The organism is Micromonospora sp. NPDC005254 (genome assembly GCF_042872525.1).
GTDB lineage: Bacteria > Actinomycetota > Actinomycetes > Mycobacteriales > Micromonosporaceae > Micromonospora.
Map to the genome: position 1 here is coordinate 398,697 of NZ_JBIAKM010000003.1, position 115,343 is coordinate 514,039.

Below are 115,343 nucleotides of genomic sequence, written 5' to 3' on the forward strand. Positions count from 1 at the left end.
CCCCGCTAACCCCGCGTGGGGGCGGCGCGTTCCGCGCGCGCGGGGGGCCCGGCCCCCCCCCCCCCCGGTGGGGGGGGGGGGCGGCCCCCCCCGCCCCCCCCCCCCACGGCCTCGCTCAGCTCGCCTCGCTCAGCTCGCCTCGCTCAGCTCGCCTTGGTCAGCTCGCCTTGGTCAGCGCCTCGAACTCGTCGTCGGTGAGCCGCACGTCGGCCGCGGCCACGTTCTCCTCCAGGTGCGCCACCGAGGACGTGCCGGGGATCGGCAGCATCACCGGCGAGCGGCGCAGCAGCCAGGCCAGCGCGAGCTGCGCGGGCGTCGCGCCGTGCTCGGTGGAGATCGCGTCCAGCGGGCCGCCCGGCCGGGCCAGCTCGCCGGTGGCGATCGGGAACCACGGGATGAACGCGAGGTCGTTGCGCTCGCAGTACTCCAGGACGTCCTCGGCGCTGCGGTTGGCGAGGTTGTAGAGGTTCTGCACCGAGGCGATCGTGGTGATCGCGCGGGCCTGCTCAATCTGCTCGACGCTCACCTCGGACAGCCCGATGTGGCGGATCTTGCCCTCCTGCTGCAACAGGGCCAGCTCACCCAACTGGTCGGCCAGCGGCACCTGCGGGTCGATCCGGTGCAGCTGGTAGAGCGGGATGCTGTCCAGACCCAGGTGACGCAGGCTCAGCTCACACTGCTGACGCAGGTACTCCGGCCGGCCCACCGGACGCCAGTCGCCCGGGCCGGAGCGGGTCAACCCGGCCTTGGTCGCGATGACCAGGTCGTCGGCGTACGGGTGCAGAGCCTCGCGGATCAGCAGCTCGGACACGAACGGGCCGTACGAGTCGGCGGTGTCGATGAACGTCACGCCCAGCTCGACCGCCCGGCGCAGCACCCGCAGCGCCTCGGCCGGGTCCTTCGGATCACCCCACACACCCGGCCCGGTGATCTGCATCGCCCCGTAACCGAGCCGGTTGACCGTGACGTCGCCCCCGATCCGGTACGTACCGGACGCCTTCGCGGGCTGCTTGCTGATGTCGGTGGCCATACGCGCATCCCCAATCGTCTTCGTCGCGGCGGGCAAGACAGACAACCCACCACCTCGTGATCATCCCCCGGGAGCCGGCCATCATGCCGCCGCTCGCCCGATTGTGTGCGCCGACACGGCAGCATGCGATCACTGTCGTCCTGCCGCTAGCGCCCGTCCTGTCCGGTCTGCTACGCCTGATCCGAGTCGGTGCGGCCGGCCGGGGGAGGCGCGATGTGGCGACGGTTCAGACCCGACCCGGTCGGTCGGCTGCGGGAGCGGCTGGACCGCTTCGACACCACCCGCGACCACCGGGCGGTCCTCGACTCCGGCGCGTTCCGCGACGCCGAGGCCGTCGTCGACCTGGTGACCGCGACGCCCACGGACGGGCCGCTGCCCGAGCGGGTCGCCGAGGGTGTGTTCCTCCTGGCCTGCCTGCACTGGTACCGATACCAACTGCTGCCCCCGGGCGAGGACGCCGACGACCTCGGCCAGGCGCTCGGGCTCACCCAGTTCCTGCTGCGCTGCGCCCCGCAGCGGGTGTCGCCGGCAATGCTGGCCCTGCTGCACGCGCACCGACCGCCAAGCGGCGGCGGCCCACACGCCGACGCGCCGCCGACCCGGTCCGGCCCGCGGTCGGCCGGGTCGGGTGCCGACGCCGCCGGCGCCCGCTACGTCGAGGCCGTCATGCTGATGGCCGCCGCGGAGACCAGCCGCGACTACCGGGCGGCCGACCGGGCCGAATCGCTGCTGCGCCAGGCCCTCGACGGTACGCCGGCCGGTGCGCCGGAGCGGCTGCACTACCTGTCCGCCCTCGGCAGGGTCCACCGTGACCAGTTCCAGCACCTCGGCCGACGAAGGGCCCTCCCGGCGGCCGTGACGGCGCACCGGGAGAGCCTGGAGGCCACCGGCCTCGGGGACCCGGAACGTCCCGTGCGGCTGTTCAACCTCGGCAACGTCCTGGGCGACACGTACGAGGTCGACCGCGACCCGGCCGCGCTGGACGAGTCGATCACGGTGCTGCGCGACGCGGTCCGGGCCGCCGCGACGGGCACGCCGGTGCGCACGATGGCGCGGATGAACCTCGGCCAGCGGCTGCGCGACCGGTGGCGGCTGCACCGGCGCCCGGGTGACCTCGACGAGGCGATCGACGCCTTCGCCGGGGCTCGGGGCAGTGCCGATCCCCGGGTCGCCGCGCTGCACGGCGCGGCGCTCGCCGAGCGGTTCCTGCGCGACCGGACGCCCGCCGACCGGGACTCCGCGATCGAGGCGTACCGGTCGGCGCTGACCGGGTTCGGCGGGCTCGACCCGGAGCTGGCCGGCACCGCGCAGGTCGGGCTCGCCACCCTGCTCGCGGACCGGCACCAGGCCGTCGCCGATCCGGTCGACCTCGACGCGGCGATCGACGCGTACCGGGCCGCCGCCGGTTCCGGAGCGACACCCGGCGGGACGGATCGCGAGGAGCTGCGCCACGCCATGGCCGGTCTGCTGGCGACACGGTACGAGTTGCGGCAGCGGGCCGACGACGTCACCGAGGCGGTACGGGTGCTGCGCCCCGGCGTGGCCGCCGCCCGGGACTCCGGCCAACGGGCGCGTCGGCTCGCCGACCTCGGCTACGCGCTCGCGCTCGGCCACGCCGACCTCGGCGGGGTGAGCGCGCTGCGCGCCGCACGGGACGCGCTGACCGAGGCGGAACGCCTGCTTCCCCGTACCGACCCGCTGCGTCACCACGTGCTCAACAACCTCGGCAACACCCTGCGCGAACTCTCCGACCTGGCCGGAGAGCCGGCGCTGCTGGAGCCGGCCGCGGTCGCGCTGCGCTCGGCCGTGGCCGCCGCCGGGCCGGACGCCGCGTCCCTGCCCCGGTACCGCTCGAACCTGGGCCTGGTGCTGCAGGCGCTGTTCGCCTCGACCCAGGACCTGGCGACCCTGACCGAGGCGATCCAGGTGCTGGCGCAGGTGATCGACACGACGCCACCCGGGCACCCGGACCGGTTGCCGGCGCTGACCAACTACGGGGCCGCCCTGAACCGCCGGGTCGAACTCTTCCTCGACGGCGCGCTGCCCGCCGGCGGCGAGCCCGCCGATCAGGTCGCGGCCGGCGTCGCCCGGGACTCCGACGCCGCGGTGGCCGCCCTGCGCGAGGCCGCCCAGCTGGCCGAACAGGAGGCCACCCCCAGCGAGTACGCCCAGACGCTCGGCACCCACGCGCTGGCCCACCTGCTGCGGCACCGCCTGCACGGCGACCTGCCGGCGCTCGACACGGCGATTCGACTGCTCCGGCGACTGAGCGAGCGACAGTCGCTCGGCGCGGACCGCTACCGGATCCTCACCAACCTCGCCAACGCCCTGCTGCTGCGCTACCGCGCCGGTCACGCCGATGCCACCGCCACCGCGATGCTGGCCGCGTACCGTGCAGCGGTCGACGAGCTGACCCCCGAGCACCCGGCGCGCACCATGTGTCTGAGCAATCTCGCCACCGCCCTGGAGGCGGTGGCCGACGCCGCCACCTCCGACCCCGGCTCCGCCGCGACGGCGACCGCCGGTGTGGGCGGCTCCGCCGCGCTCGCCGAGGCGGCGGCCGCGCTGCGCGCCGCCGCCGACGTCGAGTCCGCCCCGTCGCTGTTGCGGGCGGTGGCCGCCAGCAGGTACGCGGCGCACGTCGCCCAGGCCGGCGACCTTCCGGCCGCGCTCGACGGGTACGCCACCGCGATCGAGCTGATCGATCTGGTGGCCTGGCACGGCATGGACCCCGACGACCAGACCCGCCTGCTCGGGCGTTTCCCCGGGCTGGCCAGCGACGCCGCGGCGGTCGCCGTCGCCCTCGACAACCCGGAGCGCGCGGTCGAGCTGCTGGAGTACGGCCGCGGGGTCCTGCTCACCCGCGCCCACGACGCGGGCGCCGACCTGGCCGCGCTGCGCGCGCAGGCCCCCCGGCTGGCCGCCCGCCTCGCCGAACTCCAGGACGCCCTCGACGACTTCCCCGCGCCGGCCGGGGTGGCATCGGCGGCTGGGCTGACAGCGACCGCCGGACCGACCCCGGAGCAGCGGTACGACCTCGCCACCCGCCGTCGCCAGCTGCTGACCGAGATCCGCGACCGGCCCGGCTTCGCCGACTTCCTCCGTCCACCGCCCTTCGACGAGCTGGCCCGGGCCGCCGCCGACGGTCCGGTGGTGCTGGTCAACGTGGCTGCCCGGCGCTGCGACGCGCTGGTCGTCGCCAAGGGCCGGGTCAGCGTGGTGCCGCTGCCGGAGCTGACCCTGGACGAGCTGGTCGTCCGGACGGCGAGCTTCCTGGCCGCGATCGCGGTGCTCACCGGGCCGGCGGCGCCGGACGTCCCGCAGCCGCAGGTGCAGCGTCGTCGATCGGCGGCCCGCGCCGAGGTCGCCCAGACACTGGACTGGCTGTGGCGGGTCGTCGCCGCACCCGTACTCGACTGGCCTCTCCCCGCCCCGCCGTCGGCGGACGCCGAACCGTCCACCCCGCCGTCGGCGGACGCCGAACCGCCCGCCGTGCCGTGGTCCGGCGTGGGCGGGTCGGTGGGGGAGTGGCCTCGGTTGTGGTGGTGTCCCACCGGGGTGCTCACCCTGCTGCCGCTGCACGCGGCCGGTCCGATCGAGGGTGGCGACGGGGTGCTGGACCGGGTGGTCCCGTCGTACACGGCGTCGCTGCGGGCGCTGGCGCACGCGCGCCGGGGCGTCCCGGCCCGGCCCGAACCGGTCGACTCGGCGGTGTTCGTCGGCATGCCCCAGACGCCCGGCCTCGCCGACCTGCCCGGCGTCGCGCGGGAGGAGGCGATCGTCCGTCAGCACGTGCCGCGGGTCCGCTCACTGCTCGGCCCGGTGGCCACCCCGGCGGCCGTGCTCGGCGCCCTGCCCGACCAGCCGGTCGCCCACCTGTCCTGTCACGGCACGCAGGACCTGCGCGCCCCGGCCTGGGGTCGTCTGGAGCTGGCCGGCGGCGCGCTGCACGTTCGGGACCTGTGGCGGCCGGCCGGCAACCCGGCGGCGCTGGCGGTGCTCTCGGCCTGCGAGACGGTACGCGGCGGGGCGGCCCTGCCCGACGAGGCGCTCACGCTCGGTACGGCCTTTCAACTGGTCGGCTTCCGGCACGTCATCGGCGCGCTGTGGTCCATCTCGGACACGCTGACCGTGCGGCTCTGCAAGGACCTCTACGACGGATTGTCAGTGCCCGGAGGGATCGCGCCGGACCGCGCGGCCGTGGCCCTGCACGCGGCGGTCCGCCACCTCCGCGATGACCTGCCGGATCACCCGGACACCTGGGCCGGCTACGCCCACCTCGGCCCCTGACGGCCGCCCGACCTGCTCGATGGCGTCCGCGCAGGCGCACGCCGCGCTCGACGGGCGGGCTCGGGGCGACACGCGGGCAGGGTGGCGACTGCGGATGCCGTGCCGCTGACCGCCGAAGCGCTGCCCGCCGACCCATCCGCCGCCGGACCGCCAGGCCCGGGGCGCTGGGCAGACCGCGCGCTAGCGAGTCGACGCCGGGGAGCTGATGGCCGGGGAGCTGACGGCCGGGGAGGCGGGGCGGGCGGGGGCGTACCAGGTCACGCCGACGGCCGCGACCAGCAACGCGGTGCAGAGCAGCACCAGCCCCACTCCGGTCCGCAGGGACCGGACCGCCGCCAGGGCCTCCAGGTGGTCGCCGAGCGGGGCCGGCGGCAGAGCCGCCACCGGGGTCACCGTCAACCGGCCGTGCGCCGCGCGGAGCAGCGCGAGCGCCCCGGCCACGCCCGCGGCCAGCGCGGCGAGCAGCAGGACCCCGACCAGCGCGCCCCAGCCCGCCGCGAGCGTGGTCACGTCGGTGCGACCCCGGATCAGGCTGAACCCGACCAGCGCCACCAGCAGGCCACCCAGCCCGTTGCGCCAGGCCACCGCCGCCGCGCGGACGCGCTCCAGCTCGCCGCGCAGCAGGCCGGCCAGCTGCTGCGCGCGGTGCAGGTCGGCGACGGTCGCGGGCGGCCCCGGGCGAAGCCGGATCACGCCTCGACCTCCAGCCACAGCGTCCAGTACGCCCCACAGCCGCGCATCCCGGCGGGACGCCCCGGGTGCTCGGCCTCGCACTCGCACAGCAGCGTCCGGTAACCGGGATCCGGGGCCCCGGCGTCCTTGCGGTACACCTCGTCGACGAGCGTCGTGGTGCTCGGGTGGCCGCACCGGGGGCACCGCCCACTGAGCACCACCGCGAACTCGAATTCCTGCGGCCGGAAGCCCGCCGCGGCCTGCGTGGCGTACGCCTCGTCGGTCACCTCGGCGTACGACAGTGGGCTCGACACCGGCTCGTCGTCGCGCATCCCGACCTCCCACCACCGACACCCGGACCGTCCACCGTAGTCGGTGTCGGCACCCGCGCCGACCGACGTGCCGGGTCGCCGCCGGCCGGGGATTCCGGCAGGCGGGGCGGCGGACTGCCGCCCGGCCACGCCACCACCGACCGTGGCCGTGGCACCGTCGACCCGTGGACTGACCGGGGGGCAGTTGCGCGGAGCGACCGGTACCGCCGTCGTCGGCGTGCGACGCTGGGCGCGTGCCGGTGACGCCGGCTCGGGCGGCCGGGCCGGTGCGTGCCGGCGCGACGGCGGAGGGAGCACCATGGCGGGAGTGCCGCAGGTCGACTTCGCGCTCGACACGTACGAGTGCATCGTGATCTATCCCGGCGCGGCCGGACGGGCCCTGCCCCCGGAGACCGTGCAGCGGTTGCAGGCCGAGCACACCGAGCACATGCAGGCGTTGCAGCGCAGCGGAATCATCCTGGTCGCGGGCTCGGTGGACGGCCCGGCCCGTACGCCGGAGCCGCCGATCGGCTTCGGGCTGGCCCGCACCGGCAGCGTCGACGACGTGCGCAGCGTGCTGGAGGCCGACCCCGCGGTGCAGGCCGGCCTCTACCGGGTGGACGTGTTGACCTTCCTCTGCCCGGCCGGCTCGTTGGAGTTTCCGCTGGTCAAGGCCCAGAGCTGACGGTCGGTCCAGCGACAGGTGTCGTGATGGTGACGGCGTTGCGGCGTCCGCCGGTGCTACGGTCGCGCGCACCGAGGATCGCGGTCGGGGCGCACCCGGCGTCATCGGCCGGGCCCGGTCGAGGAGACGCCATGAGCTCCGCCGCCACCCCCGATGTCGCGTCCGCCGCCGCGCGGCTGCGTGCCCTGCTCGGTGACCGCGTCCACGAGCCGGGCGAACCCGGGTTCGACACCGCCACCCGCCTGTGGAACGCCGCCGTCGACCGTACGCCCGCCCTGGTCGCCCACTGCCTGGACGCCGACGAGGTGGCCGCGGCGATCCGTGTCGCCGCCCGGTGTCACCTGCCGGTGTCGGTCCGCTCCGGCGGGCACGACTGGGCCGGCCGGGCATTGCGCGACGGTGGCCTGGTTCTCGACCTGACCGGCCTGCGTACCGTCCGGGTCGATCCGGACCGGGGCACGGTGACGGTGGCCGGCGGTGCCAGCGCCGCCGACCTGCTCGCCGCCGCCGCCCCGTACGACCTGGTGGTGCCCACGGGTGTGGTCCGCGACGTGGGCATGGCCGGGCTGACCCTGGCCGGCGGGTACGGCCCGCTCTGCGGGCGGTTCGGCCTGGCCCTGGACAACCTGCTCGGCGCGGAGGTCGTCCTCGCCGACGGTCGTCGGGTCACCGCCGACCCACGCCACGACGCGGAGTTGTACTGGGCGCTGCGCGGCGGCGGTGGCAACGTCGGCGTGGTCACCGAGCTGCGGTACCGGGCGCACCCGCTGCCCGCCGTGCTCGCTGGCATGATCATGTTCGCGCTGGCCGAGGCGCCGGCCGTGCTGCGCGGCTACGCGGCGCTGCTCGCCGACGCCCCGGACGAGTTGACCGTCATGGCCGGGTTCCTGCCCGGCCCGGCCGGCGAACCGGTGGTCTTCGTGTGCCCCTTCTACAGCGGCCCGGACCTGGACGCCGGCCGCCCGTGGCTGGACCGGCTGCGGGCGCTGGGCACCCCGTTGGTCGACCAGGTCGACCCGCTGCCGTACGCGGACGCGTTGCGGATGTTCGACGGCGGGATGGTCGACGGAAACCACTACCTGCTGCGTACCCGCTGGCTGCCACCGCTCGCCGACGGCGCGGTGGACGCGCTGGTCGACGCCGCCCGGCAGGTCACTTCGCCGTTCTCCGCGCTGGCCCTGCACCACTTCCACGGCGCGGCCACCCGGGTCCGGCTCGGCGACACGGCGTTCGGTCTGCGCGCCGAGCACCTGCTGACCGAGATCATCGCGGTGTGGGCGCCCGGCGGGGAGGCCGCACCGCACCTCGCGTGGGCCGAGCAGACGTCGGCGGCGCTCGCCCCGCTCGCCCTGCCCGGGGGCTATCCGAACCTGCTCGCCCCGACCGAGACCGAACGGGTCCGGCTGGCGTACGGCGCGAACTGGTCGCGTCTGCGCCGGGCCAAGCGGCACTACGACCCTCGTGACCTGCTCACCGCCGTGCCCACGCTGCCCCCGTCGGAGCACCCGGAGTGAGCGTGCGCCGGGAGCGCCCCGACACCGCCCGCCGCGACAGGCGTACGATTCCCGGCGCGCGGTCGCCGTTGCCCGTCGCCACAACGTTCCCGGTGCGGCTCCGCCCGCCGGTCCGACGCGCACCGCGCGTTGTTGGACACCTGTTCCGCTGCCTGCAAGGGGTCGGCCCCGAGTCCGACCTGAAGGAGAGACTAGCCTGATGGGCGTGACACGCCGCGCGAAGATCGTCTGCACTCTTGGTCCCGCCACCTCGTCCCCGGAGCGCATCCGGGGCCTCGTCGAGGCCGGTATGAACGTGGCGAGGCTCAACTTCAGCCACGGCAGCCACGCCGACCACGAGGCGGTCTACCGACTGGTCCGGGAGGCGTCCGAGGCGTCCGGCAAGCCGGTAGCCGTCCTCGCCGACCTGCAGGGGCCCAAGATCCGGCTGGGCCGGTTCGCCGACGGCCCGCACGAGTGGCGCACCGGCGACTCCGTCGTGATCACCGGTGACGACATCCTCGGCAGCAAGGAGCGGGTCTCCTGCACCTACCGCAAGCTGCCGCAGGAGGTGAAGCCCGGTGACCGCCTGCTGATCGACGACGGTCGGGTCGCCGTGGAGGTCACCGACGTCACCGGCAACGACATCCGCTGCCTGGTCACCGAGGGCGGCCCGGTCTCCAACAACAAGGGCGTGTCGCTGCCCAACGTGGCGGTCAGCGTGCCCGCCATGTCGGACAAGGACGCCGAGGACCTGCGCTTCTCCCTGGGGCTCGGCGTCGACCTGGTCGCGCTGTCCTTCGTGCGCTCGGCCGAGGACATCAAGCTCGTCCACAACATCATGGCCGAGGAGGGCGTGTTCCGGCCGGTGCTGGCCAAGGTCGAGAAGCCGGAGGCCGTGGATCACCTGGAGGCCATCGTGCTGGCCTTCGACGGCGTCATGGTCGCCCGTGGCGACCTCGGCGTGGAGATGCCGCTGGACGAGGTCCCGCTGGTGCAGAAGCGGGCCGTGCAGCTGTGCCGGGAGAACGCCAAGCCGGTCATCGTGGCCACCCAGATGCTCGACTCCATGATCGAGAATTCCCGCCCCACCCGGGCGGAGGCCTCCGACGTGGCCAACGCGGTGCTCGACGGCGCGGACGCGGTGATGCTCTCCGGCGAGACCAGCGTCGGCAAGTATCCGGTGCTCACCGTCAGCACCATGGCCAAGATCGTGACGACCACCGAGGCCGGCTCGATCGGCGTGCCGCGGTTGCAGCACGACCCGCGTACCCACGGCGGCGCGCTCACCGTGGCCGCCTCGTCGATCGCCCGGGCCATCAACGCCAAGGCGCTGGTCGCCTTCTCGCAGACCGGCGACACCGTCCGGCGGCTCTCCCGCCTGCACTGCGACCTGCCGCTGCTGGCGTTCACCCCGGTCCCCGAGGTGCGTGACCAGCTCGCCCTGACCTGGGGCGTGGAGACCTTCCTCATGCCGTTCGTGCAGCACACCGACGACATGTTCCGCCAGGTCGACCAGGCGCTGCTCGGCCTCGACCGGGCCAACCCGGGTGACTACGTGGTGATCGTGGCGGGCAGCCCGCCCGGCACCCCCGGCTCGACCAACACTCTGCGCGTCCACCAGCTCGGCTCGCTAGTCGACGCGGCGTCGGCGCGGGCGCTGCAGTGAGCGACGGTCGGGTCGCGGTCGGCCAGGCAGCGGTCGACCAGCTGCTGGAAGTGCTGGACCTCGACCCGACCGGGGAGATGACCTTCCGGGGGATGAGCCCCCCGGTCGGCCCACAACGGGTGTACGGCGGCCAGGTTGCCGGTCAGGCGCTGGTCGCCGCCGGCCGCACGGTGGACCCGGAGCGGTTCGTGCACTCGCTGCACGGCTACTTCGTCCGCCCCGGCGACCCGGTCGAGCCGATCGAGTACCAGGTGGAGAACATCCGCGACGGCCGGTCCTTCTCGGTGCGCCGGGCGGTCGCCCTCCAGCACGACAAGCCGATCTTCTTCATGTCGGCGTCGTTCCAGCGGGCCGAGGAGGGGTTGGACCACCAGGCCCCCGCGCCGCCGGACGTACCTGCCCCGCAGGACGTGCCGACGATGTCCGACCGGCTCTCCCGCTACCCGGAGCGTCTGGGCATCTGGGGGCAGATCCCCCGCCCGATCGACGTGCGCTACGTGGGGGAGCCCGGCTGGGTCCGCCCCGGCGACCGGCCGGCCGACCCGCACCAGCGGGTCTGGATGCGCATCGACGGCAAGCTGCCCGACGACCCGCTGCTGCACGCGTGCGCGCTCACGTACGCCTCGGATCTCACCCTGCTCGACTCGGTGCTCTCCGTGCACGGTGAGGTGTGGGGGCCGGGCGGTGTGGTCGGCGCGAGCCTGGACCACGCGCTGTGGTTCCACCGGCCGTTCCGCGCCGACGAGTGGTTCCTCTACGACTGCTGGAGCCCGTCGGCGTCCGGCGCGCGAGGGCTGGCCACCGGCCGGATGTTCACCACCGACGGCCGGCAGATCGCCAGCGCCGTGCAGGAGGGTCTGCTGCGCCGCGTCGGCGCCTGATTCGTCGGCGCCTGATTCGTCGGCGCCTGATCCGCCGGCCCTCGGGCCGTCGGCCCCCCTCGGGCCGTCGGCCCGGTCACGCCGCGTGGATGGCCTCGCCGGCGATTTCGATCTGCACGGTCTTCCCGACCAGAACGCCGCCGCTCTCCAGCGCGACATTCCAGAGCAGGCCGTAGTCCTCCCGGTTGATCTCGGCGGTCGCGCTGAATCCGAAGATGTTCTGCCCGTACGGATCACGACGGGCGCCGCCGAAATTCACCTGAAGGTCCACCGCGCGAGTGATCCCCTTTACCGTCAACTCGCCGGTGAGCACAAATCGATTGGGCTCGGACTGCGGCGGGGGATTGTGACTTCTGCCTCGTCCGCCGAATCGGTGGTTTCGCAGGCGTGCCCAGTGGAAAATCGGGTCCTCGTCGCTCTGCCAGTTAATGCCCGTGCTTCGATATTCGAGCGTGGGATAACGCTCCACGTCGAGGAAGTCGGCGCTTTTCAGGTGGGTGTCCCGGTCGACGCTCCCGGTGGAGATGCTCGCCGCCGCGATGGTGGCGGTCACGCTGGAGCGCAGCGGATCCTCCGCCAGGAAGATCTCCGCGCTCGCCTCGGCGAACTCGCCGCGGACCGGGCTCACCATCATGTGGCGGGACAGGAAACCGATCCGCTTGTGCGCCTGATCGAGGCGATAGGTGCCGGCGATCGGGATGGTCATGCCATCCCAGGTGCGTGTGGCGACATCGGTCATCGTGTTGCCTTCCCCCCGGGTGGAGCCGGGTGTTTATCAATGTCCTGCCGAGCCCCCGTAACCGGTCCGGCAGTAATACCGCCCGCCCAGCATAAGGACGCGCCGAATCAGCATTCCGGGCCCCACCGGCTAGTGGATCACGGCGTCCGACGTTATTGGCTAATCGTCGATGCGTGACCGATCGGCCGAGGGTCGCCGACCCGGCCGGATGACCTGCGGGCTAACCTTGCCGGCATGCGTCTCTCCGCCCGGGTCGACTACGCCCTCCGCGCGGCCGCCGAGCTCGCCGCGACGGCCAGTGGCCCCGGGCGGGGCCGGCCGGTCACCGCCGACCAGATCGCGCGTGCGCAGGAGATCCCGCCGAAGTTCCTGGAGAGCATCCTGCTGCAACTGCGTCGGGGTGGCATCGTGCACGCCCAGCGCGGCCCGGAGGGCGGCTACTGGTTGGCCCGCCCGGCCGAGGAGATCTCCCTCGCGGAGGTGATCCGGGTGATCGACGGGCCGCTCGCGCACGTCCGGGGGCAGCGCCCCGAACAGCTCGGCTACCACGGCCCGGCCCGTGCCCTGCAGGAGGTCTGGATCGCGCTGCGCGCCAGCGAGCGGGAGATCCTCGAACTGGTCAGCGTCGCCGACGTGGCCGCCGGCACGTTGCCGGCCCGCGTCACCGAGCTGGTCGCCGACCCGCGCGCCTGGATCTGAGTTGGCAGCGGGCACTCTGCCCGCCCCGCGTCACCGAGCTGGTCGCCGGCGCGCGCGCCTGGATCTGAGTTGGCAGCCGGCGCGTTGCCGGCCCGCGTCACCGAGCTGGTCGCCGGCCCGCGCGCCTGGATCTGAGCGCCGGCCGATGCCCGGCCTGATACCCGCTGCGACGCCGCGGCGCGGCTTCCGCGAGATCTTGGACAGTTTCCGTCCGCGCCGAACGGAAACTGTCCAAGATCTTGCCGTGGTGGAGGAGCGTGCGCGGTCGCGACGCCCCGCGGGGGCGCGTCCGGGCGGTTGGTCTGCGGGAATGCGTCGCATTGCCGGGGTACGGCGCGTGGCGGTCCGGCCCGGCCGCGCCTCGCGGTGGCGTCCCACCCCCCGGTCGAGGGCTTGACCCGGGCAGCCTCGTGCCGCATTGTCGACCAAGTTGATAGGAGATACCGAAAAGTCAGGGGGCGCTCGTGCGCAAGCTGCTGGTCCTCGCTCTGGTCGGGCTCGTCGCGCAGTTGATCGATGGTTCGCTCGGTATGGCGTACGGGTTGACCTCGTCCACGTTGCTGCTGGTCGTCGGGGTCGCTCCCGCTGCCGCATCGGCGTCGGTGCACCTGGCCGAGATCGGCACCACGCTCGCGGCCGGGGTCGCGCACTGGCGGTTCGGCAACGTCGACTGGCGGGTGGTGACCCGCATCGCCCTGCCGGGCGCGATCGGCGCGTTCGCCGGGGCCACCCTGCTCAGCTCGATCTCCACCGAGTCGGCCGCGCCGTGGATGGCCGCCATCCTCTTCACTTTGGGTGCGTACCTGCTGCTGCGCTTCGCCCGACCGCTGAGTACCGGCCGGGTCGGCGGACGGCTGCGCGGACGCTTCCTCGGCCCCCTGGGCCTGGTCGCCGGCTTCGTCGACGCGACCGGCGGTGGCGGGTGGGGCCCGGTCGCCACCCCGGCGCTGCTGGTCTCCGGTCGGATGGAGCCCCGCAAGGTGATCGGCTCGGTCGACACCGCCGAGTTCGTCGTGGCCGGCGCCGCTAGCGTCGGTTTCCTGATCGGGCTGGGCACGGAGGGGTTCCTTCTCCCCACCGTCGTGGCCCTGCTGATCGGCGGGCTCATCGCCGCCCCGCTGGCCGCCTGGCTGGTGCGCATCGTGCCCGCCCAACTGCTGGGCGCGGCGGTCGGTGGCGTGATCGTGCTGACCAACGCCCGCACCCTGATCCGGTCCGCCGAGCTGGACGGCCCGCTCCGCCCCACCCTGTACGCCCTGCTGGCCGCCGCTTGGCTGACCGCGCTGGTCTTCGCCGTGCGGGCCCTGCGCCGCGCCCGCCGCGCCCGCGCCACCGTCGCCGCCCCGACCGTCGCTCCCGCCGCCCCGAGCGTCGCTCCCGCCGCCCCGGCCGTCGCTTCCGCCGCCGACGTGGTGCCGGCGGATCTGGCCACAACGGGTACGCCCAGCCCGCGCTGACCGGCGGGCGAGGGTCAGCGGGTGGGGAGGTCGTCGGCCGCGCCGGCGAGCAACGTCCACGCCTCGTCGACGTGTGCCTCGGTGGTCTGCGGTGCGCCGACGGCCAGCCGCAGCGTGTAGCGGCCGGCCACGCGGGTGTGGGTCAGGTGTGCCCGCCCGGTGCCGTTGACCCGGGCCAGCAGCTCGGCGTTGGTGTCGTCGTCGGCGCGCAGCCGGAAGCAGACCAGCGAGAACGGGTGCGCCGCGGCCAGCTCGAACCGGTCGTCCGCGCGGACCCGGTCGGCGAACCGGGCGGCCAGCGCCACGCCGGAGCGGATGTGCGCCCGCAGCCCCTCGGCGCCGTACCAGCGCAGCACGAACCACAGCTTCAGGGCCCGGAAGCGGCGGCCCAGGGGCACCTGCCAGTCCCGGTAGTCGATCACCGCCCCGGATTCGGAGGCGGCGTTGCGCAGGAACTCCGGGAGCACGGTCAGCGCTTCGATCAGTTCGGCGCGGTCGGCCACCCAGAACGCGTCGCAGTCGAAGCCGGTGAGCAGCCACTTGTGCGGGTCGAAACAGTAGGAGTCCGCGTACTCCAGACCGGCGTGCGACCAGCGCAGCTCGGGGCAGACGGCGGCGGCGCCCGCGTACGCCGCGTCCACGTGCAGCCAGATCCCGTACTCGGCGCAGATCGCCCCGATCTCGGGCAGCGGATCGACGGCGGTGGTGGAGGTGGTGCCGATGGTGGCGACCACGATGGCGGGTACGTCCCCGGCGGCCAGGTCCGCCTCGATCGCGGCCCGCAGCGCGTCGGGGCGCAGCGCCTGGGTGTCCGGGTCCACGTCGATCGACCGGATCCCGTCGCCGCCCAACCCGGCGATCCGCACGGCCTTCTCGATCGAGGAGTGCCCGTGCACGGAGGTGTACGCGCGATAGCGCCGGTCGATTCCGGTGACGCGCCAGCGACCCGCGCTGGCGCGGTGCAGCGCGGCGAGGGTGGCCACCAGGGTCGCCGAGGAGGCCGAGTCCTGGATGACGCCGCCACCGGCGCCGGTCGACCGGAAGCGTTGCGGCAGGTCGAGCAGCTGGGCCAGCCAGTCCATCATGACCGTCTCCAGCTCGGTGCAGGCCGGGCTGCTGGCCCACAGCATGCCCTGCACGCCGAGGCCCGAACTGACCAGGTCGCCGAGCAGACTCGGGCCGGAGGTGTTCGCGGGGAAGTAACCGAAGAAGCTCGGGTGCTGCCAGTGGGTCAGCCCCGGTAGGACGATCGCGTCCAGATCGGCGAGGACCGCCTCGACCGGCTCGCCGCCGGTGGTGGGCGGCACGCTCGGCAGGGCCTTGGCCACCGTCCCGGGTGGGTCGGCCGGGGCGACCGGCCGCTGGTGCAGCGTCGTCCAGTAGTCGGCGATCCAGTCGACGACGGCGTGGCCGGCGCGGCGGAACTCGTCCGGGTCCATGTGCGGGGCGCTCACCCGTACGAGTTGATCAGGCATCCCACCGCGGGGCAAGAGCACACGGTTCACGGCGGGGTGTGACATCCGTCGATATTGCGGAGCGGAAAGCGCTTGCCTTACGATGCGGCTGAGCCGGATCCGCGAGTTCCAGGGCGTTTCACCCCGACCAGATCGCCGTTCGTCGCCGCGGCGGCGGGCCGTTCACCGTGCTTCCCGGGCAGGGCAGGTGGACCACAGCGGTCATCACCGGATCCTCCGGAGGCAGTTCATGCACCCGTCCAGACAACGGCTGATCCTGCTGGCCGCGTCGACGGCCACCGCCGTCGTGGCCGGCGCCGTCGGCACGGTCGTCGCCTCGGCCGCCGCCGTCGGCTGTCGCGTCGACTACCAGGTCACCAACCAGTGGCAGGGCGGCTTCGGCGCCAACGTCACCATCACCAACCTCGGCGAGGAGGTCAACGGCTGGGCCCTCACCTGGTCGTACGCCGCCGGCCAGCAGGTCACCCAGGCGTGGAACGCCACCGTCACCCAGTCCGGCGCCCAGGTGACCGCGCGCAACGTCGACTACAACGGCGCCCTCGCCACCAACGGCACCGCCTCGTTCGGGTTCAACGCCTCGTGGACGAGCAGCAACCCGGTGCCGGCCAGCTTCGCGCTCAACGGCGTCACCTGCACCGGGGCGCCGGCCACCGACGGCCCGACCACCCCGCCCCCGACCACCCCACCGCCCACGACGCCACCGCCCACGACGCCACCGCCCACCACGCCGCCGCCGACCACTGCGCCGCCGACGACGCCGCCACCCACCACGCCTGGAGCCGGGGCGAAGCAGATGGAGAACCTGGACCGAGGGTTGATCAGCGTCCGCTCCGGCAGCGGCAACCTGCTGTCCTGGCGGCTGCTCGGCACCGAGACCTCCGGCGTGACGTTCAACCTCTACCGGGGCTCGACCAGGGTCAACGCCAGCCCGATCACCGGCGCCACCAGCTACCTCGACAGCGGCGCGGCGGCCGGGTCGGCGTACACCGTGCGGGCCGTGGTGGGCGGCGCCGAGCAGGCGGCGTCCGCGCCCGCCCTGCAGTTCGCCAACGGCTACCTGGACGTGCCGTTGCAGGTGCCGGCCGGCGGGACCACCCCCAGCGGGGAGAGCTACACCTACAGCGCCAACGACGCCTCCGTCGGCGACCTCAACGGCGACGGCACCTACGAGATCGTGCTCAAGTGGGATCCGTCGAACGCCAAGGACAACTCCCAGTCCGGCTACACCGGCAACGTCTACGTCGACGCGTACACCCTGACCGGCACCCGGTTGTGGCGGATCGACCTGGGCCGCAACATCCGCGCCGGCGCCCACTACACCCAGTTCCAGGTGTACGACTACGACGGCGACGGCCACGCCGAGGTGGCCATGAAGACCGCCGACGGCACCCGCTCCGGCACCGGCCAGCTCATCGGCTCGTCGTCGGCGGACTACCGCAACTCCAGCGGCTACGTGCTCTCCGGCCCGGAGTACCTGACCATGTTCAACGGTCAGACCGGCGCGATCGCATCCACCGTGAACTACGACCCGCCGCGCGGCACCGTGTCGTCCTGGGGCGACTCGTACGGCAACCGGGTGGACCGGTTCCTCGCCGGCACCGCCTACCTGGACGGGCAGCGTCCCTCGCTGATCATGGCCCGGGGCTACTACACCCGGGCGGTCATCGCGGCGTGGGACTTCCGCAACGGCACGCTGACCAAGCGCTGGACGTTCGACTCGAACGCCTCCGGCAACGGCGCCGCCGCGGGTCAGGGCAACCACCAGCTCTCCGTGGCCGACGTCGACGCCGACGGCCGCCAGGAGATCGTCTACGGCGCCGCCACGATCGACGACAACGGTCGGTTGCTCTACTCGACGGGCAACGGGCACGGCGACGCCCTGCACGTCGGGGACCTCGACCCGGGCCGCGCCGGCCTGGAGGTGTTCAAGGTCGACGAGGACGCGAGCAAGCCCAGCTCCTGGTTCGCGGACGCCCGTACCGGTCAGATCCTGTGGTCCACGCCGGCTTCCGGCGACAACGGCCGGGGTGTCTCCGCGGACATCTGGGCGGGCAGCCCCGGCGCGGAGTCGTGGTCGGCGGCCGTGTCCGGCCTGGCCAACACGCGCGGGCAGAACGTCGGGCGCAAGCCGTCGTCGACGAACTTCCTCGCCTGGTGGGACGGCGACCCGGTCCGCGAGCTGCTGGACGGCACGAAGATCGACAAGTACGGCACCAGCGGCGAGACCCGGCTGCTCACCGGCGATGAGGTGGCGTCCAACAACGGCACCAAGTCCACGCCGGCGCTCTCCGGCGACATCCTCGGCGACTGGCGCGAGGAGGTGATCTGGCGAACCACCGACAGCCGGGCGCTGCGCATCTACAGCACGCCCACTCCGACCAGCATCCGGATCCACACCCTGATGCACGATCCGCAGTACCGCGTGGCGATCGCGTGGCAGAACACCGCCTACAACCAGCCGCCACACCCGGGGTTCTTCATCGGCGACGGAATGGCCAGCCCACCCACCCCGAACATCTACCTACGCTGATCTGACCCTGGCGGTCCTGATCGGGTTCGCCTAGGGTGGCAGGCACCGGGCCGCAGCCGCGGAATCCGCACAGCTCCGGCCCGGTGCTCCACACCGCGGCATTCCCGACCCGTCCCGACCGGGAATGCCGTACCACCACCGGCACCAACATTAGGCACCGTCCGGGTCGCGGGGGTGACGCTGACGTGAAGATCGTGTTTCACGCGTCCCGGCGCAGACCCCCCGCCACCTGCTCGGCGATCAACTCGTACGACCGCACCCGGTCGGCGACGTCGTAGACCAGCGTGGTGAGCATCAGCTCGTCCGCGCCGGTGCGCTCCTGCAACTCGGTCAACTGCCGGCGCACCGTCTCCGGCGAGCCCTGCGCCTGACCGTCACGGCGCTGCAGCACGAACTCCCGCTCCATCTCGGTGTACGGGTACGCCGCCGCCTCGTCGGGCGTCGACAGCGGCTCCGGTCGGCCGGAGCGCAGCTTCAGAAACGACAGCGCGCTCGGTCCGGCCAGCCACTCGGCCCGCTCGTCGGTCTCGGCGCAGACCGCGTTGACGGCCACCATCGCGTACGGCTTGTCCAGCCACTGCGACGGTCGGAAGTTCTGCCGGTACAGCGCCAGCGCCGGCAGCGTGTTCGCCGAGCTGAAGTGGTGCGCGAAGGAGAACGGCAGACCCAGCAGGCCGGCCAGCTGGGCGCTGAAGCCGCTGGAGCCGAGCAGCCAGACGGCCGGCTGCTCACCCCGACCCGGGGTGGCGATGATCTGCCCCGGCTTCTCCCCGCTGAAGTAGTTCATCAGGTCCGCCAGCTCACGCGGGAAACCCTCCGCCGACAGGCCCTCCATGGTGCGCCGCAACGCCAGCGCGGTCACCTGGTCGGTGCCCGGGGCCCGCCCGATGCCCAGGTCGATCCGACCGGGGTGTAGCGCCTCCAGGGTGCCGAACTGCTCGGCCACCACCAGCGGCGCGTGGTTGGGCAGCATCACCCCGCCCGAGCCGAGGCGGATCGTCGACGTGTTCGCCGCCAGGTGCGCCAGCAGGACCGCCGGCGCGGAGCTGGCGATCGCCGGCATGTTGTGGTGCTCGGCCACCCAGAACCGGTGGTAGCCCAGCTCCTCGGTGCGTCGGGCCAGCTCGGTGGTGGCCTGCAGGGCCGCTCCGGCGGTGGTCCCGCGAGCGACCGGGGCAAGATCAAGAACAGACAACGGTACGGTGATCACACGCAGTGCCAACTCCCTGGCCTGCCCATTCATTCCGGCTGCCGCTCACCCCACCCCGCGGGCCTGCTCGAAGATCAGGCTGGTCTGCGTGTGCTGCACCACCGGATCGACCGCGAGATGATCCAGCACGAAGTCCCGCAGCGCGTCACCCGACGCCGCCCGCACGTGCAGCACGTAATCCTCCGCGCCGGCCACGTGGAACACCGACACCACCCCGGGCAGGCGCACCGACCGGGCCCGGAACGCGTCCACCGCCGCCCGCTCGTGCGCGGTCAACCGCACCGACACCAACGCCTGCAACGGCAGACCCAGCGCGGCCGGATCCACCTCCGCGTGGAAACCCCGGATCGCCCCGCGCTCGCGCAACGCCCGCGTCCGTGTCAGGCACGTCGACGGCGCCACTCCCACCCGCTCGGCGAGCGCGTTGTTCGGCAACCGGCCGTCCGCCGCCAACTCGGCGAGGATCGCGCGGTCCACCTCGTCCAGGGCCGGATACGGCCGCACTTCGTTCGGCTCAGGGGGCATCCGAGCATCCTCCACCGAATATCCCGACGAAACCAGCCCTCATCTCAGAATTATTCACCAAACCATTGCCATCTCGGCACCGGATGTTCGACGCTACCGCCATGACGACGGTGGACACCCGGGCCGTACACGCCGGCCGCGACGACCTGCGCACGCTCGGCGTGCACGTGCCACCGATCGACCTCTCCACCACCAACCCACTGCCCTCGGTCGACGACGGCGGCAACGCCTACGAACAACTCGCCACCGGCGGCACCCTCCCCGCCGACGGCAGCGCCGTCTACCAGCGGCTCTGGAACCCCACCGTCGCCCGCTTCGAGACGGCCCTCGCCGAACTGGAGGGCACCGCCCAGGCCGTCGCCTTCGCCAGCGGCATGGCCGCCCTCACCGCCACCCTGCTCGCCGCCACCCGCGACGGCCACCGCCACATCGTCGCCGTCCGACCCCTCTACGGCGGCACCGACCACGTCCTCGCCACCGGCCTGCTCGGCACCACCGTCACCTGGGCCCACCCCGACCAGGTCGCCGCCGCCATCCGCCCCGACACCGCGCTGGTCGTCATCGAGACGCCCGCCAACCCCACCCTCGACCTCGTCGACATCGCCGCCCTCGCCACCGCCGCCGGCGACGTACCCCTGCTCGTCGACAACACCGTCGCCACCCCCGTGCTCCAGCAACCCGCCCGGCACGGCGCCACCCTCGTCCTGCACAGCGCCACCAAGAGCATCGGCGGGCACGGCGACGTCCTCGCCGGCGTCGTCGCCTGCGACGCCGACTGGGCCGTCCGACTGCGCCAGGTCCGCGCCGTCACCGGCGCGATCCTGCACCCCCTCGGCGGCTACCTCCTGCACCGCGGCCTGCAGACCCTGCCGCTGCGGGTCCGCGCCCAACAGGCCACCGCCGAGAAACTCGCCGGCTGGCTCGCCGACCACCAGGGGATACACCGGGTGCACCACCCCTCGGTGTACGACCCGGCGGCGCTGGTCGGACGCCAGATGGCCGGACCCGGCAGCCTGCTCGCCTTCGAGGTACGCGGCGGCGCGCCCGCCGCCGCCACCGTCGCCGCCGCCTGCCGGCTGATCACCCACGCCGTGTCCCTCGGCGGCGTGGACACCCTCATCCAGCACCCCGCGTCGCTCACCCACCGGCCCGTCGAGGGCGACGCGAAGCCCGACGGCGCGCTGCTGCGCCTCTCCGTCGGCCTGGAGGACCCCGACGACCTGCGCGCCGACCTCGCCCAGGCGCTCGACACGATCGCCTGATCAGCGCAGCTCGCGGTTGCCCAGCACCCGGGTCGGTGCGCCCTCCCGCGCCACCCGCAGCATCGCCCGACCGATCCCGTCCGTGGTGGTGACCTGGTTGGGGAAGAGGCGCCGCAACAGCGGGAACAGCGGACGGGTGACCGCGTACCCCAACCGGTACCACCGCGTCTTCGACACCGCCCCGTGCGTCGGCTGGATGAAACCCGGTCGCGCCGCGTACCCGTTGGGCAGCAGATCGATGATCGCGTTCTCGGCACGGCCCTTGACCCGCGCCCACATCACCCGACCCTGTTCGGTCGAGTCGGTGCCGACGCCCGAGACGTAGACGAACGTGACCCGCGGGCTCACCTCGGCCAGTAACCGGGCCGCGGCGAGGGGATAGTCGTAGCTGATCCGGGTGTACGCCGCCTCGTCCAGACCCAGCGACGAGACGCCCAGGCAGTAGAAGCAGGCGTCGACGCCGGTCAGCTCCGCGCGTACCGTCTCCAGGTCACCCACGTCGGGGACCGTCAGCTCCCGCAGCTTCGGATCCTGCCGACCGGTCGGCCTCCGGCCGACGGCGAGCACCTCCCGCACGTCCTCGGCGAGCAGACACTCCCGCAGCACGCCCTGGCCGACCATCCCGGTCGCACCGAAAATGACCACCCGCATCAGAACCCGCCCTCTGTCGTCGACCCCCGCACAGGCTCCCACGCACGCGATGCCGCTGCCCCATCCACCGGTCGATCATGAAGTTATCGCCTTCGATGTCGGCGTGTCGGCGCAATAACCTCATGATCACCAGGGTTGGGCGGCCTGGCGGGGTCAGGACTTGGGGCCGACGTGCCGGTCGAGCGCGGCTACCGCGTCGCGCCGCGCCACCGACAGCGAGTTGCGACGGTTCATCCGCCAGGCGATGCCGAGCAGGTCGAGGCCCCACTGGCAGAGCCCCATGATGTCCGTCGACTCGTTGACAAACATGTAGCGCGGGTAGACGTACGCCCTGCCGCGCATGGTCACCCGGTTGGCGATGCGGCAGCCGTCGGAGTGGAACAGCCCTCTCAGGAAGTCGCCGGGGTGCTGCTCCATGATCGGCCTTTGCCAGTCGGCGAGGACGATCGGTCGCTCGTGCTTCTTGCCGGGACCGTGCTGCGGGAGCAGGCAGGGCCAGTGGAGGCCGTAACTCTGCACGCCCACGCAACCCTGCTTCTGGACCCGTTGCACCTTCGAGGCCAACACGGCTCGCATGGCCACATCGCACGCCTCGATCAGCCCGGGCCAGGCATTGGAACAGTAGATGCGCAACACCGGAACACGCGCCGCCGTCACCAGGTGGCCGTCGCCCAGGTAGAGACCGAGCAGGTAGGCGTAGGCCGCGGGGTCTGTCGGACTATCGACACCTTCACGGCAGCGGAAACACCGGAGCTGGGTGCCCTGGAACTTCGCTTCCGGCCGGTCGTTGCACCAGTGCCAGACCGTGCGATATGGCAGACCGACAGCCCGAGCGGTGTCGGCGACAGTGCCGCCCGCGAGGAAGAACTGGCGTGCACGAGCACGGATCTCAGGTGGATGCACGGGACCATGCTCGAACATCCGTACGACATTAATTTGTGCCCTCGGTGGGATTCGAACCCACACTGTATGGAGTTTGAGACCATTGCCTGCTGCCAGTTGGGCTACGAGGGCGCTTCCCTGATTCAGCCCTGACAGGATACCCACTACGCTGAGGGCGGTGACACCCGGCTGGGCGGGTGTCGGGTTCGAACTGGTGGGGGTAGGGCTGGTGGCTGAGATGCCGACGGATGCCGAGCGCAGGCGCGTACTGATCGCCGAGGACGAGGCGCTGATCCGGCTGGACCTCGCCGAGATGCTTGTCGAAGAGGGCTACGAGGTGGTGGGGGAGGCCGGCGACGGCGAGACCGCCGTGCGCCTCGCCGAGGAGCTGAAGCCCGACCTCGTCATCCTCGACATCAAGATGCCGATCATGGATGGGCTGGCCGCCGCCGAGCGGATCGCCGGCGCCCGGATCGCCCCGGTGATCATCCTGACCGCGTTCAGCCAGCGGGACCTGGTGGAGCGGGCGCGGGCGGCGGGCGCGATGGCGTACCTGGTGAAGCCCTTCCAGAAGAGTGACCTGGTCCCGGCGGTGGAGATCGCGCTGTCGCGCTACTCGGAGGTCGCGGCCCTGGAGGCGGAGGTCGCGAGCCTGACCGACCGCCTGGAGATCCGCAAGACGGTCGAGCGCGCCAAGGGCGCGCTGATGACGACGTACGGGATGACCGAGCCGCAGGCGTTCAAGTGGATCCAGCGCACGGCGATGGACCACCGGATGACCATGAAGGAGGTCGCCGAGCGGATCCTCGCGGAGACCGCCGGCGGCGAGGTGGCGCAGCAGCCGACCGTCTGAGCGGGTCTGCCCTGCTCGGGGTCACCGCGCGCGGCGGGTGCTGGTTAGCATCGACGGGTGTCCGTCCGACGGGTGATCGCGGTGTTCGGCCTCTTCGCGCTGCTGCTCGCCGGCTGTGACGGGCCGACCGCGCCGACCGGTGGGCGGCCGTCCGCTGCCGCCGCGCCCGCGCTGCGGCCGGCATGGCAGGCGTTGACGCTGCCGGCGCCGCCGGGTGGCGCGGGCCGCCTGTTGGTACGCGACGTGGCGGCGTGCGCGGGCCGGTGGTTCCTGGTCGGCGGCGTCGCGGACGCCGCTGGCGGCACGCGCCCGGCGGTCTGGACCAGCGTGGACGGTACGGCGTGGACGGTCCTGCCGGTGCGGGCGGATTCGTTCTACGGCAAGCAGAACGTGCTGTCGTCGGTGGCGTGCCGCGACGGCCGGGCGGCGGTGATCGGCGCGAAGGTCGGCGGGGCGCACGGCTATCCGCGGGTGAGCACGTGGCGGCAGGTGGCCGACGGCGCGCTCGTCGAGGTGCAGGCGTCCTTCGAGACGTACGGCGGACCGAAGGCGGTGAACGTGTCCCGCCTGGCGGCGGGTCCGTCGGGCTGGTTGATCGTGGGGAACCGTTCGGCGGGTGCGGCCTCGTGGGTGTCGTCACCGGAGGCGGCGGAGTTCGCGCTGGTGGAGGGCGCGCCGGGGCTGGCGAGTGACACCACGGGGGTGACCTGGGCGTTCGACGCCGCGGCGACGTCGTCGGGTTGGCTGGCCGTGGGTGGTCTGCTGCCGGCCGGCCGGATCGACCGGGACCCGGCGGTGTGGTCGTCGCCGGACGGGCGGTCGTGGCAGCGCACGGTGTTGCCGGGTGGCGCGGAGTACGAGGAGTTGCAGCGGGTGGCGCTGGCCGGTGGGGTGCCGGTGGCGGTCGGGCTGCGGGGTGCGACGTTCGGCGCGTGGCGTCAGGAGGCGGCGGGCTGGGTGGCGGCGGGGACGTTCGGGCGGCGGTCCGCGGCGGGGGTGCCTCAGGTGGCGTCGCTGGTGGCCTCCGGTGATCGGCTGTTCGCCGCGGTGACGGACGGTGCGCGTTACTCGGTGTGGGTGTCGACCGATCGGGGTGGATCGTGGCGGGAGGCCGCGATGCCGCTCGATGTGGCGGCGGGTGCCGACCGGGACGTGGCGCTGGTCGCGGTGGGTGAGCGGTGGTGGCTGGCGGTGGACGACGGTTCGCGGTCCGGGCTGTGGTGGGCGGGCGGGGTGGGCGCCTGAGGGTGGGGCCTGGTGGTCCCGTGGCCGGGCGGCCGACTGTCCGGATTGTTTGCGCAGGTCAGATCGTCTTTTCGGTGGGCTCCGTCGGTCCGGGTGGGTGGGCGGGCGCTCAGACCGACCGTGGGCTTAAGGACCGATCGACGGATTCACCTGTTACGGGCATCGACAGGATTGCCCGCGTCTTCGTAACGGTTTCGCAGACCCCGCGTTCAGGCCTTCCGGGACGGTATGCGGTGTCGGTACGCTCCGCCATCACGAGCCGTTACGCAGGGGGCGTCCCTGCGGGGTGGGTGGATCTGCGGTCCGCGTGCTGTCGCCGTCACTACGGGTCAGCCGCGTCCGCATCTGGAGGAGGTCAGGAAGCCGTGAGGCGAAGCTATGTACGGGCGCTGGGCACTGTTGCGCTCGCCGCGACCCTGGTGGTCGCGGCTGGTTGCCAGGATTCCGGTGGCGGCGACGGTGGGACCGCGTCCGGTGACTGCGGTGGCAAGATCGCGATCTTCGGCGCGTTCACCGGTGACAACGCGGGTCTGGTGATCCCGTCGCTCAACGGCGCGAAGCTCGCCGTGAAGCAGTTCAACGAGGCGAACCCGAACTGCAAGGTCGAGATGCAGCCGTTCGACACCCAGGGTGACCCGGCTGTCGCGACCCCGTTCGCGAACCAGATCGCGGGTGACAAGTCGTTCCTCGGTGTCATCGGTGGCCACTTCTCCGGTGAGTCGGACGCCACCATGCCGATCTACCAGGCCGCTGGCCTGGCCATGATCAGCCCGTCGGCGACCCGTACGGACCTGACCCAGAAGGGCAACACGTCCTTCTACCGGGTCGTCGGCAACGACGGCACGCAGGCCGGCGCGGTGGCGAGCTACCTGAAGGCGCAGAACGCCGCCAAGGTCTTCATGATCGACGACGGCAGCGCCTACGGCGCGGGCATCACCGCCGAGCTGGGCAAGAACCTCGGCCCGGCGCTGGCTGGCAGCGACAAGATCCAGGAGAAGCAGTCGCAGTTCGACGCGACCATCTCCAAGATCAAGGCGAAGCAGGCCGACTTCGTCTTCTACGGCGGTTACACCCGTGAGGCCGCTCCGCTGGTGAAGCAGATGCGCGCCGCCGGTGTCCAGGCCAAGTTCGTCGGCCCGGACGGCCTGTACGACCCGGCGTTCCCGGCGGGTGCCTCCGGCGGCGCCGAGGGCGCGATCATCACCTGCCCGTGCCTCCCGGCCGACAAGGCCGGCGGCACCTTCGCCGCCGACTACCAGAAGGAGTACGGCATCGCGCCGGGCTCCTACGGCGCTGAGGGCTTCGACGGCGCGCAGATCTACCTCGACGCGTTCAAGGCCGGCAAGAAGACCCGGGCCGACATCCTGGCCTTCGTGAAGTCCTACGACAAGCAGGGCGTGTCGAAGTACATCAAGTTCGACGACAAGGGCGACGTCGACCCGTCGAAGGTCGTCATCTGGGCCTACCAAATCAAGGGCAAGGAGATCACCGCGCTGCAGGAGCTCAAGCTCAGCTGACGGCACGGCAAACGGGGTGCGGCCGGGGTTTCTCCCCGGCCGCACTCGATTCAAGGAGACCCCGGTGAATTTCGACGAACTCTTCGGCCACCTCGGCCAGCACACCGTCGACGGGTTGTCCAAGGGGGCGATCTACGCCCTGATCGCCCTGGGCTACACCCTCGTCTACGGCGTCCTTCGCCTGATCAACTTCGCTCACTCCGAGGTCTTCATGGTCGGCACCTTCGCGGTGCTGGGCGTGTGGAGCGCCTTCGGTGTGCAAAATAACCCGCCGGTCGGACAGGCCGTGCTCTTCCTCGTACTCGGTCTGGTGGCCGCGGCGGTCGCGTCGGGCGGCACGGCCCTGGCGATCGAGCGGATCGCCTACCGGCCGCTGCGCCGCAAGAACGCCCCGCCGCTGATCTTCCTGATCACCGCGATCGGCCTCTCCCTGGTGCTGGTCGAGGTCTTCGGCCTGCTGCTGCCCGACACCGTCGGCGGCACGTTCCCGGACCTGTTCGGCCGGCCGCGGCAGATCGTCGGCATGCCGACGATGATCAAGCAGGAGACGCTGTTCTCCATCGGCGGCACGAACATCACCAACATCCAGGTGATCGTGTTCGTGTCGGCCGTGGTGATGATGGCCGCGCTGGACTGGTTCATCAACCGCACCCGGTACGGGCGGGGCGTGCGCGCCGTCGCCCAGAACCCGGAGACGGCGGCCCTGATGGGCGTCAACCAGGAGCGCGTGATCATGCTGATCTTCGTGCTCGGCGGGATGATGGCCGGCGCGGCCGCGCTGCTGTGGAGCATGCGCTTCGGCTTCACCCAGAACAGCATCGGCTTCGTGCTGGGCCTCAAGGCGTTCACCGCCGCCGTTCTCGGCGGTATCGGCAACCTGCGCGGTGCCCTGGTGGGCGGCCTCTTCCTCGGTCTCGTCGAGGTCTATGGAGCCACCCTCTTCGCGTCGAACTGGGAGGACGTCATCGCCTTCGTGGTGCTGATCGCGGTGCTGATGTTCCGGCCCACCGGTCTGTTGGGTGAGTCGCTGGGGAGGGCCCGCGCATGATGAACTCCATTCGCGGCGCCGACCGGCGTCGGGTCAGCCTGCTTACCGGCGTCGGCGACCGGTTCCGGGCGCTGCCGAAGTGGCAGCGGGCCGCGGCCTTCCTGGCCTTCGTGGCGTTCCTCTACTACCTGCCGCTACTCGGTATCCCCGGCCTCACCTGGCTGCGGACCGACTCGATCGCCGGCGGCAACAACTGGGCCGGTGTGCTCTTCATCTGCGCCATCTACGTGCTGGTCGCGATCGGCCTGAACGTGGTGGTCGGCCTCGCCGGTCTGCTGGACCTGGGTTACATCGGCTTCTTCGCCGTCGGGGCCTACAGTGTGGCGCTGTTCGGTTCGGTGAACTCGCCGGTGGTGAAGTGGATCCAGCAGAAGTTCGACCTGCCGCCGACCTGGGCGGTCACCTGGGCGATCTGCCTGTTCATCGCGATCGTCCTGACGATGATCTTCGGGGTGCTGCTGGGCTGGCCGACGCTGCGGCTGCGCGGCGACTACCTGGCCATCGTGACCCTCGGCTTCGGTGAGATCATCCGGATCGTGGCCCGCAACGCCACCAGCATCACCAACGGCAACCAGGGCATCTCCGCGATCCCGGGGCCGGAGGGCCCGCCGTCGGCCGACAATCAGATCTTCGGGCTGATCGACGCGAAGCCCTGGTACTGGCTGGCAATCACGGTGGTGCTGCTGATGGTCTTCGCGGTGCGCCGGCTCGAGCACAGCCGGGTCGGCCGAGCCTGGCTCGCCGTCCGGGAGGACGAGGACGCCGCGGCGGTGATGGGGGTCTACCCGTTCAAGTTCAAGCTCTGGGCGTTCGCCATCGGCGCCGCCCTGGGCGGGCTCTCCGGGTTCCTCTTCGCCAGCCGTAACGCGTTCATCGACCCGACCCAGTTCAACGCGAACCTCTCCATCCTCTTCGTCGCCATGGTCGTGGTCGGCGGCTCGGGGAACATGATCGGGGTCTCGCTCGGCGCGGTGCTGCTCGCCTACCTGCCGGAGCGGTTCCGGGAGGTCGCCGACTACCGGTGGCTGGCCTTCGGCCTGGCCATGGTCGTGGTGATGATCCTGCGTCCGCAGGGCCTGATCCCCAGCCGGCGGCGGGCCCGCGAGCTCAAGGACCGCGCGGCGGCGGCAGAGGAGGCGCCCGCTCATGTCTGACCAGACGACCGACACCGTGACGCCGAAGATCCCGACCCAGCCGGGGCCTCGGCAGGTGCTTCTCGAAGTCGACGACGTCACGCTCCGCTTCGGCGGCGTGGTCGCCCTCGACAAGATCAATTTCCAGATCTACGAGGGCGAGATCCTCGGCCTCATCGGGCCGAACGGCGCCGGTAAGACCACCAGCTTCAACGTGATGACCGGGGTCTACAAGCCGACGTCGGGCGCGGTCCGGTTCCGGGGCCAGAAGGTGACCGGCCGCAAGCCGCACCAGATCAGCCAGTTGGGCATCTCCCGGACGTTCCAGAACATCCGTCTCTTCCCGGAGATGACGGCGCTGGAGAACGTCATGGTCGGCACGGACTCCCGGCACAAGACCAGTGTGCCGGGGGCGCTGTTCCGGCTCTACCGGGTGCGACCCAAGCCGGAGGAACTGCCGCAGGTCACCGCCGCGTCCGGGATCGTCCGGACCTGGCAGCAGGTGCGCCTGAAGGCCGCGAAGATCTTCGGCCTGTCCCGGCACATCCTGGAGGAGCGGGCGGCGGAGGCCAAGGCGCTCGAGTTGCTGCGCTTCGTCGGGATCGCCGACCGGGCCAACGACGAGGCGCGCAACCTGCCGTACGGCTACCAGCGCCGGTTGGAGATCGCCCGCGCGCTGGCCACCGAGCCGAAGCTGATCTGCCTGGACGAGCCGGCCGCCGGCTTCAACCCGGCGGAGAAGGAGGAGCTCCTCACCCTGATCCGCAAGATCCGTGACATGGGCCTGACCGTCCTGCTCATCGAGCACGACATGCGGCTGGTCATGGGTGTCACCGACCGGATCGTGGTGCTGGAGTTCGGCCGCAAGATCGCCGAGGGTGCGCCCGCGGAGGTCAGCCGCGATCCGAAGGTGATCGCCGCGTACCTGGGGGAGCCCGCCGATGACGCTGCTTGAGCTCGAGAACGTCGCCGTCGCGTACGGCCGGATCGAGGCGTTGCACGGGATCAGCCTCACCGTCAACGAGGGTGAGGTGGTGGCCCTGATCGGCGCGAACGGCGCCGGCAAGACCACCACGATGCGGGCCATCTCCGGGACCAGGTCGCTCAGCACCGGGAAGATCACGTTCAACGGTGAGGACATCAGCAAGCTCCGCGCCGACCTGCGGGTGGTGCGGGGGTTGTGTCAGTCGCCGGAGGGGCGGCAGATCTTCCCCGGCATGACGGTCATGGAGAACCTGGACATGGGGGCGTACACCCGGCGGGACTCCGCCGGCATCGCCGCCGACCTGGATCGGGTGCTGACCCTCTTCCCACGGCTGGCCGAGCGGCGCAAGCAGGCCGGCGGCACCCTCTCCGGCGGCGAGCAGCAGATGCTCGCGGTCGGTCGGGCGCTGATGAGCCGTCCGAAGCTGCTGCTGCTCGACGAGCCGTCGATGGGTCTGGCCCCGCTGGTGATCCGGCAGATCTTCGACATCATCAGCGAGATCAACGAGCAGGGCACGACGATCCTGCTGGTCGAGCAGAACGCCCAGCAGGCGCTGTCGCGGGCACACCGCGGCTACGTGCTGGAGACCGGTCAGATCGTGAAGGAAGGGTCCGGTCAGGACCTGCTGCACGACCCGTCGGTCAAGGAGGCGTACCTCGGCGTGGCCTGAGCCACCGCATCCGGCGGCCGGTCGTCCCCTCGTGGGCGGCCGGCCGTCGGCGTGCGTGCCGTGGGTTGTGTTTTCGCGCCCGTGGCGCGGTGCCGCCACCCTGGGTTGTCGGTGCGACGGACTAGAGTCGCTGCCGTGACAGCTACGACGCCGCGCCTGCTCCTCGTCGACGGACATTCCCTGGCATACCGGGCGTTCTTCGCCCTGCCGGTGGAAAACTTCTCCACCACGACGGGTCAGCCGACCAACGCGGTGTACGGCTTCACCTCAATGCTGATCAACGTCCTGCGCGACGAGCAGCCCACCCACATCGTCGTCGCCTTCGACGTCTCCCGCCGGTCCTTCCGCACCGAGAAGTACGCGGAGTACAAGGCCGGCCGCAGCGAGACCCCGACCGACTTCAAGGGCCAGGTCAGCCTCGTGAAGGAGGTCCTGGCGGCGCTGCAGATCCCGGTGGTCGAGATGGAGGGCTACGAGGCCGACGACGTCATCGCGACGCTCGCCTGCCAGGCCCGCGACCAGGGGATGACGGTGCTGATCAGCACCGGCGACCGGGACGCCTTCCAGCTCGTCGGTGACCAGGTCACCGTGCTCTATCCCCGCAAGGGCGTCTCCGACCTGGCCCGGATGGACCCGGCGGCGATCGAGGCGAAGTACGGCGTCGGGCCCGAGCGCTACCGCGACCTCGCCGCCCTGGTCGGCGAGACCAGCGACAACCTCCCCGGCGTGCCGGGCGTCGGCCCGAAGACCGCCGCCAAGTGGATCACCATGTACGGCGGCGTGGAGGGCGTGATCGCCCGCGCCGACGAGATCAAGGGCAAGGCCGGCGACAGCCTGCGGGAACGGCTCGCCGACGTGATCCGCAACTACGAGATCAATCGCCTGGTCTCCGACCTGGAGCTGCCGCTGCGCCCGGAGGACACCCGCTGGGCCGGCTGGGACCGGGAGGCCGTGCACCAGGTCTTCGACACGCTGGAGTTCCGCATCCTGCGCGACCGCCTCTACCAGTATCTGGAGGCCGTCGAGCCGGAGGCCGAGTCGGGCTTCGACCTGACCGGTGAGGTGCTCACCGAGCCGGGTGGGCTCGCCGCCTGGCTGGGCACGCACGCCCCGACCGGCACCCCGGTCGGGCTCGCGGTCAAGCTCGACACCGGCCCCAACCGCCGGCACACCGCCTCGATCACCGGTCTGGCGCTGGCCAGCGCCGGGGGCGCGGCCGCCTGGGTGGACCCGACCGGGCTCGACGCCTCCGACGAGAGCGCCCTCGCCGCGTGGCTGGCCGACGCGCAGCGGCCCAAGGTGCTGCACGACAGCAAGCCGGCGGTGCTGGCCTGCGCCGCACACGGCTGGGAGCTGGCCGGCATCGTCCGCGACACCCAGATCGCCGCGTACCTGGCCCGTCCCGACCAGCGGTCCTACGACCTGACCGACCTGGCCCTGCGCTACCTGCACCGCGAGCTGCGGGTGGACGTGCCCGAGACCGGGCAGCTCACCCTCGACGGGCTGGGCGACGAGGGCGTGGCCGAGCAGAACCTCATGCTCCAGGCCCGCGCCACCCTCGACCTCGCCGACGCGATCGACGCCGAGCTGTCCCGCGACGGTGAGCAGTCCGCGCGGCTGATGGCCGGGGTGGAGCTGCCGCTGATGCGGGTGCTCGCGGGCATGGAGCGCACCGGCATCGCCGCCGACAACGACTACCTGCACGAGTTGGAGGCGCACTTCGCCGGCGAGGTCAAGACCGCCGCGCAGGGCGCGTACGAGGCGGTGGGCCGAGAGTTCAACCTCGGCTCGCCCAAGCAGTTGCAGGAGATCCTCTTCACCGAGCTGGGCCTGCCGAAGACCAAGAAGATCAAGACGGGCTACACGACCGACGCCGACGCCCTGCAGTGGCTCTACGCGCAGCAGCCGCACCCGGTGCTGGCCCACCTGCTGCGCCACCGCGACGTCGCCAAGCTCAAGTCGACGGTGGACGGCCTGCTCAAGTCCGTCTCCGACGACGGCCGGATCCACACCACCTTCAACCAGACGGTGGCGGCCACCGGGCGCCTCTCCTCGACCGAGCCCAACCTGCAGAACATCCCGATCCGCACCGAGGAAGGCCGACGCATCCGCCGGGCCTTCGTGGTGGGTGAGGGGTACGAGTGCCTGCTCACCGCCGACTACAGCCAGATCGAAATGCGGATCATGGCGCACCTTTCCTCGGACGACGCGCTGATCGAGGCGTTCAACTCCGGGGCCGACTTCCACGCCGCCACCGCCTCGTCGGTCTTCGGCGTGCCAGTCGACGAGGTCACTCCGGACCAGCGGCGCAAGATCAAGGCGATGAACTACGGCCTGGCGTACGGGCTCAGCGCGTTCGGCCTGTCCCAGCAGCTCAACATCAACACCGAAGAGGCGCGCGGCCTGATGGAGAACTACTTCGCCGGCTTCGGCGGAGTGCGCGACTACCTGCACCAGGTCGTCGCCCGGGCCCGTCAGGACGGCTACACCTCGACGATTCTGGGTCGCCGCCGCTACCTGCCCGACCTGGTGAGCGACAACCGGCAGCGCCGCGACATCGCCGAGCGGATGGCTCTCAACGCCCCCATCCAGGGCTCGGCCGCCGACATCATCAAGGTGGCGATGCTGCACGTCGACACCGCGCTCGCCGACGCCGGCCTGCGCTCCCGGATGCTGCTACAGGTGCACGACGAGCTGGTCTTCGAGGTCGCCCCGGGTGAGCGGGAGGCGTTGGAGGCGCTGGTGCGGCGTGAGATGGGTGGGGCGTACCCGCTGTCGGTGCCGCTGGAGGTGTCGGTCGGCGAGGGCCGGGACTGGAACAGCGCTGATCACTGATCTGGTTGTCGGTTGCGGTGGGGGGTTCCGGGGCAGCCCGACCCGCTCCGGGCGGTCAGGCTTGATCCCTGCGCGGGTCGGGCTGCCCCGGAACCCCGACCGGGTCGCCCTGGTCGGGGTCGCCGGCCTCGCCCTTAATGTGATCTTGAAAGTGATCCTTGGTCGCTGGGTTACTTCATGGGGTCGTGGCCCCAGTTCATGAGGGACCAGCGCCACTTGGTGTCGCGGACGTCGCCAGAGGGGCGCTGGGCCATGTGCCGGCGGACGTAGCCGACCACCTTGCGCATGTGCTTGTAGTCGCCCTCGGACAGGTCGGCGCGCTTTCGACGCAGCAAGTCGACGATCTTCCGACCCGAGTCGTGGCCGACGGACTCGCCACCGCCGGAGCGGCCACCCTTGTGCCAGCCGACCTGCTTCGACTCGTCGGTCTCCAGCCAGGTCGACAACTCACGGGGCTTCATGTTCACCGCCTCGGTGAACTCCCGGTAGGTGTCCCGGCCGTCGTCACCTCTGCTCATGGCGCAACGCCTCCGGTCGGTGGGCCACGTCGCGGCCCGTACCGTCACTGCGGACCCGGTACTGCGGGTCGTCGGGAGCCGCGTTCACGGCCCGCCCCCGGATCCGAATCCGGTCGGTGATCTCCTCCTGCACCACGCCGTACGCGCGGCTTCCGTGGGCCGACCAGGAGACGTGGTCGCCCGTGTGGAACCTCTGCTCGGCCATGCGCCTCGGCTACCCGACCCGGTCGGGGTGAAACGGCTACGGGGTGATCTCGGCGATGGGCAGCTTGATGTCGAACGGCTCAGTCAGCTCGATCACGTCAGGCCCGTCGGCGACCAGCTCGTACTGCCGCTCACCGCCCGGCCCGACCCGGTCGCCGATCCGGTACGCGTACACGTGCACCGGGTCCTGCTCGATCTGCCAGTAGAACGCGATGCCGGCGGCGGCGTACTCCCCGGGCTTGGCGAACCGGTCGATCCGCCGCGTGCCCGGCGAAACGACCTCGACGGCGAGCACCACATCCTTCGGTTGCAGGATGGAATGGACGGACGCCACGCCGGCACGGTGCAACAGCACGTCGGGCTGTCGGCTCGTGTTGTGGCTGAGCTTGACACCGATGGCTTGGGCGGCGCCGAGGTGCTGCGGTGCGTGGCTGTGCAGCCAGAGCCACAACAGGCTGGAGATGTTCTGGTGGCCCAGGGTGGGGGAGGGGGTCACCTGGATAACTCCGTCGACGAGTTCGACGCGGGGGGCGTCGTCCGGCAGGGCGAGCAGGTCCTCCAGCGTGTAGTCGGCACGCTGCTGCCGCATCGGATCCGGACACCAGGGGCCAGGTGATGTCGGGATGGGCTCGGCGCTCATGCAGCCGAGCCTACCGGCGATCGATGGTATGCAGGTCGGACCACGGGTGCGACGCGGTCAATCGAGCGGCTTCTCGGTGACGAAGATGGCGGTGCCGGGGAAGAGCCGTCCGCGCAGCGGGCTCCACTGCCCCCAGATCCCCTCGTGTCCCTCCGGCCACTCCGGCTCGACCAGGTCCAGCAGCCGGAACCCGGCGCCGACCAGCTCGCGGATCCGGTCGCCGAGGGTGCGGTGCTGCTCGACGTAGGTGGCGACGCCGGTCTCGTCCTGCTCGACGTAGGGGGAGCGGTCGAAGTACGAGTGCACGGCCGTCAGACCGCCCTCGCCGGGATCGTCGAGGAAGATCCAGCGCATCGGGTGGGTCACGGAGAACACCCACCGGCCGCCCGGGCGCAGCACCCGGTGCACCTCGGCGAGCAGGGTCGCCGAGTCGTCCACGAAGGGGATCGCGCCGAACGCCGTGCAGGCCAGGTCGAACGAACGGTCGGCGAACGGCAGGGCGAGCGCGTCGGCCTGCACCAGCGGTACGCGTACCCCGGTGCGGTCGGCGGCCTGCGCGGCGTGCCGCAACATGCCGGCGGACAGGTCGAAGGCGATCGGACGCGCGCCCTGGGTGGCGAGCCAGCGGGCGGCGGCCGCGGCGCCGCAACCCACCTCCAGCACCCGCCGCCCCGACACGTCGCCGAGCAGGCGGGCGTCGGCCTCGCGCAGCCCCTCCGGACACCAGACGAAGTCCACGTCGCCGAGGAACCCCCCGTGCTCGGCCTGGTAGTCGTCGGCGTCGGTGTCCCACCAGCCGCGGTTGGCCCGCCGGGCCTCGGCGTCACCCACCCGGCGCCGGGTCACCCGGCTGTCGTCATCCACGCGCCCACGCTAGGCCCCGGTCAACCCGATGGGGGCGGCGGCGCGGCCTGATCGACTCGGTTTCCGCGAAGTCGTGGTGCCCGGGCCGGTGGGAAGCGCTGATTTTCCGCAAACCACGTCGATGAGGCGTGGCGCGCGGCCGTCCGGCCGGCCCGCCCAGCGGGGTGCCTGGGGCCGCTGTGACGTACGAGACAGGAGGGGTCGTTTCCGGGCGATTGTTCGGCTTTCGCAGGTCATGGTGCGGCGACGAGTCGGGAGGGCTTGCACGCTGTGGTAATGCGCACGGTAGGCTAGACGATGCGCTCGCGGATCGTGTGTCTCGGCAGGGAGCAGGTGCGCGGTCGACGGAGCACATCATGATCCCACTAGGTGATCGTTCGGTGTGCCCGGCGACGGATCCGCTGGCGCGAACAGGTCACCGCGACACCAGCCTGCTGTGACAACCCATCCGACCGGAGCAACCGCCCACATGACGAGCAGCATCGAGGCCCCCTCGAGCGCCACCCGGGTCACCCACGACGATCTCGGTTCCGAGGAGGCATTCCTCGCCGCGATCGACGAGACCATCAAGTACTTCAACGACGGCGACATTGTCGAAGGCACCGTCGTCAAGGTCGATCGGGACGAGGTCCTGCTCGACATCGGCTACAAGACCGAGGGTGTCATCCCCTCTCGGGAGTTGTCGATCAAGCACGACGTGGACCCCGCCGAGGTTGTGACGGTTGGTGACCACATCGAGGCCCTGGTCCTCCAGAAGGAGGACAAGGAGGGTCGTCTGATCCTCTCCAAGAAGCGGGCGCAGTACGAGCGGGCCTGGGGCACGATCGAGAAGATCAAGGACGAGGACGGTGTCGTCCGCGGCTCGGTCATCGAGGTAGTCAAGGGTGGCCTCATCCTGGACATCGGGCTGCGCGGCTTCCTGCCCGCGTCCCTGGTCGAGATGCGGCGCGTGCGCGACCTGCAGCCGTACGTCGGGCGTGAGCTCGAGGCCAAGATCATCGAGCTGGACAAGAACCGCAACAACGTGGTCCTGTCCCGCCGGGCCTGGCTGGAGCAGACGCAGTCCGAGGTGCGCACCGAGTTCCTCAACAAGCTGCAGAAGGGCCAGGTCCGCAAGGGCGTCGTGTCCTCGATCGTCAACTTCGGCGCCTTCGTGGACCTCGGCGGCGTCGACGGTCTGGTGCACGTCTCCGAGCTGTCCTGGAAGCACATCGACCACCCGTCCGAGGTCGTCGAGGTCGGCCAGGAGGTCGAGGTCGAGGTTCTGGACGTCGACCTGGACCGCGAGCGCGTCTCGCTGTCGCTGAAGGCGACGCAGGAGGACCCGTGGCGGCAGTTCGCCCGCACCCACGCGATCCAGCAGATCGTGCCGGGTAAGGTCACCAAGCTGGTGCCGTTCGGTGCGTTCGTCCGGGTGGACGACGGCATCGAGGGCCTGGTCCACATCTCCGAGCTGGCCGAGCGCCACGTGGAGATCCCGGAGCAGGTCGTCCAGGTTGGCTCCGAGGTCATGGTCAAGGTCATCGACATCGACCTGGAGCGCCGCCGGATCTCGCTGTCGCTCAAGCAGGCCAACGAGGGCTTCGTCGAGGGCGAGGAGCACTTCGACCCGACCCTCTACGGCATGGCCGCGACGTACGACGCCGAGGGCAACTACATCTACCCGGAGGGCTTCGACCCGGAGACGGGCGAGTGGCTCGAGGGGTACGACAAGCAGCGCGAGACCTGGGAGAACCAGTACGCCGAGGCCCGTCAGCGTTGGGAGGCCCACACCAAGCAGGTGCAGACCTCTCGCGCCGCCGACGCCGAGGCCGCTGCCAACCCGACTCCGGCCGTTCCGGCTGCCGGTGGCGGCACCACCTCCTCGTCCAGCCCGGCCCCGAGCCGGCAGGCCGAGGAGCCGGCCGGCACCCTGGCCACCGACGAGGCGCTCGCCGCTCTGCGGGAGAAGCTCGCCGGCGGTAAGTGACCCGCTGAACGACGACGGGCCCCGTCCCCGCGATCTTTCCGATCGCCGGGGGCGGGGCCCTCGCCATACCCGCCCCGCTCAACGCTGGCCGCCCGCGCCCGCGCCCGCGCTCGTGCCTGCGCCTGCGCCTGCGCCTCGTGCTCGTGCCCGCGCCTGCGCTCGCGCTTCGCGCTCGTGCCCGGGCCTCGCGCTCGTGCCCGGGCCTCGCGCCCGCGCGTCGCGCTCGTGCCCGGCACCCCGCGCTGTAGTGGCCTTGCGGCTAGATCGCGCTCGATCGTGGATGTAGGGGCCTCTGAGCGGTCGGGATGCCACTACTTCCTGGAACTTCCTGGATCGAGCGCGATCTTGCGGGCGGCGGGCGGCCGGCACACGGCCGGGACGGCCGTGTGGGGAGCACGGGAGCGCGTGGGCGGCACGGGGGCGCGTGGGCCGCGCGTCGATGACACGGTGCGCGCGGGCGGCGTTGGCGCGGGCCCTGCGGGCCAAACCGGCCTACGGGGGCCGTGGGCTGGGGACGGGTGCGGGTGGGCTTGGCGGGGAGGCTCGTGATCCGGTTGACTGGTCGGGTGCTGAGGGTGGGTTTGACCGGCGGAATCGGGTCGGGCAAGAGCGCGGTGGCCGCGCGGCTGGTGGAGTTGGGCGCGGTGCTCGTCGACGCGGACCAGATTGCCCGGGAGGTCGTCGCGCCGGGCACGGAGGGCCTCGCGGAGATCGTCGCCACCTTCTCGGAGAAGGTGCTGGGCGCCGACGGCGCGCTGGATCGCGCCGCGTTGGGCGCCGTGGTGTTCTCCGACGAGGCCGCCCGCCGCCGGTTGGAGGCGATCACCCATCCCCGGGTGCGGGCGCGTACGGCCGAGCTGGTCGCCGCGGCGGCACCGGACGCGATCGTGGTCAACGACGTACCGCTGCTGGTGGAGGTGGGGCTCGCGCCGACGTACCACCTGGTGGTCGTGGTGCAGACGGCCGTGCCGACCCGGCTGGAGCGGCTGATGCGCGACCGGGGGATGGACCGCGCGGAGGCCGAGCGGCGGATTGCCGCGCAGGCCGACGACGCCCGTCGGCGTGCCGCGGCGGACGTGGTGTTGACCAATGACGGCAGTCTGGTGGCGCTGCACGCCGCGGTGGATTCGCTGTGGCGGCAGCGGCTGCGACCCTACGAGCACAACCTGCGGCAGCGGCGGGTCGTGCCGCTGCCGAGCCGAGGCGACGGGGTGGAGGCTGATCCGAGCTGGCCCGAGCAGTACGCGCGGCTGGCCGCCCGGATCCGTCACGCGCTGGCCCCGGCGGATCTGCGGATCGACCACGTCGGTGCGACCGCGGTACCCGGGCTCGCCGCCGACGACGTCATCGACGTGCAGGTGGCCGTGCCCAGCATCGCCGACGCCGACGGGCCGCTGGCCGACCGGCTGGCGAACGCGGGGTTTCCCCGCGTGCCGGGGCACTGGTGGGACGATCCGCGCCCGGCCGGCCGAGGTCGGTGGGAGAAGCGGCTGCACGGCAGCGCCGACCCGGATCGCCCGGTGCGCCTGCACGTGCGGGAGGTCGAGTCGCCCGGCTGGCGGTATGCGCTGCTCATGCGTGACCACCTCCGCGCCGACCCGGATCAGCGGGGCAGGTACCTGCTGTTCAAGCGGGATCTGGTCGACGCGGCGCCGCACGTCGGTGGCTCCGGCACGGCCCGCGATCCCTGGTTCGACGAGGAGTACCTGCGGGCCGAGCAGTGGGCCACGCGGACCGGCTGGCGACCCTGAGAGCCGTGCCACCACACCCGAGTGCGTGTGGTCAGCGTGCTCCGGGTCGGGGCGGGCGGCTCGGTGCTGTGGCGCGCGGCGGCGGGCTGAGGCGGGGCACCACGGCGGGGCTGAGGTCCACCTGCGCCCACGCGCCGGGGCCGGTGTGCAGTTCCACCCGGCGCAGCGACCCGTCGCGGTCGATCCAGTAGCGCAGGCGCGCGTCGGCCGTGCGAAGTTCCACGACGTCCACGGTCCGTCCGGCGGCGAGGTCCTCGCGTACCCGCACGGCCGCGCCGCGCCGCGTCACCGGTCCGGCGGCGGCCACTGCGGCGTCGACCAGCAGATCGAGGTCGTCGCGGGGGGACCGGGTGGGCCGCCACGACCCGGCCGGGACCGGAAACGGCGGCCGGCCCGGGGCCTCGGCGGTGCCACCGCCACCGGTCTCGGCCGGCACGTCCGTCCGGGACAGGCCGGCGGCGTCGCGGTGCAGCAGGGTCCGGCGGCCCGGTACGCCCAGGTCGGCGACCGCCACGTACGCGGTGCGGGCGGCCCAGCTCAACCAGCCGGCACCCCGCAGGTTGGTGTCCGTGCCCACCGGCGCGGTCAGCGTAAGCGTGGCACCGCCCTGGCCGCGCAGCCGGGCGGCCAGCCGGTCCAGCCGGCGCTGCTCCGCGTCCGTGAGCGCGCGCGGCAGCCCGGGTCGGCCGCCGAGCGCGTCGACCGGGCGCAGCGTGGGACGGTCGATCCGGTTGAGGAGGACCGTGACCGGCCCGACGCCGGGCAACCGGGTCACCAGTTTGTGCAGTCGGCCGTCCCGGTCGAGCCAGTAGCGGGTCGCCCCGTCCGGCCCGGTCGCCGCCGTGCCGCCCGTTGCGGCGCTGCCGGGGGTGGGCGGGGTCGGGGCGGGAAACGGCGCCTGCAGGACGTCGACCGGCCCGGCCGCGACCACGTCCCGGGCGACCCAGCGGGCGTCGCCGCCGTCCATCGCCGGGGTCGGGTCCGGCCGGTCGGCGGCGAGGCCGAGGAGCAGGTCGAGGACCGGGGCCAGGCCCGCGCCGGGCGTCAGGTGGTGCAGGCGCCAGCGGTCCGCCGGTGGCACCAGGGGCGGCGCGGCCGGGGTGGGCACGGCCGCCGGGTCCGGTCGGGTGACCAGCACCGACCCGGCGCTCTGCAGCAGGCCACGCTCGGCCCCCGCCCCAGGCCCGCCCACATCCAGGTAGAGCAGGGGCCGCGACCAGTCCACCCACCCCACCAGTTCGGTACGGGCGGCGCCGGCGCCGACCGTGACCTGGACGCCGGCGCGCAGGTCCCGAAGGTTGGTGACCCGCATGGCGGCCAGCCGCTCGGCCTCGGAGACGGTCAGCGGTCGGGCCGGCGCGGGTGGGTCGGGAGTCCAGCTCAGCAGCCCGGCCACCAGCGCCGTCGCGGACGTCACAGCGGTCAGGGCGAGCAGCAGCAGCACCGTACGCCGACGACGGCTAGCTCGGGAGGGTCGGGCGCTGCCGGTGTCGGGGGCGGCCGTCTCGCGCGGGTGCCCCTCGGGGTCGGAGGACGGCCCGCCGGCGCGGACTGCGTTGCCAGCGCGGGTGGTGTCGGGGGAGGGGCCGCGCGCCGGGGCCGGAGAGGTGTCCACGGATGTGAAACGGGCGGGACGGCACGGGGTGACGAGCTGGGGGTGACGAGCTGGGGGTGACGAGCTGGGGGTGACGAGCTGAGGTGACGCGGCAGGGGGTGATGCGGCAGGGGCGCTCGCGGCGGCCGGTCTGCGCCTCGAGCGCGACCACACGGGTGCGCACGCCGGACGAGCCGGGTGCTGCGACCGCTGTGCCGGGGGCGGCCGGCCGTGATGACGGCCTGGCCTCCGGCCCGGTCGGCCGCCGCGAGCGGCCTACATGAAGAGGGTAGCCCCGGTGACATGGGCCACACAATGGGAATATCGAAGCCGATCACGCACCATGCGCGACGGCCGAACCTGTCGGACCTGCGGCGTACCGTTGAGGTCATGGCGCTCGACATTCCCCGGCTCGACGGCCGCTTCCAGGTCGTCAGTGAATTCCAGCCGGCCGGCGACCAGCCGGCCGCCATCGACGACCTTGAGCGCCGGGTGCGGCGCGGCGACCGCAACACGGTGCTGCTCGGCGCGACCGGCACCGGCAAGAGCGCCACCACCGCGTGGCTGATCGAGCGGCTGCAGCGCCCCACCCTGGTGCTCGCCCCGAACAAGACGCTCTGCGCGCAGCTGGCCAAGGAGTTCAGCGAGCTGCTGCCGCACAACGCGGTCGAATACTTCGTCTCGTACTACGACTACTACCAGCCCGAGGCGTACATTCCGCAGACCGACACCTACATCGAGAAGGACTCCTCGATCAACGAGGAGGTCGAGCGGCTGCGGCACTCGGCGACGATGTCGCTGCTCACCCGCCGCGACGTGATCGTGGTGGCGACCGTCTCGGCGATCTACGGTCTGGGCACCCCGGAGGAATATCTCAACCGGGCGGTCCGGGTCGAGGTCGGGCAGGATCTCGACCGCGACCAGCTGCTGCGCCGACTGGTCGACATCCAGTACACCCGCAACGACATGGCCTTCCAGCGGGGCACCTTCCGGGTCCGCGGCGACACGCTGGAGATCATCCCGGCGTACGAGGAGCTGGCGGTCCGCATCGAGCTGTTCGGCGACGAGGTGGAGAAGCTCTACTACCTCAACCCGTTGACCGGTGACGTGGTCCGCGAGGTCGACCAGCTGGTGATCTTCCCGGCGACGCACTACGCGGCCGGCCCGGAGCGGATGGAGCGGGCGATCCGCGACATCGAGGCGGAGCTGGCCGAGCGGCTGGCCGAGCTGGAGCGCCAGGGCAAGCTGCTGGAGGCGCAGCGGCTGCGGATGCGCACCACGTACGACATCGAGATGATGCGGCAGGTGGGCTTCTGCTCCGGCATCGAGAACTACTCGATGCACATGGACGGGCGGCTGCCCGGCAGCCCGCCGCACGCCCTGCTCGACTACTTCCCGGACGACTTCCTCACCGTGGTCGACGAGTCGCACGTGACGATCCCGCAGATCGGCGGCATGTACGAGGGTGACGCCTCTCGCAAGCGGATGCTCATCGACCACGGGTTCCGGCTGCCCAGCGCCGCCGACAACCGGCCGCTGCGTTTCGACGAGTTCCTGGAACGGGTCGGCCAGATGGTCTATCTGTCGGCGACCCCGGGCACATGGGAGCTGGAACAGGCCCAGGGTGAGTTCGTCGAGCAGGTCATCCGCCCCACCGGGCTGGTCGACCCGCAGGTCGTGATCAAGCCGACCAAGGGGCAGATCGACGACCTGATGCACGAGATCAAGCTGCGGACCGACCGCGACGAGCGGGTGCTGGTCACCACGCTGACCAAGAAGATGGCCGAGGACCTGTCGGACTACCTCCTGGAGAACGGCGTCCGGGTGCGCTACCTGCACTCGGAGGTCGACACCCTGCGCCGGGTGGAGCTGTTGCGCGAGCTGCGTAAGGGCGAGTACGACGTGTTGGTCGGCATCAACCTGCTCCGCGAGGGTCTGGACCTGCCCGAGGTGTCGCTCGTCGCGATCCTCGACGCCGACAAGGAGGGCTTCCTGCGCAGCGGCCGGTCGCTGATCCAGACCATCGGGCGGGCGGCCCGGAACGTCTCGGGCCAGGTGCACATGTACGCCGACAAGATCACCCCGTCGATGGCGGCGGCGATCGACGAGACCGACAGACGTCGCGCCAAGCAGATCGCGCACAACGAGGCACACGGGATCAGTCCGGAGCCGCTGCGCAAAAAGATCCACGACATTCTGGACGACATCTACCGCGAGGCGGAGGACACCGAAAACTCCCGGGTCGGTGGCGCGGCGCGTCAGCTGTCCCGGGGCAAGGCGCCGGTCAAAGAGACCCGCAGCCGCAGTCGGTCCACCGCCACCACCCCGTCCCGGGAGGGGATGGCCCGCGCCGACCTCGCCCAGCTCATCCAGGAGCTCAACGACCAGATGCTGGCCGCCGCCCGCGAGCTGCAGTTCGAGCTGGCGGCGCGGATCCGCGACGAGGTCGCCGACCTGAAGAAGGAACTACGCGGCATGGACGCCGCAGGCGTGAAGTGAGGGCGGCCCGGCCGGCGCGGGCCGGGCTGCCCGAACGGCAGGTGTGGGGCGTCCTCGCCCGGCCCGCCGGCCGACCGTTCGATTGCGGTGCGCAAGCGAAGTATTGCACTGGGTGATCGTCCTGCGTACGCTCCCTCGATGGGGAGGCCGGGATGCCGTTGCCAACAAGTCCTGTCATTCGACGCGCGCGGCTCGGCGCCGAGCTGCGCCAGTTGCGTCGGCGCGAGGCGCTGACCCTGGAGCAGGTCTGCGACCGGCTGGGCTGGGCGTCGACGTCGAAGCTGTCCCGCATCGAGCTGGGGCAGAGCCGTCCGGATCTCGCCGACGTGCTGGACCTGCTCGACATCTACCAGGTGCCGGCGTCGGCCCGCGACGCCCTGATCGTGATCGCGCGGGATGCGGCCACCAGCCGCGGCTGGTGGAAGACGCTCGGCGAGATGAGCGAGCGGCAGCGCATCTACGCCGAGTTGGAGGCGGGCGCGGCCGACATCGTCGAGTACCAGCCGGCGGTCGTGCCGGGGCTGCTGCAGACGCCGGCGTACGCCCGCTCGCGGGTCGCCGCCGGCGTTCTGCTCGCGCCGGAGGTCGACGTGGAGGCGGAGGTGCGCGCCCGGGCGCTGCGGCAGGAGGTGCTGCGCCGGGCCGAGCCGCCGCGCTACACGGCGGTGCTCGCCGAGACGGTGTGCGACCCGGCTGACCTGCCGGTCGAGGTCTGGCGTGAGCAGTTGCGGCACCTGGTGGCGGTGACCGGGTTGGCCCACGTGACGGTACGACTCCTGCCCCGCGGGGCGGCCGGCAGCGGCCTGCACCCGCTCACCCCGTACTCCTGGTATGCCTTCCCCGACCCGGCGGATCCGCGGACGGTGATGCTGGAGGCGTTGACCACCGACGTCCGGCTGGCGACCGTGCTCGACGTCGACCGGTACGAGCGGATGACGGAGGCGCTGCTGGCGGCCGCCCTGTCACCGGAGGAGACGGTCACCGCGCTGGCCCGCCGCGTCGGCGAGTGAGGGCCGATGCGGTGCCGCCCGCGCGGCCCCCGGACCCGGCGCCCCCGAGCCCGTCGGGGCCGGCGACCGGCGCGTGCGCAAGGCACGATAACCGCGGGGTACGACAGTTTCCGTCAGGCCGGTACGTCGTGGAAGTGCTCGACCAACGGTGGCCCGGCGAAGTGCGGGCCGATCAGCGCCCGCCACTGGGCGAACCGTTCGGTGTCCCGGAAGTTCTTCTCGTGCGCCTCGACCGAGTCCCACTCGACCAGCAGCACGAACCGGGTCGGGGACTCGATGCCCCGGGTCATCCGCACCGACCGACAACCGGGCGTCCCGGCGAGCACCGGGTGACCCTGGGCGTACGCGGCGACGAAGGCGTCCTCGTGTCCGGGCAGTACGTCGATCAGCGCGACTTCAAGCACCATGCCGCACAGCCTCCCACGGGCCAGGAGCGCAGGGGCGTGCGGGTGTAGCGGCGTCCACACACTAGCCTCCTAGGACGCCGGAGGGGGTGTGCCGGTATTCCCGGCGACCCGGGTGCGCGTTCACACCCGGTGCCCGGGGTGTGATCACGGCGAGTGGTGGGCAACAATGGTCATCGAGGAGGGGAGTATTCCCCCGCGACGAAGTCGTCAGCACGGACGATCGCCGGCACCTCGGCGTTCGACCCGGCTTCGTCGGTCGCCGTCCCGTTCGCGGGTCGGGGGCGGAAGAGACCTCCGACAGTCACCAGAGTGAGCGACAGCGGCACGCCAGCCCTCATGGGGGCGTACGGTGTGCCCGACGCCGCGTGTCTGCCGGAGGAATGAACGTTGGACGTGTCCGGATTGGTGTGGGCGGGGACCCTCGTCGCACTGACTGCGGTGCTGCTCGTCGACCTGTTGATCATTGGTCGGCGCCCGCACGAGCCGAGCGTGCGCGAGTCGAGTCTCTGGGTCGCCTTCTACGTGGGCCTCGCTCTGCTCTTCGGCGTCGGCGTCTGGCTGACCGCCGGGGCCAGTTCGGCGGGGCAGTTCTACACCGGCTGGCTCACCGAGTACAGCCTCTCGGTGGACAACCTCTTCGTCTTCGTGATCATCATGGCCCGCTTCGGGGTGCCCCGGCAGTACCAGCAGAAGGTGCTGCTCATCGGCATCGTGCTGGCGCTGGTGATGCGCGGTGGCTTCATCGCCGCCGGCGCGGCGTTGATTTCGCAGTTCTCCTGGGTCTTCTACATCTTCGGCGCGTTCCTGATCTACACGGCGATCAACCTGGCCCGCCAGGGTGAGCCGGACGAGGACGAGTTCTCGGAGAACCTGCTGATCCGGTGGAGCCGCCGGGCGCTGCCGATCTCCAAGGGCTACGACGACGCGAAGCTGATGACCCACGAGAACGGGCGTCGGCTGTTCACGCCGATGCTCATCGTGATGATCGCGATCGGCACCACCGACCTGATCTTCGCGCTGGACTCGATCCCGGCGATCTTCGGCATCACGCAGGAGCCGTACCTGGTCTTCACCGCGAACGTCTTCGCGCTGATGGGCCTGCGGCAGCTCTACTTCCTGCTCGGCGGCCTGCTCGACCGGCTGATCTACCTGAGCTACGGGCTGGCCGTCGTGCTGGGCTTCATCGGCGTCAAGCTCGTGCTGGAGGCGCTGGCCGACAACAACCTGCCGTTCATCAACGGCGGGGAGCACGTCGGGTGGGCGCCGCACATCCCGATCTGGCTGTCCCTGCTGGTCATCCTCGGCACGCTGGGCATCGCCACCATCGCCAGCCTGGTCAAGTCCGCCCGGGACCGGCGCCGCGAGCTGGCCGGGGTCCGGCGCTGAATCACCGCCGGTCGGGCCCGAAGAGGGGCCCGACCGGTCAGACCCGGTGGACGCCGACGAGGGTGGCGGCCCGATCGGCCGGTAGCTGTTCCTCCAGCACCCGTCGCCGCCGGTAGCAGGCGTGCAGCATCCGCCGGTCCGTCGGGTCGTCGGCGACGGCGGTGACGATGCCGATGTGGTGGATCTTGCGGCCGGGGCGGGCGAAGAAATAGAGGTCGCCGGGGCGTTCCGCGCCGAGGGGCAGCGGGGTCGTGGCGACGGCCTGGTCGTCGGCGTCGCGGGGCAGCAGCACGCCGAACCGGCGCCAGGCCAGGTGGACGAGGCCCGAGCAGTCGATGCCGTACGCGGAGAGCCCGCCCCAGATGTAGGCGACGTCCAACAGCCGCTGGGCCACCGCGAGCGCGTCGGCGGCGGTGGGCGGCTCAGTCGGCACCGGGACGAGCTGCCCGTCGGGCAGCCAGAGCGGCGTGGCCTGGCCGGGGACGTGGACTTCTCGCCAGCCGTCGCGGGCCGGGCCGGCCGGGATGAGGCGCGTGCCGACGACGACGCCCGCCAGCGCCACCGGCCCGCCCGGGGCGGCGTGCAGCCCGGTGACTGTGGCGTCCACGACCAGCGGGTCGCCGCTGACGGTGGGATCCACGGTGGTCAGCTGATCGGCGGGGAGCCAGCCCGGGTAGCCGCGGGGATCGAGCTTGGCGGCCGGCTGCTCGACGGCGACGACCCGTGCCCAGCCGTCCGGGCGCAGCTCGTCGATCAGCACCCGTTCGCCGAGCAGGAGCTGGCTCAGCACGCAGTCGCCGACCTGCTGGTCGGTGTCCATGCCGCGAACCCAGGTCGGGATGTCGGCGCCGGCGGTGAGCGCGGGACCGTCGACCGGCCGGACCGCCTCGGGGGAGGACCACAGCGTCGCGACGGCGACCCGGACGATGGCCTCGCGGCCCGGTTGCAGCTCCACGTCAACCCCCAGCTCGTGTCGGCTGTTCAGGGGAACCCTATGAAAGAAACCAACGGTCATCAACCGCGGGCCTGCATCTTTACTTCAGCCAGGCCGGAGATGCCCAGGCCAGGCGCATCCGGCAGCACCACGGTCGGCCCCTCGTAGCGGATTCCCCCCTGGACCGGCGACCAGGCCAGCCACCAGGCGGCGTCCAGGTCGGCGACCGCCGTGGTGCCGTACGCGGCGACCAGGCTCGCCGCCGCGCCGATGCCGACCTGACTCTCCATCATCGACCCGACCACCGTGCCGAGCCCGTGCGCGGTGGCCAGCTCGAGCAGGGTGCGCGCCGGTTGCAGGCCGCCGCACTTGGCCAGCTTGACGTTGACCAGGTCGGCGGCCCGGCGACGGATCACCTCGACCAGGTCGCGGACCCCGAAGACCGCCTCGTCGGCCAGGATCGGCACGGACACCCGGTCGCTGACCCACGCCAGCCCGTCCAGGTCCCAGCGGGCCACCGGCTGCTCGACGAGCTCCACGTCCAGCCCGGCGTCCTCGATGCCACGGATCACCCGGACCGCCTCGCGTGGCGTCCAGCCCTGGTTGGCGTCGAGTCGGATCCGGACCCCGGCGCCGACCGCCGCGCGGACCGCCCGTACCCGGTCCAGGTCGCCGGCCGCGTCCGTGCCGACCTTGAGCTTCAGCACGCCGAAGCCGTCGGCCTGCCGCTGGCGCGCGGCCGCCGCCAGGTCCACCGCGTCGCCCGCGGCGAGGGTGACGTCCGTCGGAACCCGCAGGGTGGTGCCGCCGAGCAACCGCACCAGGGGTACGCCCAGCCGCTGCGCGGCCAGGTCGTGCAGGGCCACGTCCATGGCCGCCTTCGCCGCCTCGTTGCCGACCACCGCGCGCTGCACCTCGGCGCAGCGGGCCACCAGGTCGTCCGGGTCACGTCCGGTGAGCAGCGGGCCGAGCAGTTCGCGTACGCACGCCTGCGCGCCGGCGACCGACGCTCCGGTGACCTGCCACACCTGCGGCGCCTCGCCGAAGCCGGACCGACCGTCGGCATCGACCAGTTCGACGATCAGGGTGTCCACGGTGGTGGTACTTCGCAGCGCGGTGACGAACGGGGTGTGTAAGGGGGCAGAAACCCGGTGGGTGCGTACCGCCGAGATCGTCATGTGGGGCACCCTATATGCAGGCACGCGGCGAGAGGGGACACCGGATGGTCGTGCGGGACTGGGAGCTGGTGGGCGCGCCGAACGCCCGTGACCTGGGCGGGCTGCGCGGCGTCGACGGCCGGAAGGTGCGCGCCGGACGGCTGATCCGCACTCCGGCGCTGGGTCGGCTCACCGACGAGGATCTGCCGGTGCTCGCGAAGCTGGGGCCGGCCTGCGTGCTCGACCTGCGCGCCGCCGCGGAGATCGCACTCGCCCCGACCGATCGGCTGGCGGGCGAGCCGCGGGTCGTGCATCTGCCGGTGCACGACCCGGAGCACCCGGTCTTCACGTACGTCTCGGCGGTGCTGCTCGGCCACGACCTCGACGCGTACGCGGAGCTGGCCCGGCAGGGCACGGCGGGAGCGATGGCCGAGATCTACCGATGGTTCGTCACCGGCGAGTCGGCCCGGGGCAACTTCGGCGCGGCGGTGCGGCTGGCCGCCCGGTCGGAGAACCTGCCGCTGCTCTACCACTGCTCCGCCGGCAAGGACCGCACCGGCTGGCTCACCGTCATCCTGCTCACCGCGCTCGGTGTGGACGAGGCCGCGATCCGCGCCGAGTACCTGCGCAACAACGCGCTGACCGGCAGCCTCCGCGCGGTGATCATCGAGGCGATGCGACGCCGGCAGCCCGGCCTGGACGTCGACGCGGTGCTGCCGGTGCTGGAGGTTCGCGCCGAGTACCTCGACGCCGCCTACCAGGAGGTGCGCCGGGTGCACGGCTCGTTCGACGGCTACCTGCGCGACGGGTTGGGGCTGACCGACGAGGTCCTCACGGCGCTGCGGGCGCAACTGCTGGAGTGACCGCCACGCCGGGCGGCACGTCGGCGCGGGCGACCCGCCCGATGACGATCAATGCCTGGCCGGCCGCGTACGTCGCCATCACGAGCACCGGCGCGCCGGGCGGCTGGGCCACGTCGGCCACCCCGGCGGCGATCAGCAGATCGGAGCCGAGGAACAGCGCGGCGCCCACACCGACCCGCCAGCCCTGGGTCACGGCGGTGGTGGCCATCGCCGCCAGCGCGACGGCGTAGCCGGCCACCGGCACGGCCAGCCCGGCCTCGGTCAGCCCCGCCCACATCCAGGCCAGCGCGGCGACGGTCAGCACCGCGTACACCAGCGGCATTGCGACCAGCGGCGGACGACGCAGCCGCGTCGCGGCGCCGTGCCGGGTGAAGGCCACGAGGTAGCAGACGTGGGCGGCGAGGAAGCAGACCATGCCGGCCATGAACCAGCCGGTGCCGGAGGCCAGCAGCGCCACGTCGCCGGCCGTGGAGCAGGCCAACGCGGCGAGCACCAGCCGGTCCGGCCGGGCGCCGCGTTCGGTGGCCGCCCGCCAGAGGTACGCGGCCAGCAGCGGCATCAGCAGCGGCTTGGTGAGCAGCTCGGCCACTGGACTGTCGACGGCGTTGGCCAGCAGGTTCGCCGCCGTCACGACCAGGAAGACGACGAGCAGGGTACGGCTGCGAGGCATCAGCGGCTCCGAGGTGGGGGTGGCAGCAGCCTAGCCGGATCGGCGGGCGCCGGCCTCAGAGCCGGTGGCGGGCGGCCCAGACCTGCGCCGAGACGTGCGCGATCAGGCGGCAGGCGCCGTCGACGACTCCCTCGTCGCTGTCGGCCAGGTCGGTGGTGGTGCACACGGCGATGACGTACGGCGGGGCGTCGTCGGGCAGCACCACGCCGACGCTGTGGCGCACGCCGCGCACCCAGCCGTTCTTGAGCGCGACGCGGGTGCCCTCGGGCAGGCCGGCGGCCAGGTCCTCGCGGTGCTCCTGGGCGAGCAGCACGTCCAGCATGGCGGCGCAGCCGGCCGGCGAGGCGAGGCGGCCGGGAGTCGTGGCGCCGCTGGTCAGCGCGCCCAGCAGGGCGGCCAGGTCGGCGGCGGTGACGGTGTTGGTGATGCCGGCCTCGCGGGCGGCGAAGTCCTCGATGCCCCGGCCGGTGACGCTGTTGCGGGCGCCGGCGAGCCTCCACACCTCGGCCACCGCGGGCAACCCGACGTGCCCGATGACCAGGTTGGTGGCCAGGTTGCTGGACCGCACGATCATCCGTTCGGCGAGCCAGCGCAGGGGCGCGGTGCCGCCGAGCCGGTCCCACACGGCGTCGTCGTTGTCGTAGTGCTGGGCGCAGGAGAAGCGGGGCGCGCCGGGTTGAGCCGAGTCGAACTCGTTGACCACCGGGACGTCGGCGTCCAGCTCCAGCGTGCCGGCCTCGGCGGCGCAGTGCAGCGCGGTCAGCACCCCCACCTTCATGGTGCTGGCGGCGTAGTGGCCGGCGTCGGCGTGGCGGGTCCAGGTCGGGGGCGCGTCGAGTCGACAGACGTACGCCGAGACGGTGCCCGGCACCCGGTCCAGATGGGCGTCGAGATCATCCCAGGTCATGCCGGTGACCGTAGCTGATCACGGGGCGGGCGGGCCCGCGTACCCCCGCCGGAAAGCGGACGGGCGCGCCGGCCGCAAGCGGCCGACGCGCCCGGTGCCGGGTGCTGGTGTCCTCAGCCGGCGTGCTTGCGGCGGGCGGCGGCCCGACCGCGCTGCTGCTGGTCGAGCACCACCTTGCGGATGCGCACCGCGGTCGGGGTGACCTCGACGCACTCGTCCTCGCGGCAGAACTCCAGCGCCTGCTCCAGCGAGAGCTTGCGCGGCGGGATCAGCTTCTCGGTCTCGTCGGAGGTCGAGGCCCGCATGTTGGTGAGCTTCTTCTCCTTGGTGATGTTGACGTCCATGTCGTCGGAGCGCGAGTTCTCCCCGACGATCATGCCCTCGTACACCTCGGTGGTCGGGTCGACGAAGAGCTGGCCGCGCTCCTGCAGGTTGATCATCGCGAAGGCGGTGACCGCGCCGGCCCGGTCGGCGACCAGCGAACCGTTGTTGCGGGTGCGCAGCTCGCCGAACCACGGCTCGTACGACTCGAAGACGTGGTGCAGGATGCCGGTGCCCCGGGTGTCGGTGAGGAACTCGGTGCGGAAGCCGATCAGGCCGCGCGCCGGGACCAGCCACTCCATCCGGATCCAGCCGGTGCCGTGGTTGACCAGCTGCTCCATCCGGCCCTTGCGGGTCGCGAGGAGCTGGGTGATCGCGCCCAGGTACTCCTCGGGCGCGTCGATGGTCAACCGCTCGACCGGCTCGCAGGTCCTGCCGTCGATCTCCTTGGTGACGACCTGCGGCTTGCCGACGGTCAGCTCGTAGCTCTCCCGGCGCATCTGCTCGACCAGGATGGCCAGCGCCAGCTCACCACGGCCCTGCACCTCCCAGGCGTCCGGCCGCTCGGTGGGCAGCACCCGCAGCGACACGTTGCCGACCAGCTCCTTGTCGAGCCGGTCCTTGACCATCCGCGCGGTGACCTTGGAGCCCTTGACCCGGCCCACCAGCGGTGACGTGTTGGTGCCGATCGTCATCGAGATGGCCGGCTCGTCGACGGTGATCAGCGGCAGCGCGACCGGGTTCTCCGCGTCGGCGAGGGTCTCGCCGATCATGATGTCGGAGATGCCGGCGACCGCGATGATGTCGCCCGGACCGGCCGTCTCGGCCGGCTTGCGCTCCAGGCCCTCGGTCATCAGCATCTCGGAGATGCGGACCCGCTGGGTGCTGCCGTCGGTGCGGCACCAGGCCACCGTCTGGCCCTTGCTGATCGTGCCCTGGCGGACCCGGCACAGCGCCAGCCGGCCGAGGAACGGCGAGGCGTCGAGGTTGGTGACGTGCGCCTGCAGCGGAGCGCCATCCTCGTACGCGGGGGCCGGGATGGTGTCCAGCAGGGTGCGGAACAGCGGCTCCAGGGAGGTGCTGTCGTCGGGCACCGAGCCGTCGGCGGGCTGGGTCAGCGAGGCGATGCCGTCCCGGGCGCAGGCGTACACGATCGGGAAGTCGATCTGCTCCTCGTCGGCGTCCAGGTCGAGGAAGAGCTCGTAGGTGTCGTCCACGACCTCCTTGATCCGGGCGTCCGGGCGGTCCACCTTGTTGATCACCAGGATGATCGGCATCCGGGCCTGCAGCGCCTTACGCAGCACGAAGCGGGTCTGCGGCAGCGGGCCCTCGCTGGCGTCGACCAGCAGGACCACGCCGTCGACCATGGTGAGGCCGCGCTCGACCTCGCCGCCGAAGTCGGCGTGGCCGGGGGTGTCGATGATGTTGATGGTGACCGGGTCGGAGCCGTCCGCCGGCAGGTAGCGCACACCGGTGTTCTTGGCCAGGATCGTGATGCCCTTCTCCCGCTCCAGGTCACCCGAGTCCATCACCCGTTCGGTGTTCTCGCCACGGGCACCGTAGGCGCCGGCCTGCCGCAACATGGCGTCGACCAGGGTGGTCTTGCCGTGGTCGACGTGAGCGATGATGGCGACGTTGCGGAGGTCGGTGCGAAGCTGCATACCCTCTATCCTTCCGCCTGCGCTCGCGCAGGCTGCGTCGGGGTCACCCCCAGGTGCCCCTGATCTATGGTGAAACTGCTGTCCCGGTCGTTGCCCTGGCTGGCATGCTGGCTCCCGTGTCCCGGGGGCCTGAGTGCACGACCTGCTGACCTGGGTGCAAGGTCTGCCCACCCTGTGGATCTACCTGGTCGCCGCGCTGATCGTGGCGGGCGAGACCGCGGTGATCTTCGGCCTGCTGGTGCCGGGTGAGGCTACCCTGCTGCTCGTCGGCTTCCTCACCTACAACGGTACCTTGCGGCTCGGACCGGCGTTGCTCGCGATGATCGTCTCGGCGTTCGTGGGCGATGCGCTGGCCTTCCGCGCCGGGCGGCGCTTCGGCCCGAAGCTGCGTGCCGGGCTGGGCCACCGGGTCGGGCCCGAGCGGTGGCGCCGGGCCGACGCGATGCTCGCCCGGCTGGGCGGCCGGGGCGTGTTCGCGGCGCGCTGGGTGGCCTTCGCCCGCACCCTGGTGCCCCGGCTGGCGGGGTCCGCCGGCATGTCGTACCGGCGGTTCGCGCCGTGGAACGTGGCCGGCATCGTCACCTGGGTCGGCTGCTCGGTGCTGCTCGGCCACCTCGCCGGTGAGTCGTACGACACGGTCTCCCGGCTGCTCGGCCGGGCCACCGGCGCGGCACTGGCGTTGCTGGCGGGGCTGCTGGGGGTGGTGCTCTCCGGGCGGTGGCTCGGCCGCAACCCCGACCCGGTACGCGCGCTGCTGTCCCGGGCCGCCGCGCTGCCGCCGGTGCGCTGGCTCAGCGCCCGCTACGGGGTGCTGTTCTTCCTGGTGGCCATGCGGATCGGGCCGGCCTGGACGCTGCTGCTCAACCTGGCCGCCGGGCTGCTGCTGCTCTTCGCCGCCGGGCTGGCCATCGCCGGCCTGCTCGCCGTCGTGGTGCGCAACAGCGGGCTGGCGGCGCTGGACGGGGCGATCGGTGCCTGGTTCACCGCCCGCCGGACCCCGGACGCCGCCGACGCCACACTGGTCGTGGTGTCGCTGGTACGCGGGTGGGTGCTGATCGTGTTGGTGGCTCTGGTGGCGGCGGTGCTGGCGTGGCGGAATCGCCCCTGGCGCGCGGATCTGCTCAGTGTGGTCGGCACCGTGGGCGCGTTCGTGCCGCTTGTGGTGCTGGCCGTGGTGGCCGAGTTGACGCCGACGCCCGGTGGCGGTCCGGGAGGGCACGAGGCCGTCCCGTTCTCGACCCAGAACGCCGTGGTCCCGGCGAGCCTGTGCACCCTGGCGTGGCTGGTGTCGCGCAGCGCCCACTGGCCGGTGGCGGTGGCCGCGTGGACGACCGCCGCCGCGGGCGTGCTCGGGGTCGGCGCCGCACGGCTCTACCTCGGCCTGGACACGGCGAGCGGCACTGCCGCGGCGGTGCTGCTCGGGGTGCTGTGGACTGTGGTGTTCATGGTCGCCTGGGCCACCAGGGACCGGGCGGTGGGCGACCGGGCGCAGCCGGCCGACCCGGCCCGGCCGCCGCAGGGGCCCCGTCGTCCGGTCGAACCTTGCTAATCTGCGGCGACTGTCAGACGGGGGAGGACCACCATGCGTGAACGGACCGGTCGGGTGGGCGCACTCGTGCTCGCCGGGCTCCTGCTCGCCGGCGGGGCGGTCGGCTGCGCCGGTAAGGGGGAACGCCCGCAGGACCAGGCCGCCCCCGTCTCGGTCACCGAAGCGCCGACGGAGGAGACCCCGGTCGACGAGGCCGCTGGCGAGCCGAGCCCCTCGCCGAGCGCGGTGGCGGCGATGGGTGCCGCCCCGAGCCGCAGCGCGTCGGCCTCCCCGACGCCCTCGAAGAAGCCGACCCGTACGACGGCGGCCCCGAAGCCGCGCGCGGTCGCCAAGCCGCCCACCGAGACGCAGGTCCCGCCGGCGCCGCCGAAGCCCGCCCCCTCGTCCTGCAAGCCCAGCTACAAGGGCACCCAGGCGAGCCGCGCCGACGTGAAGGCGGCGCTGACCGATGCCGCCAGCCGCACGTACTGGCCCGGCTCCGCACCGGAGCTCAAGATCCCGCTCAACCTGGTCAAGGCGACCGCCTGGCAGGAGAGCGGCTGGCAGTCCAACATCTACGCCTGCGACGGTGGCGTCGGGCTGATGCAGGTGATGCCGGGCACCGCCACCTGGATGAACCAGCGGTTCGAGCAGAGCTACGACATCGCCGACTACCGGGACAACGCGTACCTGGGGGCCAACTACCTGGCCTGGCTGACCAAGTACATCGGCGACATGTACTTCGAGTCCGACTTCCGACTCGACGCGGACCTGTGCACCGCCGAACTCGACTCCTGCCTGCTCAACGCCGTCATCTCCGCGTACAACTACGGGCACGGGGCGGTGGCGCAGGAGGGCGAGCCCCTCGCCATCCCCAATCCGTCGTACGTGCGCAACGTGCGGGCGTTGATGACCGAATGCGTCTGCCTGGGGTACTGAACACGTCGACGGGGGCGGGGTCGGGTGGTTCCCGGCCCCGCCCCCGTCGCGTGGGCGGTCAGTCCCGCGCGGCCACCGGCTCACGCGTCGTCGGGACGTCGACGCCCGGGTGGGCGTCGACGCGGCCTGGCCACCAGAAACGGTCCCCGAGCAGGAACGCCAGCGCCGGCACCAGGACCGTGCGGACCAGCAGCGTGTCCAGCAGGACGCCGATGCAGACGATGATGCCGATCTGCGTGAGCGTGATCAGCGGCAGCACACCGAGCACGGCGAACACCGCGGCGAGCAGCACTCCGGCGCTGGTGATCACACCTCCGGTGACCCGCAACGCGGACAACATCCCGGCGCGGGTGCCCGTGCTGCGGGCGTCCTCCCGAGCACGGGTGACCAGGAAGATGTTGTAGTCCACGCCGAGGGCGACCAGGAACACGAAGGCCAGCAGCAGCACGCCGCTGTCGAGCGCCGGGAAATCGAGCACGTGGTCGAAGAGCAGCCACGCGGCACCGAGGCTGGCGAAGAACGACGCGATCACGGTGAGCACCAGCAGCACCGGCGCCAGCAGACCCCGCAGCAGCAGCACGAGCACCGCGCCGACGAGCAGCAGGATGATCGGCAGGATCAACCGCAGGTCGCGGTCGTTGGCCTGTTCGGAGTCGTACGTGGCGGCCACCGAACCACCGACGATCGCCCCGGCGGGCGCGTCGGCGCCGGCGACGGCCGGGGGAGCGGAGCCGGGAACGGCGGCGACCGCGTCGCGCAGCGCCTCGATCGTGCGGTCCGAGGCGGTCGTGCCGGGTTCGGCGTCCAGCACCACGTCGACCTGGGCGACGGCCTCGCCGGCGTCGCCGGGTCGCGCGGAGGCGACGCCGGGAACGGCGGCGGCGACGTCGGTGACCGCCCGCACCGCCGCCGGGGTGGTGAGCACGGCCACCGGTTGGGTGCTGCCGGCGGGGAACGCCCGGGCCAGGGTCTGCGCGCCGGTCACCGCCTCGGGCTGGGCCCGGAACTGCTCGGTCTCGGACAGGCCGGTGCGGATCCCGAGCCCACCGAGCGCCAGGCCGCCGAGCAGCAGGGTGGCCAGCACCGCGACGACCACCGGACGGCGTTGCACGGCACTGCCGAGCCGACCCCAGAGCCGGCCCTCGCGCACCGGGCCGCCGACGCGGGGTACGAAGGGCCAGAACAGCCCGCGACCGAAGAGCACCAGCACGGCGGGGAGCACGAACAGCGCCGAGAGCATGGCGAAGACCACACCGGTGGCGCAGGCCACGGCCAGTGCCCGGTTCGTCTCCTGCTCGCTGAGCAGCAGGGTGAGCACACCGAGCACCACGGTTCCGCCGCTGGCCAGGATGGGCTCCGCGGTACGCCGCAGCGCGGCGCGCATCGCCGCGAAGCGGTTCTCCTCGCGCCGCAGCTCCTCCCGGTAGCGGGCGATGAGCAGCAGGGCGTAGTCGGTGGCGGCGCCGAAGACCAGCACGCTGGCGATGCCGGTGACCTGGCCCTCTTGGAGGTTGATGCCGACGGCCGGCACGATCGTGTCCACCGCGCGCAGGGTGAGCTGTTCGGTCGCCGCGACCACGAGCAGCGGAACGATCCACAGGAACGGACTGCGGTACGTGATCAGCAGCAGCAACGCGACCACGGCGGCGGTCACCGCGAGCAGGCTGACGTCGGCGCCCTCGAAGACGGACGACAGATCCGCGGTGAAGGCGGGGGCGCCGGTGACCTCGGCGGCCAGCCCGTCGGGCAGGTCCGCGAGCGTGTCGCGCAGCTGGGTGACGGTCTCGGTGACCGCCTCCTGGCCGCCGGCGGTGTCCAGCGGCACCCCGACGAGCGCGACGGTGCCGTCCGGGGAGACCTGCGCAGGGCTGACCCGACCGCCCACCGCGAAGCGACCCAGGTCGCCGGAGCGGGCGGCGAGGGCGGCCCGGTCGGCCTCGTTCAACGCCGCACCGTCGCCCCGACTGACGACCACGATGGCCGGCTGGACGTCGCTGGACGGCAGCTGGTCCTGGAGGCGCTGCACCTGGGTCGACTCCCACTGCACGGACAGGCCGGTGGCGGAGACCGGCGCCGGGTTGTCCGGTCGGGGTATCCCGAAGACGGCCGCGCCCACGACGAGCGCGGCGGCCACGGTGAGCCAGGCGGCCAGCCGGCCCCGCGCGACAGTGGTGAAGACAGACATCGGTGACCCCTAGATCTTTCGACAGTCGAGTATCTTGATAAACGAGATTATCGGCGGCTGTTTTATGCTGCAACCCGGGGACCGACGACGGGGAGAAGCGGCGCGAGGTGGCGACTCACGGCATGTACCGGCGGCGCGACACGCGCCGCGATCAGCTGGTCGCGGAGATCACCAACAACCTCCGGCGGTACGCGGTGGACGCCCAGCAGGTCGGCCACGCCTTCGCCAACCTGCACGGCCTCAACCCGACCGACCTGAACGCGCTGATCGCGGTCATGGACGCCGAGCTGTTCGGTGACCCGATCACCCCCGGCCGCCTCGGCGAGCAGCTCAACCTGTCGTCCGGGTCGGTCACCGCCCTGATCGACCGGCTGGAGCGGGCCGGGCACATCCGCCGGGACCGGGACACCGTCGACCGACGCAAGGTGCTGCTGCACTACGCCGACCAGGGCGCCGCGCTGGCCATGGAGTTCTTCCGGCCGCTGGGCGCCCGCACCGACACGGTGATGGACCGCTTCGGCGAGGACGAGCTGGAGGTGGTGCACCGGTTCCTGGCGGAGATGGGCGAGTCGCTGCGGGCGCACCGCGACGCGGTCCGCGCCGCCCGGCCCGAGCCGCCCCGCCGGACGACGGGCTGAGCGTGCCGGGCCGGCTCGTCGCCCGCCTCGCCGCTGCCGCGCTGCGGCTTCCCGCCGTGCGCCCCGGCCCGGTGCGGGTCACCCGCGACATCCCGATCCGGGTGCGCGACGGCGTCGTGCTGCGGACCGACCACTACGCCCCGGCCGACCGGTCCGCCCCGACCGTGCTGATCCGCACCCCGTACGGGCGGGGCGGGCCGTTGCGGCTGCTCGGCTGGTTGCTCGCCGCGCGCGGTCGACACGCGGTGATCCAGTCCTGCCGGGGCACGGGCGGCTCCGGTGGCACGTTCGCCCCACTGGTGCACGAGCGCGACGACGGGGTGGACACCCTGGACTGGCTGCGCCGCCAGCCCTGGTGGTCCGGAGCGCTCGGCATGTTCGGCGTCAGCTACCAGGGCTTCGCCCAGTGGGCGCTGGCCGCCGACGCCGGCGAGGACCTGCGCGCGATGGTCGCGGTGGTGACCGCGTCGTCCACCCGGGACTCGACGTACGCGGGGGAGTCGTTCGCCCTGGACACCGTGCTGACCTGGGCCGAGCTGCTGCACGCCCAGACCGTGTCGAGGCTGGCCCGGCAGTGGGAACTCAAGCGTGGGCAGCCCCGCTTGGCTGCCGCACTGGATCACCTGCCGCTGGCCGGAGCGGACCGGGTCGCCACCGGCGTCACCATCGGGTTCTTTCAGGAGTGGCTGCGCCACCACGATCCCGACGCCGCGTACTGGAAGGGCCGGGTCTTCGCCGACCGGGTGGCCCGCGTGCGCGCACCCGTGGTCATGGTCACCGGCTGGCACGACATCTTCCTGCCCGCCCAGCTCGACGACCACGCCACCCTGCGCGCCGCGGGCGCCCGGCCGCGGCTGGTGATCGGACCGTGGACGCACGGCAGCCCCGGTCTCTTCGTGGCCGCGTTGCGCGAGGGACTGGCCTGGCTGGACGAGCATCTGGGCGGGTCTGCGGCCGACGAGCGGCGGCCCACCGAGGTGTCCCGCGGGGCCCCGGTCCGGCTGCACGTGGGCGGTCCCGACGGCGGCTGGCGGGACCTGCCGGACTGGCCACCACCGGCCACCGACACCCCGTGGCACCTGCACCCGGGAGGCGAGCTGGCGATCCGCCCACCGAACCCCTCGGCCCCGGACGAGTTCCGGTACGACCCGGCCGACCCCACCCCGTCGCTCGGTGGCCCGCTGCTGGTCGCCAAGCGGGCCGGCCCGGTGGACAACCGGCACGTCGAGGCCCGGCCCGACGTCCTGACGTACACCAGCGCTCCGCTCACCGAACCGGTAGAGGTGATCGGCGGCGTACGCGCGGAGATCCACGTCCGCAGCGAGCTCGGGTACCTGGACGTCTACGTCCGGCTGTGCGATGTGGACCGGCGAGGGCGCTCTCGCAACGTGTGCGACGGACTGGTCCGGGTCGCACCCGGCCGGTTCGCCCTCGACGGGTCCGGGGCGCTGCGGGTGCCGGTGCCGCTCTGGCCGACCGCGTACCGGTTCGCGGCCGGGCACCGACTGCGCGTCCAGGTCGCCGGCGGCGCCCACCCGCGCTGGGCGCGCAACCCGGGCAGTGGGGAGCCCCTCGGCACGGCCGTTACGCTGCGTGCCGGCTGGCGGCAGGTTCTGCACGATCCGGCGCATCCCTCGGCGCTGTGGCTGCCGATCGTCCACACTGCCCCGCGCAGCATCTGAAACGAAGATACCCCATCTGAGCTGGGCGTTCATGTTTTGTGCGGGCTATGGTTGGGTCAACGCCCGGCGCCGTGCACCAGTAGGCCGGGCTCGCCTGAAGCCCAGCACCGCGTACGCGGTGTGACGTCATGTCCGGCCCCCGTCAATCGGAAGGGGGCCCCATGACCCGGGCTCCGGCGAACCTGTTTGCCGTCCGAAGTCTCCTTCTCACGCACCTCAACGTCGACCCGAACACCGTTCGCGACGCCGACCTGGAACCGGCGGAGGTCGGGATCGTCGGTGACGCGGCCCACCGGGGCGGCTACCACTGCGGATCGGACCGGGTGGTGACCAACGACTACTCGGTGGTGGAGTCGTCGCGGGACCGCAACGGTCTGACCCTCGACGCGGCGGCGCTCGACGTCGGCGGCTTCGAGGTCCGTTCCGGCGGACGTACGCACACCCTGCCCAGCTTCTCGCTCTGGTGTGTGGGTCAGTGCACCGCGAACGCGGCGGACACCCGGGACATCCGCGAGATCATCTACAGCCCCGACGGTACGACCGTGAAGCGGTGGGACCGGCTCGGCAAGCGCACCAGCGGCGACAGCTCGCACCGCTGGCACACCCACTTCAGCTTCTTCCGTGACGCCATCAAGGCCGGCGGTGACCAGCGGCCACTGTTCCGCCGCTACCTCAGCTCCATCGGACTCCTGGAGGACGACGACATGACCCCCGAAGAACACAACTGGCTGGCCACCGTCCACAAGAACCTGACCGTGCTCGACGGTCGTAACCCGATCGGTCAGGTCTACCTGCGCCTGGCCGAGGGGCGGGACGACACCGGAGCGCCGGTGACCGGCCACCCGAACCTCAAGAGCCTCGGCGTGCAGATCACCGCCATCCAGACGGCGCTGAACACGCTGGCCGGGCGCGACTTCACCGACGAACCGGCGATCATCGCGGGCGTGCTGGCCGGCCTGACGCCGGAGAAGATCGCCGCGGCCATCCCGCCTTCCATCGCCAAGCAGGTCGCCGACGAACTGGGCCGCCGGCTCGTCGCCTGAGCGAGGGGCGGCTCGTCCCCACCGGGCCGCCCCTCCCCACCACTATCCGCAAGAACGATTGGGCAATAGCCGTTGCGCAACTGCCATTGCGGATGCGATGCTCGCGCCATGGACACACCCGACGTACGCCAGGTCACCGACTCGCGAGTGCTGGCCGCCATGGCCCACCCGCTGCGCCGCCGGTTGATGGACGTGCTCAAGGTGCACGGCCCGTCGACCGTCGGCGTGCTCGCCGAGCGCACCGACCAGGCGCCGGCGAACGTCAGCCACCACCTCAAGGTCCTCGCCGCCGCCGACCTCGTCACCGAGGCACCCGAGCTGGCCCGGGACCGCCGCGAGCGGTGGTGGCAGCTCGTCACCCGGGGAGTGCGCTGGTCCAACACCGACTTCGACGCTGACCCTGCAGCCCGGGCCGTCGCCAACGCCGCCACCTCACTCAACCTGGACCGGCACGTCTCCCTGGCGCGGGCCTGGCACGCCAGCGACGAGTCGGCGCAGGCCGCCTGGGCCGACGCGCCGTTCTCGACGGACAAGTGGCTGCACCTCACGCCCGAGGAACTGGCCGAGCTGAGCCGCCAAATGATCGACCTGCTGGATCGCTGGGCGGCCCGACAGCTGCCCGACGACGGCCGCGAACGCCAGCCTGTCTTCGTGTTCGTCCACGGCGTACCGGCCCGGCCGTGACCGCGGCCACCCGCACCGACCCGAGCCCGGTCCGACCGGCCGGCGGGCTGCTGTGGCATCGCGACTTCCGCCTGCTCTGGGCCGGGCAGACGGTCAGCAGCATCGGCAGCAACGTCACCACTGTCGCGCTGCCCCTGGTGGCTGTCGCCGTGCTCGACGCCGGCACCTTCCAGGTGGCGGTCCTCACCGCCGCGGCCTGGCTGCCCTGGCTGCTGATCGGCCTCCCGGCCGGCGCGTGGGTGGACCGGCTGCCACGCCGGCCCCTGATGGTGGTCTGCGACCTGTTCTGCGCGCTGGCCTTCCTCAGCGTGCCGGTGACCGCCGCCCTGGGCCACCTCACCGTCGAGCAGTTGCTGCTTGTGGCGCTCGGCACCGGCGCCGCACGGGTCTTCTTCGAGACCGCCGACCAGGTCTACCTGCCGGTGCTGCTGCGGCCCGAGCAACTGCCCGAGGGAAACGCGAAACTACAGGCCACGCAGACCGTGAGTTACGTCGTCGGGCCCGGCATCGCGGGCCTGATCGCCCAGCTCACCGGGGCGGTCGCCGCGTTGCTGCTGGACGCGCTGACGTTCCTGTTCTCGGCGGTCCTCCTGCTGCGCATCCGCACCGCCGAGCCGCGCCCCGCCCGGCCGGACCGGTCCCGGTCGCTGCGTCGGGACATCGTCGATGGACTGCGCTTCGTCATCCGCGACCCGTACCTGCGGGTGCTGACCGTCTTCGGCGCGGCCAGCAACATTGGTCTGACCGGCTACCAGGCGGTCCTGGTGGTGTTCCTGGTGCGTGAGCTGCGGCTCGCACCGGGCCTGGTGGGCGTGCTGGTCGGAGTGATGAGCGCCGGGGGAATCATCGGCGCGCTGCTCGCCACCGCCCTGGCCCGCCGGTGTGGCACCGCGCGCGCCATGCTCATCGGGGCAGCGCTCACCGGCCCGCCCGCCCTGCTCATCCCGTTGGCCGCACCCGGCGTCGGGCTGGTCTGGCCGGCCCTCGGCGGCGTGCTGATCGGCCTCGGAGTGGCCATCGGCAACGTGGTCAAGGGCGCCTTCCGGCAGACGTACACACCGCACCACCTGCTCGGCCGCGTGACGGTGAGCATGCACCTGCTCAACTTCGGTGCCATCCCGCTGGCGGCCGTGCTGGCCGGAGCCCTCGGCGCGCGCTATGGCGTTGGCACGGCGATCGGCGTGATGACCGCCTGGTTGGCGATCACCCCGCTGATCATGCTGATAGGGCCGCTCCGGCGGCGGCGGGACCTGCCCGCCGCCCCGGCAGCGTCTTGAGTGCACTGCGACGGCGGCCGGGGACCGACCGCCGTCACCGGCACGGAACTACATCGGGCGGACGTTGTCCGCCTGCGGGCCCTTCTGGCCCTGGGTCACCTCGAACTCGACCTTCTGGCCCTCGTTGAGCTCGCGGTAGCCGCTCGAAGCGATGGCGGAGTAGTGGACGAACACGTCCGGCCCTCCACCGTCCTGCTCGATGAAGCCGAAGCCCTTTTCCGAGTTGAACCACTTAACCGTGCCGGTTGCCATGCATCTCTCCCTGTTCAAAGCGGCGGACCACCGGCCTGTGGCCGATGGTCGCCCGTACCTGTTCGACAGTAGCGGGCGAAGCCCCGATCTGCTGGCCGAAGTGCCGTAGGTGTTTACTTGAACTCAGATGAACTCTGTGCGCGCCGGCACGCGAAAGCCGCCCCGACCACCCTCCGCTACGGCATGCTTGCGCCGATGAGAGGTGCCGCAGCCACTGCGCTGTCCGAGCTGGAGCGCGAGATCGACGCGCCCGGCTCCGGCCTGGACCGGCTCCAGCTGGTGCCCACCCCGTTCGTCCCGGAGGTGCGGCTGCACCTCGCCGAGGACGCGATCGTCTGGTGGGCCCGGATGGAGGCGCTGGCCGGTCACGCTCTGCCACCGCCGTACTGGGCCTCCGCCTGGGCCGGCGGCCAGGCACTGGCCCGGCACCTGCTGGACCATCCGGAGCTGGCCGCCGGACGCCGCGTCCTCGACCTCGCCGCCGGCTCGGGTCTGGTGGCCATCGCCGCCGCGCTGGCCGGCGCCGCCGACGTCGTCGCCAACGACATCGACCCGTACGCCGTGGCGGCCATCATCGTCAACGCGCGCGCCAACCGGGTCACCATCGACGCCAGCGGGGACGACCTGCTCGACAGCGTCGGCGTCGACGCCGATCTGGTGGTCGCCGGGGACGTGTTCTACAGCCGCCCGATGGCCGAGAGGATGCTGCCGTTCCTGCGACGGGCCGTCGCCTCCGGCGCCGAGGTCCTGGTCGGGGACCCCGGTCGGGGGCACCTGCCCGCCGACGGGCTGCGGGTGCTGGCCGACTATCCGGTGCCCACCACCGAGCCGTCGGTGGACTCGTCGCTGCGCCGGGTGCAGGTGCTGCGACCCGCGTGACGCGCGGGCCCTCTCAGGGGCGACCCCGAGGCGGATACCAGGGGGCGCTGGGGGCTGCGACCTGATGTCCGCGGGGGTGCGGCGGCCATAGCGTACGAGGCATGACGCAATGGCTGGCCCAGGTCGGAGAACTGCCCATCCTGGTGCTGATGGGCGCGCTCGGGCTGGTCATGCTCTTCGACGCCGTACCGTTGCTGGGTGTGCTGATCCCCGGTGACGTGGCGATCCTGGCCGCGGTCGGGGTGGGCCGCCCGGCCACCGGGCTGGCCACCTTCGCCGCGGTGCTGGCCGGCTGCCTGGCGGGCTGGTCGCTGAGTTTCCTGGTCGGTCGCCGCTACGCCGAACGCCTGCGTCACAGCCGGATCGGGGGCTGGATCGGTGAGTCGCGCTGGAGCGCGGCGGAGGGGATCCTCAGCCACGGCGGTGGCCGGATGATGATGATCGCGCCGTTCCTGCCGGTGTTCAACGCGCTGCTGCCACTGGCCGCCGGCGGGCTGCGGATGTCGTACCGCCGGTTCCTCGGCTGCGCGACCCTCGGCGCGGCGGCCTGGGCCGGTCTCTACCTGGCGCTGGGCACCGCGTCGCGGTCGCTGGCCGGGCTGCTGCCGGGGGCGCCGAGCCCGCTGCTGGTGACCATGGGGGTGGGGCTGGCGCTGGCGTTCGTGGTGCTGGTGGGGGCGCGGCGGCGGTTCTCTGCTCTTGCTGGTTGAGCTGTTTGGGTTGGGCTTGCCGTGGTTGCGGTGGGGGGCGGGGGCCTGCCGTGCCCGGCTCCGGGCGGTCAGGCTTGATCCCTGCGCCGGGCACGGCAGGCCCCCGCCCCGTCGTGGGGGCGGTTCGTCCGGTGGTGCCGCGATCCGTCGGTGGGTTGGATCGTCAGTGGTGTTTGGTCAGCGTTGGGTGACCATCGTTCGGGGCTCGGGGCTCGGGGCTCGGGGCTCGGGGCTCGGGGCTCGGGGCCTCAGGGCTCGGGCTCGGGCTCGGGCTCGGGGGTTGGGGCTTGGGGCTGGTGTTGGGGGGTTACCAGCCTCGGGCTCGCCACTGGGGGAGGGATGGGCGTTCTGCTCCCAGGGTGCTGTCCTTGCCGTGGCCGGGGTAGAACCAGGTGTCGTCCGGCAGTTGGTCGAACAGCTTGTGCTCGACGTCGTCGATCAGCGCGGCGAAGCGCTGCGGGTCCTGATCCGTGTTGCCAACGCCGCCGGGAAAGAGGCTGTCGCCGGTGAACAGGTGGCCTGTGCCGCTCGGGTCGCGGTAGAGCAGCGCGATCGAACCCGGCGTGTGGCCCTTGATGTGGATGACCTCCAGCGCGCAGTCGCCGACCGCCACGGTGTCGCCATCGGCCAGCTGCTCCGCCTCGATCGGCAGCCCGGCCGCGTCGTCGGCGTGCACGAGCGCCCGCGCGCCGGTCTTGGCGACCACCTCCTCCAGCGCCACCCAGTGGTCCATGTGCTGGTGGGTGGTCACCACGGCGGTCAGACCACCGTCGCCGATCAGCTCCAGCAGCCGGGGCGCCTCGTTGGCGGCGTCGATCAACACCTGGTCGCCGGTGCCGGTGCAGCGCAGCAGGTAGGCGTTGTTGTCCATCGGGCCCACCGACAGCTTGCTGATGGTGAGCCCGTCCAACTCCCGTACCGCCGGCGGGCCGCCGTGGGTGACATCTCCGCTGTAGGTCATGACGTGTCCATATCCGTTCCGGTGGAGTAGGCAGGGGGACCGTCGGGGTCGACGGCGAACGTGGCGGCCGGTGGTGTCGTCCGCCGCGCCCCCGAGCGGCAGCGGACCCGTGGTCACGCGTCGACCCTAGCGGGCCCGCGCCGCGCCGTCGTCGCGGAAATCGCTTTCGGCGCGTCGCCCCGCGCCCTACCGTCGGCCTCACAAGCGGCACCGGGACGTCGGACGGAGGTGGTGTTCATGCCGGACGTGGCACGCGTGTTCCGCCATCACCAGCTCGACACCGATGAGGATGCCATGACGATCGATCTGACCGCCCTCGGCTGGGACGCCGACCGGGCGGCGTACGCCGCCCGACGCGGCGAGCACCACCCCGGCCGGGTGGCCCGGGTGGACCGGGGGGTCTGCACGGTGCTCACCGCAGGCGGCCCGGTCCGGGCCAGCCTCGGCCCGTCCGTGCTGGCCGCCGCCGTCCAGGACCCCTCGGCACTGCCCTGCGCGGGGGACTGGGTGCTGCTCACGCACTGGCCGGACCGCCGGATCACCGTGGCGGCCGTGCTGCCCCGGCGGGCCGCGCTGATCCGCCGTACCGCCGGCAAGGACGCCAGCGGCCAGGTGCTGGCCGCCAACCTCGACGCCGCCGCCGTGGTGGAGCCGGTGCACCCGGAGCCGGATGTCGGCCGCATCGAGCGGCTGCTCTCCCTGGTCCACGAGTCCGGGGCCCGGCCGCTCGTGGTGCTGACGAAGGCCGACCTCGCGGCCGACCCGGCCGCGCTGGCCCGCCAGCTCGCCGTGATCGCCCCCGGTGTGCCGGTGCTGTCGGTCAGCGCCGAGCGCGGCACGGGGCTGGACCCGCTGCGCGCCGAGGTCGCGCCGGGTCGCACGCTGGGGCTGCTCGGGCCGTCCGGCGCCGGCAAGTCGAGCCTGGTCAACGCGCTCGCCGGCGCGGTGATGATGCCGACCCAGGCGATCCGTCGGGTCGACGGCAAGGGCCGGCACACCACCACGTGGCGGGCCCTGGTGCCGATCCCGAACGGCGGTGCCGTCATCGACACACCCGGCGTACGGGCGGTCGGCCTGCTCGACGGCGTGGCCGGGCTGGACCGGGCGTTCGCCGACATCGCCGGGCTGGCCGAGGGCTGTCGGTACGCCGACTGTCGGCACGACGGCGAACCGGCCTGCGCGGTCCGCGACGCGTTGCGGACCGGTGAGCTGTCCACCCGTCGGTGGGAGAGCTGGCGGCGTCTGCAGTCGGAGGTCACCCACGAGAGCCGGCGGCGCGAGGCGCGGCTGGCCGCCGAGCGGCGCGGCGGGTGGCGATCGGCGCGGCGTCGGGCGGCCCGGCCGCCGTCGCCCGGAGGTTACTGACGGGCGGTCGTGCGTGGCGCGGCCGACCGGGCTGAGCTGGGGGAATGTGCGGGCGGGGAAAACTGTCACACCTCGGGGCTAGAGTTGCCGAGGCGTGTTTTCCGCGCCCGCACGACCGCTCGAAATCCCCCAGAGCGGGACAGATCCTTCGCTTCGTCTTCTCCCGGGAGTACACGCACTGTGGCCGACCGACTGATCATCCGTGGCGCGCGCGAGCACAACCTGCGTGACGTCAGTCTCGACCTGCCCCGGGACGCTCTCATCGTGTTCACCGGGCTGTCCGGGTCGGGCAAGTCGAGCCTGGCCTTCGACACGATCTTCGCCGAGGGGCAGCGTCGCTACGTCGAGTCGCTCTCCTCGTACGCCCGGCAGTTCCTCGGGCAGATGGACAAGCCCGACGTCGACTTCATCGAGGGGCTGAGCCCGGCCGTCTCGATCGACCAGAAGTCCACCTCGCGCAACCCGCGCTCGACCGTCGGCACCATCACCGAGGTCTACGACTACCTGCGGCTGCTCTTCGCCCGCATCGGTGAGCCGCACTGCCCGGTCTGCGGCGAGCGGATCTCCCGGCAGAGCCCGCAGCAGATCGTCGACCGGGTCCTCGCGATGGCCGAGGGCACCAAGTTCATGGTGCTCGCGCCGGTGATCCGCGGCCGCAAGGGCGAGTACGTCGACCTCTTCGCCGAGCTGCAGGCCAAGGGCTACGCCCGGGCCCGCGTCGACGGCGTGGTGCACCCGCTGACCGAGCCGCCGAAGCTCAAGAAGCAGGAGAAGCACACCATCGAGGTGGTGATCGACCGGCTCACCGTCAAGCCGAGCGCCAAGCAGCGGCTGACCGACTCGGTCGAGGCCGCGCTGGGCCTGTCCAGCGGGCTGGTCCTGCTCGACTTCGTCGACCTGCCGGAGGACGACCAGGACCGGGAGCGCCGCTACTCCGAGCACCTGGCCTGCCCCAACGACCACCCGCTGGCCATCGAGGATCTCGAGCCTCGGGTCTTCTCCTTCAACGCGCCGTACGGCGCCTGCCCGGAGTGCACCGGCCTGGGCACCAAGAAGGAGGTCGACCCGGAGCTGCTGGTCCCCGACCCGGAGCGCAGCCTGCGCGAGGGCGCCATCCAGCCCTGGTCCACCGGGCACAACCTGGAATACTTCCTGCGCCTGCTGGAGGCGCTCGGCGAGGCCCAGCACTTCGACGTCGACACCCCGTGGCGGGCGCTGCCGGCGCGGGCGCAGAAGACGATCCTGCACGGCTCCGACGACCAGGTGCACGTGCGCTACCGCAACAAGTACGGTCGCGAGCGCTCCTACTACACCGGGTTCGAGGGCGTGGTGCAGTGGATCGAGCGCCGGCACTCCGACACCGAGTCCGAGTGGTCCCGCGACAAGTACGAGGGCTACATGCGCGACGTGCCGTGCGCGGCGTGCGGCGGCGCCCGGCTCAAGCCCGAGGTGCTCGCGGTCACCCTCGCCGGCAAGAGCATCGCCGAGGTCTGCAACCTGTCGGTGGGGGAGTGCGCCGACCTGCTCGCCGGCATCGAGCTGACCGACCGGCAGAAGATGATCGCCGAGCGCGTCCTCAAGGAGATCAACGCCCGGCTGCGGTTCCTGCTCGACGTCGGCCTGGACTACCTCTCGCTGGACCGGCCGGCCGGCACGCTGTCCGGCGGCGAGGCGCAGCGCATCCGGCTGGCCACCCAGATCGGCTCCGGCCTGGTCGGCGTGCTCTACGTGCTCGACGAGCCGTCGATCGGTCTGCACCAGCGCGACAACCATCGGCTGATCGAGACCCTGATCCGGCTGCGCGGTCTGGGCAACACGCTGATCGTGGTGGAGCACGACGAGGACACCATCCGCGTCGCCGACTGGATCGTCGACATCGGGCCCGGCGCTGGCGAGCACGGCGGCAAGATCGTGCACAGCGGCTCGGTGCCGGCCCTGCTGAAGAACAAGGAGTCGATCACCGGGGCGTACCTGTCGGGGCGCCGGTCGATCCCGACACCGACGGGCCGCCGCCCGCAGGATCCGGCCCGCGAGCTGGTGGTGCACGGCGCGCGCGAGCACAACCTGCGCAACCTGACCGTCTCGTTCCCGCTGGGCCAGCTCATCGCGGTCACCGGGGTCAGCGGCTCGGGCAAGTCGACGCTGGTCAACGACATCCTGTACGCCGTGCTGGCCAACCAGATCAACGGCGCTCGGCTGGTGCCCGGCCGGCACACCCGGGTCTCCGGTCTGGAGCACGTGGACAAGGTCGTCGGTGTGGACCAGTCGCCGATCGGCCGTACCCCGCGCTCCAACCCGGCCACCTACACGGGGGTCTGGGACCACGTCCGCAAGCTCTTCGCCGAGACCACCGAGGCCAAGGTCCGGGGGTACGGGCCGGGCCGGTTCTCGTTCAACGTCAAGGGCGGTCGCTGTGAGGCGTGCTCCGGCGACGGCACCATCAAGATCGAGATGAACTTCCTGCCCGACGTGTACGTCCCCTGCGAGGTCTGCAAGGGCGCCCGGTACAACCGGGAGACCCTGGAGGTGCACTACAAGGGCAAGACCGTCTCGGACGTGCTGGAGATGCCGATCGAGGAGGCCGCGGAGTTCTTCTCCGCGATCCCGGCCATCCACCGGCACCTCAAGACGCTCGTCGACGTCGGCCTGGGGTACGTCCGCCTCGGGCAGCCCGCGCCGACCCTCTCCGGCGGCGAGGCGCAGCGGGTCAAGCTGGCCTCCGAGCTGCAGAAGCGCTCCACCGGGCGGACGGTCTACGTGCTCGACGAGCCGACCACCGGTCTGCACTTCGAGGACATCCGCAAGCTGCTGATGGTGCTCGAAGGGCTGGTCGACAAGGGCAACACGGTGATCACCATCGAGCACAACCTCGATGTGATCAAGACGGCCGACTGGCTGATCGACATGGGTCCGGAGGGCGGCCACCGGGGCGGCATGGTGCTCGCCACCGGCACCCCGGAGGAGGTCGCCGAGGTGCCCGAGAGCCACACCGGCCAGTTCCTGCGTCAGGTGCTCAAGCTCGACGGCGAGGCCAAGGGCGCGGCGGCGGCGACCACCCGCGCCGCCAAGGCCAACGGCGCCACCAAGACGCGGGCCAGCCGCAAGGTGCCGGCCGGCGCGCGCTGACCGTGACGCAACTCTTTCGGGGCGGTCGGATGACGACCCGCCCCGACCCTTTTGCGGGGTGTCGCACCGATGCCGGGGTGAACTATCCGGCACAGTTGCCCGTGGAGAGAAGTGTGGCCGGCTTTTGGACCGGCGCACTGGGCGAGAGAGAGGCGAGGCATGAGCGACGATCAGGCGCTGACCGGACCGGGTACGCAGACCCGTCGTACCCTGCTCACCGGCGTCGGGGCCGTCGGCGCGGCCGTCGTCCTGGCGGCCTGCGGCAGTGACGACGACGGCAGTGGCAGCGGTGCCCCCACCAGCGGCGGCCCGGCGGTGCCCAGCACCGGGGACGCCGGCGGCGGGGATCGGCAGAACGCCCAGTCGCTGGCCACCACCGCCGACATCCCGGTCGGCGGCGGCAAGGTCCTCGCCGCCGAGGGCGTCGTGATCACCCAGCCCACGGCCGGTCAGTTCAAGGGCTTCAGCCCGATCTGTACGCACCAGAACTGCCCCGTGACGAACGTCGACGGCGGCACCATCAACTGCACCTGCCACAACAGCAAGTTCTCGATCGAGGACGGCTCGGTGAAGGCCGGCCCGGCCACCAAGCCGCTGCCGCCGAAGGACATCAAGGTGACCGGGGACCAGATCTCCCTCGCCTGACCCGCGCGGCTCGACGGCTTGATCGACTCGCGTTCCATGAAGTCGGGGTGTCGGTAGGCACCGGACACCCCGACTTCCCGGAAACCGAGTGGATCAAGTGCTCGCGGTGGGTGTCGGGGGTGCGGACTAGGCTTGTCGACGTGGCTGACCCCTCGACCTACCGTCCCGCACCCGGCACCATCCCGGAGTCACCGGGGGTCTACCGCTTCCGCGACGGCACCGGCCGGGTGATCTACGTCGGCAAGGCGAAAAACCTGCGCAGCCGGCTCAACTCCTACTTCGGCGACGTGTGGAACCTGCACGAGCGCACCCGCCAGATGGTCACCACGGCCGAGTCGGTGGACTGGATCACCGTCGGCACCGAGGTCGAGGCGCTCCAGCAGGAGTTCACCTGGATCAAGCAGTACGACCCCCGGTTCAACGTCCGCTACCGCGACGACAAGTCGTACCCCTATCTCGCCGTCACCCTCGACGAGGAGTACCCGCGACTCCAGGTGATGCGCGGCGCGAAGCGCAAGGGTGTGCGCTACTTCGGTCCGTACTCGCACGCCTGGGCCATCCGGGAGACCCTCGACCTGCTGCTGCGGGTGTTCCCCGCGCGCACCTGCTCGGCCGGCGTGTTCAAGCGGGCCGGCCAGGTCGGTCGTCCCTGCCTGCTGGGCTACATCGGCAAGTGCTCGGCGCCGTGCGTCGGCACCGTCTCCGCCGACGAGCACCGTGCGATCGTCGACGGCTTCTGCGACTTCATGGCCGGGCGCACCGACACCATGGTCCGCAAGATCGAGCGCGAGATGACCGAGGCGAGCGAGCACCTGGAGTTCGAGCGGGCCGCCCGGCTGCGCGACGACGTGGCCGCCCTGCGCCGGGCCATGGAGAAGCAGACCGTGGTGCTCGGCGATGGCACCGACGCCGACGTGGTCGCGTTCGCCGACGACCCGCTCGAGGCGGCCGTGCAGGTCTTCCACGTCCGCGACGGCCGGGTCCGCGGCCAGCGCGGGTGGGTGGTGGAGAAGACCGAGGACCTGACCACCGGCGACCTGGTGCACCACTTCTGCACCCAGGTGTACGGCGGCGAGCACGGCGAAGCCGACGTGCCCCGCGAGCTGCTGGTGCCCGAGTTGCCCGCCGACGCCGACGCGCTGGCCGAGTGGCTCAGCAGCCACCGGGGCAGTCGGGTGTCGCTGCGCGTGCCGCAGCGCGGCGACAAGCGTTCGCTCATGGAGACGGTGGAGCGCAACGCCAAGGATGCGCTGGCCCGGCACAAGCTCAAGCGGTCCGGCGACCTGACCACCCGCGGCAAGGCGCTGGACGAGATCACTGAGGCGCTCGGCATGCGCACCTCGCCGCTGCGCATCGAGTGCTTCGACATCTCGCAGATCCAGGGCACCGACGTGGTCGCCAGCATGGTGGTCTTCGAGGACGGGCTGCCCCGCAAGAGTGAGTACCGGCGGTTCATCGTGCGGGGCGCCACCGACGACCTGTCCGCCATGTCCGAGGTGCTACGCCGCCGCTTCGCCCGCTACCTCGACGCGCGGGCCGAGACGGGCGAGGTGGGCGTGGAGTCCGCCGACGACCCGACCGCGCCCGGCGGCGCCACGGATCCGCAGATCGGCATCCTGGTCGACCCGACCACCGGCCGGCCGCGGAAATTCGCGTACCCGCCACAACTGGTGGTCGTCGACGGCGGCGCCCCGCAGGTTGCGGCGGCCGCCCAGGCCCTCGCCGACCTGGGCATCGACGACGTCGCGCTGTGCGGCCTCGCCAAGCGGCTGGAGGAGGTGTGGCTCCCCGACGACGAGTTCCCGGTCATCCTGCCGCGCACCTCGGAGGGTCTCTACCTGCTGCAACGGGTCCGCGACGAGGCGCACCGCTTCGCCATCACGTTCCACCGCCAGCGTCGCTCGAAGCGGATGACCGAGTCGGCGCTGGACAATGTCCCCGGCCTGGGCGAGGTACGCCGCAAGGCGCTGCTACGGCACTTCGGCTCGCTGAAGCGACTCTCGACGGCGACCGTCGAAGAGATCACCGAGGTGCCCGGGGTGGGTCGACGCACCGCCGAGGCGATCCTGGCCGCCCTCGACAAGGGCGCAAAAGCGGACGACAGCGCCGAGGCGACGCCCAGCGCGTAGGCGACCCGCAGCGCGGGGGGCGACGCCCTGCGCGTAGGCGACGCCCTGCGCGTAGGCGATCCGCAGCGCGGGGGCGACGCCCAGCGCGTAGACACACCGCGACAATCCTCGCGCCCCGCATGATCGTGCTCGATCCTGGATGTAGTGGCCTAGTTGGCAGGGTGAGGCCCCTGTTTCCTGGATCGAGCGCGATCATCCGGTGGCGGTCGGGCCGCGTGGAGGTGATCGACTCGGGTTCGGTGATGTCGGGGTGTCCGGCGCGTCCGGATACCCCGGTATCGCCGAAGTCGAGTCGATCAACCCCCGGGATGGTGGCGTGACCCGGAGGTCGGCGTGCAGTGGCGTGTCGCCCACCGAGGGACGCCGTGCACGGCACGTTTCGGCGGGCATGATCGTGCTCGATCCTGGATGTAGTGGTCTCGCCGGCAGGGTGAGGGCCCTGTTTCCGGGATCGAGCACGATCATCAGGTGGGCGCAGGGCCGCGCGGAGGTGATCCACTCGGGTTCGGTGATGTCGGGGTGTCCCGCGCGCCCGGATACCCCGACTTCGCCGAAGTCGAGTTGATCACCACCGGCTGGTGGCGGGTGTCCGTTTCCGATGGATGGTTTGGGGTGGATTCGGCATCGCCGTCCCGTGGTCGGTGCCACGCTGGTGGCGGAATCGGGGACCCGGCGGGGTCGTTATACCTGGCATGCCGCCGCGAGCCTCGGGCTTCGGTGGCGCGGCAGCCGCCGGGAACACCCGCTTGGTCGCCACGGTTACATCCCCGCACAGCCGAGCAGCACCACCGACCGGCCCGTGTGACAGCCGCCGGGAACACCCGCCCGGCCGCCACGGTTACACCCCCGCACCGCCGAGCAGCACCACCGGCCGGCGCCGTCCGGAATGCGGAATGACTCGCCACCCCGGGCCGTTGTACCACCCCCTGGGACATCCCCCGTGCAGGCCCCCGGGTCGCCGGGCCAGGTCCCCCGTGAACTTTTCCGCTCGGCACACGTCCCCCGTTTTTGTGTGTCGTTGCGTTTTCCCCCACATGCAGAGGAGCACGCCATCATGCGTACCGATCTGATTCGTAAGACCGCTCTGACCGCTGCTGGCCTCGCCTTCACCGGCGGCGCCATCGCCGGCCCCGTCACCACCGCCTACGCCGCGTCGCAGGCCAAGCCCGCGTCGCAGACTCAGGCCGACCGCAAGCCTGCGGGTGAGCGTCAGCTGGGTGTGCGCTACGAAGCCCAGCCGAACTTCTACCACTGCGGCCCCGCCGCTGCCCGTAACGCCCTGTCCGTGCAGGGCAAGGACATCAGCGTGGACGCCATGGCCAAGGAGATGGGCACCACCGAGGCCGGCACCAACAGCATCAACGACATCACCCCGGTGCTGAACAAGGAGACCGGTAAGAACGACGCGTACCACAGCGTCGAGATCAGCAAGCCCGACGCCGACGCCACGCAGACCGACCAGCTACGCGCCGACATCGTCAAGACCGTCGACGACGGTCGGGCGGTGGTGGCGAACATCGCGGGCACCAGCGTCGACACTGATGGCAACACCCACTCGTTCGAGGGCGGGCACTACATCAGCGTCGTGGGTTACCGCGACAACGGTGACGTTGTGCGGATCGCTGATTCGGCCGATGCGAACACGGCCGCGTACGACATCACGGTCGAGCACCTCGCCGACTGGATCGCCACCCGCGGCTACGCCACCAGCTGAGAACCACACACCGACAAGGGCCGGACCCCACCACAGGGGTCCGGCCCTTTCGGCATGCAGTCAGTCGGTCGCGAGGACGGCCAGGATCTGCTCGCCGTACTTGGCGAGCTTGTTCTCGCCGACCCCGCCGACCCGCGACAGCTCGGCCAGCGAGGTGGGCGCGTCACCCGCGATCTGCCGGAGGGTGGCGTCGTGGAAGATGACGTACGCCGGGACGCCCTGCTCCTTGGCGGTGGCCGCCCGCCAGGCGCGCAGCCGCTCGAAGACCGACGCGGCCGCCGGGGTGAGCTCGGCGACGACGGTGGCCGACCCGCGCGGCTTCGACGACCGGCTCGACGCGGGCCGCTCCGGCTCGCGGCGCATCGTGACGGTGCGGCGGCGGCCCAGCACGTCGGCGCTGGCCTCGGTCAGCGCGAGGGTGCCGTAGTCGCCCTCCACGGCGAGCAGCCCCTCGGCGAGGAGTTGCCGGACCACGCCCCGCCACTCGGCCTCGCTCAACTCCGTGCCGATGCCGAAGACGGTAAGCGAGTCGTGACCGTACTGGCTGATCTTGTCGGTCTGCTTGCCGAGCAGGATGTCGATGCAGTGCCCGGCGCCGAACCGCTGGTTGCGCTCGCGGTCGAGGCGGAACACGGCGGAGAGCAGCTTCTGGGCGGCCACGGTGCCGTCCCACGACTCCGGTGGGTTGAGGCAGGTGTCGCAGTTGCCGCAGGCCGTCGGGGTCGTCTCGCCGAAGTACTCGAGCAGCTGCACCCGTCGGCAGCGGACCGTCTCGCAGAGCGCGAGCATCGCGTCCAGGTGTGCGGCGAGGTTGCGCCGGTGCGCGAGGTCGCCGTCGGACGTCTCGATCATCTTGCGCTGCTGGACCACGTCCTGCAGGCCGTACGCCAGCCATGCGGTGGACGGCAGCCCGTCGCGGCCGGCGCGGCCGGTCTCCTGGTAGTAGCCCTCGACGGACTTGGGCAGGTCGAGGTGGGCGACGAAGCGCACGTCGGGCTTGTCGATGCCCATGCCGAAGGCGATGGTGGCCACCATGACCAGGCCGTCCTCGCGGAGGAAACGTTGCTGGTTGGCGGCGCGGGTGGCCGCGTCCAGACCGGCGTGGTACGGCAGCGCGGCGACGCCGTTGGCGACGAGGAACTCGGCGGTCTTGTCCACCGAGGCGCGCGACAGGCAGTAGACGATGCCGGCGTCGCCGGGGTGCTCGTCGCGCAGCAGGGCCAGCAGCTGCTTGCGGGGCTCCCGCTTGGGCACGATCCGGTACTGGATGTTGGGCCGGTCGAAGCTGGCCACGAAGTGCCGCGCGTCGTCGAGCGCCAGCCGGCTGGCGATCTCGGTGCGGGTGGCGCTCGTCGCGGTGGCGGTCAGCGCGATCCGGGGGACCTGCGGCCAGCGCTCATGCAGCATCGACAGCGCCAGGTAGTCGGGCCGGAAGTCGTGCCCCCACTGGGACACGCAGTGCGCCTCGTCGATCGCGAACAGGGAGATGCGCCCCCGGTCCAGCAGGGCGAGGGTGGACCGGACGCCGAGCGCCTCGGGCGCCAGGTAGAGCAGGTCCAGTTCGCCGGCGACGAACGCGGCCTCCACCCGCCGCCGGGCGTCCAGGGTCTGGGTGGAGTTGAGGAAGCCGGCGCGGACACCGACCGCGGTGAGCGCGTCCACCTGGTCCTGCATGAGCGCGATCAGCGGGGAGACGACGACCGCGACACCGTCGCGGACCAGGGCCGGGATCTGGTAGCACAGCGACTTGCCGCCACCGGTGGGCATCAGCACCAGCGCGTCGCCACCGGCGACGACATGGTCGATGACCTGCTGCTGGAAGCCGCGGAAGGCGTCGTAGCCGAACACCCGGCGCAGCACCGGCAGCGCGTCCTCGGTACGCAGGTCGGTGGGGGAAGCCATTCGCGGAGTCTACGAGCCGACCCCGACACCGCTCGCCCGGCGCACCCGGGCACACCGGACGAGCGTGCGGTCAGCTGGGCCGGTTGGCCAGGCCGCGCGGCGGGGCCTTCATCCCGACGACGATGTCGACGATCTCGATGTAGCGGGCCTTGGCCCCCATCCGGAACGCGGTGGCCGCGGCGTTGATCTCCTCGAGGGTGTCGGCCTCCACCATCGTCACCTGGTCGTACTTCCCGTTGACCCCGGTGCAGACGACGTGGGTGAGCTGCTTGGCGAAGCGGCCCAGATCCCGGGCGTGCTCGGCGGAGACCTCGTGGATGCCCTCCCGGCCGAGGGCGAAATACTCCGGACTGATCCGCATGAACAGGAAACCGACGTACTTGTTCTTGTCCGCCAGATCGTGCATCGCACCCTCCCAGATGTCGGCCTTGACCTGCGGCGATCACGAGGAGCGTATAGATGATTACTGATCGTTATCAAGGGCGGAGGCTGTCGGGAGGGCGACCCGCGGTCCCGGGTGCGGACGCGCCCGACCCGACGCCGGCCGGCGGGATAGAGTCGCTGATTGACCAATCGCGGCCGATGGCGGCCGCGGCGCCACGGCTTGGGGGTACGGGTGAGCGAGGCGCACACAGCCGGTGACGGGCAGCCGGCGGCCGAGTCGGAGACCACCCTGGTGGTGGTCACCGGGCTGTCCGGTGGTGGTCGCAGCACCGTCGCCCGGGCGTTGGAGAACGTCGGCTACTACGTCGTGGACAACCTGCCACAGGCGCTCATGCTCGACATGGCCGAGCTGGCGTTCAAGGCCGGCGGCGCGGCCCGGCGTACGGCCATGGTCCTGGACGTGCGCTCGCGGGCCTTCTCCACCGACCTGGCCGGGGCGATCCGCGAGCTGAAGGAGCGGGGCTTCTCGCCGCGGGTGGTGTTCGTCGACGCCGACGACGAGGTGCTGATCCGGCGTTTCGAGAGCGTTCGGCGTTCGCACCCGTTGCAGGGCGACGGGCGGCTGGCCGACGGCATCGCCGTGGAGCGCGGGCTGTTGGAGGAGGCCCGCGACCAGGCCGACGTGATCATCGACACCAGCCACCTGAACGTCAACCAGCTGCGCCGGCGCATCGAGGAGCTGTTCGGCGGCGAGGACGCCCGCCGGCTGCGGGTCACCGTGCTGTCGTTCGGCTTCAAGTACGGCCTGCCGCCGGACGCCGACTTCGTGCTGGACGCCCGGTTCCTGCCCAACCCGTACTGGGTGCCGGAGCTGCGCGAGCACACCGGGCGGGAGGAGGCGGTCAGCGCGTACGTGCTGGGTCAGGAGGGCGCGGACGCCTTCGTCGCCTCGTACGCCGACCTGGTCAACGCCACCACCACCGGGTTCGAGCGGGAGGGCAAGCGGTACCTGACGGTCGCCGTGGGCTGCACCGGCGGCAAACACCGCAGCGTGGCCATCGCCGAGGAGCTGGCCGGTCGGCTGCGCCAGTCGGGGCTGGCCGCCAACGCGCAGCACCGCGACCTGGGGCGGGAATGACGGCGCGTCGGGTGGTCGCGTTCGGCGGAGGGCACGGGTTGTCCGCGTCGCTGCGTGCGCTGCGTCACTGCGCCCCCGAACTCGACCTGGACATCACCGCGGTGGTCACGGTCGGTGACGACGGCGGTTCCAGCGGCCGGCTGCGCGCCGAACGGGGCGGCCTGCCCCCGGGTGATCTGCGCCAGGCGCTGGTGGCGCTGGCCGGAGACCACCCCGCCACGCGACGCAGCGCCGGGCTGTTCCAGCACCGCTTCGCCGCCGTGCCGGCGCTCGGCGTACCCCCGGACGGCGGGACCGACGCGGACCCGGCGGCGGCGGGCGGCCCGGAGCCGCGCGGCGCGGACCCGACGGCGGCGCGCACCGACGGCCTGGCCGGGCACGCGGTGGGCAACCTGGTGCTCTGCGGTCTCATGGAGCTGCTCGGCGACCCGGTGGCCGCGCTGGAACACGCCGGGGCCATGCTCGGCACGGTCGGCCGGGTCCTGCCGATGTCGCGCCAGCCGGTCGGCATCGAGGCGCGGGTGCGCGGCGCCGACCCGAGCGCCCCCGACGAGGTGCGCACCGTACGCGGTCAGCACCAGGTGGCGGTCACCACCGGGCGGGTCGAGTCGCTGCGCCTCACCCCGGCCGCCCCGGCGGCCTGCGCCGAGGCCCTGGCGGCGATCGGCGCGGCGGACTGGTTGATCTTCGGGCCGGGCAGCTGGTACACGAGTGTGCTGCCGCACCTGCTGGTGCCGCAGCTGGCCGACGCGATCGTGTCCAGCTCGGCCCGGCGGCTGGTCACGCTGAACCTGGCCGCGGAGAAGGAGACCCTCGGCCTCTCGGTCGCCGACCATCTGGCGGCGTTGCGCTGGTACCTGCCCGAGCTCAAGGTTGATCTCGTGCTCGCGGACGCCAAGGCGGTGGGTGACCCTGAACCGGTCGAACGTGCGGCAGAATCGCTGGGTGCCCGCCTGGTCCTCGCCCCCGTCGCCGTCATCGACGGCACTCCCCGCCATGATCCGGCTGCCCTGGGCGCCGCGCTGGTGCCTGTCCTGGGCGCCGATCGTTAGACACGTACGTAATCTCCGGCGACACGCCGGAACAGGTCCGTGAGGGGACGCACAATGGCGATGACGGCTGCGGTCAAGGACGAGCTGAGTCGGGTCGACGTGCCCAAGCCCTGCTGTCGGCGGGCGGAGATGGCGGCGCTGCTGCGCTTCGCCGGCGGGCTGCACATCGTCTCCGGCCGGGTGGTGGTGGAGGCTGAGCTGGACACCGGCGCGGTGGCGCGTCGGTTGCGCCGGGAGATCGCCGAGGTCTACGGCTACCCCAGCGAGATCCACGTGCTGGCGTCCGGTGGGCTGCGCAAGGGCAGCCACTTCATCGTCCGCGTGGTCAAGGACGGTGAGGCGCTCGCACGGCAGACCGGCCTGCTGGACGTGCGCGGCCGGCCGGTGCGCGGGCTGCCTCCGCACGTGGTGGCGGCCAACGTCTGCTGCGCGGTCTCGGCATGGCGGGGCGCGTTCATGGCGCACGGCTCGCTCACCGAGCCCGGCCGCTCCAGCGCGCTGGAGATCACCTGCCCGGGGCCGGAGTCGGCGCTGGCGCTGGTCGGCGCGGCCCGGCGGATCGGCATCACCGCGAAGAACCGCGAGGTGCGCGGGGTGGACCGGGTGGTGGTCAAGGACGGCGACGCGATCGCGGCGCTGCTCACCCGCATCGGCGCGCACTCCAGCGTGCTGGCCTGGGAGGAGCGCCGGGTCCGCCGCGAGGTGCGGGCCACCGCCAACCGGCTGGCCAACTTCGACGACGCCAACCTGCGCCGCTCGGCGCGCGCCGCCGTCGCCGCCGCCGCCCGGGTGACCCGGGCGCTGGAGATCCTGGCCGAGGAGGCGCCCAACCACCTGACCGACGCCGGGCGGCTGCGCCTGGAGCACCGGCAGGCGTCGCTGGAGGAGCTGGGCGCGCTGGCCGAGCCTCCGCTGACCAAGGACGCCATCGCCGGACGGATCCGCCGTCTGCTCGCGCTGGCCGACAAGCGGGCCCGGGACCTCGGCATCCCGGATACCGAAGCGGCCGTCACGCCCGACATGCTCGTGGTCTGATAGGACGGTGGGGCCGTACGGTGCGCCGGGAGCACGACCCGGCGCGGCGTGGTCTCACGCGCTCGGATAAGGTCGCTGAGTACGGCAAGGGGGCCGACACGGGCACTCCTCGTCGTGCTTACCGCCTCGGGCGGTCAGGTCCTCAGACCGCGGCGGGGTGCCGAGACGAACCGTCAACGGCCGGCTCCAACGGTCGGCGCACACCACTCCGCCGGCCCGTTGTCTGAAGCCGGCAGACCAGAACGCGAGGAGATGGGACCTGTGACCATCCGGGTTGGCATCAACGGCTTCGGCCGAATCGGCCGGAACTTCTTCCGGGCAGTGCTGGCGTCCGACGCCGACATCGAGGTCGTGGCGGTGAACGACCTGACCGACAACGGCACGCTCGCCCACCTGCTCAAGTACGACAGCATCCTCGGTCGCCTGCCGTTCGAGGTCAAGGCCACCGCCGACGAGATCACCGTCGGTGGCAAGACCATCAAGGCGTACGCCGAGAAGGACCCGGCGGCGCTGCCGTGGGGTGAGGTCGGCGCGGACGTCGTCATCGAGTCGACCGGCTTCTTCACCGACGCCACCAAGGCCAAGGCGCACGTCGACGGCGGCGCCAAGAAGGTCATCATCTCCGCTCCGGCGAAGAACGAGGACGTCACCGTCGTCATGGGTGTCAACCACGACACCTACGACCCGGCGAAGCACACCATCATCTCCAACGCCTCGTGCACCACCAACTGCCTCGCGCCGATGGCGAAGGTCCTGCACGACACGTTCGGCATCCAGCACGGTCTGATGACGACGATCCACGCGTACACCCAGGACCAGAACCTGCAGGACGCCCCGCACTCCGACCTGCGCCGCGCCCGGGCCGCCGCGCTGAACATCGTGCCGACCTCGACCGGTGCCGCGAAGGCCATCGGCCTGGTGCTGCCGGACCTGAAGGGCAAGCTCGACGGGTACGCGCTGCGGGTGCCGATCCCGACCGGCTCGGTCACCGACCTCACCGTCACCGTGGGTCGTGAGACCACCGTGGACGAGGTCAACGCCGCGCTGAAGGCCGCCGCGGACGGCCCGCTCAAGGGCATCCTCGTCTACAACGAGGACCCGATCGTCTCCACCGACATCGTCACCGACCCGGCGTCGTGCATCTTCGACGCGCCGCTGACCAAGGTCGTCGGCAACCAGGTCAAGGTCGTCGGCTGGTACGACAACGAGTGGGGCTACTCCAACCGCCTGGTCGACCTGGTCAAGCTGGTCGGTTCGTCGCTGTGAGCATCCGTACCCTCGACGACCTGCTCGCCGAGGGGGTGTCGGGTCGGCGCGTGCTGGTGCGCGCCGACCTGAACGTCCCGCTCGACAAGCAGACCGGTGCGATCACTGATGACGGACGCATCCGCGCGGTGCTGCCGACGCTCGGCGCGCTGGTCGAGGCCGGCGCGAAGGTGGTCGTCTGCTCGCACCTGGGCCGCCCGAAGGGCACGCCGGACCCGCAGTTCAGCCTGAGCCCGGTCGCCGGGCGGCTCGGTGAGCTGCTCGGCGCTCCGGTGCACTTCGCCACCGACACGGTCGGCGACTCGGCCCGCTCCACCGTCGCGGGCCTGGCCGACGGCCAGGTCGCCCTGCTGGAGAACCTGCGTTTCAACGCCGGTGAGACCAGCAAGGACGAGGCCGAGCGGGGCGCCTTCGCCGACCAGCTCGCCGCGTTCGGCGACGCCTACGTCGACGACGCGTTCGGCGCCGTGCACCGCAAGCACGCCAGCGTGTACGACGTGCCGGCGCGGCTGCCGCACGTGGCCGGCCGGCTGGTGCTGCGCGAGGTCGAGGTGCTCGGCAAGCTGGCCGGCGACCCGGAGCGCCCGTACGTGGTGGTGCTGGGCGGTTCCAAGGTCTCCGACAAGCTGGCGGTGATCGAGGCGCTGCTGCCGAAGGTCGACCGGCTGCTCATCGGCGGCGGGATGTGCTTCACCTTCCTCAAGGCCCAGGGCCACGAGGTGGGCACCTCGCTGCTGGAGGAGGAGATGGTGGAGACCTGCCGCAACCTCCTGGAGCGCTCCGAGGGCAAGATCATGCTGCCGGTCGACGTGGTGGCCGCGACCGCCTTCTCCCCGGACGCCGATCACGACGTCTTCCCGGCGGACGGCATCCCGAGCCACCGGATCGGGCTGGACATCGGCCCGGAAACGGTCGCCGGCTTCGCCGCCGCCCTGAAGACCTCCGCGTGTGGAGATCCCGGGAACGCGCGGACGATCTTCTGGAACGGGCCGATGGGCGTGTTCGAGATGGCGCCCTTCGCCGCGGGCACCCGGGGCGTCGCCGAGGCCATCGCCGATTCCGACGCGTTCAGCGTGGTCGGCGGCGGTGACTCGGCGGCCGCGATCCGGCTCCTCGGCCTGGATGAGAAGGCGTTCGGGCACATCTCCACCGGCGGTGGCGCCTCCCTGGAGTACCTGGAGGGCAAGACCCTCCCCGGCATCGCGGCCCTGGAGAACTGAGCATGGCGAGCACGACCCGCCGGCCGTTGATGGCCGGCAACTGGAAGATGAACCTCAACCACCTCGAGGCCAACCTGCTCGTGCAGAAGCTGGCCGCGAGCCTCACCGAGAAGCAGCTCACCGAGGTCGAGACGGTCGTGCTGCCGCCGTTCACCGCCCTGCGCACCGTGCAGACGGCGGTGGACGGCGACAAGCTGCTGATCGGCTACGGCGGGCAGGACCTCTCCCCGCACACGGCGGGCGCGTACACCGGGGACATCTCCGGCGTGATGCTCGCCAAGCTCGGCTGCACGTACGTGGTGGTCGGGCACTCCGAGCGGCGGGCCTACCACCACGAGGACGACGGGTTGGTCAACGCGAAGGTGAAGGCGGCGCTCACGCACGGCCTGACCCCGATCCTCTGCGTGGGGGAGGGGCTGGACATCCGCGAGCAGGGCACCCACGTGGCGCACTGCGCCGACCAGCTCGACGGGGGCCTCGCCGGGCTCACCGCCGAGCAGGTGCGCCAGGTCGTCATCGCGTACGAGCCGGTCTGGGCGATCGGCACCGGCAAGACCGCGACGCCCGAGGACGCCCAGGAGGTCTGCGGTGCGGTCCGCCAGCGGCTGGCGGAGCGCTTCGACGCCGAGACCGCCGACGCGGTTCGGATCCTCTACGGCGGGTCGGTCAAGGCGTCCAACGTCGCCTCGATCATGGCTCAGCCGGACGTGGACGGGGGCCTGGTGGGCGGCGCCAGCCTGGACGCGGAAGAATTCGCGCAGATCTGCCGGTTCCCCGAGCACATCGCTCGCTGATCGCTCGCTATCCTGGACACCGCCCGTCCACCGGCCGGTGCCACCGTGCCCGACCTGTCCGGGCGAGGATCGCTACGAGAGGACTCCCCCCAGCCATGCCGATCTGGTTCGCATACACGTTGATCGTGTTGCTGGTCATCACGAGCATCCTGCTCACCATGCTCATCCTGCTGCACCGCGGTAAGGGTGGCGGGTTGTCGAGCATGTTCGGCGGTGGCGTCAGCTCCAGCCTCGCCGGCTCCTCGGTGGCCGAGAAGAACCTGGACCGTTACACCGTTCTGGTGGGTGTCGTCTGGTTCGCGGCGATCGTCGGGCTGGGGCTCTGGCTCCGTCTCCAGTTGAACAGCGGCTCCTGAGCAGGCCCGCGAAGTCGTACAATCTGCGCGCGGTCCGTCACTCGACGGGCCGCGCGCAGTCTTTCTCCGCTGCACCGCGTCGCCCGCCGCCCATCCCCGACGGCGGCGGGTCCCCTCCGACGACAGGAGCGAGCAGCCGTGCCCAGTGGCAACGTCATCCGCGGCGCCCGCGTCGGGTCCGCACCCATGCGCCCGGACGAGCGGCACCAACCCGCACCCCGACAGGACGTCACCTACTGGTGTCGCAACGACCACCAGACCGACATCCGGATCGCGGCCGACGCCACGGCGCCGCCGCTGTGGGACTGCCCCCGCTGCGGGCTCCCCGCCGGTCTGGACGCGCAGAACCCGCCCGGACGGGTCCGCGCCGAGCCCTACAAGAGCCACCTGGCGTACGTGAAGGAGCGGCGTACCGCCGAGGAGGGCGAGGCGCTGCTGGCGGAGGCGCTCGCCGCGCTGCGCCGCCGCCGGGGCGAAAGTTAGGCAAGGGCCCCGCGTCGGAGCCCTTCCCGTCGTTCAGCGCAGGCTACGCAGCCGGGCGGGCACGTCAGCGGCCGCCGCGCGGTCCAGCAGCCAGCGGGTACGGTCCACGCCGTGCACCCCGGCGGCCGGCAGCTGCACCGGGCCGGCGCCGGCCAGCGCCATGCCCACCGCACGTGCCTTGTCGGCGCCGCCGGCCACCAGCCAGACCTCCTCGGCGGTGTTGATCGCCGACAGGGTGAGCGTGGTCCGCACCGGCGGCGGCTTCGGGCTGCCCCGCACCGCGCTGACCGGCCGCGTCTCGTAGTGCACCGGGTGCCCGGGGAAGACCGACGCGACGTGCCCGTCCTCGCCGACACCCAGCATCAGCACGTCGAAGTGCGGCAGCGCGGCGTGCCCCGGCCGGGCGGCGCGGGCCAACTCGTCGGCGTACGCGGCGGCGGCCGCCTCGGGGTCGTTGCCGGCCGGGCCGTCGGAGGCCGGCATGGGATGCACCCGGGCCGGGTCCAGCGGCACCACGTCCAGCAGGGCGGCGCGGGCCTGGGTCTCGTTGCGCTCCGGGTCGCCGGCGGGCAGGAACCGCTCGTCACCCCACCACACGTCGACCCGGGACCAGTCCACCGCGTCGCGGGCCGGCAACTGCGCCACCGCCCGGTACACGGCCGCGGCGACGCGCCCACCGGTGAGCACCATCGCGGCCTCGCCCCGGTCGGCCTGGGCGTCGAGCAACTTCACCAGCAGCCGGGCCGCCACGGCCTGCGCCAGCAGGTCGGCGTCGGCGTGGACGGCGACACTCGCCTCACTCATGGGTTGTGCCTTCGTTTCCCGACCGCTGGGCGGTCGCTGTCGCGTCGTCTCCGGGCCGGTGCGCCCAGAGGTGCTCCGGTGGAGGGCCGGAACCATCCCGGCCCTCCCGTTCGTCGTGCTGCGGACGTTCCGGCTCAGCTCTCGCCGCTCGTGCCGGTGTGCGCGGTGACCCCGGCCTCGGCGCGCTGGGCCGTGGCCGGATCCTTCCAGACGTGCACCCGCTGCGGGGGGCGCTGTTCCAGACCCCGCAGCCCGGCGGTCGCGCCCAGCGCCTCCGCGTACACCTGGTCCGCGTCCAGCCGGCGCAGTTCCTCGGCCAACTCGTCGCCGAGCGGCCGACGGACCAGCGGCAGGGCCCGGTCGTCCTGACCGGTCCGCCGGAACACCGCCAGGCTGTCCTCGCGGGTCAGCGTCAGGCGGTCGCCGTTGGCGCAGGTCAACTGCACCTCCCGCATCCGGGGGAACTCGTTGGTGTCGACCCGGCGCGGGGTGATGCCCAGCCGGCTGGACAGCCAGCCGACCATCAGCGCCGCCGTCGGGTCGGTGGGCGGCGCGACGACGGTCGCCTCGGTGACCTTCGCCTCGGTGGTGTCGAACGCCCCGGCGACCAGGGTCCGCCACGGGGTGATCCGGGTCCACGCCAGGTCGGTGTCACCCGGGGCGTAGTCCCGGGCGCGCTGCCGCAGCGCCTCCACCGGGTCCGTGGCCTGCGCCGTGTCGGTGATCCTCCGGTCGGCGACCACCCCGAGGAAGTCGGTGGCGATCTCCGCCGGCGGTTCGCCGTGCCACCAGGTGACCACCGGCACGTCCGGCACCAGCAGCGGCATCACCACCGACTCCGCGTGCAGGGCGAGCCGCCCGTACAACCGGGTGACCACCGCCTCGCAGGGGCCGAGTCGGCCACCGACCACGATCTCCGCGTCCAGTCGGTTGCGTTCCCGCTCGATGTCGGAGCGGACCACGACCACCAGCCGGCACGGGTGGGCGGCGGCGGCGATGGTCGCCGCCGCCTCCGCCTCGCGGACCCGCTTCTCGTCCACCACCACGATGAGGGTGAGCGCCATGCCGCTGGCCACACCACCGGCGCTGCGCCGCTCGGCGGCCAGCGCCTTGACCACCTCGTTGCCGGTGGTGTCCCACAGCCCGATCATGCTCTTCTCCAAGCGCGGCCCTCGCGGGCCAGCATCTCGTCGGCCGCCCGCGGCCCCCACTCGCCGGCGCGGTACGGCTCCGGCGTGGTGCCCTCCCAGGCGTGCTCCAGCGGGTCGATCACCTGCCAGCTCTGCTCGACCTCGGCCGCGTCCGGGAACAGGGTGCGGTCCCCGATCAGCACGTCCAGCACCAGCCGCTCGTACGCCTCCGGGCTGGACTCCGTGAACGCCTCGCCGTACTGGAAGTCCATCGCGATGTCGCGGACCTCCATGGTGGTGCCCGGCACCTTCGAGCCGAACTTGAGCACCACGCCCTCGTCCGGCTGCACCCGGATGACGAGCTGGTTGTTGCCCAGCGACTCCATGTCGGCGTCGTTGAACGGCAGGTGCGGCGCCTTCTTGAACATGATGGCGACCTCGGTGACCCGCCGGGGCAGCCGCTTGCCGGCCCGGATGTAGAACGGCACCTCGGCCCAGCGCCGGTTCTGGATGCCGAGCCGCACCGCCACGTACGTCTCCGTCGTGGAGTCGGGGGGTACGCCCTGCTCCTCCCGGTAACCGACCGCGCGTTCGCCGCCGACCCAGCCGGGCAGGTACTGGCCGCGGACGGTGTCCCGGGCGACGTCCTTCGGCAGGGTGATGGCCTTGAGCACCTTCAGCTTCTCGGCGCGGATCTCGTCGGCGTCGAAGCTCGTCGGCTCCTCCATGGCCACCAGCGCCAGGAGTTGGAGCAGGTGGTTCTGCAGCACGTCACGGGCGGTGCCGACGGTGTCGTAGAAGCCGGCCCGGCTGCCGATGCCGACGTCCTCGGCCATGGTGATCTGCACCGAGTCGACGTACTTCGAGTTCCACAGCGGCTCGAACAGGTTGTTGGCGAACCGCAGGGCCAGGATGTTCTGGACGGTCTCCTTGCCCAGGTAGTGGTCGATCCGGAAGACGTCCTGGCGGGTGAACACGTCGTCGACGAGGTCGTTGAGCGCCTTCGCCGACGGCAGGTCGTTACCGAACGGCTTCTCCACCACCACCCGGCGCCAACCGCCGGACTTCTCGTTGTCGGCCATCCCGGTGCGGGCCAGTTGCTTGAGCACGACGGGGAACGCGGCCGGGGGGATGGAGAAGTAGAACGCCGCGTTGCCGGCGATGCCGTGACTCTGCCGCAGGTCGTCCAGCGTCGAGGCGAGCTGGTCGAAGGCCGCGTCGTCGTCGAACGACCCGCCGACGAACTTGATGTTGCCGGCCAGGCGCGCCCACACCTCGTCCCGCCACGGGGTACGGGCGTGCTTCTTCGCCGCCTCGCACGCGAGGGTCTCGAAGTCGCCGTCACCCCAGTCGCGGCGGGCGAAGCCGAGCACCACGAAACCGGGCGGCAGCAGGCCCCGGTTCGCCAGGTCGTAGACCGCCGGGAGCAGCTTCTTGCGGGCCAGGTCGCCGGTCACCCCGAAGATCACCAGAGCGCACGGCTCGGGGATCCGGGGCAACCGGCGGTCCTGCGGGTCGCGTAGCGGGTTCGTCGAGCCACCTTCGGTTCGCGCCTCCGGGGCTCGCAACCCCGGTTCACTCCTCGCGCTCACGGTGCTCCCTCGCTTCCGCTTCTGTCACAGCGTCCATCCTCACGCCCGCAGCTCACCGGCCGCGTCGAGTAGTTGGGCGACGCCGGTTGCCCGGTCGGTCAGGTGCAGCCGCAGCAGCGGCCGCTTCCGACCCGCGAGGGCCTGCCGGTCGCCGGCGGCCTGTGCCGCCTGCAACTCACCGAAGGTGTACGGCTTGCCCGGCACCGCCAGGTCCTCGGTGACCGCGCCGGTCACCTGCAGGAAGCTGCCCACCTGCGGGCCGCCCTTGTGGTACTGGCCGGTGGAGTGCAGGAACCGCGGCCCCCAGCCGAAGGTGACCGGCCGACCGGACGCGCCGGCCAGCAGCGGCCGCAGCCGGGCCGCGTCGGCGTCGGCGAAGCGGTCCAGGTACGCCATGACGGCCAGGTAACCGTCGTCGCCGAGACCGTCGAGCAGCCAGCGCAGCACGCCGGCCAGGTCACCGGGCGCGCCCTGCGGCGCGTACACCTCGATCGCGCCCTCGGTGAACGACGGCGTCTCCGCCGGCAGGCCCGAGGCCAGGATCTTGTTGGTGTTCTCCTTGGACTCGGTGACGTTCGGCTGGTTGAACGGGTCGATGCCGAGCACCACGCCGGCCACCGCGGTGGCGTACTCCCAGGCCAGGAACTGCGCGCCGAGCGGGCCGTTGACGGCCACGTCCGGGTCGGCGCCGCCGCCCGGCACGTCACCGGGGGCCAGCGCGCCGCCGTAGCTGACGGTCAGCACGTCCGGCCCGGTGGCGCCGGGGCTCTGCGGGGACTCGACCACGACGGGCAGGATGCCCACTCCGGCCTTGCCGGTCGACTCGGCGATCAACTGCTCGGCCCAGTCACCCAGGCCGTCGATGCCGGTGCCGTCGGACACCAGGGCGACCTTGTCGCGGGCCAGCGTGGCCGCGGCGCCCAACGCGGCGCCCAGCGCCAGCGCCGGGTTGTCGCGGTCGGAGCCGAGCGACTCGGCCAACGCGTCGGCCTGGTCGATCAGCTCGGCGACCTCGACACCGGCCAGCGCGGACGGCACCAGCCCGAACGCGGTCAGCGCCGAGTACCGGCCGCCCACGTTCGGGTCGGCGAGCACGGTGAACGCGCCCATCTCGGCCGCGGTGGCCTCCAGCGGCGAACCCGGGTCGGTGACGATGACGAAGTGCCGGCCGGCCTCCGCCTCGGTCATCCCGGCGTCCAGGAACGCCTGCCAGTAGGCGCGACGGTGGCTGTCGGTCTCCACCGTCGAGCCGGACTTGCTGGCGACGACCACCACGGTGCGCTCCAGCCGGTCACCCAGGGCCGCCCGGACCTGGCCCGGGTCGGTGGTGTCCAGCACGGTCAACGGCCGGCCCAGGGTCCGCGTGATCACCTCGGGGGCGAGCGACGAGCCGCCCATACCGGCGAGCACCACGTGGTCCAGGTCGGCCAGCTCCGCGGTCAGCTCGGCGAGCTGCACCAGCAGCTCCCGGCTGCGCCGGTGGGTGTCCACCCAGCCGAGCCGGACCTTCGCCTCGGCCTCGGCGTCCGGGCCCCACAGGCTTGCGTCCTTGGCGGCCAGCCTGCCGGGGACGCCGGCCTTGACCAGCGCCTCCCGGGTCGAGGCGGGCGCGGACTTGTCGACCGCGTCCGCGCCGTACACAGCGAGCCCGGCGGCTGCCTCCACCGGCCCTGCAAGAAGATCGCTCATGCCGCCACTCCGCTTCGCTGCGTGCCGATTCGCTCGCTCACGCGCCACCCGCCTTCGCGGCGGCGTTCGCGTTGCCCTTGGCCGCCTTGTTCGGAGCACCCTTGCCGCTGCCGGCCGCCTCCAGCGACTTGCGGACGCCGTCGAGCAGCTCCTGCCAGCTCGCCTCGAACTTCTCCACGCCCTCGCGCTCCAGGGTGGCGATCACGTCGGCCATGTCCACCCCGACCGACTCCAGGTCCGCGAAGACCTTCCGGGCCGCGTCGTAGGCGCCGGTGATGGTGTCGCCGCGCGTCTCGCCGTGATCGGCGTACGCGTGGATGACCGACTCCGGCATGGTGTTGACCGTGCCGGGGGCGATCAGCTCCTCGACGTAGATCACGTCCCGGTAGTCCGGGTTCTTCGTCGAGGTGGAGGCCCACAGCGGCCGCTGCGGGTGCGCTCCGGCGGCCTCGAGCGCCTTCCAGCGGTCCGAGGAGAAGACCTCGGTGTAGCGCTCGTACGCCAGCTGGGCGTTGGCGATCGCGGCCTTGCCCTTCAGTCCCAGCGCGCGCTCTTTGCCCGCACTGTCGGCGGCCTTGTCGGCTATCCGGTCCAATCGCTTGTCGACCTCGGAGTCGACGCGGGAGACGAAGAACGACGCGACGGAGCCGATCTTCGACAGGTCGTGCCCGTTGGCCTTGGCCTGCTCCAGACCGGTCAGGAAAGCCTCCATGACCGCCGAGTAGCGGTCCAGACCGAAGATCAGCGTCACGTTGACGCTGATCCCCTCGGCGAGCGTGTCGGTGATCGCCGACAGGCCCTCCTCGGTGGCCGGGATCTTGATGAAGAGGTTGGGCCGGTCGACCAGCCACCACAGCGCCTTGGCCTCGGCGACCGTCTTGTCCGCGTCGTGCGCGCTGCGCGGGTCCACCTCGATCGAGACCCGGCCGTCCACGCCTGCGCTGCCGTCGTACGACGGGCGCATCACGTCGCAGGCCCACCGTACGTCGTACGTGGTGAGCATCCGTACGGCCTCTTCCACGTCCACGCCACGGATGGCCAGGTCGCGCAACTGCCAGTTGTACTCGTCGGCGTCGCTCAACGCCTTCGCGAAGATCGTCGGGTTGGTGGTGACGCCCGCGACGTGCTTCTCACGGCGGAGCTTGTCCAGCCCGCCGGAGCTCAAACGTACCCGGGAAAGATCATCGAGCCACACCGCCACACCCGCGGCGGTGAGCTCATTCAGCTTGTCCGTCATGCCGTCCACGCTCCCTCAGTTGCCGGTCGTGAAACCGGTGATGTCGCCCACCCGGGCCAGCGAGGCGTGTGCCGCCGCCACGATCCGGTCGGGGGTGAACCCGAACTGCTCGAAGAGCACGGTGTGCGGGGCGCTCGCCCCGTAGTGCTCCAGGCTGACGCTCTCGCCGAGGTCACCGACGATGCCGCGCCAGGACATGGCGATCCCGGCCTCCACGCTCACCCGTGCCTTTACCCCACGCGGGAGCACCGACTCCCGGTATGCCTCATCCTGCTCGTAGAACCACTCCTGGCAGGGCATCGAGACGACCCGGGTCGGCGTGCCGTCGGCCTCCAGCCGCTCCCGGGCGGTCAGGGCGAGCTGCACCTCGGAGCCGGTGCCGATGATGATCACCTGGGGCTTGCCGTTGGACGCCTCGGCCAGCACGTAGCCACCCTTGGCCACGCCGGCCACGTCACCCAGGACATCCCGGTCCAGGGTCGGCAGCGGCTGGCGGCTCAGCGCCAGCGCGGTCGGCCGGTCGGTGTGCTCCAGCGCCTGCCGCCAGGCCCACGCCGTCTCGTTCGCGTCCGCCGGGCGGACCACGTCCAGGCCCGGGATGGCGCGCAGCGCGGTCAGGTGCTCCACCGGCTGGTGGGTCGGGCCGTCCTCGCCCAGGCCGATCGAGTCGTGCGTCCAGACGTACGTCACCGGCAGCTTCATCAACGCGGCCAGCCGCACCGCCGGGCGCATGTAGTCGCTGAACACCAGGAACGTGCCGCCGTACGGGCGGGTGCCGCCGTGCAGCGCGATGCCGTTGAGGATGGCGCCCATGGCGTGCTCACGGATGCCGAAGTGCAGCGTCCGGCCGTACTCGTGGCCGGGGAAGTCCTTGGTGGCGTGCGCGGCCGGGATGAACGACGGCTCGCCCTTCATGGTGGTGTTGTTGCTCTCGGCCAGGTCGGCCGAACCGCCCCACAGCTCCGGCAGCACCGGCGCGAGCGCCTCGAGCACCTTGCCGGAGGCGGCCCGGGTGGCAACACCCTTGGCGTCGGCGGGGAAGACCGGCAGCGCCTTGGTCCAGCCGTCCGGCAGCACCCGGCCGGCCATCCGCTCGTAGAGCGCCGTGCGCTCCGGGTTCGCCTTCTTCCAGGCGTCGAACGCGGCGGTCCACTCCTGCTCGGCCTTGTCGCCGCGGCCCATCACCGTGCGGGCGTGGCCGAGCACCTCCTCGTCGACCTGGAAGGTCTGCTCCGGGTCGAAGCCGAGGATCCGCTTGGTGGCCTTCACCTCGTCGGCGCCGAGCGCCGAGCCGTGGATCTTGCCGGTGTTCTGCTTGTTGGGCGCGGGCCAGCCGATGATGGTGCGCAGCGCGATGAAGGAGGGACGACCGGTCTCGGCCTTGGCGGCCACCAGCGCGCGGTACAGCGCCTCGGCGTCCTCGTGGTAGTCACCCTGGTCGGCGTCACCGCTGCGCCAGTCGACGGTCTGCACGTGCCAGCCGTACGCCTCGTAGCGGGCCGCCACGTCCTCGCTCTTGGCGATGCGGGTGTCGTCCTCGATCGAGATCTCGTTGTCGTCGTAGATCACCGTGAGGTTGCCCAGCTGCTGGTGCCCGGCGAGGGCGCTGGCCTCGTGGCTGATGCCCTCCTCGATGTCACCGTCGGAGACGATGCACCAGATGTTGTGGTCGAAGACCGACCTGCCCGGCTCGGCCTCCGGGTCGAACAGGCCACGCTCGCGACGGGCCGCCATGGCCATGCCGACCGCGTTGCCCAGGCCCTGCCCGAGCGGGCCGGTGGTGGTCTCCACGCCCGGGGTGTGACCGTGCTCCGGGTGACCCGGGGTCTGCGAGCCCCACTGGCGCAGCGACTTCAGGTCGTTCAGGCTCAGCGGGTAGCCGGAGAGGAACAGCTGGATGTAGAGGCTCAGGCTGGAGTGCCCGGCGGAGAGCACGAACCGGTCCCGGCCGGGCCAGTTCGGGTCGGCCGGGTTGTGCCGCATGACCCGGTTGAAGAGGAGGTAGGCCGCGGGCGCCAGGCTCATCGCGGTGCCCGGGTGGCCGTTGCCGGATTTCTCGACGGCATCCATGGCCAGGACGCGGACGGTGTCGACAGCCCGGCGATCGAGGTCGGACCAGTTGAGTTCGGAGTGCTCGGGTCGGTTGGCAGCCACGATGGTTGTGCTCCTCGGCAGATGGGCGGAACCCTCACTGATGACCCTATCGAGCGCGACTAAACGTGCGCCCGGGGATCTCCGCATGGTGTGCAGTACGTGACTCTGCGCCCAGACGTTCAACCCGGTGGTGTGACGGCCCGCACCGTTGTCGGGTCGGCCGGGCAGCCAAAACGACAACGCGTAGTGTGTGGGTCGGTGTGCGGCCCCCGAGCGGGCGCGGCCGACTCGATCTCCCCGTGCCGATGCCGGAAGGTGGCAATCCGTGAGCATGATCACCGAGCGCCCCGCGAGCAACCCCACCGGGCAGCCCCCGGTACGGGCGGCCGAGGGTCCGGTGGCGCGGCGGGACGTGCGCGCGATCGTGTCGGCGTACGTGGCGCTCACCAAGCCGCGCATCGTCGAGTTGCTGCTGGTCACCACCGTCCCGGCGATGATGCTCGCCGACGGCGGACTGCCGTCGCTGTGGCTGATGGCCGTGGTGCTCATCGGTGGCTCGCTCGCCGCGGGGGCGGCCAGCGTGCTCAACTGCTACATCGACCGGGACATCGACCAGTTGATGCGGCGGACCAAGCGGCGTCCGCTGCCGGCGCACACGGTGTCGCCGCGCAGCGCGCTCGTCTTCGGTCTGGTGCTGGCGGCGATCTCGATCGTTCTGATGGCGGCGTTCACCAACCTGCTCGCCGCCGGGCTGACGCTCGCCGCGATCGTCTACTACGACGTCGTCTACACGCTCTGGCTCAAGCGCTCCACCTCGACGAACACGTTCTGGGGTGGCGCCTGCGGTGCCGCTCCGGTGCTGATCGGGTGGGCGGCGGTCACCGGCGGGCTCGCCCCGGCGGCCTGGGGCCTGTTCGCGGTGGTCTTCTTCTGGCAGATGCCGCACTTCTACCCGCTCGCGATGAAGTACAAGGACGACTACGCCCGCGCCGGCATCCCGATGCTGCCCGTGGTGGCCTCCACCCGCCGGGTGAACGCCGAGATCCTGATCTTCGCGTGGCTCACCGTGCTCACCTCCCTCGCGGTCTGGCCGCTGGGCCTCAGCGCGATCTACGGCGTACCGACGCTGGTGGTGGGCGCGATCTTCCTGGTCGAGGCGCACCGGCTCTGCCGGCGGGCGACCCGCGGCGAGGCGGTCAAGCCGATGCGGCTGTTCCACTGGTCGACGACGTACCTGACCATCGTCTTCGTGGCCGTCGCGCTCGACGCGCTGATCTGACCCGCGTCGCGGGACGTCCCACGACGCTGCGGAAATCCGCAGACTAATCATGGTCGTGGATGAGTTGTCCGGGTTTAATGTCACATGAGAGTAACTTTCGGCATGAGTCGGATCGACTCAACCTGCGGGCACTGGACCCTGATTTGCCCGAGTGGTTAGTGCGGGAAAGTCCGGATATAACCGGACAGGAAGCCTGTGGCCTTCCTGAAACCTAGAGGTAATTGGCATCACAAAAGGTTCATGGTTCTCGCACGCGTGAGTGCAACTCTGCTTAGGCTTCGCGTCATGGCAGATGGTTCCGATACGACGCTGACGGCCGAGCAGACCGCCGGCGAGCAGGCCCCGCACGGCCTGGTCGCGGGCCTCCGGTCGTTCGCCGCCGGGCACGGCGGCGCGAAGGCCGTCATCGAGTACGTCGGTAAGCGCGGCGCACGGATCGTCCTCGTGGGTGCCGATGGTGAGTGGGGCGACCAGTTCGCCGAGGACACCGTCACCGCCCGGGAGGCGTGCGCCAAGGCGGGAGTCACCGTCGAGAACGCCTGGGAGCGTGAACTGATGGACCAGATGCGACCGAGCAACGACCTCTGGCGGTCGATGGCCCGGCGCACGATGGCCCGTTGAGATAGAGAGCTGAATTGACCAACCACCACCAGTCGACCCGGGGGGAACCCCGGGTCGCTCTCGTCACCTGCGCCGATCTGGTCGACCTCGACCCAGACGACCGCCTCGTCCTCGACCCGCTCACCGCCCGGGGGATCGCCGCCGAGGCGGTCGTCTGGGACGACCCCGACGCCGACTGGTCCTCGTACGACCTCGTCGTGCTCCGCTCACCGTGGGACTACGCCCTGCGCCGCGACGAGTTCGTCGCCTGGGCCGCGTCGGTGCCCACCCTGGTCAACCCGGCCGACGTGGTGCGGTGGAACACCGACAAGCGCTACCTGGCCGAGCTGAGCGCCGCCGGGGTGCCGACCGTGCCGACGTCCTGGGTCGAGCCGGGCGAGAGCTGGTCGCCGCCCGCCGAGACGGGCGAGTACGTGCTCAAGCCCTCGGTCAGCGCCGGCAGTCAGGACACCGGCCGGTACGACCTGGCCGACCCGGAGCACCGCGACCTGGCTCACGCCCACGTACGCCGCCTCTCCACCGCCGGCCGGACGACCATGGTCCAGCCGTACCTGAGCGCCGTCGACAGCGAGGGTGAGACCGCACTGCTCTTCCTGGCCGGCCCGGACGGGCTCGCGTACAGCCACGCCATCCGCAAGGGTCCGATGCTGACCGGCCCGGATCTCGGCCCGGACGGCCTCTACAAGGCCGAGGAGATCAGGCCCCGCGCCCCGCGGCCCGAGCAGTTGGCGGTCGCCGAGCGGACCCTCGCGGCGGTGCCCGGTGGCACGCGTCAACTGCTCTACGCCCGGGTCGACCTGATCCCCGGCCCGGACGGCGACCCGGTCCTGGTGGAACTGGAGCTGACCGAGCCGTCGCTCTTCATCGGGTACGCCGACGGCGCCCCCGACCGCCTCGCCACCGCGATCGCCACCCACCTGGCCCGCCGAGCCTGACCCGCCGAGCCTCCGCGCCGACGTCTGCGCACCATCATGGAAGTAGTGGCATCGGCGTGCTGGCGATGCCACTACTTCCTGGATCGAGCATGATCGTGACAAGCGCACCGCGACATCTCCGATGTCGCGCGGGCGCGGGGGTTCAGGCGGTGACCGGGACGGCTTCGGCCTCGGTCGCGGTGGCCTGCGGCGCCGGGGCGGCCGGGCGGCGTTCGCGGGTGGACCACTGCACGGCGAGGGCGGCCAGCAGCACCAGGCACGAGCCGAGCATGTGCGCGCCGACCAGGACCGCCGGCACCTGGGTGAAGTACTGCACGAAGCCGATGAGCCCCTGACCCAGCTCCACCGCGAGCAGGACGACGGCGGCCCGGGTGGCCCGGGCCGCGCCGACCGCGCGGAACGCGAAGATCAACGCCACCGACAGGCCGATCAGCAGGAAGACGCCGTCGGCGTGCACCTGGGAGATCGACTCCGGGTCCAGTCCGTTGCGGGCCGCGCCGTGGTCGCCGGCGTGCGGGCCGCTGCCGGTGACCCAGGTGCCGATCACCAGCACCGCGACGGTGACGCCCGTGGTGACCCGGGCCAACGTGCGCAGGGGCGAGGGCACCACGGCGACCGTCGGGGCGTCCGGTTCGTCGACCCGCCGCCAGAGGGCGTACGCGGCGGCGATCACCGCCATCGAGGCGAGGAAGTGCAGCCCGACCACCCACGGGTTGAGGTTGGTGAGCACCGTGATGCCACCGATCACCGCCTGGGCGGGAATGCCCAGGAAGACGGCGACGGCGAGGGTCAGCAGCCCGCGGCGGCGCGGCCGGTGTGCCAGGACCGCCAGCACGGTGGCCAGCGCGATCAGGCCAACCGCGAAGGTCAGCATCCGGTTGCTGAACTCGATCACCCCGTACACGCCCATCTCGGGCGTGGTGACGTACGAATCGTCGGTGCACCGGGGCCAGGTGGGGCAGCCGAGGCCCGAGGCGGTCAGCCGGACCGCCCCGCCGGTGACGACGATGCCGACGTTCGCGATGATCGAGGCGAGCGCGAGGCGGCGCAGCAGGAGACCGGAGACCGGACGGACGATGCGGTTCACGGCGCAAATCCTACGCACCGTAGTGATCGAGGTTCGTCCGACTCCGCAGGGTCGGTGGTTCGGATCACCGGGGCCCGGGTTTGCCACCCTCCGGGTAATTACGTAACGTTGGTGTTGTGAAAAACGCGGCGGCGCTCTCCGGGCACCAGCCGACGGCTGCCCAGGCCGTCGGCGCGTCCGCGTCCGCCCTCGTCGGGGCCTCGTCGTCCGCGCTGGGCGGCGCCGCGACAGAGATCTCCACCCGGGACCGCGTCACCCAGCTGCTGCTGGAGCGGGGCGCGACCACCGCCGCGCAGCTCGGTCTGGCGCTCGGCCTGAGCCCGGCGGCGATCCGCCGGCACCTGGACGCGATGCTCGCCGACGGTGACGTTGTCGCCCGCGAGCAGACGGTGCAGGGCAGCCGCGGTCGGGGGCGTCCGGCCAAGGTCTTCGTGCTCACCGAGGCGGCCCGGGTCCGCTGTGGCACACACCACTACGACAACATGGCCACCGCCGCGCTGCGCTGGATCGCCCGCAGCGGAGGCCCGGACGCGGTCGAGGCGTTCGCCACCGAGCAGGTGTCCGCGCTGGAGTCGCGCTGCCGCGCCGCCATGGAGGACGCCGGCGACGACCCCCTCGCGCGAGCTGAGGCACTCGCCGGAGCGCTCACCGCCGAGGGTTACGCTGCCAACGCGACCACGATCGCCTCCGGCGGCCAGCTCTGCCAGCACCACTGCCCGGTGGCGCACGTGGCCGCCGAGTTTCCCCAGCTGTGCGAGGCCGAGACCGCGGTGATCTCCCGTCTGGTCGGCACCCACGTACAACGCCTGGCCACCATCGCGCACGGCGACGGGGTGTGCACCACGCACATCCCGACCCAGCCGGGCCGCGCCCAATCCGGTAATCCCGTCACCACTGTGAGGACAGATAGATGACCGAGCAGATCGTCCAGCCCCTGACCCAGGAAGAGCAGCTCGCCGCCCTGGGTCGCTACGAGTACGGCTGGTCCGACCCGGACGCCGCCGGGGCGGTCGCCCAGCGCGGCATCAACGAGGCGGTGGTGCGGGACATCTCGGCCAAGAAGAACGAGCCGGCCTGGATGCTCGACCTGCGCCTCAAGGGTCTGCGGCTGTTCGGCCGCAAGCCGATGCCGGCCTGGGGCGCGGACCTCACCGGCATCGACTTCGACAACATCAAGTACTTCGTGCGGTCGACCGAGAAGCAGGCCACCAGCTGGGAGGACCTGCCCGAGGACATCAAGAACACCTACGACCGGCTGGGCATCCCGGAGGCGGAGAAGCAGCGGCTGGTCGCCGGTGTCGCGGCGCAGTACGAGTCCGAGGTCGTCTACCACAAGATCCGTGAGGACCTTGAGGAGCAGGGCGTCCTCTTCCTGGACACCGACACCGCGCTGCGCGAGCACGAGGACGTCTTCAAGGAGTACTTCGGCACGGTCATCCCGGTCGGCGACAACAAGTTCGCCGCTCTGAACACCTCCGTGTGGTCCGGCGGCTCGTTCATCTACGTGCCGAAGGGCGTGCGCGTGGACATCCCGCTGCAGGCCTACTTCCGGATCAACACGGAGAACATGGGCCAGTTCGAGCGGACGCTGATCATCGTCGACGAGGGTGCGTACGTGCACTACGTCGAGGGCTGCACCGCGCCGCTCTACTCCTCGGACTCGCTGCACAGCGCGGTCGTGGAGATCATCGTCAAGAAGAACGCGCGCTGCCGGTACACGACCATCCAGAACTGGTCGAACAACGTCTACAACCTGGTCACCAAGCGCGCCGTCTGCCACGAGGGTGCGACCATGGAGTGGGTCGACGGCAACATCGGCTCCAAGGTGACCATGAAGTACCCGGCGGTCTACATGACCGGCGAGCACGCCAAGGGCGAGGTGCTCTCGGTGGCGATGGCCGGCGAGGGCCAGCACCAGGACGCGGGCGCCAAGATGGTGCACGCCGCGCCGCACACCTCCTCGACGATCGTGTCGAAGTCGATCGCCCGTGGCGGCGGCCGCACCTCGTACCGCGGTCTGGTGCAGGTGCTGGAGGGCTCGCACCACAGCCGGAGCACGGTCAAGTGCGACGCGCTGCTGGTCGACACCATCTCGCGCTCGGACACCTACCCGTACGTCGACATCCGCGAGGACGACGTGTCGATGGGGCACGAGGCGACCGTCTCCAAGATCAGCGACGACCAGCTCTTCTACCTGATGAGCCGGGGCCTGAGCGAGGACGAGGCGATGGCCATGATCGTTCGTGGCTTCATCGAACCGATCGCCAAGGAACTCCCGATGGAGTACGCCCTGGAGCTGAACCGCCTGATCGAGCTTCAGATGGAGGGCGCGGTCGGCTGACGCCGCCGCCGCCCGGCCACGGACGGGCCCGGACCCGGTACGCCGGGTCCGGTCCAGCCCGCTTTGACCCTCCGATTCATGACAGACCAAGGAAGACATGACTACCCAGGCTTCCGCGCCGCCCAGCACCAAGTCGCAGGCGCTGCGCTCGTACGACGTCGCCGACTTCCCGGCCCTCACCGGCCTGGAGGAGGAGTGGCGTTTCACCCCGCTCAAGCGGCTGCGCGGCCTCAGCGGCGACGCCCAGGCCGGTGCCGGCACGGTCCGGCACGAGTACGGCGAGCTGCCCGAGGGCGTGGCCATCGAGCGCATCGGCACCGACGACCCGCGGGTGGGCAGCGTGCTCACCCCGGTCGACCGGGTCAGCGCGCTCGCGTACGGCGGCGCCGGGCAGGCGCTGCTGCTCTCGGTGGCGAGCGATGTCGTGGTGGGCGCCCCGGTGAGCGTGCGGGTGGTCGGCGACGGCGGCGAGGGTCTGGCCTTCGGGCACACCTTCGTCGAGGTGGGCCGATTCGCGGAGCTGACGCTGGTGCTGGAGCACGTCGGCTCGGCGACCCTGGCCGACAACGTCGAGGTGTCGGTGGGCGACGGGGCCAAGCTGACCCTGGTCACCGTGGCCGACTGGGCGCCGGACGCGGTGCAGGCGCAGCACCTCAAGTTCAAGCTCGGCCGGGACGCTCGGGTGACGCACGTGCAGGTGAGCCTGGGCGGTGACCTGGTGCGCCAGTTCACCAGCGTGGAGTACACCGGCCGGGGCGGCGAGGCCGAGCTGTACGGGGTCTACTTCGCCGACGGCGGCCAGCACCTGGAGCACCGCCAGCTGGTCGACCACTCCGTGCCGGACTGCCGCAGCTACGTCGGCTACCGGGGCGCCCTGCAGGGCGCGGACGCGCACACCGTCTGGGTGGGCGACGTGCTGATCCGGGCCGAGGCGACCGGCACCGACACGTACGAGATCAACCGGAACCTGCTGCTCACCGACGGCGCGCGGGCGGACTCCGTACCCAATCTGGAGATCGAGACCGGCGAGATCGCCGGCGCGGGCCACGCCAGCGCGACCGGCCGCTTCGACGACGAGCAGTTGTTCTACCTGATGGCCCGGGGTATCCCGGAGAGCGAAGCCCGCCGCCTGGTGGTCCGCGGCTTCTTCGCCGAGCTGATCAACAAGATCCCGGTGGAGTCGCTGCGCGAGCGCCTGGGCGACGCGATCGAGGCCCGGCTGGCCAAGGCGGGCGCTTGATGATCCGGATCTGCTCCACCGAGGACGTGCCGAAGGGCACCGCGATCAGCGCGGATGTCGACGGCACCCCGATCGCCCTGGTGCACGGCGAGGACGGCGAGTTCTACGCCGCCTACGACGAGTGCTCGCACGCCGCGGTCGCCCTCTCCGAGGGTGAGGTCGACGGCTGCACGCTGGAGTGCTGGCTGCACGGCTCGCGCTTCGACCTGCGCACCGGCGCGCCGACCGGCCTGCCCGCCACCGAACCCGTCCCCGTCTACCCCGTCGAAGTCCGCGACGGCGACATCTACCTCAGCCTGACGCCGAGTAATGGAGTGACCCGATAATGAGCACCCTGGAGATCCGCGACCTGAAGGTGTCGGTCAAGCTGCCCGAGGGTGAGCTCAAGCCGATCCTGCATGGGGTAGACCTGGAGGTGAATTCCGGTCAAACCCACGCGATCATGGGCCCGAACGGCTCCGGCAAGTCCACCCTGGCGTACTCGATCGCCGGCCACCCCAAGTACGAGATCACCGGCGGCTCGGTGACCCTCGACGGCGAGGACGTGCTGGCCATGACGGTCGACGAGCGCGCCCGCGCCGGCCTCTTCCTGGCCATGCAGTACCCGGTCGAGGTGCCCGGCGTCTCGGTGGCCAACTTCTTGCGCACCGCGAAGACCGCCATCGACGGCGAAGCGCCCAAGCTGCGCACCTGGGGCGGCGAGCTGCGCGGCGCGATGGAGCGCCTCCAGATGGACCCGGCGTTCGCCCAGCGCAACGTCAACGAGGGCTTCTCCGGCGGTGAGAAGAAGCGGCACGAGATCGTCCAGCTCGAACTGCTCAAGCCGAAGATCGCGATCCTCGACGAGACCGACTCGGGCCTCGACGTGGACGCGCTGCGCGTGGTCAGCGAGGGCGTCAACCGGGTCCGCGACACCGGTGACACCGGCGTGCTGCTGATCACCCACTACACGCGGATCCTGCGCTACATCAAGCCGGACTTCGTGCACGTCTTCGTGGCCGGCCGGATCGTCGAGCAGGGCGGCCCGGAGCTGGCCGACAAGCTCGAAGCCGAGGGCTACGAGCGGTACGCCGCCGGGGCCGGCACGGCCAAGGCCTGAGTGGGGAAGGCGCTGCCGAGATGACCAGCATCGCGATCCCCGAGGGGATGCCGCAGTACGACGACGTGCCGCGTTTCGACGTGGCCCGGGTACGCGCCGACTTCCCGATCCTCGATCGGGAGATCAACGGCCACCCGCTGGTCTACCTCGACAGCGCCAACACCTCGCACAAGCCCCGTCAGGTGCTCGACGTGCTCGACGAGCACTACGCGCGGCACAACGCCAACGTGTCGCGCTCGGTGCACACCCTGGGCACCGAGGCCACCGAGGCGTACGAGGGGGCGCGGGCCAAGATCGCCGCGTTCATTCACGCGCCGAGCGTCGACGAGGTGGTGTTCACCAAGAACTCCACCGAGGCGATCAACATCGTGGCGTACGCCTTCTCGAACGCCTCGCTGCGCCCGGACGGTGACCCCCGGTTCCGGCTCGGCCCCGGCGACGAGGTGGTGATCTCCGAGATGGAGCACCACTCGAACATCGTCCCGTGGCAGCTGCTGTGCGAGCGCACCGGCGCGACCCTGCGCTGGTTCCCGGTCACCGACCAGGGTCGGCTGGACGAGTCGGGCCTGGAGGACCTGGTCACCGAACGGACGAAGATCGTCTCGCTGGTGCACACGTCAAACATCCTCGGCACCGTCAACGCCACCTCCCGGATCACCGCGCGGGTCCGTGAGGTGGGCGCGCTGCTGCTGCTGGACTGCTCGCAGTCGGTGCCGCACCTGCCCATCGACGTGGTCGACCTGGACGCCGACTACATCGTCTTCACCGGGCACAAGATGTGTGGCCCGACCGGGATCGGCGTGCTCTGGGGCCGGGGTGAGCTGCTGGCAGCCATGCCACCGGTCTTCGGCGGCGGTTCGATGATCGAGACGGTCACCATGGCCCGCTCGACGTTCGCCGCGCCGCCGGCCCGCTTCGAGGCGGGCACCCCGCCGATCGCCGAGGCGGTCGCGCTCGGTGCGGCGGTCGACTACCTGACCGGCGTCGGGATGCGGGCCATCCAGTGGCACGAGAAGGAGCTGACGGCGTACGCGCTGGACGCTTTCGGCTCGGTGCCCGACCTGCGGATCTTCGGCCCGACCGTGCCGATCGGGCGCGGCGGCACCATCTCGTTCGCGCTGGGTGGCGTGCACCCGCACGACGTGGGTCAGGTGCTCGACTCGCTCGGCGTGCAGGTGCGGGTGGGCCACCACTGTGCCAAGCCGGTGTGCAGCCGGTTCGGCGTCCCGGCGATGACCCGGGCCTCGTTCTACCTCTACACCACCACCGAGGAGATCGACGCCCTGGTGGGCGGTCTGGAGCAGGTGCGGAAGGTGTTCGACTGATGGTGCAACTCGACCAGCTCTACCAGGAGATCATCCTGGACCACTACAAGCATCCGCACGGCCGTGGCCTGCGCGACGCCGACGATGCGGCCGATCAGGTCGCGGAAGCGCACCACGTCAACCCGACCTGCGGCGACGAGATCACCGTCCGGGTGGCCACCGACGGCGACGTGCTGCACGACATCTCGTACGACGGGATGGGCTGCTCGATCAGCCAGGCGTCGGCGAGCGTGTTGCACGAACTGCTGCGCGGTCGGGGCACCGGGGAAGCATTCGAGGTGCACGAGGCGTTCGTCGAGTTGATGTCCGGACGTGGCCAGGTCACGCCCGACGAGGACGTACTCGGTGACGGGGTGGCCTTCGCGGGCGTCGCCCGCTACCCCGCCCGGGTGAAGTGCGCGCTGCTGCCGTGGATGGCGTTCAAGGACGCCGCGGCACGCGCCGGCGTGGGCGTGGGCCCGGAGGTGAAGGCGTGAGCGAGCGTCAGCGAGCGATTTCCAGCAGCACTGTGGTGCCGGGTGGCATCACGAAGCGAACCGGAGGGACGGCATGAGCGAGAACACCGCTACCGCGGCGACGCCGGAGGCCGGTGACGCCACCGCGGCGCCGCAGACCGACGCCGTGACGACCGACGGAGCCGCGACGACCAACGCCGCTGCGACCGACGGCGCTGCGACCGACGCCGCTGCGGCCCCGGGTGCCGGCGACGCCGCCACCTCGGCGGGCGGCGTCAGCAAGGCGATGATCGCCGACATCGAGGAGGCGATGAAGGATGTCGTCGACCCCGAGTTGGGCATCAACGTGGTCGACCTGGGCCTGGTGTACGGGGTGCACGTCGACGACGAGAACGTCGCGACCCTGGACATGACGCTCACCTCGGCGGCCTGCCCGCTGACCGACGTGATCGAGGACCAGGCCCGGCAGGCGCTGACCACCGGCCCGGGCGGCGGCCTGGTCAACGACATCCGGATCAACTGGGTGTGGCTCCCGCCGTGGGGACCGGACAAGATCACCGACGAGGGTCGGGACCAGCTCCGTTCCCTCGGCTTCAACGTCTGACCCGACTCCGTCCCACAGTCGTCGAGCGCGGTGCCCTCCGGGGTGCCGCGCTCGATCCGTTGTGGGATGGGCTCACGCGCTCGCCGGCCGGCCGGCGTCGGCAAGATCCGCGCAACTTCCCCGATGTTGCTGTCTCCCGCCTGTCTGAGGCAGCAACATCGGGGATGTTGTGAGGATCTTGGCGCGGGGCGCGGGGAAAACTCCGTTGCGGAGGCGTGGGTGCGGCGCGCAGGATGCCGACTGTGATCGAGGCGTACCCGATGCAGGTTTCTGTCCGTGCGGCCACCGCCGCGCGTCGACAGCGCACCGTGCCCGGGGTGGCCTCGGCCCGTCGCCCGTCGTCGTGAGCGGCGCGTTCCTCGCGGGTCTGGTGGCCGGGTACGGCGTCGCCATTCCGGTCGGCGCGATCGCGATCCTCATCCTGGGGCTCAGTGCCCGTACCTCGTTCCGGGTCGGCGCGGCCGCGGCGCTCGCGGTGGCGACGGCCGACGGGCTGTACGCGGCGGTCGCCGCGTTCGGCGGCGCGAGCCTGGCCGGGGTCGTCGCCCCGGCGGCCGGTCCGCTGCGGGTGGTCGCCGCCGTGGTCCTGCTGGGCCTCGCCGCGCACGGCCTCTGGCGTACGTGGACCACCCACCGCTCCCGGCCGGCGCCATCGGCCGGTGGGGGCCTGCGCACTCCCGGGCGGGCGTACGCGGCGGTGCTCGGGCTGACCCTGCTGAATCCGACGACCGTGCTCTACTTCGCCGCGCTGGTGCTGGGTCGCCGGGACACCGCCGACGCGAACGGGCTGACCGCAGCGCTCTTCGTGGCCGGCGTGTTCCTGGCGTCGGCGAGCTGGCAACTGCTCATCGCCGGCGGCGGCACGATGGTCGGCCGGGCGCTGACCGGACCGCGTGGCCGGCTGGTCACCGGCCTGGTCTCCAGCGCGCTCATCGCCGCGCTCGCGGTGGCGGCGCTGCTGCCCGGCTGAGCGCCCCCGGCGGCGCTGCGGGACTGAGCGGGCCGGCCGGGGGACCGGACGGGACCATCGTGGCGTACGGTCGGGCCGTGACCAGTCGACCCGCAGCCGGGGGCGGCCGGTGGGTCGAGGTCGATCCGGCCCGCGTCGGCCGCTGGGTCGAGGGCTTCGCCGACCGGCACGGCCCGCCCACCACCACCGCGCGGGAGTACGGCCTGCTGCTCACCGCCCCCGACGGCACCACCGCCGAGTTGTACGCCCCACCGGGCGCTCCGGTAGGCGCGGACGTGGCCGCCTTCGTCGCCGCCGCCGGCACACCGCACCGGATCGGTCTGCTGCTGGCCCGCAAGGGCGCGGTGGCGGTCGGTGTGGCGCAGGGCCCCGATCTCGTGGTCTCCAAGGTGGACACCCGGTACGTGCAGGGGCGCACCGCCGCCGGGGGATGGTCGCAGCACCGCTTCGCCCGCCGGCGCGACAACCAGGCCAAGGCGGCGCTGGGCGACGCGGCGGACCTGGCCGTACGCCTGCTGTTGCCGGAGGCGGCGCGGCTCGCGGCCCTCGTCGGCGGCGGTGACCGGCGGGCCGTGGACACGGTGCTGGCCGACCGGCGGTTGGCCCCGCTCGTGCCGCTGCGGGCCGAGCGGCTGCTAGACGTGCCGGAGCCGCGGCACGCGGTGCTGGTCGCGGCGGTGAACGCGGCCCGGGCGGTACGCATCCGACTGCGCGACCCGGAACCCGACCCCGCGGAGTGATCGGGGAGACGACCGCCACGTGGATCGGGGTTCTCGGCGTGGTGCCCGCGCGGTGGCCGGAGGATGGGCGCGTGGAGTTCCTTGTTGACATGGTGACGACGGTGCCCGACGGCACGTCGGAGGACGGGGTTGCCGAGATGCGGGCACGCGAGGCGGCGCGCTCGGCCGAGCTGACGGCGCAGGGCAGCCTGCTGCGCCTGTGGCGGCCGCCGCTGGCGCCTGGGGAGTGGCGTACGTGGGGGCTGTTCGAGGCCGCCGACGTGGACGAGTTGGAGGCGGTCCTCGCCTCGATGCCGCTGCGCGCCTGGCGACGCGAGACCGTCACGCCGTTGACGCCGCACCCCAACGACCCGGGCCTGCCGCCCCGGCCGGCGGGGAGGTGACCATGGCTGGCAGCGAGGTCGAGATCCTGCGGTCCGTCCTGGACCGGTGGCGGTCGGCGGTGGACGCCCACAAGCCGGACCGCGTCGCGTCGGTCTTCATCGAGGACGCGGTCTTCCAGGGCCTGCGCCCGTACACCGTCGGCCGGGAGGGCGTCGCCGCGTACTACGCCGCACAGCCGCTCGGCCTGACCGCCGCGTACGAGGTCCGGGAGGCGCGGCGACTCGCCGACGACGTGGTCCTGGGCTACCTGGACGTGGAGTTCGGCTTCACCGACCGACCGGCGCTGACGGTGCACCTGGGCGTGGTCGTCCGGCGGGTCGGGGACGCCTGGTTGATCGCGCACTACCAGGTCTCCCGGCTCGACTGACGGTGCTCCATACCTCGGAAATTTGAACTCAATGGCGACGGTTGCCCGCAGCAAGGACATGCTTGTCCAGCGGCAAGCATGACCTCGGTGTATGGCACGGGAGTGACCCCAGCCTTCAGCTCAGCATTAGACCGGTTGGGCAGCGCATTCACCGCGATCAGAGCCCAGATGCCGATGACCGGGGTTGACAGGCCCCGAAGACAAGCGTTGTATAAACAGCGCGGCACCAAGAGAGAGAATTTCGGTAACAGAATTTTCTCGGTCCGGTTGCCGCGCTGGTCGACTACGGCGGTTTGTGCACGGGGGGCCGTGGCGCGAGCGACGTCGGTCGTTCCAGGATGTCGTGGGTCATCGCAGCGTGTGATGACTTGGATCTCACCTGGAGGACACGTGTTAAAGGCAATGACCAAGCTTTTCTCGGTCGCAATTCTCCTGATGGGTCTATCCTTGACCGCTGCCTCGCCGGCGGCGGCCTCGGTTGCCCAAGAGCGGACCGGCAAGCCCGCAGCAGAATGTGTTACCGCAGCTCAGGGTTCATCTGGCATGGTTCCCATGTTCGAGATCAACCCTTGCGCCGACCTGGACCTCAGTCAGGTCAACGACTGCACCTCCGGCACGTGCTATTCATACTGCTGGGATGTTGTGCACCCGTACACCTATTACTGGTGCGAGAGTCAGAAGAAGAACGTCCGGCACCATAATTGGCTCAAGTATCGCACTGGTACTCGTATGCCGAGTGGGTGCACTGGCAGTGTCGCAGCGGCGTAATTCGGAGAACTGACGCAGAAATTGATGGTCGAGAGTAATTGACAGTCGTATTGCCCCATTGCTCTCGATCAGCGTCTCTGTCGTCAGGTGCAGTGCCGTTGACGAAGCCTCCCCGTCCCGACGTCTGCACCCGAAGCGCTGCCGGGCCTCGGCCCGACTGACGGTAAACATGGACGTGGCAGGCCCCGCGGGGCCTGCCACGTCGCTTGTCGGATGTCAGAGCTGGTCGGTGCCGAAGGTGTCGCAGGTCTTCGGGTCGCCCTGGTCGTAGCCCTGGCTGAACCAGCGCTTGCGCTGCTCGGACGTGCCGTGGGTGAACTGGTCCGGGTTGACCCGGCCGCCGGAGCGTTCCTGGATGCTGTCGTCACCGATCGCCTCGGCGGCATCGATGGCCTGACTGACGTCGGCCTCGGTGATCGACTTGAACAGTGGCTTCTCGCCGGTTCTGTCCTTGCTCTCGCTGGCGTGCTTGGCCCAGGCGCCCGCGTAGCAGTCGGCCTGCAACTCCAGCCGCACCGACGCCGAGCGGGGGCCGCTCTGGTCGCCCTGGCCGGCCTTGGCGTTGGTGCCGAGCAGGTTCTGGATGTGGTGGCCGTACTCGTGGGCGAGCACGTACGGCTGGGCGAACTCGCCCTTGGCGCCGAACCGGGTGGCCAGCTCGTCGTAGAAGCTCAGGTCGATGTACACCTTTTTGTCGGCGGGGCAGTAGAACGGGCCGACGCCCGAGTCGGCCTGCCCGCAGCCGGTGTTCACGGCCTCTTGGAAGAAGTTGGTGATGGTGGGCTCGTACGTGCCGTTGCCCAGCTCCGGGTACGCCTTCTGCCAGTACCCCTGGATGCTGTTGACGTAGAGCAGGTTGCGGCAGCGCGCGTCCTGGAGGCGGTCCGGGTTCGCGGTGGAGCACACCTGGTCCAGGTCCTCGCCTCCGGCCTGTCCACCGTCGTCCCCATTGGTCATGGCATTGAGGCCGAAGCCCCCGCCGAGCAGGGCGATGATCACGGCTACCACGATGCCGATGATGCCGCCCCGGCCGCCGCCTCCCGGGATGGGGATGCCGATGCCGCCGCCCGACCCGCCGCCGCTGCCCCGACCCAGGTCTTTGGCCTGGGAGGTGTCGAGCTCGGCCTGCTCGTTGAGTTCCATGCTGACCCCGATCGCCGTATGCCGGTGAATGTCTGGTGTATGTCGTTTCGTCGCTTCAGTGCCGGACGGGGTCCGGACAGGCGTTCCGGTACCCGATGATCTTGATTGGTAATCCGGGCGGGTCGCCGGGGAGCGCCCGGTACACTTGTCCCCGTGCCGCGCTGCGAAGGCTGAACCGCCCCGCGCCGACGGGCCCACCGCCCGCCGGCGCTTTCGCGTGCCCTGAGTCAGCCTTCCAGACCCCGAGAGCGAGTCCCACGAGATGATCACTGCCACCGGCCTGGAGTTGCGCGCCGGCTCCCGGATCCTGCTGTCCGACACCACGCTGCGCGTGCAGCCCGGTGACCGGATCGGCCTGGTCGGCCGCAACGGCGCCGGCAAGACCACCACGTTGAAGGTGCTCGCCGGCGAGGGGCAGCCGTACGGCGGGCAGATCGACCAGCGCAGCGCCATCGGCTACCTCCCACAGGACCCGCGCACGGGCGACCTGGAGGTGACCGGCCGCGACCGGGTGCTCTCCGCCCGCGGCCTGGACGTGCTGATGGCGCAGATGAAGGAGATCGAGGCCCAACTGGCCGAGGACGCCAGCGACAAGCTGGTCCGCCGCTACGGCGCGCTGGAGGACCAGTTCGCCGCCCTGGGCGGGTACGCGGCCGAGGCCGAGGCCGCCCGGATCTGCGCCAACCTGGGGCTGCCGGACCGCGCGCTCGCCCAGACCATCGGCACCCTCTCCGGCGGTCAGCGCCGCCGCATCGAGCTGGCTCGGATCCTGTTCCGCGACGCCGGTGAGAACGGCGGCGGCATCCTGCTGCTCGACGAGCCGACGAACCACCTCGACGCGGACTCGATCACCTGGCTGCGCGGCTTTCTCGCCAACCACAAGGGCGGCCTCATCGTGATCTCCCACGACGGCGCGCTGCTGGAGTCGGTGGTCAACAAGGTCTGGTTCCTCGACGCCACCCGAAGCGTGATCGACGTCTACAACCTGGGCTGGAAGGCGTACCTGGAGGCCCGCGAGACCGACGAGCGCCGCCGCCGCCGGGAGCGGGCCAACGCGGAGAAGAAGGCCGGCGCGCTGATGGCGCAGGCCGACAAGATGCGGGCCAAGGCCACCAAGACCGTCGCCGCGCAGAACATGGCCCGCCGCGCCGAGAAGCTGATCTCCGGCCTGGAGGAGGTGCGCGTCGCCGACCGGGTGGCCAAGGTGCGCTTCCCCAGCCCCGCCCCGTGCGGCAAGACGCCGCTCACCGCGACCGGCCTGTCCAAGTCGTACGGCTCGCTGGAGATCTTCACCGACGTCAACGTCGCGGTGGACCGGGGTTCCCGGGTGGCCATCCTCGGGCTCAACGGCGCCGGCAAGACGACGCTGTTGCGGATGCTCGGCGGGCTGCTCACCCCGGACACCGGCGAGGTGCACGCGGGCCACGGGCTGCGGTTGGGCTACTACGCCCAGGAGCACGAGACGCTGGACGTGGAGCGGACGGTGCTGGAGAACATGCGGGCCGCCGCCGTCGAGCAGTCCGACACCGACCTGCGCAAGATCCTCGGCGCGTTCCTGTTCTCCGGCGACGACGTGAACAAGCCGGCCGGGGTGCTCTCCGGCGGCGAGAAGACTCGGCTGGCGCTGTCCACCCTGGTCTGCTCCGGCGCCAACGTGCTGCTGCTCGACGAGCCGACGAACAACCTCGACCCGGTCAGCCGCGAGCAGGTGCTCGACGCGATTGCCAACTACCCGGGCGCCATCGTGCTGGTCACGCACGACCCGGGTGCGGTGCTCGCGCTCAAGCCCGACCGCGCGATCCTGCTGCCCGACGGCGACGAGGACGCCTGGAGCGACGACCTCCTCGAACTGGTCGAGCTGGCCTGACCGGCCCGGCCCGGGCCGCCCGCGGCGGCAGGGGGCGGGTCCGCCTCAGCCGAGCAGGTCCACCAGCCGGCCGAGCACGCCGGAGCTGACCAGGATCACCACGCCGATGGCGACGAAGATCGCCGGCACCAGCCAGTGGCCGGTGCGCTCCACCAGCCGGACCACCCGGCGGTGCCCACCCAGCCAGGCCGCGGCGGCGCACCACAGGCCGACGAGCACCACGAAGACCAGCAGGAAGACCGCGCTGTCGCCGGGGCCGAGAGCCCGGAACACGGGTACGTAGACGGCCACGTTGTCGGCGCCGTTGGCGATGGTCACCCCGGCCACGCCGAGTGCGCCGGTGACGACCGTTGCCGGCTCGTCGTCGTCCGAATCGCGCAGCGCGCGGACGCCCAGCGCGATCGGCAGCAGGCCGAGCAGCCCGGTCCACGGGTCCGGCACGACCAGCAGCCCGGCGGCGACCACCGCGCTGGCCAGCGCGAGCGCGCCGATGCCGAGGTACTGGCCGGCGACGATCTGCCAGGTGCGGGGCCGGCCGGTGGTGCGGGCCGCCACGAAGAACAGCGTGAGGATGACGATGTCGTCGATGTCGGTGGCGGCGAAGACCACCGCCGCTCCGGCCGCCGTACCCAGCAGGTCGATCACGCCCGGGAGCGTACGGGCCGAGGCGTCGCCGCTCGGCGGTGGCCCTTCCGGACGGTGTGCCGGGACCGATCGCGAGGATCACTCTATCGGGAAGCTGACATTGCATAGCGTGTCGGTTGGCGAAGAGTTGATATCTGGCGCATGATCGTCCGAGGCGGTCTAATAGGTGGGACCGTATCCGAACCGCACAGTCTGGGACGTGAGGACACAGCATGGCAGCCACTGGCACAGCCACCAGCACTGAGAAGGGTCGCCGGATCGTCGGAGCCGAGCGTCAGACGCTCGCCAAGGACCTGGTAAAGCGGTACACCTCGGGGGAGAGCATCCGCGCACTGGCGGCCTCGACCGGCCGTTCCTACGGGTTCATTCACCGAGTGCTCACCGAGTCCGGGGTTCAGCTGCGTCAGCGCGGCGGTGCCCGGCGCCGCAAGAAGGCGTGACCCGCCCCTTCGCGTCGTTCACCAGCGCCGCGCCCCGGGCAGCCCGGTGACCGCCGAGGCGACCGGGGTTCGGCTGACCTGCGACGGGCCGGTTGCCACGGTGACGTTGTGCCGGCCCGACGTGCTCAACGCCCAGACGCCGGCGATGTGGCGCGCGATGAGCGACTTCTCCCGCGACCTGCCCGGCGACGTCCGGGTGGTGGTGGTGCGTGGCGAGGGGCGTGCGTTCTCCGCCGGCCTCGACCTCGCGGTTGCTGGCGCCTCCGGCCCGGGGTCGTTCGCCGAGTTGGCCACGCTGCCCGAGCAGGAGTGCGCCGACCAGATCGCGGCGTTCCAGGCCGGCTTCACCTGGCTTCACCGGCCGGACGTCATCTCCGTGGCCGCCGTGCAGGGGCACGCGATCGGCGCCGGTTTCCAACTCGCGCTGGCCTGTGACCTGCGGGTCCTGGCCGCCGACGCGAAGTTGTCGATGGCCGAGGTGACCCTCGGGCTGGTGCCCGACCTGGCCGGCACGAAGCGCCTCGTCGAGCTGGTCGGCTATTCCCGGGCGCTGGAGATCTGCGCGACCGGCCGCCGGCTGGACGCCGCCGAGGCGGACCGGATCGGCTTGGCCACTCTTGTCGTACCACCGGCCGAGCTGGACGGCGCGGTCCGTGACCTGACCGCGGGCCTGCTGGCCGGGGCCCGCGACGCGGTGGTGGAGATCAAGGCCCTGCTCGCCGGCGCTGCGGGGCGGTCGCACGCCGACCAGCAACGCGCCGAGCGGGAGGCGCAGACCCGCCGCCTGCGGGATCTGACCGGCCGAGGAGAATAGTAAGGACCGTACGGGAAGATCCGGGTTACGACCGAGGTTGTCAGAGTCGTCGGGAGAATTGACCTGACGTGTGTGGTCCACCCGACGACCCGGAGGTGAGCGGTGTCCAACCCGATGTCCGGCGGTGGCATGGCCGGGTGGAGCATGCTCCGGTCGATGCGTAACCGCGACGAGGTCTCCACCCACCGGCTCAAGCACGGCGTGGCCCGCCGCATCGTGGCCTTCGCCCAGCCCTACCGGCGCGACATCATCGTCTTCCTGGCCACCGTGGTGCTGGCCGCCATCATCGGCGTGGCCACGCCGGTGCTCGCCGGTGACGTCATCAACGCGATCAACCGGGGCGGCAGCGAGGCCGGCCGACTCGTGGTCCAGCTGGCCCTGTTCATCGCCGGGCTGGCGGTCGCCGACGCGCTGCTGTCGCTGGCCCAGCGGTGGTATTCGGCCCGCATCGGCGAGGGCATCATCCTCGACCTGCGTACCCGGGTCTACGACCACGTGCAGCGGATGCCGCTGCAGTTCTTCACCCGCACCCAGACCGGTGCCCTGGTCAGCCGGCTCAACAACGACGTTCTGGGCGCCCAGCGGGCGTTCACCTCCACCCTGTCCGGTGTGGTCAGCAACGTCATCCAACTGGTCCTCACCGCCGCGGTGATGTTCACCCTCTCCTGGCAGATCACCGCGCTCTCGCTGGTGCTGCTGCCGATCTTCATCATCCCGGCGCGACGGGTCGGGCGGCGGCTGGCCGACATCACGCGCGAGGCGTACAACCTCGACGCCAAGATGAGCGCGACCATGACCGAGCGGTTCGGGGTGGCCGGCGCGCTGCTGGTGAAGCTGTTCGGCCAGCCCGAGATCGAGGCCCGCCGGTTCGCCGACCGGGCCGAGCGGGTGCGTGACATCGGCATCCAGTCCGCCATGTACTCCCGGACGTTCTTCGTGGCGATGCTGCTGGTCGCCTCGCTGGCGCAGGCGCTCACCTACGGCCTCGGCGGTTGGCTCGCCGTCACCGGCGGCGTCAGCGCGGGCACCGTGGTGACCCTCGCGCTGCTGCTCACGCGGCTGTACGGGCCGCTCACCGCGCTCTCCAACGTCCGGGTGGACGTGATGAGCGCGCTGGTCTCCTTCGACCGCGTCTTCGAGGTGCTCGACCTCGAACCCGGCATCGTCGAGAAGCCCGACGCGGTGCCGGTGCCCCGCGGCAACGGTCGCGTCGACTTCCGCGACGTCCGCTTCCGCTACCCGAGCGCCGCCGAGATCTCCCTCGCGTCGCTGGAGGAGGTCGCCACTCTCGACCGGACCGTCAACGAGCCGGTGCTCAAGGGCGTCTCGTTCAGCGTCGAGCCGGGGCAGATGGTCGCCCTCGTCGGCCCGTCCGGCGCCGGCAAGTCGACGCTGTCCATGCTCATCTCCCGCATCTACGACGTCACCGACGGCCAGGTGCTGGTCAGCGGGACGGACGTGCGCGACGCCACGCTCGCCTCCCTGCGCGACGAGATCGGCGTCGTCACCCAGGATTCGCACCTGTTCCACGAGACGATCGCCGAGAACCTGCGGTACGCCAAGCCGGACGCCACCGACGACGAGATCTGGGCGGCGCTCGCCGGCGCCCAGGTCGCCGACCTCGTCCGGTCGCTGCCCGACGGGCTGGACACCACGGTGGGGGAGCGCGGCTACCGCTTCTCCGGCGGCGAGAAGCAGCGCATCGCCATCGCCCGCCTGCTGCTCAAGGCCCCGTCGATCGTGATCCTCGACGAGGCGACCGCACACCTGGACTCGGAGAGCGAGGCGGCCGTGCAGCGGGCGCTGTCGGTGGCGCTGGCCGGGCGTACCGCCCTGGTGATCGCGCACCGGCTCTCCACCGTCCGCGACGCCGACCAGATCCTCGTGCTCGACGGCGGGCGGATCGTCGAGCGGGGCCGCCACGACGAGCTGGTCGCGGTCGGCGGGCTCTACGCCGAGCTGTACCGCACCCAGTTCGCGGTCGCCGACTCGCCCCGGCCCTTCGTGGACGCGACCGGCTCCGAGCCGGTGGTCATGCCCCTGGGCACGTACGTCGCCGACGAGGCGATGCCACCCGCCGCCGCCAACTGACCCGTCAGGTGCCGATCGGGGGGTGCGGCGAGTCGATCGTGCGCACGCCCCGCGAGCGCAGCAACGCGTTGACCCGGTCGGTGATCTGCCGGTCGGGCTTGCGCAGCATCCAGATGCGACCCACGAGGACCGCGCTGTTGGGGCCGGGCACGTCCCACGGCCCGCCGTTGGGGTAGACAGCGAGGGCGACCTGACCGAAGCCCGGCCGGGTCAGGCCAGCTTCGCGGATCTCCTCCCATCGGTAGCGGCGAGTGACCCGGCCACGGCGCCGAATCCACAGTCCGATCTCGTCGGCCAACAGGGCGTCGCCCCGCTGTCGCCAGGCCACCACCACCGTGGTGAGCAGAAGAGCGACCGGTACGAACGGGAAGGTGGGCGCCAGCCAGACGCCAGCGGCGACCAGCGCGGCGAGCGCACCGAGCGGGACGAGGACCGCGGGCCACAGCCGCGAGGCGAGCAGCTCCTCCAGCCCAGGCTTGCAGTCGTCGGCCATGTGGCGTTCGTTCCCAGTCCACGATGGAACGAACCTGTCGATCATGGTGCGGGGGCCAGTGGAAGCGGCAGCCCAGGAGTGGGTTACTCGGCTACGAACACACCCACGCCCCCGAGCGTTGATCGACTCGGGTTCCTGGAATCGGGGGTGTCCCGGTCGCGTCGACAGCCCGACTTCCATGAAGTCGAGTCGATCAATGGCCGGGTGCGTCAGTCCGGGCGACGGTCCGGCAGGCCGGTCGCCTCGCGCAGCTCGGCGAACGCGGCCCCCAGCGTGACCGGCGTGAAGTGCGCGTTCAGGCCACTCGGGTTCGGCAGCACCCACAGCCGCGCCCCGGCCAGCGACTCCGGCTGCGGCCCGAAGGCGGCCTTCGGCCGCTGAAAGCCGATCCGGTACGCGGTCACCCCGACCACGGCCACCCAGCGCGGCCGGTAGCGGGTCACCTTGTCGGTCAGGATCGCGGCGCCGTCCAGCAGTTCCTCGGCGCTGAGCTCGTCGGCGCGGGCGCTGGCCCGGGCGGCCATGTTGGTGATGCCGAGCCCGAGGGCCGGCAACTCGCCCTGCTCGCTCGGGTGCAGCAGCCGGGGAGTGAACCCGCCCAGGTGCAGTGCCGGCCAGAACCGGTTGCCAGGCCGGGCGAAGTGCCAGCCGGTGGCGGCCGACCAGAGGCCGGGGTTGATCCCGACGAAGAGCACCGACAGCTCGGGCGCGAGCACGTCGGGGATGGTCCGGTCGGTGGCGGCGGCCAGGTCCGCCTTGCTCGGCCGTGGATGCGCGGCACCCGCACGACCTCCCAGCGCGGGCGGCACATCCCCGCCTCGGCCGCCCCCGCCGGGCGTCGAAGCGCCGGCTCGGCCGCCGGGTGCGGGAGCGCCGCTTCGCCCGCCGGGTGCGGGAGCGCCGCCCCGCCCGCCGGGTGTCGAAGCGACGGCCCGGCCGCCGGGTGTCGGAGCGCCGGGTGTCACAGGCCGCGCAGCGCGCCGCCGTCGACCGGCACGGTGAGGCCGGTCAGGTAACTGGCGGCGGGGGAGAGCACGAACGCGGCCACCCGGCCGAACTCGGCCGGGTCGCCGAGGCGTCGCAACGGGATGCTCGCCTCCGCCTCGGCGCGGGCGCGCTCCGGGTCACCGGTGGCGGCGAACAGCTCCCGGTTGCGGTCGGTCAGGATCCGGCCGGGCAGCAGGCCCACCACCCGTACGCCACGCGGGCCGTAGTCGTCGGCGATGTCCTTGGCGACGCCGACCAGGCCGGGCCGCAGGCCGTTGGAGATGCCCAGGCCGGGCACCGGGCCGCGGGCCGAGGTGGAGAGCACCAGCCCGATCGCGCCCCCGTCGGGCAGCGCGGCGGCGACGGTGCGCGCCGCGCGGACGGTGCCCAGAAAGACGGTCTCGAAGGAGTGCCGCCACTGCTCGTCGGTGATCGACGCCGCATTACCGGCGGGTGGGCCACCGACCGAGATGAGCGCGCCGTCGATCCGGCCGAAGTGCTTCCGGGCCGCCGCGACGAGCCGCTCCGGGGTCTGCGGGTCGGCCAGGTCGGCGGTGACGCCGACCGCCCGGTCCGGGCCACCCAGCGCATCGGCGGCGGCGTCGACGGCGTC

General features: G+C 71.9%; 100 protein-coding genes, 1 tRNA gene and 1 pseudogene (1 of these 102 only partly in view). 64 read left to right on the forward strand and 38 right to left on the reverse strand.

All coding sequences use genetic code 11. From position 1 onward, the window contains the following. Nucleotides 1-157: 157 nt before the first annotated feature. Nucleotides 158-1,030 carry an aldo/keto reductase gene (locus tag ACFYPR_RS11555; RefSeq protein ID WP_354862534.1) on the reverse strand — a complete coding sequence of 291 codons (873 nt, stop codon included), beginning with the start codon at nt 1,028-1,030 and terminating at the stop codon, nt 158-160. 213 nt (nt 1,031-1,243) lie between these two features. Here ACFYPR_RS11555 and ACFYPR_RS11560 point away from each other — a divergent pair, with 213 nt between their 5' ends. Continuing rightward, nucleotides 1,244-5,320, forward strand: a complete 4,077-nt coding sequence (locus ACFYPR_RS11560; RefSeq protein ID WP_387259699.1) for a CHAT domain-containing protein — start codon at nt 1,244-1,246, stop codon at nt 5,318-5,320. 180 nt (nt 5,321-5,500) lie between these two features. Here the strand turns inward: ACFYPR_RS11560 and ACFYPR_RS11565 are convergent, their stop codons facing one another. Beyond that, nucleotides 5,501-6,013, reverse strand: coding sequence for a hypothetical protein (locus tag ACFYPR_RS11565; RefSeq protein WP_387186195.1), 513 nt, complete (start codon nt 6,011-6,013; stop codon nt 5,501-5,503). Beyond that, a complete protein-coding gene (locus ACFYPR_RS11570) occupies nt 6,010-6,324 on the reverse strand; it encodes a hypothetical protein (protein ID WP_355068174.1) in 315 nt (104 codons plus the stop codon). The genes ACFYPR_RS11565 and ACFYPR_RS11570 overlap by 4 nt, the downstream gene beginning before the upstream one ends. A 298-nt stretch (nt 6,325-6,622) precedes the next feature. Here ACFYPR_RS11570 and ACFYPR_RS11575 point away from each other — a divergent pair, with 298 nt between their 5' ends. The 4 genes from ACFYPR_RS11575 (at nt 6,623) to ACFYPR_RS11590 (ending at nt 11,031) form a co-directional block, all read left to right on the forward strand. After that, entirely contained in the window at nt 6,623-6,988 is a 366-nt protein-coding gene (locus ACFYPR_RS11575; RefSeq protein ID WP_354862527.1) for a YciI family protein, read from the forward strand. A gap of 131 nt (nt 6,989-7,119) precedes the next feature. Continuing rightward, entirely contained in the window at nt 7,120-8,502 is a 1,383-nt protein-coding gene (locus ACFYPR_RS11580) for an FAD-binding oxidoreductase (RefSeq protein WP_387186192.1), read from the forward strand. 199 nt (nt 8,503-8,701) lie between these two features. After that, entirely contained in the window at nt 8,702-10,150 is a 1,449-nt protein-coding gene (gene pyk, locus ACFYPR_RS11585; protein ID WP_354862523.1) for a pyruvate kinase, read from the forward strand. Further along, nucleotides 10,147-11,031: an acyl-CoA thioesterase II gene (locus tag ACFYPR_RS11590; protein ID WP_354862521.1), complete on the forward strand. Its 885-nt coding sequence runs from the start codon at nt 10,147-10,149 to the stop codon at nt 11,029-11,031. The genes pyk and ACFYPR_RS11590 overlap by 4 nt, the downstream gene beginning before the upstream one ends. Before the next feature lie 76 nt (nt 11,032-11,107). On the opposite strand, the gene ACFYPR_RS11595 is transcribed toward ACFYPR_RS11590, so the two are convergent. Further along, entirely contained in the window at nt 11,108-11,770 is a 663-nt protein-coding gene (locus tag ACFYPR_RS11595; protein ID WP_354863371.1) for a YceI family protein, read from the reverse strand. Nucleotides 11,771-12,004: 234 nt separating this feature from the next. Here ACFYPR_RS11595 and ACFYPR_RS11600 point away from each other — a divergent pair, with 234 nt between their 5' ends. Then, complete coding sequence (locus tag ACFYPR_RS11600; protein WP_238647043.1) at nt 12,005-12,469, forward strand: Rrf2 family transcriptional regulator; 465 nt, start codon at nt 12,005-12,007, stop codon at nt 12,467-12,469. 464 nt (nt 12,470-12,933) lie between these two features. Continuing rightward, nucleotides 12,934-13,926: a sulfite exporter TauE/SafE family protein gene (locus ACFYPR_RS11605; protein ID WP_387259702.1), complete on the forward strand. Its 993-nt coding sequence runs from the start codon at nt 12,934-12,936 to the stop codon at nt 13,924-13,926. Between the two features lie 14 nt (nt 13,927-13,940). On the opposite strand, the gene ACFYPR_RS11610 is transcribed toward ACFYPR_RS11605, so the two are convergent. Then, nucleotides 13,941-15,380, reverse strand: coding sequence for a pyridoxal-dependent decarboxylase (locus tag ACFYPR_RS11610; RefSeq protein ID WP_387259704.1), 1,440 nt, complete (start codon nt 15,378-15,380; stop codon nt 13,941-13,943). A 250-nt stretch (nt 15,381-15,630) separates the two neighbouring features. Between ACFYPR_RS11610 and ACFYPR_RS11615 the strand changes: the two genes are divergently transcribed. Beyond that, a complete protein-coding gene (locus tag ACFYPR_RS11615; protein WP_387259707.1) occupies nt 15,631-17,931 on the forward strand; it encodes a cellulose binding domain-containing protein in 2,301 nt (766 codons plus the stop codon). A 199-nt stretch (nt 17,932-18,130) separates the two neighbouring features. Here ACFYPR_RS11615 and ACFYPR_RS11620 read toward each other — a convergent pair whose 3' ends face one another. Continuing rightward, nucleotides 18,131-19,141 carry an LLM class flavin-dependent oxidoreductase gene (locus tag ACFYPR_RS11620; protein WP_387259709.1) on the reverse strand — a complete coding sequence of 337 codons (1,011 nt, stop codon included), beginning with the start codon at nt 19,139-19,141 and terminating at the stop codon, nt 18,131-18,133. Nucleotides 19,142-19,186: 45 nt separating this feature from the next. Further along, nucleotides 19,187-19,666, reverse strand: coding sequence for an Lrp/AsnC family transcriptional regulator (locus ACFYPR_RS11625; protein WP_354861434.1), 480 nt, complete (start codon nt 19,664-19,666; stop codon nt 19,187-19,189). An 83-nt stretch (nt 19,667-19,749) separates the two neighbouring features. Between ACFYPR_RS11625 and ACFYPR_RS11630 the strand changes: the two genes are divergently transcribed. After that, a complete protein-coding gene (locus ACFYPR_RS11630; RefSeq protein WP_363935973.1) occupies nt 19,750-20,928 on the forward strand; it encodes an aminotransferase class I/II-fold pyridoxal phosphate-dependent enzyme in 1,179 nt (392 codons plus the stop codon). Here the strand turns inward: ACFYPR_RS11630 and ACFYPR_RS11635 are convergent, their stop codons facing one another. From ACFYPR_RS11635 to ACFYPR_RS11645, 3 genes are all read right to left on the reverse strand, one after another. Then, complete coding sequence (locus tag ACFYPR_RS11635) at nt 20,929-21,579, reverse strand: NAD-dependent epimerase/dehydratase family protein (protein ID WP_387259712.1); 651 nt, start codon at nt 21,577-21,579, stop codon at nt 20,929-20,931. It lies immediately after the preceding gene. 153 nt (nt 21,580-21,732) lie between these two features. Further along, nucleotides 21,733-22,500 (reverse strand): transcriptional regulator, encoded by a 768-nt coding sequence (locus ACFYPR_RS11640; protein ID WP_354861440.1) that lies wholly within the window; start codon nt 22,498-22,500, stop codon nt 21,733-21,735. An 18-nt stretch (nt 22,501-22,518) separates the two neighbouring features. Then, a tRNA-Leu gene (locus ACFYPR_RS11645) sits at nt 22,519-22,593 on the reverse strand. A gap of 97 nt (nt 22,594-22,690) precedes the next feature. On the opposite strand from ACFYPR_RS11645, the gene ACFYPR_RS11650 reads away from it, so the two are divergent. The 8 genes from ACFYPR_RS11650 (at nt 22,691) to polA (ending at nt 32,747) form a co-directional block, all read left to right on the forward strand. Further along, nucleotides 22,691-23,314, forward strand: coding sequence for an ANTAR domain-containing response regulator (locus ACFYPR_RS11650; RefSeq protein ID WP_234584542.1), 624 nt, complete (start codon nt 22,691-22,693; stop codon nt 23,312-23,314). Nucleotides 23,315-23,371: 57 nt separating this feature from the next. After that, on the forward strand, nt 23,372-24,559 hold the full coding sequence (locus ACFYPR_RS11655; protein ID WP_387259715.1) for a hypothetical protein: 1,188 nt from the start codon (nt 23,372-23,374) through the stop codon (nt 24,557-24,559). A 365-nt stretch (nt 24,560-24,924) separates the two neighbouring features. Then, on the forward strand, nt 24,925-26,076 hold the full coding sequence (locus tag ACFYPR_RS11660) for a branched-chain amino acid ABC transporter substrate-binding protein (RefSeq protein ID WP_354861444.1): 1,152 nt from the start codon (nt 24,925-24,927) through the stop codon (nt 26,074-26,076). A 64-nt stretch (nt 26,077-26,140) separates the two neighbouring features. Continuing rightward, nucleotides 26,141-27,124, forward strand: coding sequence for a branched-chain amino acid ABC transporter permease (locus ACFYPR_RS11665; RefSeq protein ID WP_354861446.1), 984 nt, complete (start codon nt 26,141-26,143; stop codon nt 27,122-27,124). Further along, the gene (locus ACFYPR_RS11670) at nt 27,121-28,278 is read left to right on the forward strand and encodes a branched-chain amino acid ABC transporter permease (RefSeq protein WP_354861447.1); all 1,158 of its coding nucleotides are present in this window, start codon (nt 27,121-27,123) and stop codon (nt 28,276-28,278) included. Before ACFYPR_RS11665 ends, ACFYPR_RS11670 begins: the two co-directional genes overlap by 4 nt. Then, entirely contained in the window at nt 28,271-29,212 is a 942-nt protein-coding gene (locus tag ACFYPR_RS11675; RefSeq protein WP_354861448.1) for an ABC transporter ATP-binding protein, read from the forward strand. Before ACFYPR_RS11670 ends, ACFYPR_RS11675 begins: the two co-directional genes overlap by 8 nt. Beyond that, nucleotides 29,199-29,912 (forward strand): ABC transporter ATP-binding protein, encoded by a 714-nt coding sequence (locus ACFYPR_RS11680; protein ID WP_387186167.1) that lies wholly within the window; start codon nt 29,199-29,201, stop codon nt 29,910-29,912. The genes ACFYPR_RS11675 and ACFYPR_RS11680 overlap by 14 nt, the downstream gene beginning before the upstream one ends. A gap of 135 nt (nt 29,913-30,047) precedes the next feature. Further along, nucleotides 30,048-32,747 (forward strand): DNA polymerase I, encoded by a 2,700-nt coding sequence (gene polA, locus ACFYPR_RS11685; protein ID WP_363935964.1) that lies wholly within the window; start codon nt 30,048-30,050, stop codon nt 32,745-32,747. Between the two features lie 173 nt (nt 32,748-32,920). Here the strand turns inward: polA and ACFYPR_RS11690 are convergent. The 4 genes and pseudogenes from ACFYPR_RS11690 to ACFYPR_RS11705 form a co-directional block, all read right to left on the reverse strand. Continuing rightward, nucleotides 32,921-33,265: pseudogene (locus ACFYPR_RS11690) on the reverse strand (DUF3140 domain-containing protein); the annotation flags it as partial. After that, entirely contained in the window at nt 33,252-33,470 is a 219-nt protein-coding gene (locus ACFYPR_RS11695) for a DUF2945 domain-containing protein (RefSeq protein WP_354863267.1), read from the reverse strand. The pseudogene ACFYPR_RS11690 and the gene ACFYPR_RS11695, both read right to left, overlap by 14 nt. A 36-nt stretch (nt 33,471-33,506) precedes the next feature. Further along, nucleotides 33,507-34,109 carry a Uma2 family endonuclease gene (locus ACFYPR_RS11700; RefSeq protein WP_387259718.1) on the reverse strand — a complete coding sequence of 201 codons (603 nt, stop codon included), beginning with the start codon at nt 34,107-34,109 and terminating at the stop codon, nt 33,507-33,509. A gap of 57 nt (nt 34,110-34,166) precedes the next feature. After that, nucleotides 34,167-34,973, reverse strand: a complete 807-nt coding sequence (locus ACFYPR_RS11705) for a class I SAM-dependent methyltransferase (RefSeq protein ID WP_355068195.1) — start codon at nt 34,971-34,973, stop codon at nt 34,167-34,169. 469 nt (nt 34,974-35,442) lie between these two features. Between ACFYPR_RS11705 and rpsA the strand changes: the two genes are divergently transcribed. Continuing rightward, nucleotides 35,443-36,942 carry a 30S ribosomal protein S1 gene (gene rpsA, locus ACFYPR_RS11710; protein WP_109819865.1) on the forward strand — a complete coding sequence of 500 codons (1,500 nt, stop codon included), beginning with the start codon at nt 35,443-35,445 and terminating at the stop codon, nt 36,940-36,942. A gap of 566 nt (nt 36,943-37,508) precedes the next feature. Continuing rightward, complete coding sequence (coaE, locus tag ACFYPR_RS11715) at nt 37,509-38,693, forward strand: dephospho-CoA kinase (RefSeq protein WP_387259721.1); 1,185 nt, start codon at nt 37,509-37,511, stop codon at nt 38,691-38,693. A gap of 31 nt (nt 38,694-38,724) precedes the next feature. Here the strand turns inward: coaE and ACFYPR_RS11720 are convergent, their stop codons facing one another. Beyond that, entirely contained in the window at nt 38,725-40,308 is a 1,584-nt protein-coding gene (locus ACFYPR_RS11720) for a hypothetical protein (RefSeq protein ID WP_387259723.1), read from the reverse strand. 369 nt (nt 40,309-40,677) lie between these two features. On the opposite strand from ACFYPR_RS11720, the gene uvrB reads away from it, so the two are divergent. Both uvrB and ACFYPR_RS11730 read left to right on the forward strand, forming a co-directional pair. Next, nucleotides 40,678-42,786 (forward strand): excinuclease ABC subunit UvrB, encoded by a 2,109-nt coding sequence (gene uvrB, locus ACFYPR_RS11725; protein WP_354861406.1) that lies wholly within the window; start codon nt 40,678-40,680, stop codon nt 42,784-42,786. Nucleotides 42,787-42,938: 152 nt separating this feature from the next. Continuing rightward, a complete protein-coding gene (locus ACFYPR_RS11730; RefSeq protein ID WP_355134726.1) occupies nt 42,939-43,796 on the forward strand; it encodes a helix-turn-helix transcriptional regulator in 858 nt (285 codons plus the stop codon). Between the two features lie 113 nt (nt 43,797-43,909). Here the strand turns inward: ACFYPR_RS11730 and ACFYPR_RS11735 are convergent, their stop codons facing one another. Beyond that, the gene (locus ACFYPR_RS11735) at nt 43,910-44,203 is read right to left on the reverse strand and encodes an antibiotic biosynthesis monooxygenase family protein (RefSeq protein ID WP_354861409.1); all 294 of its coding nucleotides are present in this window, start codon (nt 44,201-44,203) and stop codon (nt 43,910-43,912) included. A 387-nt stretch (nt 44,204-44,590) separates the two neighbouring features. Here ACFYPR_RS11735 and ACFYPR_RS11740 point away from each other — a divergent pair, with 387 nt between their 5' ends. Beyond that, nucleotides 44,591-45,589: a TerC family protein gene (locus ACFYPR_RS11740; RefSeq protein WP_354861411.1), complete on the forward strand. Its 999-nt coding sequence runs from the start codon at nt 44,591-44,593 to the stop codon at nt 45,587-45,589. Nucleotides 45,590-45,626: 37 nt separating this feature from the next. Here ACFYPR_RS11740 and ACFYPR_RS11745 read toward each other — a convergent pair whose 3' ends face one another. After that, nucleotides 45,627-46,544 (reverse strand): NlpC/P60 family protein, encoded by a 918-nt coding sequence (locus tag ACFYPR_RS11745; RefSeq protein ID WP_355068203.1) that lies wholly within the window; start codon nt 46,542-46,544, stop codon nt 45,627-45,629. 59 nt (nt 46,545-46,603) lie between these two features. Continuing rightward, nucleotides 46,604-47,701: a dipeptide epimerase gene (locus tag ACFYPR_RS11750; protein WP_354861414.1), complete on the reverse strand. Its 1,098-nt coding sequence runs from the start codon at nt 47,699-47,701 to the stop codon at nt 46,604-46,606. A 44-nt stretch (nt 47,702-47,745) separates the two neighbouring features. Here ACFYPR_RS11750 and ACFYPR_RS11755 point away from each other — a divergent pair, with 44 nt between their 5' ends. Continuing rightward, nucleotides 47,746-48,543, forward strand: a complete 798-nt coding sequence (locus tag ACFYPR_RS11755) for a tyrosine-protein phosphatase (protein WP_387186153.1) — start codon at nt 47,746-47,748, stop codon at nt 48,541-48,543. Here the strand turns inward: ACFYPR_RS11755 and ACFYPR_RS11760 are convergent. The 3 genes from ACFYPR_RS11760 to typA form a co-directional block, all read right to left on the reverse strand. After that, entirely contained in the window at nt 48,512-49,213 is a 702-nt protein-coding gene (locus tag ACFYPR_RS11760; RefSeq protein ID WP_355068207.1) for a lysoplasmalogenase, read from the reverse strand. The two genes, ACFYPR_RS11755 and ACFYPR_RS11760, sit on opposite strands and share 32 nt — an antisense overlap. Before the next feature lie 55 nt (nt 49,214-49,268). Next, nucleotides 49,269-50,120, reverse strand: a complete 852-nt coding sequence (locus tag ACFYPR_RS11765) for a serine hydrolase (protein WP_387186149.1) — start codon at nt 50,118-50,120, stop codon at nt 49,269-49,271. A 113-nt stretch (nt 50,121-50,233) separates the two neighbouring features. Then, entirely contained in the window at nt 50,234-52,102 is a 1,869-nt protein-coding gene (typA, locus tag ACFYPR_RS11770) for a translational GTPase TypA (protein WP_387186146.1), read from the reverse strand. Nucleotides 52,103-52,235: 133 nt separating this feature from the next. On the opposite strand from typA, the gene ACFYPR_RS11775 reads away from it, so the two are divergent. Together ACFYPR_RS11775 and ACFYPR_RS11780 are read left to right on the forward strand one after the other, a co-directional pair. Continuing rightward, nucleotides 52,236-53,651, forward strand: coding sequence for a DedA family protein (locus ACFYPR_RS11775; protein WP_387186143.1), 1,416 nt, complete (start codon nt 52,236-52,238; stop codon nt 53,649-53,651). Nucleotides 53,652-53,684: 33 nt separating this feature from the next. Then, entirely contained in the window at nt 53,685-54,569 is an 885-nt protein-coding gene (locus ACFYPR_RS11780) for a lytic transglycosylase domain-containing protein (protein WP_355068213.1), read from the forward strand. Between the two features lie 58 nt (nt 54,570-54,627). Here the strand turns inward: ACFYPR_RS11780 and ACFYPR_RS11785 are convergent, their stop codons facing one another. Next, nucleotides 54,628-56,754 (reverse strand): MMPL family transporter, encoded by a 2,127-nt coding sequence (locus ACFYPR_RS11785; RefSeq protein ID WP_387259727.1) that lies wholly within the window; start codon nt 56,752-56,754, stop codon nt 54,628-54,630. 122 nt (nt 56,755-56,876) lie between these two features. Between ACFYPR_RS11785 and ACFYPR_RS11790 the strand changes: the two genes are divergently transcribed. The 5 genes from ACFYPR_RS11790 (at nt 56,877) to ACFYPR_RS11810 (ending at nt 62,078) form a co-directional block, all read left to right on the forward strand. Next, nucleotides 56,877-57,392 (forward strand): MarR family transcriptional regulator, encoded by a 516-nt coding sequence (locus tag ACFYPR_RS11790; protein WP_354861427.1) that lies wholly within the window; start codon nt 56,877-56,879, stop codon nt 57,390-57,392. Between the two features lie 2 nt (nt 57,393-57,394). Continuing rightward, entirely contained in the window at nt 57,395-59,074 is a 1,680-nt protein-coding gene (locus ACFYPR_RS11795; RefSeq protein WP_387259730.1) for a CocE/NonD family hydrolase, read from the forward strand. Nucleotides 59,075-59,235: 161 nt separating this feature from the next. Continuing rightward, the gene (locus tag ACFYPR_RS11800; RefSeq protein WP_363939670.1) at nt 59,236-60,117 is read left to right on the forward strand and encodes a hypothetical protein; all 882 of its coding nucleotides are present in this window, start codon (nt 59,236-59,238) and stop codon (nt 60,115-60,117) included. A gap of 108 nt (nt 60,118-60,225) precedes the next feature. Further along, entirely contained in the window at nt 60,226-60,801 is a 576-nt protein-coding gene (locus ACFYPR_RS11805; protein WP_387259733.1) for an ArsR/SmtB family transcription factor, read from the forward strand. Beyond that, nucleotides 60,798-62,078 (forward strand): MFS transporter, encoded by a 1,281-nt coding sequence (locus tag ACFYPR_RS11810; RefSeq protein ID WP_387259736.1) that lies wholly within the window; start codon nt 60,798-60,800, stop codon nt 62,076-62,078. The genes ACFYPR_RS11805 and ACFYPR_RS11810 overlap by 4 nt, the downstream gene beginning before the upstream one ends. Before the next feature lie 48 nt (nt 62,079-62,126). Here the strand turns inward: ACFYPR_RS11810 and ACFYPR_RS11815 are convergent, their stop codons facing one another. Beyond that, nucleotides 62,127-62,330 carry a cold-shock protein gene (locus ACFYPR_RS11815; protein WP_007462771.1) on the reverse strand — a complete coding sequence of 68 codons (204 nt, stop codon included), beginning with the start codon at nt 62,328-62,330 and terminating at the stop codon, nt 62,127-62,129. 195 nt (nt 62,331-62,525) lie between these two features. Between ACFYPR_RS11815 and ACFYPR_RS11820 the strand changes: the two genes are divergently transcribed. Further along, nucleotides 62,526-63,209 carry a 50S ribosomal protein L11 methyltransferase gene (locus ACFYPR_RS11820; RefSeq protein WP_354863203.1) on the forward strand — a complete coding sequence of 228 codons (684 nt, stop codon included), beginning with the start codon at nt 62,526-62,528 and terminating at the stop codon, nt 63,207-63,209. A 101-nt stretch (nt 63,210-63,310) separates the two neighbouring features. Beyond that, nucleotides 63,311-63,919, forward strand: a complete 609-nt coding sequence (locus tag ACFYPR_RS11825) for a DedA family protein (RefSeq protein ID WP_387259738.1) — start codon at nt 63,311-63,313, stop codon at nt 63,917-63,919. 307 nt (nt 63,920-64,226) lie between these two features. On the opposite strand, the gene ACFYPR_RS11830 is transcribed toward ACFYPR_RS11825, so the two are convergent. Further along, complete coding sequence (locus ACFYPR_RS11830) at nt 64,227-64,880, reverse strand: MBL fold metallo-hydrolase (protein WP_354862801.1); 654 nt, start codon at nt 64,878-64,880, stop codon at nt 64,227-64,229. Between the two features lie 294 nt (nt 64,881-65,174). On the opposite strand from ACFYPR_RS11830, the gene rsgA reads away from it, so the two are divergent. The 5 genes from rsgA (at nt 65,175) to ACFYPR_RS11855 (ending at nt 73,859) form a co-directional block, all read left to right on the forward strand. After that, nucleotides 65,175-66,245 carry a ribosome small subunit-dependent GTPase A gene (gene rsgA / locus ACFYPR_RS11835; protein ID WP_354862803.1) on the forward strand — a complete coding sequence of 357 codons (1,071 nt, stop codon included), beginning with the start codon at nt 65,175-65,177 and terminating at the stop codon, nt 66,243-66,245. A gap of 180 nt (nt 66,246-66,425) precedes the next feature. Further along, a complete protein-coding gene (uvrA, locus tag ACFYPR_RS11840) occupies nt 66,426-69,371 on the forward strand; it encodes an excinuclease ABC subunit UvrA (protein ID WP_355067596.1) in 2,946 nt (981 codons plus the stop codon). A 159-nt stretch (nt 69,372-69,530) separates the two neighbouring features. Further along, complete coding sequence (locus ACFYPR_RS11845) at nt 69,531-70,016, forward strand: Rieske (2Fe-2S) protein (RefSeq protein ID WP_354862806.1); 486 nt, start codon at nt 69,531-69,533, stop codon at nt 70,014-70,016. Nucleotides 70,017-70,156: 140 nt separating this feature from the next. Beyond that, nucleotides 70,157-72,145, forward strand: a complete 1,989-nt coding sequence (gene uvrC / locus ACFYPR_RS11850; protein ID WP_355067598.1) for an excinuclease ABC subunit UvrC — start codon at nt 70,157-70,159, stop codon at nt 72,143-72,145. A 1,054-nt stretch (nt 72,146-73,199) separates the two neighbouring features. Beyond that, nucleotides 73,200-73,859, forward strand: coding sequence for a C39 family peptidase (locus ACFYPR_RS11855; protein WP_387259741.1), 660 nt, complete (start codon nt 73,200-73,202; stop codon nt 73,857-73,859). Between the two features lie 60 nt (nt 73,860-73,919). Here the strand turns inward: ACFYPR_RS11855 and recQ are convergent, their stop codons facing one another. Then, nucleotides 73,920-75,761, reverse strand: coding sequence for a DNA helicase RecQ (gene recQ / locus ACFYPR_RS11860; protein WP_354860365.1), 1,842 nt, complete (start codon nt 75,759-75,761; stop codon nt 73,920-73,922). Between the two features lie 70 nt (nt 75,762-75,831). Then, nucleotides 75,832-76,167: a hypothetical protein gene (locus ACFYPR_RS11865; RefSeq protein ID WP_354860366.1), complete on the reverse strand. Its 336-nt coding sequence runs from the start codon at nt 76,165-76,167 to the stop codon at nt 75,832-75,834. 210 nt (nt 76,168-76,377) lie between these two features. Here ACFYPR_RS11865 and rapZ point away from each other — a divergent pair, with 210 nt between their 5' ends. The 8 genes from rapZ to ACFYPR_RS11905 all read left to right on the forward strand — a co-directional run bounded on the left by rapZ (nt 76,378) and on the right by ACFYPR_RS11905 (nt 83,489). Further along, the gene (gene rapZ, locus ACFYPR_RS11870; RefSeq protein ID WP_234588457.1) at nt 76,378-77,283 is read left to right on the forward strand and encodes an RNase adapter RapZ; all 906 of its coding nucleotides are present in this window, start codon (nt 76,378-76,380) and stop codon (nt 77,281-77,283) included. Then, nucleotides 77,280-78,335: a 2-phospho-L-lactate transferase CofD family protein gene (locus ACFYPR_RS11875; protein ID WP_387259745.1), complete on the forward strand. Its 1,056-nt coding sequence runs from the start codon at nt 77,280-77,282 to the stop codon at nt 78,333-78,335. The genes rapZ and ACFYPR_RS11875 overlap by 4 nt, the downstream gene beginning before the upstream one ends. Nucleotides 78,336-78,389: 54 nt before the next feature. Continuing rightward, the gene (whiA, locus tag ACFYPR_RS11880) at nt 78,390-79,370 is read left to right on the forward strand and encodes a DNA-binding protein WhiA (protein ID WP_354860370.1); all 981 of its coding nucleotides are present in this window, start codon (nt 78,390-78,392) and stop codon (nt 79,368-79,370) included. Nucleotides 79,371-79,631: 261 nt separating this feature from the next. Continuing rightward, nucleotides 79,632-80,636 (forward strand): type I glyceraldehyde-3-phosphate dehydrogenase, encoded by a 1,005-nt coding sequence (gene gap / locus ACFYPR_RS11885; RefSeq protein WP_354860371.1) that lies wholly within the window; start codon nt 79,632-79,634, stop codon nt 80,634-80,636. Beyond that, nucleotides 80,633-81,856: a phosphoglycerate kinase gene (locus ACFYPR_RS11890; RefSeq protein WP_354860373.1), complete on the forward strand. Its 1,224-nt coding sequence runs from the start codon at nt 80,633-80,635 to the stop codon at nt 81,854-81,856. Before gap ends, ACFYPR_RS11890 begins: the two co-directional genes overlap by 4 nt. A 2-nt stretch (nt 81,857-81,858) precedes the next feature. Continuing rightward, nucleotides 81,859-82,650: a triose-phosphate isomerase gene (gene tpiA, locus ACFYPR_RS11895; protein WP_354860375.1), complete on the forward strand. Its 792-nt coding sequence runs from the start codon at nt 81,859-81,861 to the stop codon at nt 82,648-82,650. Between the two features lie 95 nt (nt 82,651-82,745). Then, complete coding sequence (secG, locus tag ACFYPR_RS11900; protein WP_354860376.1) at nt 82,746-83,006, forward strand: preprotein translocase subunit SecG; 261 nt, start codon at nt 82,746-82,748, stop codon at nt 83,004-83,006. Between the two features lie 138 nt (nt 83,007-83,144). Next, a complete protein-coding gene (locus ACFYPR_RS11905) occupies nt 83,145-83,489 on the forward strand; it encodes an RNA polymerase-binding protein RbpA (protein WP_354860378.1) in 345 nt (114 codons plus the stop codon). Nucleotides 83,490-83,522: 33 nt separating this feature from the next. Here the strand turns inward: ACFYPR_RS11905 and pgl are convergent, their stop codons facing one another. From pgl to tkt, 6 genes are all read right to left on the reverse strand, one after another. Next, the gene (gene pgl / locus ACFYPR_RS11910; RefSeq protein WP_355067605.1) at nt 83,523-84,293 is read right to left on the reverse strand and encodes a 6-phosphogluconolactonase; all 771 of its coding nucleotides are present in this window, start codon (nt 84,291-84,293) and stop codon (nt 83,523-83,525) included. Nucleotides 84,294-84,427: 134 nt separating this feature from the next. After that, nucleotides 84,428-85,444, reverse strand: a complete 1,017-nt coding sequence (locus ACFYPR_RS11915; RefSeq protein ID WP_354860381.1) for a glucose-6-phosphate dehydrogenase assembly protein OpcA — start codon at nt 85,442-85,444, stop codon at nt 84,428-84,430. Continuing rightward, entirely contained in the window at nt 85,441-86,991 is a 1,551-nt protein-coding gene (gene zwf / locus ACFYPR_RS11920; RefSeq protein WP_354860403.1) for a glucose-6-phosphate dehydrogenase, read from the reverse strand. Before zwf ends, ACFYPR_RS11915 begins: the two co-directional genes overlap by 4 nt. Nucleotides 86,992-87,054: 63 nt before the next feature. Continuing rightward, nucleotides 87,055-88,704: a glucose-6-phosphate isomerase gene (locus ACFYPR_RS11925; protein ID WP_354860383.1), complete on the reverse strand. Its 1,650-nt coding sequence runs from the start codon at nt 88,702-88,704 to the stop codon at nt 87,055-87,057. Between the two features lie 37 nt (nt 88,705-88,741). Further along, entirely contained in the window at nt 88,742-89,941 is a 1,200-nt protein-coding gene (gene tal, locus ACFYPR_RS11930; RefSeq protein ID WP_355067607.1) for a transaldolase, read from the reverse strand. A gap of 15 nt (nt 89,942-89,956) precedes the next feature. After that, on the reverse strand, nt 89,957-92,095 hold the full coding sequence (gene tkt / locus ACFYPR_RS11935) for a transketolase (RefSeq protein WP_355067608.1): 2,139 nt from the start codon (nt 92,093-92,095) through the stop codon (nt 89,957-89,959). Nucleotides 92,096-92,360: 265 nt separating this feature from the next. Here tkt and ACFYPR_RS11940 point away from each other — a divergent pair, with 265 nt between their 5' ends. The 3 genes from ACFYPR_RS11940 to ACFYPR_RS11950 all read left to right on the forward strand — a co-directional run bounded on the left by ACFYPR_RS11940 (nt 92,361) and on the right by ACFYPR_RS11950 (nt 94,870). Further along, nucleotides 92,361-93,314, forward strand: a complete 954-nt coding sequence (locus ACFYPR_RS11940) for a heme o synthase (protein WP_355067610.1) — start codon at nt 92,361-92,363, stop codon at nt 93,312-93,314. Between the two features lie 285 nt (nt 93,315-93,599). Next, nucleotides 93,600-93,935, forward strand: a complete 336-nt coding sequence (locus ACFYPR_RS11945) for a hypothetical protein (protein WP_354860389.1) — start codon at nt 93,600-93,602, stop codon at nt 93,933-93,935. Nucleotides 93,936-93,949: 14 nt separating this feature from the next. Continuing rightward, a complete protein-coding gene (locus ACFYPR_RS11950) occupies nt 93,950-94,870 on the forward strand; it encodes a RimK family alpha-L-glutamate ligase (protein WP_387186245.1) in 921 nt (306 codons plus the stop codon). Nucleotides 94,871-95,012: 142 nt separating this feature from the next. Here ACFYPR_RS11950 and ACFYPR_RS11955 read toward each other — a convergent pair whose 3' ends face one another. Then, the gene (locus ACFYPR_RS11955; protein ID WP_354860391.1) at nt 95,013-95,975 is read right to left on the reverse strand and encodes a COX15/CtaA family protein; all 963 of its coding nucleotides are present in this window, start codon (nt 95,973-95,975) and stop codon (nt 95,013-95,015) included. Nucleotides 95,976-96,169: 194 nt separating this feature from the next. On the opposite strand from ACFYPR_RS11955, the gene ACFYPR_RS11960 reads away from it, so the two are divergent. From ACFYPR_RS11960 to ACFYPR_RS12015, 12 genes are all read left to right on the forward strand, one after another. Further along, complete coding sequence (locus tag ACFYPR_RS11960) at nt 96,170-96,871, forward strand: transcriptional regulator (protein WP_354860404.1); 702 nt, start codon at nt 96,170-96,172, stop codon at nt 96,869-96,871. Then, a complete protein-coding gene (gene sufB, locus ACFYPR_RS11965; protein ID WP_354860393.1) occupies nt 96,868-98,298 on the forward strand; it encodes a Fe-S cluster assembly protein SufB in 1,431 nt (476 codons plus the stop codon). The genes ACFYPR_RS11960 and sufB overlap by 4 nt, the downstream gene beginning before the upstream one ends. 97 nt (nt 98,299-98,395) lie before the next feature. Next, nucleotides 98,396-99,538 carry a Fe-S cluster assembly protein SufD gene (gene sufD, locus ACFYPR_RS11970; protein ID WP_354860395.1) on the forward strand — a complete coding sequence of 381 codons (1,143 nt, stop codon included), beginning with the start codon at nt 98,396-98,398 and terminating at the stop codon, nt 99,536-99,538. Continuing rightward, nucleotides 99,538-99,864 (forward strand): non-heme iron oxygenase ferredoxin subunit, encoded by a 327-nt coding sequence (locus ACFYPR_RS11975; protein WP_234588432.1) that lies wholly within the window; start codon nt 99,538-99,540, stop codon nt 99,862-99,864. The genes sufD and ACFYPR_RS11975 overlap by 1 nt, the downstream gene beginning before the upstream one ends. Continuing rightward, nucleotides 99,864-100,637, forward strand: a complete 774-nt coding sequence (sufC, locus tag ACFYPR_RS11980) for a Fe-S cluster assembly ATPase SufC (RefSeq protein ID WP_354860398.1) — start codon at nt 99,864-99,866, stop codon at nt 100,635-100,637. Before ACFYPR_RS11975 ends, sufC begins: the two co-directional genes overlap by 1 nt. Nucleotides 100,638-100,657: 20 nt before the next feature. Then, on the forward strand, nt 100,658-101,962 hold the full coding sequence (locus tag ACFYPR_RS11985; protein ID WP_354860400.1) for a cysteine desulfurase: 1,305 nt from the start codon (nt 100,658-100,660) through the stop codon (nt 101,960-101,962). 2 nt (nt 101,963-101,964) lie between these two features. Beyond that, nucleotides 101,965-102,438 (forward strand): Fe-S cluster assembly sulfur transfer protein SufU, encoded by a 474-nt coding sequence (gene sufU / locus ACFYPR_RS11990; RefSeq protein WP_355067651.1) that lies wholly within the window; start codon nt 101,965-101,967, stop codon nt 102,436-102,438. Between the two features lie 73 nt (nt 102,439-102,511). After that, nucleotides 102,512-103,021, forward strand: a complete 510-nt coding sequence (locus tag ACFYPR_RS11995) for a metal-sulfur cluster assembly factor (RefSeq protein ID WP_387259749.1) — start codon at nt 102,512-102,514, stop codon at nt 103,019-103,021. A 343-nt stretch (nt 103,022-103,364) separates the two neighbouring features. Continuing rightward, on the forward strand, nt 103,365-103,991 hold the full coding sequence (locus ACFYPR_RS12000) for a LysE family transporter (RefSeq protein WP_355067619.1): 627 nt from the start codon (nt 103,365-103,367) through the stop codon (nt 103,989-103,991). Nucleotides 103,992-104,068: 77 nt separating this feature from the next. Further along, on the forward strand, nt 104,069-104,731 hold the full coding sequence (locus ACFYPR_RS12005) for an acVLRF1 family peptidyl-tRNA hydrolase (RefSeq protein ID WP_363940162.1): 663 nt from the start codon (nt 104,069-104,071) through the stop codon (nt 104,729-104,731). A gap of 71 nt (nt 104,732-104,802) precedes the next feature. Then, nucleotides 104,803-105,114, forward strand: a complete 312-nt coding sequence (locus ACFYPR_RS12010; RefSeq protein ID WP_363940160.1) for a muconolactone Delta-isomerase family protein — start codon at nt 104,803-104,805, stop codon at nt 105,112-105,114. 2 nt (nt 105,115-105,116) lie between these two features. After that, nucleotides 105,117-105,482, forward strand: coding sequence for an SgcJ/EcaC family oxidoreductase (locus ACFYPR_RS12015; RefSeq protein WP_363940158.1), 366 nt, complete (start codon nt 105,117-105,119; stop codon nt 105,480-105,482). Between the two features lie 984 nt (nt 105,483-106,466). On the opposite strand, the gene ACFYPR_RS12020 is transcribed toward ACFYPR_RS12015, so the two are convergent. After that, nucleotides 106,467-107,393 (reverse strand): neutral zinc metallopeptidase, encoded by a 927-nt coding sequence (locus ACFYPR_RS12020; RefSeq protein WP_355067623.1) that lies wholly within the window; start codon nt 107,391-107,393, stop codon nt 106,467-106,469. A 262-nt stretch (nt 107,394-107,655) separates the two neighbouring features. Between ACFYPR_RS12020 and ACFYPR_RS12025 the strand changes: the two genes are divergently transcribed. Further along, nucleotides 107,656-109,260, forward strand: coding sequence for an ABC-F family ATP-binding cassette domain-containing protein (locus ACFYPR_RS12025; protein WP_354861729.1), 1,605 nt, complete (start codon nt 107,656-107,658; stop codon nt 109,258-109,260). Nucleotides 109,261-109,305: 45 nt separating this feature from the next. Here the strand turns inward: ACFYPR_RS12025 and ACFYPR_RS12030 are convergent, their stop codons facing one another. Further along, nucleotides 109,306-109,905, reverse strand: coding sequence for a cadmium resistance transporter (locus ACFYPR_RS12030; RefSeq protein WP_387259754.1), 600 nt, complete (start codon nt 109,903-109,905; stop codon nt 109,306-109,308). A 212-nt stretch (nt 109,906-110,117) separates the two neighbouring features. On the opposite strand from ACFYPR_RS12030, the gene ACFYPR_RS12035 reads away from it, so the two are divergent. The 3 genes from ACFYPR_RS12035 (at nt 110,118) to ACFYPR_RS12045 (ending at nt 113,250) form a co-directional block, all read left to right on the forward strand. Next, complete coding sequence (locus ACFYPR_RS12035) at nt 110,118-110,345, forward strand: helix-turn-helix domain-containing protein (protein WP_007462679.1); 228 nt, start codon at nt 110,118-110,120, stop codon at nt 110,343-110,345. A 46-nt stretch (nt 110,346-110,391) separates the two neighbouring features. Continuing rightward, on the forward strand, nt 110,392-111,159 hold the full coding sequence (locus ACFYPR_RS12040) for an enoyl-CoA hydratase/isomerase family protein (RefSeq protein WP_354861732.1): 768 nt from the start codon (nt 110,392-110,394) through the stop codon (nt 111,157-111,159). Between the two features lie 114 nt (nt 111,160-111,273). Continuing rightward, complete coding sequence (locus tag ACFYPR_RS12045; protein ID WP_387259998.1) at nt 111,274-113,250, forward strand: ABC transporter ATP-binding protein; 1,977 nt, start codon at nt 111,274-111,276, stop codon at nt 113,248-113,250. A 4-nt stretch (nt 113,251-113,254) separates the two neighbouring features. Here the strand turns inward: ACFYPR_RS12045 and ACFYPR_RS12050 are convergent, their stop codons facing one another. From ACFYPR_RS12050 to ACFYPR_RS12060, 3 genes are all read right to left on the reverse strand, one after another. Further along, entirely contained in the window at nt 113,255-113,743 is a 489-nt protein-coding gene (locus ACFYPR_RS12050; RefSeq protein ID WP_387259757.1) for a hypothetical protein, read from the reverse strand. A 209-nt stretch (nt 113,744-113,952) separates the two neighbouring features. Then, nucleotides 113,953-114,552, reverse strand: coding sequence for a G/U mismatch-specific DNA glycosylase (gene mug, locus ACFYPR_RS12055; protein ID WP_355067629.1), 600 nt, complete (start codon nt 114,550-114,552; stop codon nt 113,953-113,955). Between the two features lie 152 nt (nt 114,553-114,704). Then, nucleotides 114,705-115,343: the 3' portion of an SDR family oxidoreductase gene (locus ACFYPR_RS12060; RefSeq protein ID WP_363936009.1), read on the reverse strand. It continues 123 nt past the right edge of the window; 639 of the gene's 762 nt are visible here — the last part of the coding sequence; its start codon lies beyond the right edge, outside the window; the stop codon is at nt 114,705-114,707.

Coding starts and splice junctions, on each gene's coding strand:
- ACFYPR_RS11555 (WP_354862534.1), bottom strand. CDS start 1,030: ATGGCCACCGACATCAGCAAGCAGCCCGCGAAGGCGTCCGGTACGTAC.
- ACFYPR_RS11560 (WP_387259699.1), top strand. CDS start 1,244: ATGTGGCGACGGTTCAGACCCGACCCGGTCGGTCGGCTGCGGGAGCGG.
- ACFYPR_RS11570 (WP_355068174.1), bottom strand. CDS start 6,324: ATGCGCGACGACGAGCCGGTGTCGAGCCCACTGTCGTACGCCGAGGTG.
- ACFYPR_RS11575 (WP_354862527.1), top strand. CDS start 6,623: ATGGCGGGAGTGCCGCAGGTCGACTTCGCGCTCGACACGTACGAGTGC.
- ACFYPR_RS11580 (WP_387186192.1), top strand. CDS start 7,120: ATGAGCTCCGCCGCCACCCCCGATGTCGCGTCCGCCGCCGCGCGGCTG.
- pyk (WP_354862523.1), top strand. CDS start 8,702: ATGGGCGTGACACGCCGCGCGAAGATCGTCTGCACTCTTGGTCCCGCC.
- ACFYPR_RS11595 (WP_354863371.1), bottom strand. CDS start 11,770: ATGACCGATGTCGCCACACGCACCTGGGATGGCATGACCATCCCGATC.
- ACFYPR_RS11600 (WP_238647043.1), top strand. CDS start 12,005: ATGCGTCTCTCCGCCCGGGTCGACTACGCCCTCCGCGCGGCCGCCGAG.
- ACFYPR_RS11615 (WP_387259707.1), top strand. CDS start 15,631: ATGCACCCGTCCAGACAACGGCTGATCCTGCTGGCCGCGTCGACGGCC.
- ACFYPR_RS11625 (WP_354861434.1), bottom strand. CDS start 19,666: ATGCCCCCTGAGCCGAACGAAGTGCGGCCGTATCCGGCCCTGGACGAG.
- ACFYPR_RS11630 (WP_363935973.1), top strand. CDS start 19,750: ATGTTCGACGCTACCGCCATGACGACGGTGGACACCCGGGCCGTACAC.
- ACFYPR_RS11635 (WP_387259712.1), bottom strand. CDS start 21,579: ATGCGGGTGGTCATTTTCGGTGCGACCGGGATGGTCGGCCAGGGCGTG.
- ACFYPR_RS11640 (WP_354861440.1), bottom strand. CDS start 22,500: ATGTTCGAGCATGGTCCCGTGCATCCACCTGAGATCCGTGCTCGTGCA.
- ACFYPR_RS11670 (WP_354861447.1), top strand. CDS start 27,121: ATGATGAACTCCATTCGCGGCGCCGACCGGCGTCGGGTCAGCCTGCTT.
- ACFYPR_RS11675 (WP_354861448.1), top strand. CDS start 28,271: ATGTCTGACCAGACGACCGACACCGTGACGCCGAAGATCCCGACCCAG.
- ACFYPR_RS11680 (WP_387186167.1), top strand. CDS start 29,199: ATGACGCTGCTTGAGCTCGAGAACGTCGCCGTCGCGTACGGCCGGATC.
- ACFYPR_RS11695 (WP_354863267.1), bottom strand. CDS start 33,470: ATGGCCGAGCAGAGGTTCCACACGGGCGACCACGTCTCCTGGTCGGCC.
- ACFYPR_RS11700 (WP_387259718.1), bottom strand. CDS start 34,109: ATGAGCGCCGAGCCCATCCCGACATCACCTGGCCCCTGGTGTCCGGAT.
- rpsA (WP_109819865.1), top strand. CDS start 35,443: ATGACGAGCAGCATCGAGGCCCCCTCGAGCGCCACCCGGGTCACCCAC.
- uvrB (WP_354861406.1), top strand. CDS start 40,678: ATGGCGCTCGACATTCCCCGGCTCGACGGCCGCTTCCAGGTCGTCAGT.
- ACFYPR_RS11730 (WP_355134726.1), top strand. CDS start 42,939: ATGCCGTTGCCAACAAGTCCTGTCATTCGACGCGCGCGGCTCGGCGCC.
- ACFYPR_RS11735 (WP_354861409.1), bottom strand. CDS start 44,203: ATGGTGCTTGAAGTCGCGCTGATCGACGTACTGCCCGGACACGAGGAC.
- ACFYPR_RS11750 (WP_354861414.1), bottom strand. CDS start 47,701: ATGACGATCTCGGCGGTACGCACCCACCGGGTTTCTGCCCCCTTACAC.
- ACFYPR_RS11755 (WP_387186153.1), top strand. CDS start 47,746: ATGGTCGTGCGGGACTGGGAGCTGGTGGGCGCGCCGAACGCCCGTGAC.
- ACFYPR_RS11760 (WP_355068207.1), bottom strand. CDS start 49,213: ATGCCTCGCAGCCGTACCCTGCTCGTCGTCTTCCTGGTCGTGACGGCG.
- ACFYPR_RS11765 (WP_387186149.1), bottom strand. CDS start 50,120: ATGACCTGGGATGATCTCGACGCCCATCTGGACCGGGTGCCGGGCACC.
- typA (WP_387186146.1), bottom strand. CDS start 52,102: ATGCAGCTTCGCACCGACCTCCGCAACGTCGCCATCATCGCTCACGTC.
- ACFYPR_RS11780 (WP_355068213.1), top strand. CDS start 53,685: ATGCGTGAACGGACCGGTCGGGTGGGCGCACTCGTGCTCGCCGGGCTC.
- ACFYPR_RS11785 (WP_387259727.1), bottom strand. CDS start 56,754: ATGTCTGTCTTCACCACTGTCGCGCGGGGCCGGCTGGCCGCCTGGCTC.
- ACFYPR_RS11790 (WP_354861427.1), top strand. CDS start 56,877: ATGTACCGGCGGCGCGACACGCGCCGCGATCAGCTGGTCGCGGAGATC.
- ACFYPR_RS11800 (WP_363939670.1), top strand. CDS start 59,236: ATGACCCGGGCTCCGGCGAACCTGTTTGCCGTCCGAAGTCTCCTTCTC.
- ACFYPR_RS11805 (WP_387259733.1), top strand. CDS start 60,226: ATGGACACACCCGACGTACGCCAGGTCACCGACTCGCGAGTGCTGGCC.
- ACFYPR_RS11815 (WP_007462771.1), bottom strand. CDS start 62,330: ATGGCAACCGGCACGGTTAAGTGGTTCAACTCGGAAAAGGGCTTCGGC.
- ACFYPR_RS11820 (WP_354863203.1), top strand. CDS start 62,526: ATGAGAGGTGCCGCAGCCACTGCGCTGTCCGAGCTGGAGCGCGAGATC.
- ACFYPR_RS11825 (WP_387259738.1), top strand. CDS start 63,311: ATGACGCAATGGCTGGCCCAGGTCGGAGAACTGCCCATCCTGGTGCTG.
- ACFYPR_RS11830 (WP_354862801.1), bottom strand. CDS start 64,880: ATGACCTACAGCGGAGATGTCACCCACGGCGGCCCGCCGGCGGTACGG.
- rsgA (WP_354862803.1), top strand. CDS start 65,175: ATGACGATCGATCTGACCGCCCTCGGCTGGGACGCCGACCGGGCGGCG.
- ACFYPR_RS11845 (WP_354862806.1), top strand. CDS start 69,531: ATGAGCGACGATCAGGCGCTGACCGGACCGGGTACGCAGACCCGTCGT.
- ACFYPR_RS11855 (WP_387259741.1), top strand. CDS start 73,200: ATGCGTACCGATCTGATTCGTAAGACCGCTCTGACCGCTGCTGGCCTC.
- recQ (WP_354860365.1), bottom strand. CDS start 75,761: ATGGCTTCCCCCACCGACCTGCGTACCGAGGACGCGCTGCCGGTGCTG.
- ACFYPR_RS11865 (WP_354860366.1), bottom strand. CDS start 76,167: ATGCACGATCTGGCGGACAAGAACAAGTACGTCGGTTTCCTGTTCATG.
- ACFYPR_RS11875 (WP_387259745.1), top strand. CDS start 77,280: ATGACGGCGCGTCGGGTGGTCGCGTTCGGCGGAGGGCACGGGTTGTCC.
- whiA (WP_354860370.1), top strand. CDS start 78,390: ATGGCGATGACGGCTGCGGTCAAGGACGAGCTGAGTCGGGTCGACGTG.
- tpiA (WP_354860375.1), top strand. CDS start 81,859: ATGGCGAGCACGACCCGCCGGCCGTTGATGGCCGGCAACTGGAAGATG.
- secG (WP_354860376.1), top strand. CDS start 82,746: ATGCCGATCTGGTTCGCATACACGTTGATCGTGTTGCTGGTCATCACG.
- pgl (WP_355067605.1), bottom strand. CDS start 84,293: ATGAGTGAGGCGAGTGTCGCCGTCCACGCCGACGCCGACCTGCTGGCG.
- ACFYPR_RS11915 (WP_354860381.1), bottom strand. CDS start 85,444: ATGATCGGGCTGTGGGACACCACCGGCAACGAGGTGGTCAAGGCGCTG.
- ACFYPR_RS11925 (WP_354860383.1), bottom strand. CDS start 88,704: ATGAGCGATCTTCTTGCAGGGCCGGTGGAGGCAGCCGCCGGGCTCGCT.
- tal (WP_355067607.1), bottom strand. CDS start 89,941: ATGACGGACAAGCTGAATGAGCTCACCGCCGCGGGTGTGGCGGTGTGG.
- ACFYPR_RS11945 (WP_354860389.1), top strand. CDS start 93,600: ATGGCAGATGGTTCCGATACGACGCTGACGGCCGAGCAGACCGCCGGC.
- sufB (WP_354860393.1), top strand. CDS start 96,868: ATGACCGAGCAGATCGTCCAGCCCCTGACCCAGGAAGAGCAGCTCGCC.
- sufD (WP_354860395.1), top strand. CDS start 98,396: ATGACTACCCAGGCTTCCGCGCCGCCCAGCACCAAGTCGCAGGCGCTG.
- ACFYPR_RS11975 (WP_234588432.1), top strand. CDS start 99,538: ATGATCCGGATCTGCTCCACCGAGGACGTGCCGAAGGGCACCGCGATC.
- sufC (WP_354860398.1), top strand. CDS start 99,864: ATGAGCACCCTGGAGATCCGCGACCTGAAGGTGTCGGTCAAGCTGCCC.
- ACFYPR_RS11985 (WP_354860400.1), top strand. CDS start 100,658: ATGACCAGCATCGCGATCCCCGAGGGGATGCCGCAGTACGACGACGTG.
- ACFYPR_RS11995 (WP_387259749.1), top strand. CDS start 102,512: ATGAGCGAGAACACCGCTACCGCGGCGACGCCGGAGGCCGGTGACGCC.
- ACFYPR_RS12015 (WP_363940158.1), top strand. CDS start 105,117: ATGGCTGGCAGCGAGGTCGAGATCCTGCGGTCCGTCCTGGACCGGTGG.
- ACFYPR_RS12020 (WP_355067623.1), bottom strand. CDS start 107,393: ATGGAACTCAACGAGCAGGCCGAGCTCGACACCTCCCAGGCCAAAGAC.
- ACFYPR_RS12025 (WP_354861729.1), top strand. CDS start 107,656: ATGATCACTGCCACCGGCCTGGAGTTGCGCGCCGGCTCCCGGATCCTG.
- ACFYPR_RS12035 (WP_007462679.1), top strand. CDS start 110,118: ATGGCAGCCACTGGCACAGCCACCAGCACTGAGAAGGGTCGCCGGATC.
- ACFYPR_RS12045 (WP_387259998.1), top strand. CDS start 111,274: ATGTCCGGCGGTGGCATGGCCGGGTGGAGCATGCTCCGGTCGATGCGT.
- ACFYPR_RS12050 (WP_387259757.1), bottom strand. CDS start 113,743: ATGGCCGACGACTGCAAGCCTGGGCTGGAGGAGCTGCTCGCCTCGCGG.